Annotated in this window: 100 protein-coding genes, 3 tRNA genes and 4 pseudogenes (2 of these 107 running past the window's edge); 54 read left to right on the top strand and 53 right to left on the bottom strand. The window is 68.6% G+C overall.

The features are described from left to right. The 6 genes from SKC42_RS10190 to SKC42_RS10215 form a co-directional block, all read right to left on the bottom strand. Window positions 1-1,134, bottom strand: the 5' portion of a protein-coding gene (locus SKC42_RS10190; RefSeq protein ID WP_330964186.1) for a tyrosine-type recombinase/integrase. The gene continues 42 nt to the left of window position 1, outside the view; 1,134 of the gene's 1,176 nt are visible here — the first part of the coding sequence; the start codon lies at window positions 1,132-1,134; its stop codon lies beyond the left edge, outside the window. Between the two features lie 205 nt (window positions 1,135-1,339). Then, window positions 1,340-1,413: transfer RNA gene (locus tag SKC42_RS10195), tRNA-Ile, on the bottom strand. Between the two features lie 784 nt (window positions 1,414-2,197). Then, window positions 2,198-2,698 (bottom strand): nitroreductase family deazaflavin-dependent oxidoreductase, encoded by a 501-nt coding sequence (locus tag SKC42_RS10200; RefSeq protein ID WP_330964187.1) that lies wholly within the window; start codon window positions 2,696-2,698, stop codon window positions 2,198-2,200. Between the two features lie 28 nt (window positions 2,699-2,726). Continuing rightward, on the bottom strand, window positions 2,727-3,554 hold the full coding sequence (locus SKC42_RS10205) for a carboxymuconolactone decarboxylase family protein (RefSeq protein ID WP_330964188.1): 828 nt from the start codon (window positions 3,552-3,554) through the stop codon (window positions 2,727-2,729). Window positions 3,555-3,594: 40 nt separating this feature from the next. Further along, on the bottom strand, window positions 3,595-4,968 hold the full coding sequence (locus tag SKC42_RS10210; protein WP_330964189.1) for a TldD/PmbA family protein: 1,374 nt from the start codon (window positions 4,966-4,968) through the stop codon (window positions 3,595-3,597). Next, the gene (locus SKC42_RS10215) at window positions 4,965-6,482 is read right to left on the bottom strand and encodes a TldD/PmbA family protein (protein ID WP_330964190.1); all 1,518 of its coding nucleotides are present in this window, start codon (window positions 6,480-6,482) and stop codon (window positions 4,965-4,967) included. The genes SKC42_RS10210 and SKC42_RS10215 overlap by 4 nt, the downstream gene beginning before the upstream one ends. A 46-nt stretch (window positions 6,483-6,528) precedes the next feature. Here SKC42_RS10215 and SKC42_RS10220 point away from each other — a divergent pair, with 46 nt between their 5' ends. The 3 genes from SKC42_RS10220 to SKC42_RS10230 all read left to right on the top strand — a co-directional run bounded on the left by SKC42_RS10220 (window position 6,529) and on the right by SKC42_RS10230 (window position 9,617). Next, window positions 6,529-7,407, top strand: coding sequence for a carbohydrate ABC transporter permease (locus SKC42_RS10220; RefSeq protein ID WP_330964191.1), 879 nt, complete (start codon window positions 6,529-6,531; stop codon window positions 7,405-7,407). Beyond that, on the top strand, window positions 7,394-8,218 hold the full coding sequence (locus tag SKC42_RS10225) for a carbohydrate ABC transporter permease (protein ID WP_330964192.1): 825 nt from the start codon (window positions 7,394-7,396) through the stop codon (window positions 8,216-8,218). The genes SKC42_RS10220 and SKC42_RS10225 overlap by 14 nt, the downstream gene beginning before the upstream one ends. A gap of 82 nt (window positions 8,219-8,300) precedes the next feature. Further along, window positions 8,301-9,617 (top strand): ABC transporter substrate-binding protein, encoded by a 1,317-nt coding sequence (locus SKC42_RS10230; protein ID WP_330964193.1) that lies wholly within the window; start codon window positions 8,301-8,303, stop codon window positions 9,615-9,617. Between the two features lie 105 nt (window positions 9,618-9,722). On the opposite strand, the gene SKC42_RS10235 is transcribed toward SKC42_RS10230, so the two are convergent. From SKC42_RS10235 to ddaH, 4 genes are read right to left on the bottom strand one after another with little or no spacing between them, the layout of a single operon-like run. Then, window positions 9,723-10,601: a universal stress protein gene (locus tag SKC42_RS10235; RefSeq protein ID WP_330964194.1), complete on the bottom strand. Its 879-nt coding sequence runs from the start codon at window positions 10,599-10,601 to the stop codon at window positions 9,723-9,725. Beyond that, window positions 10,598-12,031, bottom strand: coding sequence for an amino acid permease (locus tag SKC42_RS10240; RefSeq protein WP_330964195.1), 1,434 nt, complete (start codon window positions 12,029-12,031; stop codon window positions 10,598-10,600). Before SKC42_RS10240 ends, SKC42_RS10235 begins: the two co-directional genes overlap by 4 nt. A gap of 28 nt (window positions 12,032-12,059) precedes the next feature. Beyond that, window positions 12,060-13,286 (bottom strand): ornithine--oxo-acid transaminase, encoded by a 1,227-nt coding sequence (gene rocD / locus SKC42_RS10245; protein WP_330964196.1) that lies wholly within the window; start codon window positions 13,284-13,286, stop codon window positions 12,060-12,062. Continuing rightward, entirely contained in the window at window positions 13,283-14,137 is an 855-nt protein-coding gene (gene ddaH / locus SKC42_RS10250; RefSeq protein ID WP_330964197.1) for a dimethylargininase, read from the bottom strand. The genes rocD and ddaH overlap by 4 nt, the downstream gene beginning before the upstream one ends. 120 nt (window positions 14,138-14,257) lie before the next feature. Here ddaH and SKC42_RS10255 point away from each other — a divergent pair, with 120 nt between their 5' ends. After that, window positions 14,258-14,704: an Lrp/AsnC family transcriptional regulator gene (locus SKC42_RS10255; protein ID WP_330964198.1), complete on the top strand. Its 447-nt coding sequence runs from the start codon at window positions 14,258-14,260 to the stop codon at window positions 14,702-14,704. On the opposite strand, the gene SKC42_RS10260 is transcribed toward SKC42_RS10255, so the two are convergent. The 4 genes from SKC42_RS10260 to SKC42_RS10275 are packed head-to-tail and all read right to left on the bottom strand — an operon-like array spanning window position 14,701 to window position 19,885. Beyond that, on the bottom strand, window positions 14,701-16,503 hold the full coding sequence (locus SKC42_RS10260) for a sulfatase-like hydrolase/transferase (protein ID WP_330964199.1): 1,803 nt from the start codon (window positions 16,501-16,503) through the stop codon (window positions 14,701-14,703). The genes SKC42_RS10255 and SKC42_RS10260 overlap by 4 nt on opposite strands. Next, window positions 16,496-16,948 carry an SRPBCC family protein gene (locus SKC42_RS10265; protein WP_330964200.1) on the bottom strand — a complete coding sequence of 151 codons (453 nt, stop codon included), beginning with the start codon at window positions 16,946-16,948 and terminating at the stop codon, window positions 16,496-16,498. Before SKC42_RS10265 ends, SKC42_RS10260 begins: the two co-directional genes overlap by 8 nt. Before the next feature lie 40 nt (window positions 16,949-16,988). Continuing rightward, on the bottom strand, window positions 16,989-17,846 hold the full coding sequence (locus SKC42_RS10270; protein WP_330964201.1) for an energy-coupling factor transporter transmembrane protein EcfT: 858 nt from the start codon (window positions 17,844-17,846) through the stop codon (window positions 16,989-16,991). Continuing rightward, window positions 17,843-19,885, bottom strand: a complete 2,043-nt coding sequence (locus SKC42_RS10275; protein ID WP_442932079.1) for an ATP-binding cassette domain-containing protein — start codon at window positions 19,883-19,885, stop codon at window positions 17,843-17,845. Before SKC42_RS10275 ends, SKC42_RS10270 begins: the two co-directional genes overlap by 4 nt. Window positions 19,886-20,058: 173 nt before the next feature. On the opposite strand from SKC42_RS10275, the gene SKC42_RS10280 reads away from it, so the two are divergent. Together SKC42_RS10280 and SKC42_RS10285 are read left to right on the top strand one after the other, a co-directional pair. After that, the gene (locus tag SKC42_RS10280; protein ID WP_442932089.1) at window positions 20,059-20,490 is read left to right on the top strand and encodes a MarR family winged helix-turn-helix transcriptional regulator; all 432 of its coding nucleotides are present in this window, start codon (window positions 20,059-20,061) and stop codon (window positions 20,488-20,490) included. Window positions 20,491-20,610: 120 nt separating this feature from the next. After that, window positions 20,611-23,100: an ABC transporter permease gene (locus tag SKC42_RS10285; protein ID WP_330964203.1), complete on the top strand. Its 2,490-nt coding sequence runs from the start codon at window positions 20,611-20,613 to the stop codon at window positions 23,098-23,100. Here SKC42_RS10285 and SKC42_RS10290 read toward each other — a convergent pair. After that, complete coding sequence (locus SKC42_RS10290) at window positions 23,056-24,204, bottom strand: esterase-like activity of phytase family protein (RefSeq protein ID WP_330964204.1); 1,149 nt, start codon at window positions 24,202-24,204, stop codon at window positions 23,056-23,058. The genes SKC42_RS10285 and SKC42_RS10290 overlap by 45 nt on opposite strands. 79 nt (window positions 24,205-24,283) lie before the next feature. Here SKC42_RS10290 and SKC42_RS10295 point away from each other — a divergent pair, with 79 nt between their 5' ends. After that, window positions 24,284-26,224 carry an acyl-CoA dehydrogenase family protein gene (locus SKC42_RS10295; RefSeq protein ID WP_330964205.1) on the top strand — a complete coding sequence of 647 codons (1,941 nt, stop codon included), beginning with the start codon at window positions 24,284-24,286 and terminating at the stop codon, window positions 26,222-26,224. A gap of 259 nt (window positions 26,225-26,483) precedes the next feature. On the opposite strand, the gene SKC42_RS10300 is transcribed toward SKC42_RS10295, so the two are convergent. Further along, complete coding sequence (locus SKC42_RS10300; RefSeq protein ID WP_330964312.1) at window positions 26,484-26,951, bottom strand: LppP/LprE family lipoprotein; 468 nt, start codon at window positions 26,949-26,951, stop codon at window positions 26,484-26,486. A gap of 327 nt (window positions 26,952-27,278) precedes the next feature. On the opposite strand from SKC42_RS10300, the gene SKC42_RS10305 reads away from it, so the two are divergent. From SKC42_RS10305 to SKC42_RS10320, 4 genes are all read left to right on the top strand, one after another. Then, the gene (locus tag SKC42_RS10305) at window positions 27,279-31,448 is read left to right on the top strand and encodes a bifunctional nitrate reductase/sulfite reductase flavoprotein subunit alpha (RefSeq protein WP_330964313.1); all 4,170 of its coding nucleotides are present in this window, start codon (window positions 27,279-27,281) and stop codon (window positions 31,446-31,448) included. Between the two features lie 111 nt (window positions 31,449-31,559). Continuing rightward, window positions 31,560-31,913, top strand: coding sequence for a hypothetical protein (locus SKC42_RS10310; protein ID WP_442932080.1), 354 nt, complete (start codon window positions 31,560-31,562; stop codon window positions 31,911-31,913). Window positions 31,914-32,112: 199 nt separating this feature from the next. Beyond that, a complete protein-coding gene (locus tag SKC42_RS10315) occupies window positions 32,113-33,453 on the top strand; it encodes an MBL fold metallo-hydrolase (protein ID WP_330964315.1) in 1,341 nt (446 codons plus the stop codon). A gap of 75 nt (window positions 33,454-33,528) precedes the next feature. Then, window positions 33,529-34,131: a rhodanese-like domain-containing protein gene (locus SKC42_RS10320; RefSeq protein ID WP_330964206.1), complete on the top strand. Its 603-nt coding sequence runs from the start codon at window positions 33,529-33,531 to the stop codon at window positions 34,129-34,131. A 21-nt stretch (window positions 34,132-34,152) separates the two neighbouring features. Here SKC42_RS10320 and SKC42_RS10325 read toward each other — a convergent pair whose 3' ends face one another. The 13 genes from SKC42_RS10325 to SKC42_RS10385 all read right to left on the bottom strand — a co-directional run bounded on the left by SKC42_RS10325 (window position 34,153) and on the right by SKC42_RS10385 (window position 48,317). Continuing rightward, the gene (locus tag SKC42_RS10325) at window positions 34,153-34,653 is read right to left on the bottom strand and encodes a CAP domain-containing protein (RefSeq protein ID WP_330964207.1); all 501 of its coding nucleotides are present in this window, start codon (window positions 34,651-34,653) and stop codon (window positions 34,153-34,155) included. Beyond that, a complete protein-coding gene (locus SKC42_RS10330; RefSeq protein WP_330964208.1) occupies window positions 34,653-35,279 on the bottom strand; it encodes a hypothetical protein in 627 nt (208 codons plus the stop codon). The genes SKC42_RS10325 and SKC42_RS10330 overlap by 1 nt, the downstream gene beginning before the upstream one ends. Beyond that, on the bottom strand, window positions 35,276-35,893 hold the full coding sequence (locus SKC42_RS10335) for an Mce protein (protein ID WP_330964209.1): 618 nt from the start codon (window positions 35,891-35,893) through the stop codon (window positions 35,276-35,278). Before SKC42_RS10335 ends, SKC42_RS10330 begins: the two co-directional genes overlap by 4 nt. Window positions 35,894-35,937: 44 nt before the next feature. Next, window positions 35,938-37,419 carry an MlaD family protein gene (locus SKC42_RS10340; protein ID WP_330964210.1) on the bottom strand — a complete coding sequence of 494 codons (1,482 nt, stop codon included), beginning with the start codon at window positions 37,417-37,419 and terminating at the stop codon, window positions 35,938-35,940. Next, entirely contained in the window at window positions 37,419-38,540 is a 1,122-nt protein-coding gene (locus tag SKC42_RS10345) for an MCE family protein (RefSeq protein WP_330964211.1), read from the bottom strand. Before SKC42_RS10345 ends, SKC42_RS10340 begins: the two co-directional genes overlap by 1 nt. Then, window positions 38,537-39,868 (bottom strand): virulence factor Mce family protein, encoded by a 1,332-nt coding sequence (locus SKC42_RS10350; protein ID WP_442932082.1) that lies wholly within the window; start codon window positions 39,866-39,868, stop codon window positions 38,537-38,539. Before SKC42_RS10350 ends, SKC42_RS10345 begins: the two co-directional genes overlap by 4 nt. Further along, the gene (locus SKC42_RS10355; RefSeq protein ID WP_330964213.1) at window positions 39,865-40,983 is read right to left on the bottom strand and encodes an MCE family protein; all 1,119 of its coding nucleotides are present in this window, start codon (window positions 40,981-40,983) and stop codon (window positions 39,865-39,867) included. Before SKC42_RS10355 ends, SKC42_RS10350 begins: the two co-directional genes overlap by 4 nt. Before the next feature lie 50 nt (window positions 40,984-41,033). Further along, window positions 41,034-42,074: an MCE family protein gene (locus SKC42_RS10360; protein ID WP_330964214.1), complete on the bottom strand. Its 1,041-nt coding sequence runs from the start codon at window positions 42,072-42,074 to the stop codon at window positions 41,034-41,036. After that, entirely contained in the window at window positions 42,071-43,339 is a 1,269-nt protein-coding gene (locus tag SKC42_RS10365; protein ID WP_330964215.1) for an MCE family protein, read from the bottom strand. Before SKC42_RS10365 ends, SKC42_RS10360 begins: the two co-directional genes overlap by 4 nt. Before the next feature lie 4 nt (window positions 43,340-43,343). After that, complete coding sequence (locus tag SKC42_RS10370; RefSeq protein WP_330964216.1) at window positions 43,344-44,192, bottom strand: MlaE family ABC transporter permease; 849 nt, start codon at window positions 44,190-44,192, stop codon at window positions 43,344-43,346. Next, the gene (locus SKC42_RS10375; protein WP_330964217.1) at window positions 44,189-44,956 is read right to left on the bottom strand and encodes an MlaE family ABC transporter permease; all 768 of its coding nucleotides are present in this window, start codon (window positions 44,954-44,956) and stop codon (window positions 44,189-44,191) included. The genes SKC42_RS10370 and SKC42_RS10375 overlap by 4 nt, the downstream gene beginning before the upstream one ends. 573 nt (window positions 44,957-45,529) lie before the next feature. After that, the gene (locus tag SKC42_RS10380) at window positions 45,530-47,407 is read right to left on the bottom strand and encodes a family 2A encapsulin nanocompartment cargo protein cysteine desulfurase (RefSeq protein ID WP_330964218.1); all 1,878 of its coding nucleotides are present in this window, start codon (window positions 47,405-47,407) and stop codon (window positions 45,530-45,532) included. Beyond that, entirely contained in the window at window positions 47,394-48,317 is a 924-nt protein-coding gene (locus tag SKC42_RS10385; protein ID WP_330964219.1) for a family 2A encapsulin nanocompartment shell protein, read from the bottom strand. Before SKC42_RS10385 ends, SKC42_RS10380 begins: the two co-directional genes overlap by 14 nt. 374 nt (window positions 48,318-48,691) lie before the next feature. Between SKC42_RS10385 and SKC42_RS10390 the strand changes: the two genes are divergently transcribed. The 13 genes and pseudogenes from SKC42_RS10390 (at window position 48,692) to SKC42_RS10450 (ending at window position 65,796) form a co-directional block, all read left to right on the top strand. Then, window positions 48,692-49,966, top strand: coding sequence for a thioester domain-containing protein (locus SKC42_RS10390; RefSeq protein WP_330964220.1), 1,275 nt, complete (start codon window positions 48,692-48,694; stop codon window positions 49,964-49,966). Between the two features lie 9 nt (window positions 49,967-49,975). After that, a complete protein-coding gene (gene cysK, locus SKC42_RS10395; RefSeq protein WP_330964221.1) occupies window positions 49,976-50,908 on the top strand; it encodes a cysteine synthase A in 933 nt (310 codons plus the stop codon). Between the two features lie 2 nt (window positions 50,909-50,910). Then, window positions 50,911-51,597, top strand: a complete 687-nt coding sequence (gene cysE, locus SKC42_RS10400; protein ID WP_330964222.1) for a serine O-acetyltransferase — start codon at window positions 50,911-50,913, stop codon at window positions 51,595-51,597. A gap of 60 nt (window positions 51,598-51,657) precedes the next feature. Continuing rightward, window positions 51,658-52,077 carry a thioredoxin family protein gene (locus SKC42_RS10405; RefSeq protein ID WP_330964223.1) on the top strand — a complete coding sequence of 140 codons (420 nt, stop codon included), beginning with the start codon at window positions 51,658-51,660 and terminating at the stop codon, window positions 52,075-52,077. Between the two features lie 345 nt (window positions 52,078-52,422). Further along, window positions 52,423-52,704, top strand: a complete 282-nt coding sequence (locus SKC42_RS10410; protein ID WP_330964224.1) for an ANTAR domain-containing protein — start codon at window positions 52,423-52,425, stop codon at window positions 52,702-52,704. A 365-nt stretch (window positions 52,705-53,069) separates the two neighbouring features. After that, window positions 53,070-54,188: an LLM class flavin-dependent oxidoreductase gene (locus SKC42_RS10415; RefSeq protein WP_330964225.1), complete on the top strand. Its 1,119-nt coding sequence runs from the start codon at window positions 53,070-53,072 to the stop codon at window positions 54,186-54,188. Next, complete coding sequence (locus SKC42_RS10420) at window positions 54,185-55,303, top strand: LLM class flavin-dependent oxidoreductase (protein ID WP_330964226.1); 1,119 nt, start codon at window positions 54,185-54,187, stop codon at window positions 55,301-55,303. Before SKC42_RS10415 ends, SKC42_RS10420 begins: the two co-directional genes overlap by 4 nt. Beyond that, window positions 55,285-56,685: an NtaA/DmoA family FMN-dependent monooxygenase gene (locus SKC42_RS10425; RefSeq protein WP_442932085.1), complete on the top strand. Its 1,401-nt coding sequence runs from the start codon at window positions 55,285-55,287 to the stop codon at window positions 56,683-56,685. The genes SKC42_RS10420 and SKC42_RS10425 overlap by 19 nt, the downstream gene beginning before the upstream one ends. A gap of 95 nt (window positions 56,686-56,780) precedes the next feature. Beyond that, window positions 56,781-58,427: an NAD-dependent malic enzyme gene (locus SKC42_RS10430; protein ID WP_330964228.1), complete on the top strand. Its 1,647-nt coding sequence runs from the start codon at window positions 56,781-56,783 to the stop codon at window positions 58,425-58,427. A gap of 119 nt (window positions 58,428-58,546) precedes the next feature. Next, complete coding sequence (locus tag SKC42_RS10435) at window positions 58,547-61,189, top strand: FAD/NAD(P)-binding protein (protein ID WP_330964229.1); 2,643 nt, start codon at window positions 58,547-58,549, stop codon at window positions 61,187-61,189. A gap of 1,479 nt (window positions 61,190-62,668) precedes the next feature. After that, window positions 62,669-63,883: an EspA/EspE family type VII secretion system effector gene (locus SKC42_RS10440; RefSeq protein ID WP_330964230.1), complete on the top strand. Its 1,215-nt coding sequence runs from the start codon at window positions 62,669-62,671 to the stop codon at window positions 63,881-63,883. Between the two features lie 68 nt (window positions 63,884-63,951). Beyond that, window positions 63,952-64,266: an ESX-1 secretion-associated protein gene (locus tag SKC42_RS10445; RefSeq protein ID WP_330964231.1), complete on the top strand. Its 315-nt coding sequence runs from the start codon at window positions 63,952-63,954 to the stop codon at window positions 64,264-64,266. Window positions 64,267-64,646: 380 nt separating this feature from the next. Then, a pseudogene (locus SKC42_RS10450) lies at window positions 64,647-65,796 on the top strand (IS3 family transposase). Window positions 65,797-66,037: 241 nt separating this feature from the next. On the opposite strand, the pseudogene SKC42_RS10455 reads toward SKC42_RS10450, so the two are convergent. Together SKC42_RS10455 and SKC42_RS10460 are read right to left on the bottom strand one after the other, a co-directional pair. Next, window positions 66,038-66,154, bottom strand: a pseudogene (locus SKC42_RS10455) (integrase core domain-containing protein); the annotation flags it as partial. 48 nt (window positions 66,155-66,202) lie between these two features. Continuing rightward, window positions 66,203-66,275 (bottom strand) — tRNA-Asn (locus tag SKC42_RS10460). Window positions 66,276-66,422: 147 nt separating this feature from the next. Between SKC42_RS10460 and SKC42_RS10465 the strand changes: the two genes are divergently transcribed. Next, window positions 66,423-66,704, top strand: a complete 282-nt coding sequence (locus SKC42_RS10465; protein ID WP_330964316.1) for a hypothetical protein — start codon at window positions 66,423-66,425, stop codon at window positions 66,702-66,704. On the opposite strand, the gene dnaG is transcribed toward SKC42_RS10465, so the two are convergent. The 3 genes from dnaG to SKC42_RS10480 all read right to left on the bottom strand — a co-directional run bounded on the left by dnaG (window position 66,679) and on the right by SKC42_RS10480 (window position 70,649). After that, complete coding sequence (gene dnaG, locus SKC42_RS10470; protein ID WP_330964232.1) at window positions 66,679-68,646, bottom strand: DNA primase; 1,968 nt, start codon at window positions 68,644-68,646, stop codon at window positions 66,679-66,681. The two genes, SKC42_RS10465 and dnaG, sit on opposite strands and share 26 nt — an antisense overlap. Before the next feature lie 27 nt (window positions 68,647-68,673). Next, window positions 68,674-69,291, bottom strand: coding sequence for a superoxide dismutase[Cu-Zn] (gene sodC, locus SKC42_RS10475; RefSeq protein WP_442932086.1), 618 nt, complete (start codon window positions 69,289-69,291; stop codon window positions 68,674-68,676). Between the two features lie 68 nt (window positions 69,292-69,359). Next, complete coding sequence (locus SKC42_RS10480) at window positions 69,360-70,649, bottom strand: deoxyguanosinetriphosphate triphosphohydrolase (RefSeq protein WP_330964233.1); 1,290 nt, start codon at window positions 70,647-70,649, stop codon at window positions 69,360-69,362. A gap of 89 nt (window positions 70,650-70,738) precedes the next feature. Here SKC42_RS10480 and SKC42_RS10485 point away from each other — a divergent pair, with 89 nt between their 5' ends. Next, window positions 70,739-72,730, top strand: a complete 1,992-nt coding sequence (locus SKC42_RS10485) for a TPM domain-containing protein (protein ID WP_330964234.1) — start codon at window positions 70,739-70,741, stop codon at window positions 72,728-72,730. 147 nt (window positions 72,731-72,877) lie between these two features. Here SKC42_RS10485 and SKC42_RS10490 read toward each other — a convergent pair whose 3' ends face one another. The 7 genes from SKC42_RS10490 to SKC42_RS10520 form a co-directional block, all read right to left on the bottom strand. Next, on the bottom strand, window positions 72,878-73,162 hold the full coding sequence (locus SKC42_RS10490) for a WXG100 family type VII secretion target (RefSeq protein ID WP_085254792.1): 285 nt from the start codon (window positions 73,160-73,162) through the stop codon (window positions 72,878-72,880). Between the two features lie 37 nt (window positions 73,163-73,199). Further along, window positions 73,200-73,496 (bottom strand): WXG100 family type VII secretion target, encoded by a 297-nt coding sequence (locus SKC42_RS10495; RefSeq protein ID WP_330964235.1) that lies wholly within the window; start codon window positions 73,494-73,496, stop codon window positions 73,200-73,202. Window positions 73,497-73,567: 71 nt separating this feature from the next. Then, the gene (locus tag SKC42_RS10500) at window positions 73,568-73,828 is read right to left on the bottom strand and encodes a hypothetical protein (RefSeq protein WP_330964236.1); all 261 of its coding nucleotides are present in this window, start codon (window positions 73,826-73,828) and stop codon (window positions 73,568-73,570) included. Window positions 73,829-74,116: 288 nt separating this feature from the next. Then, complete coding sequence (locus tag SKC42_RS10505; RefSeq protein ID WP_085254792.1) at window positions 74,117-74,401, bottom strand: WXG100 family type VII secretion target; 285 nt, start codon at window positions 74,399-74,401, stop codon at window positions 74,117-74,119. Window positions 74,402-74,438: 37 nt separating this feature from the next. Beyond that, entirely contained in the window at window positions 74,439-74,735 is a 297-nt protein-coding gene (locus tag SKC42_RS10510; protein ID WP_330964235.1) for a WXG100 family type VII secretion target, read from the bottom strand. A gap of 164 nt (window positions 74,736-74,899) precedes the next feature. Continuing rightward, the gene (locus tag SKC42_RS10515; protein ID WP_330964237.1) at window positions 74,900-76,105 is read right to left on the bottom strand and encodes a PPE family protein; all 1,206 of its coding nucleotides are present in this window, start codon (window positions 76,103-76,105) and stop codon (window positions 74,900-74,902) included. Window positions 76,106-76,164: 59 nt separating this feature from the next. Then, complete coding sequence (locus tag SKC42_RS10520) at window positions 76,165-77,001, bottom strand: PPE family protein, SVP subgroup (protein WP_330964238.1); 837 nt, start codon at window positions 76,999-77,001, stop codon at window positions 76,165-76,167. Between the two features lie 357 nt (window positions 77,002-77,358). On the opposite strand from SKC42_RS10520, the gene SKC42_RS10525 reads away from it, so the two are divergent. Together SKC42_RS10525 and SKC42_RS10530 are read left to right on the top strand one after the other, a co-directional pair. After that, window positions 77,359-77,432, top strand: a tRNA-Leu gene (locus SKC42_RS10525). 189 nt (window positions 77,433-77,621) lie between these two features. Continuing rightward, window positions 77,622-78,848: a class I SAM-dependent methyltransferase gene (locus SKC42_RS10530; protein ID WP_330964239.1), complete on the top strand. Its 1,227-nt coding sequence runs from the start codon at window positions 77,622-77,624 to the stop codon at window positions 78,846-78,848. Window positions 78,849-78,942: 94 nt separating this feature from the next. On the opposite strand, the pseudogene SKC42_RS10535 reads toward SKC42_RS10530, so the two are convergent. Then, window positions 78,943-79,341, bottom strand: a pseudogene (locus SKC42_RS10535) (chemotaxis protein CheB); the annotation flags it as partial. On the opposite strand from SKC42_RS10535, the pseudogene SKC42_RS10540 reads away from it, so the two are divergent. From SKC42_RS10540 to SKC42_RS10555, 4 genes and pseudogenes are all read left to right on the top strand, one after another. Next, window positions 79,231-79,691 (top strand): annotated as a pseudogene (locus SKC42_RS10540) (hypothetical protein); the annotation flags it as partial. The pseudogenes SKC42_RS10535 and SKC42_RS10540 overlap by 111 nt on opposite strands. Window positions 79,692-79,774: 83 nt before the next feature. Further along, the gene (locus tag SKC42_RS10545) at window positions 79,775-80,530 is read left to right on the top strand and encodes a dienelactone hydrolase family protein (RefSeq protein WP_330964240.1); all 756 of its coding nucleotides are present in this window, start codon (window positions 79,775-79,777) and stop codon (window positions 80,528-80,530) included. A gap of 9 nt (window positions 80,531-80,539) precedes the next feature. Beyond that, window positions 80,540-80,812, top strand: coding sequence for a DUF6295 family protein (locus tag SKC42_RS10550; RefSeq protein ID WP_330964241.1), 273 nt, complete (start codon window positions 80,540-80,542; stop codon window positions 80,810-80,812). 7 nt (window positions 80,813-80,819) lie between these two features. Beyond that, on the top strand, window positions 80,820-81,590 hold the full coding sequence (locus tag SKC42_RS10555) for a DUF427 domain-containing protein (RefSeq protein ID WP_330964242.1): 771 nt from the start codon (window positions 80,820-80,822) through the stop codon (window positions 81,588-81,590). A 69-nt stretch (window positions 81,591-81,659) separates the two neighbouring features. On the opposite strand, the gene hypB is transcribed toward SKC42_RS10555, so the two are convergent. Both hypB and SKC42_RS10565 read right to left on the bottom strand, forming a co-directional pair. Beyond that, window positions 81,660-82,484: a hydrogenase nickel incorporation protein HypB gene (gene hypB / locus SKC42_RS10560; RefSeq protein ID WP_330964243.1), complete on the bottom strand. Its 825-nt coding sequence runs from the start codon at window positions 82,482-82,484 to the stop codon at window positions 81,660-81,662. 31 nt (window positions 82,485-82,515) lie between these two features. Continuing rightward, complete coding sequence (locus SKC42_RS10565; RefSeq protein WP_330964318.1) at window positions 82,516-82,857, bottom strand: hydrogenase maturation nickel metallochaperone HypA; 342 nt, start codon at window positions 82,855-82,857, stop codon at window positions 82,516-82,518. Window positions 82,858-83,033: 176 nt separating this feature from the next. On the opposite strand from SKC42_RS10565, the gene hypF reads away from it, so the two are divergent. From hypF to hypE, 4 genes are read left to right on the top strand one after another with little or no spacing between them, the layout of a single operon-like run. After that, window positions 83,034-85,352: a carbamoyltransferase HypF gene (gene hypF / locus SKC42_RS10570; protein ID WP_330964244.1), complete on the top strand. Its 2,319-nt coding sequence runs from the start codon at window positions 83,034-83,036 to the stop codon at window positions 85,350-85,352. After that, window positions 85,325-85,600, top strand: coding sequence for a HypC/HybG/HupF family hydrogenase formation chaperone (locus SKC42_RS10575; RefSeq protein ID WP_330964245.1), 276 nt, complete (start codon window positions 85,325-85,327; stop codon window positions 85,598-85,600). Before hypF ends, SKC42_RS10575 begins: the two co-directional genes overlap by 28 nt. After that, complete coding sequence (hypD, locus tag SKC42_RS10580; protein ID WP_330964246.1) at window positions 85,597-86,700, top strand: hydrogenase formation protein HypD; 1,104 nt, start codon at window positions 85,597-85,599, stop codon at window positions 86,698-86,700. Before SKC42_RS10575 ends, hypD begins: the two co-directional genes overlap by 4 nt. Next, a complete protein-coding gene (gene hypE, locus SKC42_RS10585) occupies window positions 86,693-87,760 on the top strand; it encodes a hydrogenase expression/formation protein HypE (RefSeq protein ID WP_330964247.1) in 1,068 nt (355 codons plus the stop codon). The genes hypD and hypE overlap by 8 nt, the downstream gene beginning before the upstream one ends. A 25-nt stretch (window positions 87,761-87,785) precedes the next feature. On the opposite strand, the gene tkt is transcribed toward hypE, so the two are convergent. Together tkt and rpe are read right to left on the bottom strand one after the other, a co-directional pair. Next, window positions 87,786-89,870 carry a transketolase gene (tkt, locus tag SKC42_RS10590; protein WP_330964248.1) on the bottom strand — a complete coding sequence of 695 codons (2,085 nt, stop codon included), beginning with the start codon at window positions 89,868-89,870 and terminating at the stop codon, window positions 87,786-87,788. Further along, window positions 89,867-90,553, bottom strand: coding sequence for a ribulose-phosphate 3-epimerase (gene rpe / locus SKC42_RS10595; RefSeq protein ID WP_330964249.1), 687 nt, complete (start codon window positions 90,551-90,553; stop codon window positions 89,867-89,869). The genes tkt and rpe overlap by 4 nt, the downstream gene beginning before the upstream one ends. Window positions 90,554-90,708: 155 nt before the next feature. On the opposite strand from rpe, the gene SKC42_RS10600 reads away from it, so the two are divergent. Both SKC42_RS10600 and SKC42_RS10605 read left to right on the top strand, forming a co-directional pair. Beyond that, entirely contained in the window at window positions 90,709-91,389 is a 681-nt protein-coding gene (locus SKC42_RS10600) for a response regulator transcription factor (protein ID WP_330964250.1), read from the top strand. Continuing rightward, the gene (locus SKC42_RS10605; RefSeq protein WP_330964251.1) at window positions 91,386-92,612 is read left to right on the top strand and encodes a GAF domain-containing sensor histidine kinase; all 1,227 of its coding nucleotides are present in this window, start codon (window positions 91,386-91,388) and stop codon (window positions 92,610-92,612) included. The genes SKC42_RS10600 and SKC42_RS10605 overlap by 4 nt, the downstream gene beginning before the upstream one ends. Here the strand turns inward: SKC42_RS10605 and SKC42_RS10610 are convergent. Continuing rightward, window positions 92,600-93,598: a class I fructose-bisphosphate aldolase gene (locus SKC42_RS10610; protein WP_330964252.1), complete on the bottom strand. Its 999-nt coding sequence runs from the start codon at window positions 93,596-93,598 to the stop codon at window positions 92,600-92,602. The genes SKC42_RS10605 and SKC42_RS10610 overlap by 13 nt on opposite strands. A gap of 173 nt (window positions 93,599-93,771) precedes the next feature. On the opposite strand from SKC42_RS10610, the gene SKC42_RS10615 reads away from it, so the two are divergent. Genes SKC42_RS10615 through SKC42_RS10630 form a run of 4 tightly spaced genes read left to right on the top strand, consistent with a single transcriptional unit; the run spans window position 93,772 to window position 97,507 of the window. Continuing rightward, window positions 93,772-95,202, top strand: a complete 1,431-nt coding sequence (locus tag SKC42_RS10615; RefSeq protein WP_330964253.1) for a form I ribulose bisphosphate carboxylase large subunit — start codon at window positions 93,772-93,774, stop codon at window positions 95,200-95,202. Window positions 95,203-95,217: 15 nt separating this feature from the next. Beyond that, window positions 95,218-95,643, top strand: coding sequence for a ribulose bisphosphate carboxylase small subunit (locus SKC42_RS10620; protein WP_330964254.1), 426 nt, complete (start codon window positions 95,218-95,220; stop codon window positions 95,641-95,643). Continuing rightward, window positions 95,640-96,608: a CbbX protein gene (gene cbbX, locus SKC42_RS10625; RefSeq protein ID WP_330964255.1), complete on the top strand. Its 969-nt coding sequence runs from the start codon at window positions 95,640-95,642 to the stop codon at window positions 96,606-96,608. Before SKC42_RS10620 ends, cbbX begins: the two co-directional genes overlap by 4 nt. Next, a complete protein-coding gene (locus SKC42_RS10630) occupies window positions 96,605-97,507 on the top strand; it encodes a LysR family transcriptional regulator (protein WP_330964256.1) in 903 nt (300 codons plus the stop codon). Before cbbX ends, SKC42_RS10630 begins: the two co-directional genes overlap by 4 nt. Before the next feature lie 7 nt (window positions 97,508-97,514). Here SKC42_RS10630 and SKC42_RS10635 read toward each other — a convergent pair whose 3' ends face one another. Further along, window positions 97,515-98,576 (bottom strand): AraC family transcriptional regulator, encoded by a 1,062-nt coding sequence (locus SKC42_RS10635; protein WP_330964257.1) that lies wholly within the window; start codon window positions 98,574-98,576, stop codon window positions 97,515-97,517. A gap of 246 nt (window positions 98,577-98,822) precedes the next feature. On the opposite strand from SKC42_RS10635, the gene SKC42_RS10640 reads away from it, so the two are divergent. The 12 genes from SKC42_RS10640 to SKC42_RS10695 all read left to right on the top strand — a co-directional run bounded on the left by SKC42_RS10640 (window position 98,823) and on the right by SKC42_RS10695 (window position 110,949). Continuing rightward, window positions 98,823-99,380 carry a DUF1641 domain-containing protein gene (locus tag SKC42_RS10640; protein WP_330964258.1) on the top strand — a complete coding sequence of 186 codons (558 nt, stop codon included), beginning with the start codon at window positions 98,823-98,825 and terminating at the stop codon, window positions 99,378-99,380. A gap of 35 nt (window positions 99,381-99,415) precedes the next feature. Then, a complete protein-coding gene (locus tag SKC42_RS10645; protein ID WP_330964259.1) occupies window positions 99,416-100,387 on the top strand; it encodes a hydrogenase in 972 nt (323 codons plus the stop codon). A 75-nt stretch (window positions 100,388-100,462) separates the two neighbouring features. Beyond that, entirely contained in the window at window positions 100,463-102,070 is a 1,608-nt protein-coding gene (locus SKC42_RS10650) for a nickel-dependent hydrogenase large subunit (RefSeq protein ID WP_330964260.1), read from the top strand. A gap of 77 nt (window positions 102,071-102,147) precedes the next feature. Beyond that, window positions 102,148-102,921: a hydrogenase maturation protease gene (locus tag SKC42_RS10655; protein ID WP_442932090.1), complete on the top strand. Its 774-nt coding sequence runs from the start codon at window positions 102,148-102,150 to the stop codon at window positions 102,919-102,921. Window positions 102,922-102,926: 5 nt separating this feature from the next. Then, on the top strand, window positions 102,927-103,193 hold the full coding sequence (locus tag SKC42_RS10660) for a hypothetical protein (protein WP_330964262.1): 267 nt from the start codon (window positions 102,927-102,929) through the stop codon (window positions 103,191-103,193). A 5-nt stretch (window positions 103,194-103,198) separates the two neighbouring features. Further along, window positions 103,199-104,449 (top strand): hypothetical protein, encoded by a 1,251-nt coding sequence (locus SKC42_RS10665; protein WP_330964263.1) that lies wholly within the window; start codon window positions 103,199-103,201, stop codon window positions 104,447-104,449. Beyond that, window positions 104,446-105,321, top strand: a complete 876-nt coding sequence (locus SKC42_RS10670) for a NifU family protein (RefSeq protein WP_330964264.1) — start codon at window positions 104,446-104,448, stop codon at window positions 105,319-105,321. The genes SKC42_RS10665 and SKC42_RS10670 overlap by 4 nt, the downstream gene beginning before the upstream one ends. Then, entirely contained in the window at window positions 105,318-106,496 is a 1,179-nt protein-coding gene (locus SKC42_RS10675; RefSeq protein WP_330964265.1) for an NHL repeat-containing protein, read from the top strand. The genes SKC42_RS10670 and SKC42_RS10675 overlap by 4 nt, the downstream gene beginning before the upstream one ends. Next, window positions 106,493-107,338, top strand: a complete 846-nt coding sequence (locus SKC42_RS10680) for a hypothetical protein (RefSeq protein WP_330964266.1) — start codon at window positions 106,493-106,495, stop codon at window positions 107,336-107,338. The genes SKC42_RS10675 and SKC42_RS10680 overlap by 4 nt, the downstream gene beginning before the upstream one ends. A gap of 81 nt (window positions 107,339-107,419) precedes the next feature. Then, window positions 107,420-107,566: a hypothetical protein gene (locus SKC42_RS10685; protein ID WP_330964267.1), complete on the top strand. Its 147-nt coding sequence runs from the start codon at window positions 107,420-107,422 to the stop codon at window positions 107,564-107,566. Between the two features lie 3 nt (window positions 107,567-107,569). Next, complete coding sequence (nuoL, locus tag SKC42_RS10690; RefSeq protein ID WP_330964268.1) at window positions 107,570-109,456, top strand: NADH-quinone oxidoreductase subunit L; 1,887 nt, start codon at window positions 107,570-107,572, stop codon at window positions 109,454-109,456. Continuing rightward, complete coding sequence (locus SKC42_RS10695; RefSeq protein ID WP_330964269.1) at window positions 109,456-110,949, top strand: NADH-quinone oxidoreductase subunit M; 1,494 nt, start codon at window positions 109,456-109,458, stop codon at window positions 110,947-110,949. Before nuoL ends, SKC42_RS10695 begins: the two co-directional genes overlap by 1 nt. Before the next feature lie 66 nt (window positions 110,950-111,015). Here SKC42_RS10695 and SKC42_RS10700 read toward each other — a convergent pair whose 3' ends face one another. From SKC42_RS10700 to SKC42_RS10720, 5 genes are all read right to left on the bottom strand, one after another. Beyond that, the gene (locus SKC42_RS10700; RefSeq protein ID WP_330964270.1) at window positions 111,016-111,774 is read right to left on the bottom strand and encodes an SCO6745 family protein; all 759 of its coding nucleotides are present in this window, start codon (window positions 111,772-111,774) and stop codon (window positions 111,016-111,018) included. A gap of 74 nt (window positions 111,775-111,848) precedes the next feature. Then, window positions 111,849-113,450: a hypothetical protein gene (locus tag SKC42_RS10705; protein ID WP_330964271.1), complete on the bottom strand. Its 1,602-nt coding sequence runs from the start codon at window positions 113,448-113,450 to the stop codon at window positions 111,849-111,851. A gap of 26 nt (window positions 113,451-113,476) precedes the next feature. After that, a complete protein-coding gene (locus tag SKC42_RS10710) occupies window positions 113,477-114,025 on the bottom strand; it encodes a mammalian cell entry protein (protein WP_330964272.1) in 549 nt (182 codons plus the stop codon). After that, window positions 114,022-115,002, bottom strand: coding sequence for an RDD family protein (locus SKC42_RS10715; RefSeq protein WP_330964273.1), 981 nt, complete (start codon window positions 115,000-115,002; stop codon window positions 114,022-114,024). The genes SKC42_RS10710 and SKC42_RS10715 overlap by 4 nt, the downstream gene beginning before the upstream one ends. After that, window positions 114,999-115,343, bottom strand: partial view of an Mce protein gene (locus SKC42_RS10720; RefSeq protein ID WP_330964274.1) — the 3' portion only. Its footprint extends 258 nt past the window's final position; only the last 345 of its 603 coding nucleotides appear in the window; its start codon lies off the right edge, out of view; its stop codon occupies window positions 114,999-115,001. The genes SKC42_RS10715 and SKC42_RS10720 overlap by 4 nt, the downstream gene beginning before the upstream one ends.

Below are 115,343 nucleotides of genomic sequence, written 5' to 3' on the forward strand. Positions count from 1 at the left end.
GTTGTCGAAGTCATCCGGAAGCATGTGGCTGTAGACGTTCATTGTCGTCATCGGTGACCTGTGTCCCAACAGCTTCTGTACCGTCACCACAGATGCGCCAGCCCCCAATGCCAAGGACCCGGCGGTGTGCCGCAGGGTTTTTGGACTGATACCCGTCAAGCACACCTGGTCGGCGGCCTTATCGAAACGCCACCGAAACCAATCCAGCGGTATCGGACCGCCGTCGTGATGAGGGAATAAATACTCAGAGGGGTCTCGGTCCGCGATCACGTCGGCCAACGTGGCGGCCAAGAACTCGGTCAGGATCGGCACGATGCGGTCCTGGTGCGTCTTGGTGTCGTCCTCCACGTGCCCGTCACCCGTGACATAGGTAACCGATCGAGACACTCGGATGCGGCGACGCGTCAAGTCCACGTCCCCCACCCGTGTGGCCGCAAGTTCCCCGTAACGCATGCCGCCGTAGGCCAAGACGTACACCATCGCGCGGATCTCGGCGCGGGCCTCGGCGAGCCGGCGTATCTGGTCATGGCTCAGCGCCACATCCTCGCGTGACGACTTGCGGGGTTGTTCCACACCCTCCGCGGGATTGGCGCCGATGTAATGCTTCCGCACGGCATAGGTGAGGACCTGATCCACCACTTGGAAGGATTGAATTACTCGCGCAGCCGATAGCCCCACGGGCGTGATTTTGTCCTCGGCGCTTTTAGCAGGTCGCTGGCGGGCGCGAGGATCGGTAGCCAGCCACCACACCCAAGCCTGGATCGCGTCGTGATCGATGTCCTTGAGCTTGGTCTGACCCCATTTCGGCAACACCACTACGTCGAGTAACCGCCGATATCCCGCCAGTGTTTTTGGCTTCAACCGTTTGAGCGCCGACCGATTCTGTGCCTTTACCGCGAACCATTCTTCGGCCACAACGCTGAAGCAGACCGACGCCCGCTTCGGGTCGGCGTACGTGCCGGCGGTGAGCGCCGTCGTGACGGCGCCGATGTGGTTCTGGGCCTCGGCCTTGCGGTCGAATGCCTTGCTCCGCTCATTTCCGTCATGGTCGACCCACCGGGCCATCCATCGCTTGCCCTGCCCGTGCCGAGCGGTAATGACCTGCGTGCCGGCTGTCCCGTGTTTGGAGTTCATACACCAGCTGCCTGGGCTGGGGTCATCGCTGGGATACGGCACCCGCTCTCCGCGCCGTGGCGGACGGTGCCAGCGATCTTCTACACCTGCGCGCGCACTACGCCTCACCAGGCCAACCATACTCCTGCGGACTGTGTGCGGACTAAGAGATTTCAGCAAACTACGACGACGAACTACATATACGGTCTGAGCTGCATTTTATGTGTGGGGCGGGCGGGGCTCGAACCCGCGACCAACGGATTATGAGTCCGCGGCTCTAACCAACTGAGCTACCGCCCCCGGTGCAGACTCGCACGCTGCGTTCCGACGCTGAGCCAATCTACCCTGCGACGCGTCGGGCTCGGGCCTCAGCCAGCAGGGCCCAACCGAGGATGCGGGATCACCAGGCCGCCGCTCCTGCGGCGAGGATTCCGCATAGACGAATGCACGTCGCGTCAGGGACGGCGAGCAGCGGCGGTGTAATCGCCCGAATTACACAGCCCCAATTGAATCAATTTCGCCATTCCAACGGGCGGGCCAGGAATGCCGAATTTACCTCTGAGCCTTGGAATCTATACAGCCCGCTTGACCGAAGAGCGCGTCGGGCGCTCCGCACGAAGGATTCAAACGCGGAGTCCCGTGCACCTCGCGTCAGCTGCACCCGATGGCGAAGGCCGCCAGCCACCTCACCAGGCATTCCCGAGACCGCAACCACCCGCATGACACGCCTCAAGACGAAACACAAGAGTATTCTTCTTTTACTCGCCCGTTACGTCCGTTAGTGGCATTGCAGTCACATTCGGCGCACACTACGCACTTAATGCGCGCATTACCCAAGGTCAACGATGCCTGAAAGGAAATGTGTAATGGGCAGAATAGCGGTCGGTTGTCGACCTATTCCACGGGTCGCTTTCGCAGCGCTCTCCGTCGCGGCGATAGGCGCGGCGCCAATAGTGGCCTTGGCCGAGGCAACTCACCCGGCCAAGATCACGGTCAGCGCCGATCCCGACACCGATGTCGACTGGTACTACGTACCCGAGGGCGGCGGCGGGGGTGGCGGCGGCTAACTATAACTAGCAAGCGCTCAAGCGGGTCGCAGCCGGAAGATCCGGATGTCCCGCGGCGCGCACTGCTCCCGGTAGTTCTCATACCCGGCGTAGGAGTCGACGGCGGTCGCCCAGGCGGCGGCGCGCTCGCCGCCGGTCAGCAGCTCGGCCCGGTACGGCTTGGTCTCGCCCCTGAACTCGAGCGTGCACTCCGGATGGGCCAGCAGGTTGGCGCTCCACGCGGGATGCTTCTCGCGCCCGTAGTTCGACCCGATCGCGAGCAGGCCCTTACCGTCGTCGATCAACGCCAACGGCTGCGAGCGCGGCTGCCCGGACTTGGCGCCGGTCGTCGTCACCATCCCCACCTTGTCGACGCCCATCGTGCTCAGCCGCCCCTTGGACCGGGGTACCAGGGTCTTGTCGATCGCCGGCGCCAACCGCGAGCCGGCCACGTAGCCGACACGGCTCATGGCGAAGCGCTCGAACGCCACCTCGTCCCACCGCAACCGCCGGCCCCGAAGTGGGCTGAATCGTCTCAAGGCACCCTCCCCATCATAGGCACGCGGGTCAGCTGAACACCGTCTGGCCGTCGGCGCCGATCAGATACCGTTCGGTGCCCTCCTCGACGCGCGGGGCGTCGGCACCCAGGGAAACGGCGATTTTATTGCTGGCATTGCGCATGATGTCGAAGGTGAGTTCCACGGCCTCGGCCTGCGAGAACCCCGAGCGCACCTCGGCGACATCATCGGCGACGAGGTGCGCAGGCGTCCAAATTAACCCATCGGTGTAGCGAAGCGCTGCTTTAGCGCGGCCGTCGAGCACCCCGGATGTCTGAAATCGCTCGATTTCGCCGTACAGCGACTCCGATCCGCCGGCGTCCAGCGCGGTGCCCTCGCGCAGCGATTTGCACAGCCGACAGTTGTGCTGCGCGGCCCCGCGCAGCCGCACCAGCTCCGAGATGACCGGGTCGAGCGCGCGCATCCGCGCCACCGCCGGCAGGAAATCGTTGAACAGCGGGCCGGACGGCTCGGTGGTCTGGTCCCACTCAACCGGCCCGTCCACCCAGCCCAGGTGCTCCGACCCGACGCCGAGGGCCTCGAACCCGGCCCGTACCCGCGGTACGAAGTCGGCGATGAACATGAGCACCACCACGCCGAAGGTGCTGTCGCCCAATTGCCTATACAGGCGGGACCGCTGCTCGGCGGTGATGGCCGAGACGTCAGCGCTGAACTGCTCGGCGAATTCGGCGACGACGGCCTCGGCCTCCGATTCGGGCTCGCCGGCCTCGACGGGGGCGGGCAACGGCGGCAACGACATCGTCTGCGCGCACACCCGTCGCACCAGCGCCGAGACGCGCCCGTCGCCCGGGGACAGCTCCACCAACCGCGTCAGCATTCGTCACACGCTAGGACGCGGCCCCGCGCGGGGCAATCGGCTATTGCGCCTGGCTCACCGACGACATGTGGAAGTCGGGGATGCGCAGCGACGGCATGGCCGCCCGGGTGGCCCAGTCGCCCCATTCCCGCGGCAGCGTGGGCTCGCTGGCCCCGGCCTCGGTGGCCCGGCGCAGCAGGTCGAGCGGGCTCTCGTTGAACCGGAAGTTGTTAACGGCCGCGGTCACCTCGCCGTCCTCGATGAGGTACACGCCGTCACGGGTCAGGCCGGTCAGCAGCAGCGTCGTGGGGTCGACCTCGCGGATGTACCACAGCGTGGTCAGCAGCAGGCCGCGCTCGGTCCCGGCGATCATGTCGGCGAGGTCGGCCGAGCCGCCCGTCATCACCAGGTTGTCCGCGGCGACAGCGACCGGCGCGTCGAACTTCGCGGCGGTGGCGCGCGGGTAGGCCAGCGCGTTGATCACCCCATCGCGGATCCAGTCCACCTGGCCGATCTCCATGCCGTTGTCGAACACCGACACCGTCTCCGAGGAGCTGTTCACCGCGACGAACGGCGTGCACGCCAGGCCCGGCGCCATCGGATCGGAGAATAGCGTCAGTGGCAGGTCGGTGAGCCGCTCCCCCACCCGGGTCCCGCCGCCCGGCGCCGAGAACGCGGTGCGACCCTCCTGCGCGGCGCGCCCGGACATCGACCAGGCGAGGCAGATCATCATGTCGGCCACCGTGGAGGGCGGCATGATCGTCTCGTAACGCCCCGCGGGCAGATCGACGCGGCGCTCGGCCCAGCCCAGTCGCGTCGACAGGTCGTCGAGCAGCGAATCCGTCGGCACATCAACGAAATCGGGCGTGCCGACACCCGCCCAGGCGCTCGCGTCGCCGCGCTTGGCGTTGATCTCGACCGCGCCGGTGGGCTGCGTGTACCGCCGGCGCAGACCGGTCGACGACGCCAGGAACGTCGTCGACACGCTGTGGTGCGCAAAGCCGTACAGCCGGTTGGCGCCTTTGAATCCCCGGCTCAGTGAGTCGGCGACGTCGGCGAACACCAGCGGCCCGGTGCCCGGCACGGGCGCGTCCCAGTCGGCGGGCACCCCGGCGTCGGCCAGCAGCGGCGCGGCGTCGCCGGCCTCCGGCGCGCCGTGCGCGGCGTCCTGCGAGGCCGCCACCAGGCCGGGGATCACCCGCGGATCGACCTCGGCCGACACCACCGTGCCGATCTGCGCGGTATCACCTTGACGCACCACGGAAATCACCGCGATGCTGCGGTTCACCGACACCCCGTTGGTGGTCATCGAATTGCCGGCCCAGCGCAGCGTCGCCTCGACGCGGTCGGTGACCAGCACCAGGGTCTCGCTGGCGCCGCCGAGCTTGGCGGCCTCCTCCAGCACGAGGTTGACGACGTGTTGCGGGGTGATCATCGGCCGCCCTCGGTCCGGGTGTTGAGCACGTTGACGCCGCGGAACAACGCCGATGGGCAGCCGTGGCTTACCGGGGCGACCTGCCCGGGCTGGGCTTTGCCGCAGTTGAACGCCCCTCCGAGCCGCCAGGTGGACGGTCCGCCCACCGCTTCCATGGAGTTCCAGAAGTCGGTGGTGGTGGCCTGGTAGGCCACGTCGCGCAGCTGGCCGTCGAGGCGGCCGTCGCGGATGCGGAAGAATCGCTGGCCGGTGAATTGGAAGTTGTACCGCTGCATGTCGATCGACCACGACTTGTCGCCCACGATGTAGATGCCGTCCTCGACCCGGCCGATCAAATCGGCGGTGCTGATGTCCTCGGGCGCCGGCTGCAGCGACACGTTGGCCATCCGCTGGATCGGCACGTGGTGCGGCGAGTCGGCGTACGAGCAGCCGTTGGACCGCGACTGCCCCAGCCGCGGCGCGAACACCCGGTCCAGCTGGTAGCCAACAAAGATGCCGTCGCGCACCAGGTCCCAGCTCTGCGCGGCCACCCCCTCGTCGTCGTAACCGATGCTGGCCAGGCCGTGTTGCACGGTGCGGTCGGCGGTCACGTTCATCACCGGCGACCCGTACCGCATGGTCCCCAGCTTGTCGGGCGTGGCGAACGAGGTGCCGGCGTAGGCGGCCTCGTAGCCGATCGCGCGGTCATATTCCGTTGCGTGGCCAATCGATTCGTGGATGGTCAGCCACAGGTTGCTGGGGTCGATCACCAGGTCGGTGGGCCCCGCCGTCACGCTGGGCGCCTTCACCTTCTCGGCGAGGAACGTCGGCAGCTGCGCGAGCTCGTCGGTCCAGTTCCACACCTCGTCGCCGGCCAGCGCCTCCCAGCCGCGCCCCATCGGCGGCGCCAGCGTGCGCATCGAATCGAAGGTGCCCGCCGCGGCGTCGACTGTCACCGCCTCCAGCGACGGCAGCACCCGCACCCGCTGCTGGGTGATCGACGACCCGAACGTGTCCGCATAGAACGTCTGCTCCTTGACGGCGTGCAGCCCGGCCGAGACGTGGTCGACGCCGTCGGCCCCCAGCAGCCGGCCGGAATACTCCTCGAGCACGGCGATCTTCTCGGTCGCGGGGATGCCGAACGGGTCGATCCGGTAGTCCGACACCCAGATGGCGTCGGCGTACACCGGCTCGGCGGCCAGCTCGACGCGCTCGTTGTTCAGCGCCGCCAGCGTGCTCGCCACCTGCACCGCGCGGCGCGCGGTCTCCGCGGCGACCGACGGCGCCAGCTCCGCGTGCGAGGCGAATCCCCAGGTCCCGTTCACGATCACCCGCACCGCCAGGCCGACCTCGCGGCTGACGACGGCGGTCTCCAGCTCGCCGTCGCGCAGCTGAATGGTCTCGCTGCTGATGCGGTGTATGCGCAGGTCGGCGTGGCTGGCCCCGGCCGCGGTGGCCGCCGACAGCGCGGCTTCGGCGAGCTGATGGCGCGGCAGGTCCAGGAAGTCGGCATCGATCCCCCGGTTCAGTGTCACGGCTACACCGTAACCACCGCGTGTTACCGCCCGCTTTAATACCTCCATGGCCGGCGCCGCCCGACAGCCCCGCTCCCCCGCGCTGGGCTACGCCCTGCTGGCCCCCAGCCTGTTCGGTGTGCTGGCCTTTCTGCTGCTGCCCATCCTGGTCGTGGTCTGGCTCAGCCTCTGCCGCTGGGACCTGCTCGGTCCGCTGCACTACGTGGGTTTCGCCAACTGGCGGTCGGTGCTGACCGACGCCGGCTTCGGCAACTCGCTGCTCGTCACGGCCGGGTTCGTGGCGATCGTGGTCCCGGCGCAGACGGTGCTGGGGCTGGCGGCCGCGACGATGCTGGCCCGCCAGCTCCCGGGCACCGGCCTGTTCCGCACGCTGTACGTGCTGCCGTGGATCTGCGCGCCCCTGGCGATAGCGGTGCTGTGGCGCTGGATCCTGGCCCCCACCGACGGCGCCGTGAGCACGGTGCTGGGCCACAGCATCGAGTGGCTGTCCGATCCCAGCTTCGCGCTGCCGCTCGTCTCGGCCGTCGTCGTCTGGACCAACGTCGGCTACGTCTCGCTGTCGTTTCTCGCGGGGTTGCTCGCCATCCCCGACGACATCCATGCCGCCGCCCGCACCGACGGCGCAACCGCGTGGCAGCGGTTCCGGCGCATCACGCTGCCCATGCTGCGGCCGACGACGTTCTTCGTCCTGGTCACCGGGATTGTCAGCGCGGCACAGGTTTTCGATACGGTCTATGCGCTGACAGGCGGCGGCCCGGCCGGCAGCACCGACCTGGTGGCGCACCGCATCTACGCCGAGGCGTTCGGGGCGGCGGCGATCGGGCGGGCGTCGGTGATGGCGGTGGTGCTGTTCATCATCCTGATTGGCGTCACGGCCATGCAGCAGCTCTATTTTCGGCGGCGGATCAGCTATGACCTCACCTAGCCGCATCTCGAACGCTTTGATCTACGTCGGGCTGACGGTCGGCGCGCTGATCACGCTGGTGCCCTTCCTGCTCGGCCTGCTGACGTCGTTCACGTCGGCGCACCAGTTCGCCACGGGCACGCCGCTGCAGCTGCCCCGGCCGCCCACGCTCGCCAACTACACCGATCTGGCCGGAGCCGGGTTCGGCCGCGCGGCGGCGGTGACCGCCCTCATGACCGCGGTGATCCTGGTGGGACAGCTGACGTTCTCGGTGCTGGCCGCATACGCGTTCGCGCGCTTGGAGTTTCCCGGGCGCGACGCGCTGTTCTGGGTGTACATCGCGACCCTGATGGTGCCGGGCACCGTCACGGTGGTGCCGATGTACCTGATGATGGCGCAGCTGGGCCTGCGCAACACCTTCTGGGCGCTGGTGCTGCCGTTCATGTTCGGGTCCCCGTACGCGATCTTCCTGCTGCGCGAGCACTTCCGCATCATCCCGAACGACCTGATCAACGCCGCCCGCCTGGACGGCGCCAACACGCTGGACGTGATCGTGCACGTCATCATCCCGTCCAGCCGCCCGGTGCTGGCGGCCCTGACGCTGATCACGGTGGTGTCGCAATGGAACAACTTCATGTGGCCGCTGGTGATCACGAGCGGGCACCGGTGGCGGGTGCTGACCGTGGCGACCGCGGATCTGCAGTCGCGGTTCAATTCGCAGTGGACGTTGGTGATGGCGGCGACGACGGTCGCGATCGTCCCGCTGATCGCGTTGTTCGCGGCGTTCCAGCGTCACATCGTCGCGTCGATCGTGGTGTCGGGGCTCAAATGAGTCGCGCGCGGGACGCCCAAATTGCGGTGAGGGCCGCGAACTCCCACGACCCACGACCACCCCGGCGATCTCGGCGCACACGGTGAGCAGGCCACGCTTTTCCACGATGGCCGCCGCGGCGGTCGCGCTCGTCGCCGCACTGCTCGCCGCCGCGGCGGTGCTGCTCGACTACTCCGGCACGCCGCACGGCAAGACGGTGGTGACGGTGCGCATCTGGGCAGACCAGATCGCCGCCGCCTACCGGCAGTCGTTCGAGGAGTTCACCAAGCGCCACCCGGACATCGACGTGCACGTCAACCTGGTCGCCTACTCCACCTACTTCAACACCCTGCGCACCGACGTGGCCGGCGGCAGCGCCGACGACATCTTCTGGATGTCCAACGCCTACCTCGCCGCCTACGCCGACAGCGGCCGGCTGATGCGAATCGACAGGGCGCCGGGCTGGGAGCCGGCGGTGGTCGACCAGTTCACCCGCGGCGGCGCGTTGTGGGGGGTGCCGCAGCTGACCGACGCCGGCATCGCCGTCTACTACAACGCGGACCTGCTCAAGGCGGCCGGCGTCGACCCCGCCGAGCTGAACGACGTGCGGTGGAGCCCCGGCCCCGACGACACGCTGCGCCCGGTGCTGGCCCGCCTCACCCTCGACGAGAATGGAAACGCCGCGGGCACAGCCGGTTTCAACCCGGGGCGCGTCCGGCAGTGGGGTTACAACGCCGCCAACGACCCCCAGGGCATCTACCTCAATTACATCGGCTCGGCCGGCGGAGTGTTCCAGCGCGGCGACCAGTTCGCCTTCGCCAATCCCGGCGCCGTGCAGGCCTTCCGCTATCTGGTGGGCCTGATCAACGACGACCACGTCGCGCCCCCCGCCTCCGACACCAACGACAACGGCGACTTCTCCCGCAACCAATTCCTGGCGGGCCGGATGGCGCTGTTCCAGTCCGGCACCTACAACCTCGCGCCGGTGGCCCGCGACGCCCGCTTCCACTGGGGGATCGCAATGATGCCGACCGGCCCGGCGGGCCGAGTCAGTGTCACCAACGGCATTGCGGCGGTGGGTAATTCCGCGACCAAGCACCCCGACGCGGTGCGCGAGGTGCTGGCCTGGATGGGCAGCGCCGAGGGCAACGCCTATCTGGGCCGTCGGGGCGACGCGATTCCGGCGGTGCTCGCCGCCCAGCCGAGGTACTTCGACTACTGGGCCGGTAGGGGCGTCGACGTCACGCCGTTCTTCGCGGTCCTTGACGGCCCGCGCATACCGGCGCCGGGCGGCGCCGGTTTCCCCGCCGGCGACACGGCCCTGCAGCCGTACCTCGACGAGATGTTCTTGGGCCGCGGCGACATCGCGACCACGCTGAGCCGGGCGCAGGCCGCGGCCAACGCCGCGGCACGACGCTGACCTCATTCGTTTCGACGCCGAATTCGACACCACCGTGTGGCCCACTCGCGGTTTTCCGCGGCAACGTCGATCTCGACGATGGAACACGGGCCTCGCAGCCACCGGCTAACCCGGCAGCACCAGCACAGGCACCGGGCTCTCGCGGATGATCTTGCCGCTGCGCGAACCGAGGAAAACCCTGCGGATGTCGCCACGAGGCCGGGTGCCCAGCGCCAGGATCTCGCCTTCCTGCCACTCGGCCGCCGCGAGCGCCTCCTGCCAGCTGCGGCCGGTCACCACCTGCAGCTCGACGTCGTCGCCGACCATGCCGTCGGTCTTCAAGCGCTGCAAGATCTCTCGCGCCTGCGACGCCCACGCCTCGAGGATCGCATCCTCGACGCCGAGCCCCACCTCGGGCGGATACATGGTCTTGCCGCGAACGGCGAAGGTGACGATCCGCATGGGCACCGCGAATTGCCGGCAGAACTCGACGCAGCGCCGCACCACGTCGAGTGTGTCGGGGGTGGCCGAGTAGGCGCAGGTGAGCCGCGCCAATCTGCCGGCGCCCGAGGGATAATCGCCGGGGCTGATCGCCACCGGCACGGTGGAGGCGTGCAACAGCCAATCGGCGGTGGAGCCGATCACCACTTGCCCGCGCCCGCCGCTGGGTAACGCGCCGAGCACCAGCGCGTCGGCGCTGACGTCCGCGACGACCTCGATCAGTCCCCCCGACACCGACCGGTGCGCCCGGCTGACGTAGCCGACGTCGATCCCCTCGGCGACGCCGTGCAGGTGGGCCGCCGCCTCCTTGGCCGACTTGGCGGCCAGGGTTTCCATCCAGCGCTCGTAGGGCGTGTCGCCGCGTCCGCGGGACGGTGTCAGCCACGGCTTGGGCACAACAGTCGCCACCGTCAGCGACGTACCCAGCGTCCGCGCCACGCGCAGCGCCAGGTGCAATCCCGACAACCCGACGTTTCCGGCCCGGTAACCGACGACGACGGTCACGGCACTTCCTTCGGGCGATCAGCATCATTGAGGGCGCTGTGGTGACGACCCCACAGCAAGTAAAAGACCAGCGCCGCAAACAGCCAGCCGCTGAACGCGATCCAGGTGTACCAGTGCAGGCTGGCGAGGATGTACCCGCAGGCCAGGACGGAAAGGATCGGCGTCACCGGGTATCCCGGCACCCGGAAGCCGCGGGGCAGGTCGGGCTCGCGCACGCGCAGGACGACCACCCCGATGGAGACCACGGTGAACGCGGTGAGCGTGCCGATGGACACCATGTCCGTCAGCTTCTGGAGCGGGACCAGCGCGGCCAGCCCGGAGGCCGCGATGCCGACGATAATCGTGTTGTCCACCGGCGTCATAGTCTGCGCGTTCACTCGCGCGAAGCGCGAGGGCAGCAGCCCGTCGCGGCCCATCGCGAACAGGATGCGGGTCTGGGCGTACATGCTCACGAGCGTGACGCTGAAGATCGAGATCACCGCCCCCGCGGCCAATACGGTGCTGGCCCAGCGGCCGTGGGTGACGTTCTCCAGAATGGTGGACAGCCCGGCCTCCTCCTGGCCCGCGAAGGCCTGCCACGGCTGGGTGCCCAGTGCGGCGATCGCGACCAGGATGTAGACGGTGGTGACGGTCACTAGGGTCGCGATGATGGCGCGCGGCATGCTCTTCTGCGGATCCTTCACCTCGTCGCCGGCGGTCGACACCGCATCCATGCCGATGTAGGAGAAGAAGATGGTGCCGGCCGCCGAACCGATGCCCGCGGCGCCCATGGGCGCGAAGTCCTGCAGGTGGTGCGCGTCGAACGCGGTCGACGCGATGATCACGAACATCACCAGGACGCCGAGCTTGATCACCACCATGATCGCGTTAATCCGGGCCGATTCGCTGGCGCCGCGGATCAGCAGCAGCGCGCACATCCAAATCAGCAAGATGGCCGGCAGATTCACGTAGCCGGGTTCAGAGTCCCAGGGCGCAGCCGACAACGCGTGCGGCAGCGCGAATCCGAACAGGTTGGTCAGCAGCTTGTTGAGGTAGCCGCTCCAACCGACCGCGACCGCCGCGCACGACACCCCATATTCCAGCAGCAGGCAGGCTGCGACGCCCACCGCGACGACCTCACCCATCGTGGTGTAGGCGTAGGAGTACGACGAACCGGAAACCGGCACCGCCGAGGCCAATTCGGCGTAGCAGATGGCCGCCAGCCCGGCCGCGACACCGGCGATCAAAAACGACAGGATCACGCCCGGCCCGGCCTCCGGCACGGCCTGCGACATGACGAAGAAGATGCCGGTGCCGACGGTCGACCCGACCCCGAACATGGTCAGCTGGAAGGCGCCGATGCTGCGCTTGAGCTGGTCGCCCCCGTCGGCGCCGGAAGCCGGACGGCGCCGCAACATCTGCTCGGTCAGGCCGATCGACGTCGCTGGCAAGTACCCCTCCTGTTGCTGGACCAGCTGATTATGGGCCAGCCTCCCACAACACCGCAGCGAACTGACGAACGGCCCAGTCGATCTCCTCCCGGGTGACCACCAGCGGCGGAGCGAACCGCAGCGTCGAACCGTGCGTGTCCTTGACCAATACACCACGGTCGGCCAACCGCAGGCTCATCTCCTTGCCGGTGCCCAACGACGGATCGACGTCGACGCCCGCCCACAGCCCGAAACCGCGGACCGCGACCACGCCGTCGCCGATCATGCCCTCCAGCCGTCCGTGCAGGTGCGCGCCCAATTCAGCAGAACGAGCCTGGAATTCCCCCCGCTCCAGAATCGAAACCACGGTGCTGCCGATCGCCGCGGCCAGCGGGTTGCCGCCGAACGTCGAGCCGTGCTCGCCGGGCCGCAGCACGCCGAGGATGTCGCGGTCGGCCACCACGGCCGACAGCGGGACCACCCCGCCGCCGAGCGCCTTGCCGAGCAGGTACACGTCGGGGACGACGCCCCACCGGTCACAGGCGAACGTGTGGCCGGTGCGGGCCAGGCCCGATTGGATCTCGTCGGCGATCAGGAGCACGTCGTGCTCGCTGCACAGTGCGCGCACGGCCGGCAGGTAGTCGTCCGGCGGGACGATGATGCCGGCCTCGCCCTGAATGGGCTCGAGCAGCACCGCCACCGTGTCGCCGTCGATCGCCCGCGCCAGCGCGGCGGCGTCGCCGAACGACACCGACCGGAAGCCCGGCGTGAACGGGCCGAAACCGCTGCGGGCGACCGGGTCCGAGGAGAAGCTGACGATGCTGATCGTGCGGCCGTGGAAGTTGTTGTTCGCCACGATGATGTTGGCCCGCCCGGCGGGGACGCCCTTGACCTCGGCGCCCCACTTGCGCGCCACCTTCAAAGCGCTCTCGACGGCCTCGGCGCCGGAGTTCATCGGCAGCACCATGTCCTTGCCGCAGAGCCGGGCGAGCGCGGCGCAGAACGGCCCGAGCCGGTCGGAATGGAACGCGCGGCTCACCAAGGTGACCGTATCCAGCTGCGCGTGCGCGGTCGCGGTGATCTCGGGGTTGCGGTGGCCGAAGTTCACCGCCGAGTACGCGGCCAGGCAGTCCAGGTAGCGCCGCCCATCAACATCGGTGATCCACGCGCCCTCGGCGCTGGCCGCGACCACCGGTATCGGCGAATAGTTTTGTGCGGCATGCCTTTCGGCCGAGGCGATGGCGGCCTCGGTTGCCGTGTCGGCCAGGATTGTCACGAATGCACCTCCAATGTGCAGCACTTCACCGACCCGCCGCCCTTGAGCAGCTCGGACAGGTCGACACCGATCGGCTCGAACCCGGCCTCCCGCAGTTGCACCGCGAAACCCGTTGCCGCGTAGGGGTGCACGACGTGCAGGCCGTCAGAGACCGCGTTGAGCCCGAACGCGTATGCGTCGGCGCTGGCGACCACGATGGCGTCCGGGAACAGCCGCTGCAACCGACGCTGCGCCGACTGGCTGAAGGCGGGCGGGTAGTAGGCGATCGTGCGGTCGTCGAGGACGGCGAGCACGGTGTCGAGATGATAGAACCGCGGGTCCACCAACTCCAGCGACACCACCGGCATCCCCACCGCCGCGGCGATCTCGGCGTGCGCCCGCGGATCGGTGCGAAAGCCATACCCCGCCAACACCGTTTCGCCGACGAGCAGCAGGTCGCCCTGGCCCTCGTTGACGTGCCGGGTGGACACGGGTCGGTAGCCGGCCGACGACATCCACCGCGCGTAGGCCGTCGACTCGCCGGACCGCTCGGCGAACCGGAAGCGGGCGACCACCGCCACATCGTTGGCGATGAAGCCGCCGTTGGCGGCGTAGACCATGTCGGGCAGGCCGGCCACGGGCTCGACCACGTCGACGGCGTGGCCCAGCCCCACGTAGGTCTCGTGCAGGTGCTGCCACTGTGCGGTGGCGAGGTCGACGTCGACGGGTGTCGTGGTGTCCATCCACGGGTTGATGGCGTATTCGACGGCGAAGAAGAGGGGCGGGGTCATCGCGTAGCGGCGGGGGCGCGGCGTCCGACCGGGGCGCTGCCGCTCCGGTGTCGCGACGGCGGCGGGATGGAGGTCCGTCATGAATCAACGATATTTTGGGCCATCAGAACAAATCAAACGACGCCTATTGCGTGTCTATACTCGATCCATTGCGCTGAACTCAAGAATTCAGAGATCTATTGCGTGAGTGCGGGGAGGATGATGGAACGGCTCGACGAGACCGACGAGCGCATCCTGGCAGAGCTGGCCGAGCACGCGCGCGCCACCTTTGCTGAGATCGGCCAGCGGGTGAATCTGTCCGCGCCGGCGGTGAAACGGCGCGTCGACCGGATGATCGACGACGGGGTGATCAAGGGTTTCACCACCGTGGTGGACCGCAATGCGCTCGGCTGGAACACCGAGGCGTACGTGCAGGTGTTCTGCCACGGCAGGATCGCACCCGACGCGCTGCGCGCGGCCTGGGTGGACATCCCCGAGGTGATCAGCGCCGCCACGGTGACCGGAACGCCCGACGCGATCCTGCACGTGCTGGCGCGCGACATGCGGCACCTCGAGATCGCGCTGGAGCGGATCCGGTCGAGCGCCGACGTCGAACGCAGCGAGAGCATCGTCGTGCTGTCGAACCTGATCGACCGCGCGCGGCCCTAGCCGCGCAACGAACGCCACCAGCGCCGCAACCGCGACGGGTCGGGCGTCGGTGGCCGCCGGGATGCGTAGGCCCACGGCCGGTTTCGCTCCGGAACCGCGGCGGCCCGGGCCTGCTTGAGCTGCATGCGCAGGTGCTGCCGCAGCTCGTGCAGAGCCGGGTCCGTCCACCGGTTCACGGCCTCCACCGGATCGGCGGTGAGGTCGTAAAGCTCCCACTGGTCGTCGAGCGGGGATGTCCGATACGCCTCTCCCCCAAGGCCGTTGGCCGCCAGTTGTCGGACACCCGGCTCGGTCCAGGTGCCCGGGTCGTCGAACGTGCGCACCAGCTTCCACAGATGCCCGGCGCCACCGGGGACGTCGTCGACGCGGAGCACCAGGCCCTCGAAGTTGGACGCCGTGTGAGCCGGGATCCGGATCCGCAGCGGCACGGGCGGATTGACCGTTCGCTTGAGGCGGCGCGCCAGCCCCGAGGCGCCGGTGTCGCCCTCAAGCACGTTGTCACGAGTCATCAGGTAGACGGGCCGCGCCTCGTCAGCGGGCCCACCCTCGACGATCGGCATGAGGTTGCGGCCCGGCAGCTCGTGCACTTCCGAGAAGGACCCGGCGAGCGTCGCCGCCACCGCGTCGACGTCGATACCGGCGGCCCCCAGCAGCGTCGGGACCAGGTCCACGTGCGACGTCGGCGCCGTCACGACCCGCGGCTTGGTGGCGCGCGGACCGATGCGGGCGATGACGAACGGAACCCGGGTGGCCTCGTCGTACAGGTTGAACCACTTCTGGTGCAGGCCGCCGTGCGCCCCCAGCAGGTCACCGTGGTCGGCGGTGCGGACCAGCAGCGCGTCGTGCGACCCGCTCTCGGTGACGGCCCTCCTGACCCGGTCGATCGGCCCGTCGACCTCGGCGTGCAGCCGGTAGTAGAGGTCGCGGTAGCGCTGCGCGTTGCGGTCGTAGGCCCGGTGGATGGCCGGCGCCGGGCCGTAGCCGGAGTAGTAGGCCTCGCGGAACGCGATCTGCGCTGCCGGCTTGGTCGACAGGTCTTCGTCCGCGGTGGGCGCCGGCGGCACCGGGGGCGGGTCCACGGGCGACGGGCCCAGCGGTCCGCGCCGCGACCACGTCGGAAACAGCACGATGTCATGGGGATTGACGAAGCTGGCCACCAGCAGGAAGGGGCGCAGCGCGTCCGCGTCGCCGGCGCGGCGGCGCGCGTAGCGGTCGGTCAGCCAGTCCACCACCCGGTCGGCGATCAGGGGGTCGCGGCGGACGCCGGCGTCGGCCAGCAGCGCCCCGTGCGGCTCCGGCCCCACCCATCCCGAAAAGCCGAACGGCCGCAACGGATCGGCGTCCAGATAGCGCCGCACCGCGGCGTGGTCGACGGCGCCGTCGTCGTCGTTGGTCGCCAGCGGGCGACTTGTCGCCGGGTCGATGAGGTCGGCGTGCGAGATGTGCCACTTGCCGTCGTAGTGGGTGTCATAACCCGCCGCGCGGAACCAGTTGCCGAGCGTCGGCACCTCGCCCTGCCGGAGCCAGCGCATCCGCGAGTCGTCGGCCGTCTTGCCGAGGCCGTCGGTCTGGGTGACGCCGTGCAGGTCCGGGTAGTGCCCGGTGAAGATCGTCGGGCGGCTCGGCACGCAAGCCAGCGAGCCGGTGTAGTGCCGGGCGAAGCTGACCCCGTGATCGTCGAACCACTTGCGCCCGGCCAGGATTCGATCCCGCCACGCGCGCACCTCGGGCGCCTCGTAGGGAGGCATCGCCCGTTCCTCGTCGGTCATGATGATGATCACATCGGGCCGGTCAGACACGGGCCTGCTCCAATCGGTTCGCGAGCCCGGCGAGCATCACGTCGGACTGTCGGGCGAGGTAGCGGCACAGCGCGCGTTCGACAAGCCGCTGCAGCCGGTGCGGGCCGATGTCGACCGCGCTCGTCAGGGTCGCCACGGCCGAATCGCCGGGGCCCGGCTCGACCGTCCAGCGGTTCGTCACCCGGCGCAGGAGGCGGGGCAACCCGTCGATCTCGTAGGCCAGCGCGCGGGGCGGGTCGAACTCGGTGATGCGCTCGACGAGGGCGTCGCGGCCGACCTGCACCCGGCGGGCCGTGCCGACGGGGCCGCCGCCGGGACCCGAGAACAAGACGCACGAGTGGTCGACGTTGCCGGCCCACGAGCTGATCGACCCGAAGTCCCCGAGCACGTCCCAGACCTTCTGCGGGCGAGCCGCGATGCGCCGCGAGCGCTGAATGTCGGCCACGCGCTCAAGCTACGCGACCGGTGACCTTCCCAGGATGGTTTTACTGAGTAGCGTGCAATAGCGTTTCGAGCGCGATCGCCGCGCCGCTGACCGCGAGCAGGATGGCCAAGGCCACCCAGTCGGCCAGCCTCGGTCGCGCCGGGTTGGCCGAGATCTGACCGGTGCCGCCGCGGGCGGTGATCGCGTCGCCCATCTCGTCGGCGCGGCGCAGCGTCACGGTGATGGCCGCCGAGAGCAGGTCGATGAGCTCGGGCGCGTGCCGCCGGCGGCGGGCCTTACGGCCCCTCGGGATCCGCTTGGGCCGCAAGCGGCGGGCGGCGGAAAGCACCTGGAATTCGTCGATCAGCATCGGGAAGGCCCGCAGCGCCAGCGCCAGCGCGACCGCCCACTCGTCCACCGGAATCCGCAAGCGCCGCAACGGCCGGCCCAGCGACGCCATCGCCGGGCCGATCTCGGCGACATTGGTGGTCCACGACACCATCGCCCCGAGCCCGAGCAGCACGATCGACAGCGCGGTGATGCGCAGGAAGTTCAGGCCGCCCCCAAGCCCGAGCTCGAGGCCGCCGACCGAAACCTTCGGGCTGCCGCCGGCCAGCGCCGCCGTGACGCCGCCGAGCGCGAGAATGACCCACAACCACCGGGGAACCGACGGGAGCGCGCCGCGGGGAATGTGCGCGATCCTGGCCGCCGCGAACACCAGCGCGGCCACCAGCCCGATCGCCACCCACCCGGGATAAAACGTCAGCAACACCGAAAAGCCAAATACGGCAAGCAGTTTGGTGCCCGCCCAGAGCTCGTGAATGGGCGAGGTCCCGGGCACCGGAACCAGCAGCACCACCGGGCGCGGGTTGCGCCGGGTCCGGCCGGGTGACGGGTCGGCCGACGTGGTTGTGGTCATGACATGCCACCCGTGACCGCCGAGACCGGTACCAGCACGCCGTTGCTCAGGTGCAGCGTGCGCGGGCACAGGCCTTCCAGCCCGACGAAGTCGTGGGAAATGACGACGACAGTCAGCTCACGGTCGCGGCGCAGGTCCTCCAGCAGGCGCAGCAACCCGCGCTGGCTGGCCGCGTCGAGCCCGGCCAGCGGCTCGTCGAGGATCAACGCCCGCGGCGAGCACGCCAACAGCCCGGCCAGCACCACCCTGCGCATCTGCCCGCCGCTGAGCTGATCGATCCGCCGCTTGGCCAGGGCGGGATCGAGCCCGACGACGCCGAGCGCCGCGGCCACCCGGTCCTCGTCGCGCGGCGAGAAGCCCGCCGCGGAGGCCACCTCCTCGTCGACGCGGCCGCGCATCAGCTGCAGCCGGGCCGCCTGGAACGACAGCGCCACCGCGCCGACCTGCTCGTGCGTGGGCTTGCCGTCCAGCAGGCAGGCGCCGGTGGTCGGGACGGTGAGCCCGGCCAGAATCCATGCCAGGGTCGACTTTCCGGAGCCGTTGCCGCCATGGATCAGCACACCGTCGCCCTGCTCCACCACAAAGTTGATGTCGCGCAGCGCGGTCTTGGCCCACGGGGTGCCGCTGCCGTATTCGTGCCCGACGTCGATGAGCTCGAGCACGGGTGCGTTGGAGCCGCGCTCGACGACGGGGGCCGAGGTCGGCGGGCTGGCGGTCTCCACCATGTCGGTGTTGTCCGGTGAGTCGCTGAGGTTGATCGTGCGGTCCGCGGAGTTCGCCTCGTTGTTGTAGTGCGTGATGTGCACGAGGGCGGTCCGGTGCCGCTTGGTGAGGCCGGACAGCACGCCGAGCAGGGCGTCGCGGCCCTGCTGGTCGACCATGCTGGTGACCTCGTCGGCGATGAGCAGCGACGGTTCCCGGGCCAACGCCGCCGCGAGCGCGAGCCGCTGCAGTTCACCGCCCGACAGGCTGCCGGTCTCGCGTTCGCCGAGTCCGTCGAGGCCGACCTCCTGAAGCAGTTGCGGCACATCGACGTTGGTGCCCGGCGGCAGACCCCAGACGACGTCGTCGGCGACCCGGGTGCCCAGGACCTGGCTTTCCGGATGCTGCAGGACGACGGCGGTGCCCCCGAGCTTGCCAAGGCCCACGGCGCCAGGACGCTCGACGGTGCCCGACGTGGGCTCGCGGCCGGCCAGGATCAGCATCAGCGTGGACTTGCCGGAGCCGTTGGCCCCGGTGATCGCCACGTGCTCGCCGACCCGCAGCTCCAGGCTGAGCTCGCGCAGCGCATCCTGGCCGGCGCCCGGATACCGGAAGCGCACGTGGTCCAGCCGCACGGGGACCGGGCCGACGGGACGGTCGGCGTCGGTGACCGGGGCGTCCAATTTGTGGACGTCGGGCACCCCCTGCATCCGCTCGAGCACGCGGGACAGCGCCCACCAACCGATCAGGGAGACGATCAGCACCGAGATGACGAAGTACACGAGGAAGACCCACGGCCAATGGGCAAGCCCGGCATCGAAATAGCGCTTGAAACCCGCGCCGGCACCCTGCAGGTGCACGTGGTTCATCGCGGTGACGAGGCCCTCCACGTTCGACGTCATCGCCTTGAAGATCAGGTGGCGGAGACGGGTGAGGACGGCCAGCGCGCCCACCATGAGGCCGCCGAAGAGGAGGCCGGCGATCAGGCCGGTGACGACCACCGTGGGTTTGCCGCGGCGCTTGCGTTTGACCGTGCCGGTCAGCCCCCCGATGTAGGCGCTGTTGAACACGGCCATGAACCCGCCCATCCCGGTGATCAGGAAGGCGATCACGCCGGCGGCAACCGTCGCGGCGATCAGCACGCGGAAGCGGTAGCGGTACGCGAGGAGGCCCATGGGCACCGTGCCCAGCAACGCCAGGCCCGCCGCGAAGGGGACGACGATGGAGATGATCGCGGTGACGGCGCACAGCGCCGCCATGACCGACGCCTGGGCCAGTTCGCCCGGCTGCAACGCCCCACGCCGGTGGCGCGAAGGCAAGGGGGCGGACGCGATCACTTCACCGATTCTGCCAGGCCGCAGCGCCTTGCCCCGGTAGCACGCTGTTTGGAGCCGGCGCGACACATCACTCTTCTCCCATAGCAAAGCTATGCAACCATGGAGGTATGAACGCATCCGCCGCGAACCGTACCGAGGGCGTCGACGCCGCGAACGCCCGGCAGGAGACCGCGCTGGGAGCGGACTTGCTCGCCGTGGTGGCGCGGGTGAACCGGCTGGCAACGCAGCGCATCCAGATGCCGCTGCCCGCGGCCCAGGCCAGGCTCCTGGCGACCATCGAGGTCCAGGGTGAGGCCCGCATCGGCGACCTGGCCGCCCTCGACCACTGCTCCCAGCCGACGATGACCACCCAGGTGCGCCGGCTCGAGGACGCCGGCCTGGTCACCCGGATGGTCGATCCCTGCGACGCCCGGGCGGTCCGGATTCGGATCACCCCGGAGGGGAAACGCACCATCAACGCCGTCCGGGCCGACCGTGCCGCCGCGATCGCGCCGCAGTTGGCTCAGCTCGAGCCCGCGGATCGCGAGGTGCTGACCGAGGCGGTCCAGGTGTTGCGCCGGCTCCTCGACAACGCCTCGACCATGGGGCGCCGCGGCGCCGAGTGATCTGCGCGCGCCCCGGTGGATGAAGCGCGGCCAGCGGGTAGACACTTGAGCTCTAGGGTTTTGGGGGCGGATTCGAATTTCCCGGCGCGATCGAGCTGACCGGTGACGAGAGGTGGCGGCATGCGGAGCGAGGCTTCTGCCCTTCCGGCCTCTCCGTTGACGGTGCTGGTCGGATCGGCGCGATACGTCTTCGCGCCGGGCCGCGACGTGCTCGTGGGTTACGGCCCGCCGTGCGACATCCCGCTGGAGCGGCTGGGCTACGCGGCCACGCGGCCGCCGGCGCCCCGCGTCGAGCTGGTGCTGCGGTTCACCGGACACCACTGGGTGGCGATCGAGCGGAGTCCGGTCGGGTTATTCGTCAGCGGGGCCCGGGTGCCGACCGTCGACATCCAGCACGGGCAGGTGGTCAGTCTCGGCGATCCGCAGCGCGGCCCGCGGCTGGTCTTTCAGCTCGGCGCCCCGGCGGGGCGGCCCCCGGCGCCGCCGCAGCGCCCCCCGTATCCGCCGCCGCCGCGGGTCGCGTCGCCGCCCCCTGGGCAGCCGCCTCGGTATCCGCCTCCCCCACCGATTTCCGGCCAGGCGCCGCGTGGCCGTCCCGACGCACCCGACGGCCCGGACCTGCGGGCTCCGACGGAGCGCGGCACCGAGCACATTCGGGTCCCCCCACCGCCGCCGTCCCAACGCGGCACCCAACCGGGGCCGGCCGGGCCCCCACCGTCGCCACCCGTCGCGCCCGCGCCACCCGTCGCGGAACAGCCGCCCGAGGCGCCGGCCGACGAGCAGAAGGGCCAGGGGCTGATCGAAAGGATGGTCACGCGCAAGTTCCGCGTCGCGCGGCCGTCCTTCCGCACTGAAGAGGGCAGCTCCACCTACCGCTTGCCGCTGCGGTCGGGCGCGCGGACACTCGGGGTCTCCGCGCACGGGCTGGGACTCACCGTCGACGGCCACGAGGTCCTCTCGGACATCTCGTTCACCGCGCGCCCCGCCAGCTTCACGGCGGTGACCGGACCGTCGGCGGCGCGGAACTCGGCGCTTTTGGCGCTGCTGGCCGGCACCAGGTCCGACGGCACCGGTCAGGTCACCGTCGACGGCCACGACGTACGCGCCGAACCGGAATCCATGCGCACGCGCATCGGGATCGTGACGCGCGACGAGTGCGTCCACGCCCGGCTCACCGTCGAGCGGGCCCTGAGCTACGCCGCCGAGCTGCGTCTGCCGCCGGAAACATCGCCGGAGCACCGCGAGCGCTTAGTCAACCAGGTGCTCGAGGAGCTAGACCTGACGGAACACCGGGCCACGCGGATCACCAAGCTGCCGCCGGAGGTGCGTCGGTGTGCGTCGATGGCGGTCGAGCTCATCACCAGGCCGACGCTGCTCGTCGTCGACGACCCGGGCGCCGGGCTCGACGCCGCCCAGCAGAACCACGTCATGAGCGTGCTGCGCCGCCAGGCCGACATCGGTTGCGTCGTCGTGGTCTCCGTGTCGCCGCAGTCGGCGCTGGGCGACCTGAACATGTGCGACCAGGTCCTGGTGCTGACCGCCGCCGGCGGCCCGGCCTTCCTCGGGACACCGCTGCAGGTCGAGTCCGCGATGGGAACCAGCGACTGGGCGGAGGTCCTCGCGCTGGTCAGCGCCGATCCCGGGGCCGCCCACCGCGCGTATCTCGCCGCGCGGGAGGCCTCCGGTGCGCCATCGCCCCCCGAGGCCGCGGCGCCGTGGCTGCCGCCCGCGGCGCTGCCGCTCAAGCGCCAGGTCGCGATGCTGACGCGCCGGCAGATTCGCCTGCTGTTCGTCGACCGGGTCTACTTCCTGTTCTGGGCGGTGCTGCCGTTCCTCCTGGCGGCGCTGGCCGTGCTCATCCCCGGGGATTCGGGCCTCGACCGGCCCACGCCGAGCAGCGACAACCCCCACGAAGCCGTCGAGATCCTGGCCGCCCTCAACATCGCCGCGGTCATCCTGGGCACGGCGCTGACCATCCGCGTCGTCGTCGCCGAGCGGCACGTGTTCCGCCGCGAACAGGCCGTCGGGCTATCGGCCTCCGCGTACCTGGCGGCGAAGGCCGCCGTGTTCAGCGTCGCCGCCGCGCTCCTGACGGCCGTCGTGTTCGCGGTGCTGGTCGCCGTCAAGGGCGGTCCGGTGCACGGCGCGGTCCTGCTGCACAACGCGACCTTCGAGCTGTACGTGAGCGCGGCCGTCACGGCCATCGTCTCGGCCATGGTGGGCCTCGCGCTGTCGACGCTCGGCAAGTCGCTGCGGGAGGTGCTGCCGCTGTTCGTGCCCGTCGTGCTGGCATCACTGTTGTTCGACGGCTGCCTGGTCCCCCTGGTGAGCAAGTGGGGATTCCAGCAGATCTCGTGGTTTGTGCCGGCGCAGTGGGGCTTCGCCGCGTCGGCGTCCACGGTCGACCTGCGGCGGGTCGACGACCTGGCCGCCAACGCCGAGATGTGGGCGCACTACAGCGGCTGGTGGGTTTTCGACATGGTCATGCTCATGCTCTTCGGCGCGATCGCGTCCGGCGTGGTGCTGTACCGGCTGCGACCCCCGAGGCGCGCGACCGGCGCCCCCTCACCGCATCGTGAACAGCAGGAACTGAGTGATCTGAGTCGGTGAGAAGTTGTTGTCGGTGACCAGCACCACCGACTGGCGGCCGTCGGGCAGTTTTGGGCCCAGGGTGATGCCCTCGACGTTGTCGGTGGGGTTGTCGGGCGTCCCCAGCCCCGGCGTCGAACCCAGGTCAGCGGCCAACGATTTGGTCATCGGGGTCAGCGCCGCGTGCTGCAGGGACGGCACGGCCGAGACGTCGGTCGCCGCGTCGACGTCGGCGCGGTAGATCCGGACACGCGGGGGCACCGAGTCGGACCGCTCCAACACCAGAAACGTCGTGTCGGACAGCGCGACGAGATCAGACACCCCGTTGAGGTCGGCGGGCGGCGGCGGGGCGTCCATCGGGTAGGCGTACTGCGCGATCGGGGTGCCGGTGGCGGCCTCGAACTTCGTGACCCTGGTCAGCACCTGGTGGCCGTCGTCGCTGGCCGGGCCGTCGTTGTAGCCGGGGTCCTCCATCGCGGCGAACACCCATCGCCCGTCTGGCGTCAGCGTCAGCCCCTCCAGCGCCAGGTTGCGCCGCGGCCCCGTCTGCTGCGCCGACATGGCGAGGTCCGGCGGCAGCGTGAACTGGCCCAGGTAGGTGCCGTCGAGCCCGGCGATCCGCACCCAGGGGTCCTCCAGCACGGGCCCCGCGGCGATTCGTTCGCCCTCCGAGGACCAATACAGGCGCTGCCGCCCCGGGTCGAAGGCGATGCCCTCCGGGTCCGGCGGAACGACGGGTGGCGTGGCGTTCAGCTGCAGCGGCCGGAAGGGCTGACCGGACTGGTCCAACAGCGGCCGGGTGCCGGTGAACGTCGCCTTGTCGATTCCCTTGGGGGACAACGACAGCTGCACGGTGTAGAAACGGGCCGGGCTCCTTTGGGAGCGGTCGTCGCTGATCACGTAGTACAGCTGGCGGCCGGCGTCGTAACTGATCGCCGACAGGCCGCCGATCACCGTGTTCTCGAAGGTGGCGTCGAACGGCACCTGCGACTGACCGAGATAGGCCAGCAGCGGGGGCTGGGCGGGGGGATGGCCCGTCGGGGTGCACGCGGTCGCGGCGAGGACGGAGCAGCCGACCGCCACCAGGTGGCTCATCTTGCGGCCGCCCCGCCGCCACCGACCCATACCTCAACGTTATCGGGCGCATTGGGCCGGTTTCGTCGACGTTGTTTAGGCCACGCCGCCAGCGGGTTACGGTCGGATTATGGCGCCAGAGACGAAGACCACTGCCGAACACTTGCGCGACGCGTTGGACGGGCGTTGGCGCGACGTGAAGAACCAGCTGCGGGCCACGATGAGCGAGGACCTGTTCCGCCCGCACTACACCCCGAACACGGTGATCGCCCGGACCAAGGTGGCCGAGCAGATGCGGATCATGGCCGCCTTCGGCGCCGCCGCCGACAACTTCCGCAAGGAGCACGGCGGCACCGGGGACATCGGCGCGGCGATCACCATGATCGAGATGCTCGCGATGTCGGACCTGTCGCTGATGGTCAAGGCCGGCGTCCAGTGGGGACTGTTCGGCGGCGCCGTCGAGAACCTGGGCACCGAGCGTCACCACGAGGCCTACGTCAAGGACATCATCAGCCTCGAGTTGCGGGGCTGTTTCGCGATGACGGAGACCGGCCACGGCAGCGACGTGCAGTCGCTGGAGACCACCGCCACCTACGACGCCGAGACGGAGGAGTTCGTGATCGACTCCCCCACGCCTACGGCCCGTAAGGACTACATCGGCGGTGCCGCCGAAACCGCCACCATGGCAGCGGTTTTCGCGCAGCTGATCACCACCGACAACGGCGAGCCGGTCAACCACGGCGTGCACTGCCTGATGGTCCCGATCCGTGACGCCGACGGCAACGACCTGCCCGGGGTGACGACGTCAGACTGCGAATACAAGGGTGGCCTGCCCGGGGTGGACAACGGGCGCATCGTGTTCGACCACGTCCGCGTGCCTCGGGTGAACCTCTTGAACAAGTACGGCGACGTCGCGGCGGACGGCACGTACAGCTCGCCGATCGAGAATCCCAACCGCCGGTTCTTCACCATGTTGGGCACGCTGGTGCGCGGCCGGATCACGGTGGGCGGCAGCGCGGGCGCCGCCGCCCGCGTCGCGCTGGACATCGCCACCCGATACGCGTTGCAGCGCAAGCAGTTCAGCGCGCCCGACGGCGACGACGAGGTGGTGATCATGGACTACCTGGTGCACCAGCGGCGGCTGTTCCCGCTGATCGCCAAGTCCTACGCCCTGCAGTTCGCGCAGAACGAGCTGGTGAGCAAGTGCCACGACATCCAGACCGCGGACGCCGTCGACGCCGAGGAACAGCGGGAACTGGAATCCCGCGCCGCCGGGCTGAAGGCGTCCAACACCTGGCACGCGAGCCGCGCGATCCAGGAGGCCCGCGAGGCCTGCGGCGGCGCCGGCTACATGGCCGAGAACCGGCTGGTCGCGCTCCGCGGCGACACCGACGTGTTCACCACGTTCGAGGGTGACAACCATGTGCTGACCCAGCTGGTGGCCAAGGAGTTGCTGACCGCCTATCGCGACGACATCCGCAGCATGAGCCCCGTCGAGTGGGTGCGCTTTGCGGCCAGCACGGTCAGCGAGCGCGTCGTCAAACGCACCGCCGCGGAGGCGATCATCCAGACCATCGTGGACGCCCGCCAGGACAGCGAGGAGGAGGGCAGCCTGTTCAACCGCGGCACGCAGATCCAAATGTTCTCCGACCGTGAGGAATACCTGCTGGCGTCCGTCGCGCGCCGGCTGCAGGGCAAGTCCAAGGAGATGTCCGCGTTCGATGCGTTCAACGCCGTGCAGGACCATGTCCTGCACGCCGCGTCGGCGCACATCGACCGCGTGGTGCTCGAGGCGTTCGTCGCCGGGATCGACTCCTGCGAGGACGAGGAGGCCCGTGAGCTGCTAGGGGTCCTGTGCGACCTGTACGCGTTGTCGGTGATCGAGGATGACAAGGCCTGGTACATCGAGCACCGGTACCTGTCCACCGAGCGCGCCAAGGCCGTCACCCGGGGCATCAACGATCGCTGTCGCTTGTTGCGGCCGCACGCGAAGACGCTCGTCGACGGGTTCGGGATTCCCGAGCAGTTGCGGTACGCCGAGATGCTGCATCCGGAGAACTTGCCGGTTTGACGCTATTGCGGTTTGGCGGCCCGTGGTGCTCGCTAGCTCGGAGGCTCGTGAACTTGGTGCGCCCGGCGATACGGCGTCTTGGTGCAAAGGGTGGTGAGCGGGCCTCCGTGGGGGCTTCGCGTCGAGTGTGCAACCAGCGCGTCGGGTGTGCAACCAGCGCGGCCAAACCGCCGAAAACCCCGCGCTAGGCGCACACTCAACGCCCACCATGCACACTCAACTGGCAAGGCATTCGAAGCAAAAAGATTGACCGCCAGAGCTATTGATGCGGGATCTTGCCGAGCGCCTGCAGCTTGCCGTCCGGCCCGATTTTGAACTTCACCGTGCCGATGCCCGTCGGACAGCACGGCTGGTCCTTGCCGACCTGCCATTGGTACTGCACCGTCACGGTGTCATCCGAGGGCGGCAGCACGGTGATGTACGGCTTGGGGTTGGGCGTGGGTGTGCCCAGCGAGGCGTTGCGGTCGAAGAACAGCAGCTGCTGGCCCGTCGACTCGCTGGCGATAGTGGGGATGACCTGCACCCAGTAGAGGCGGCAGTTCCGGGTGTGCCCGCGCCCGATCTCGACCCATGCGGTTCCCGGCTCGGCGATGGGCACCGAGGCGATCGCCTGCCGCACCGTGTCGGCCGCGGGCCCGTCGGAGTCCTTGCATTTGCCCGAGGGCGCCGACGGCGAGTTCGCTGGTTTCCCACCGCAACCGGCGGCCAGCAAAATCAGCAGGATCACGGTCAGCCGGTGCACGCTGTGAGCTTAGCGAAGGCTGTGATTGTCCCATCCGTTTCGTCATAGAACCGGTCGCAGGGCCGCTGCGAGCCGGTGCCGCGGGTAGCGTCGTGCTGGGCCGCCGGTCGACGATGACCTGCGACGACACCCGAGGAGATCGCGAAGCCATCACGATCACATCACCGCTCCGCCGGGCCCAGTGAGAGGTCGTCGTAAACGCTCGGAAACATCGAGCATCCGGACCGAAACATCCTTGCCCCACAATCGCGATAGAGCCCTGTGCGCAGGCGACGGCAAACGGAGGAGGACGCAATCGTGGCCCCGGAGTCCATGGTGTCGACCGACGCCGTGAACACCATGTGCGGTTACTGCGGCGTGGGATGCGGCATGGTGCTGCAGATCACAACAGAGGGCGAAAGCGACCGCCGTCACGTCGTCAAGTCGGTTGGCAACAAAGAGCATCCAGCCAACTTTGGCCGACTCTGCACCAAGGGCGCCACCACCGCGGACCTGCTCGCAGCGCCGGGCCGACTGCATTCGGCGTACCTGCGCCCCGAGCGCGACGAACCCGCCGAGGAGGTGGACATCGACCGCGCGATCGCCGAGTGCGCCAGGCGGTTACGGTCCGTCATCGACGAGCACGGGCCGGATGCCTTCGCGATGTATGTGTCGGGGCAGATGTCCATCGAGGCGCAATACCTCGCCAACAAGCTGACCAAAGGCTTCATCGGCACCAACCAGATCGAGGCGAACTCGCGTCTGTGCATGGCCAGCGCGGCCTCCGGTTACAAGCTGTCGCTGGGTGCGGACGGGCCGCCCGGGTCCTACCAGGATTTCGAGCACGCCGACGTCTTCTTCGTCATCGGCGCCAACATGGCCGACTGCCATCCGATCCTGTTCCTGCGCATGATGGATCGCGTCAAGGCCGGCGCGAAGCTCATCGTCGTCGACCCGCGCCGCACCGCGACCGCGGACAAGGCCGACCTGTTCCTTCAGGTTGCCCCCGGGACCGACCTCGCCCTGCTCAACGGCCTGCTGCACCTGATCGTCGAAAACGGGCACACCGACGACGAATTCATCGCCGAATTCACCGAGGGCTGGGAGTTGATGCCCAGCTTCCTCGAGCAGTTCACCCCGGACCACGTCAGCGAGATCACCGGCATCCCCGCCGACGACATCCACACGGCCGCGCGCTGGATCGGTGAGGCCACGAACTGGACGAGCTGCTGGACGATGGGCCTCAACCAGAGCACGCACGGCACCTGGAACACCAACGCCCTGTGCAACCTGCACCTGGCCACCGGCGCGATCTGCGAGCCGGGCAGCGGACCGTTCTCGCTGACCGGCCAGCCCAACGCCATGGGCGGGCGCGAAATGGGTTACATGGGGCCGGGTCTGCCGGGACAGCGGTCCGTCATGTCGGCCGACGACCGGGCCTTCGTCGAAGACCAGTGGGGCATCCCCCGCGGGTCGCTGCGCACCGATGTGGGCACCGGCACGGTCGACATGTTCTCCCGGATGGCCGACGGCCAGATCAAGGCCTGCTGGATCATCTGCACCAATCCCGTTGCCACGGTGGCGAATAGAAGGACAGTGCTGGAAGGGCTGGAGAGCGCCGAGCTGGTCATCAGCCAGGACGCCTTCGCCGAGACCGAGACCAACGAGTACGCCGACGTGTTGTTGCCGGCCGCTTTGTGGACGGAATCCGAGGGGGTGATGGTCAACTCCGAGCGCAACCTGACGCTGTTCCAGCCGGCGGTCGAGGCCCCGGGCCAGGCGCTGCCGGACTGGCAACTCATCGCCCGGATCGCCTGCGCGATGGGCTATTCGCACGCGTTCGACTACGACTCCGCCGAAGAGGTCTTCGAGGAGATCCGGCGGTTCTCCAACCCCACCACCGGCTACGACCTGCGCGGCGCCAGCTACGACCGCTTGCGGCGCACGCCGCTGCAGTGGCCGTGCCCACCGGACGCCGAAAGCGACCGCAACCCGATCCGCTACCTCAACGACGGCGTCAGCCAGACTCGGCTGGTCCGCGAGGACGGCAGCGTGCCGCGGCTGGCGTTCCCCACCCCCAGCGGCCGGGCCGTGTTCTTCCCCCGCCCGCACCTGCTGCCCGAAGAGATGCCCGACGACGACTTCCCGTTCCTGCTCAACACCGGTCGGTTGCCGCACCAGTGGCACACGATGACCAAGACGGGCAAGGTCGCCAAGCTCAACAAGCTCAACCCCAAGCCGCTCGTCGAGATCCACCCCGACGACGCCGCCCGGCTGACCATCGCCGGGGGCGACCTTGTCGAAATCGCTTCCCGCCGTGGGCGTGCCGTCGTGCCGGCCGTCGTCACGGACCGGGTGCGGCCGGGCGACTGCTTCGCCCCCTTCCATTGGAACGACACCTTCGGCGAATACCTGTCGATCAACGCCGTCACCAACGACGCGGCCGACCCCGTCTCCTATCAGCTGGAGTTCAAAGCCTGCGCGGTGACCCTGACAAAAGTCGCAGTGGCCGAACCGGATTCGGCCCCGGACGCGTCACAGTCCGGCCGGCCGGAGCCCGCCAACGCGATCGACCCCGGCAAGGTGGACACCCTGGCCGCCCTCCTTGGCGTCGGGGACGAACCGGCGCCCCAGTTCGGTCCACTCGGCCGCTCCTACCTCGCGGGCCTGGTCACCGGGCTGCGCGCCGAGGCCGGACGGGGCGCCCTGGGGGTGCCGACCCTTCCGCAAAGCGCACCGTTCGACCCTCCGACCCGGCTGTGGGTGGACGGCCTGCTCGCCGGACTCTTCGGACAGGCCGAAACGGCCCCCGCGGTCCAGGAACAGCCAGCGACCGAAACGCCCGCCGGGCGCGCACCGATCGTGGTGCTGTGGGCCTCTCAGACGGGGAACGCAGAACAACTGGCCGCCGACATCGCCGCGAAACTGACCGAGGCCGGCTTGCCGATCGCGTTGCACAGCATGGACGACTTCGACGCCGCGCAGCTACCCGCGGCCCGCGAGCTGCTGCTGATCACCAGCACCACCGGTGACGGCGAGGCGCCGGACACCGGCGCCGCCCTGTGGCGGGCGCTCTCCGCCGACGGGGCGCCGCGACTCGCCGACACCCGTTACGCCGTGCTGGCACTGGGCGACTCAAACTACGACGACTTCTGTGGGCACGGACGCAAGCTCGACGCGCGCCTCGCCGAGCTCGGGGCGAGCCGCATCGTTGACCGGGTCGACTGCGAACCCGACTACGACGACGCCGCCGGCGAGTGGTTGAGCGGCGTGATCGAGGTGCTGTCCCGCACGTCCGCGCCGGTGAGCCGGGACGGTGCCGCACCCGTCGTCGCCGCCCCGGTTGCTGCCCCGCCGCGGCCGACCAAGGACGCGGGGGCCGCCGGCTACACCAAGAAGCGTCCCCTGATCACCGACATGGCCCAGAACATCAAGCTGGGTCGCCCGCAGTCGGCGAAAGACGTGCGGCAGTTGGTGCTGCGGGTCCCCGAAGACACGATCAGCTACCAGGCCGGCGACGCGCTGGGCGTGTGGCCGCGCAACAGCGACCAACTGGTCGACGAATGGCTGTCCGTCACCGGGCTGGACGGACAGACCCCGGTCGAGGTCGGCGAGCACGGGTTGATGTCGCTGCGTTCCGCCCTGACCGAGCGGATCGAGATCGCCCATATCAGCCGCGACCTGGTGCGGTTCGTCCAGGAGCGCACCGGCGACCGGACGCTCGCGCAGCTGCTGAAGCCGGAGAACAAGCGGGCGCTGGCGGATTGGACGTGGGGGCGCCAGTCCATCGACCTGCTGGGACAACTGCCGGTCTCCGCGTCGGCCCACGAGTGGCTGCGGGTGCTCAAGCGCCTCCAGCCGCGCCTGTACTCGATCTCGTCGAGCCCCAAGGAGTGCCCCGCGGAGGTTCACCTGACGGTCTCGCCGGTGCGCTTCAACTTCCAGGGCGTGCCGCGCCGCGGGGTGTGCTCGACCTACCTGGCCGACCGCTCCCCCGGCGACCCCGTCGCCGTGTTCCTGCAGCCGTCGACCACCTTCCGGCCGCCGAGCGACCCGCACACCCCGATGATCATGATCGGACCCGGCACCGGGATCGCGCCGTTCCGGGCCTTCCTGCAGGAACGCCGCGCGCTCGGGCACAGCGGCGCCAACTGGTTGTTCTTCGGGGAGCAGCACGCGGCGACCGACTTCTACTACCGCGAAGAGATCGAGCAGATGCGCGCCGAGGGGTTCCTCACCGAACTTGACCTGGCGTTCTCGCGGGATCAGCGGGAGAAGGTCTACGTCCAGCACCTGATGCGCGAGAAGGGCGCGCAGCTGTGGCGATGGCTGCAGGACGGCGCCCACCTGTACGTCTGCGGCAACGCCGACCCGATGGCCAAGGACGTCGACCGCGCGCTCTGCGAAATCGCGGCCCGACACGGCAACCTGGAACCCGACGCGGCGAAGGCCTATGTCCAGGGGTTGAGCGCCGACAAGCGCTACCACCGCGACGTGTACTGAGCCACCCGGCGAAACCCGTAATGTGGCCGAAACGTCGCGCATCCGCCGCCGAAACATCGCCGGCGCACCATACGCCTGAGACCTGTTCCGCATTCGAGGAGGGACGCAGGCGTGGCTCGGGAGAATGGTGCGCCAGACCACGGCACCGGACACACTGGTTGCCCGCTGCACTGCCGGCTGCGACAGAACACCGCGGGTGACAATCCGCCCCAGCAGTCGGGCGCCGACCCGGTCGACTGGGCGGGACTGCCCGTCAACCTGGACATGGTGTTCTCGCAGCGGCAGCGCGACAAGGTCTATGTCCAGCACCTAATGCGCAAGCGCGGCACGCGGCTGTGGCGGCTGCTGCAGAGCGACTCGCAGCCCTGCGCCTGCGAGCTCGCAGGCCACGGGCAGGGTATCCGCGACGCCGCCAATTCCATGTCGGGCCAAGAGGGCTTTTCCCGCTCGGCGCGCGCATCATAGAACGAATCACGGCGGTCGAAAGTGCCGCACGGACCTGAAAATTGACCGGTCTCTGCGCCAATCTCCTTCAGTACCAGAGCGTTTAGCGTCGGCGCCAATGTCAACGTCGGGCGCCGACGGGGGTCCGGCTCGCCCGGCGCGGCGCTCCGGCGGCGACTAGGTTCGCCCTATGACGGGGGCGGACCGCGGCAAACACCCGATTGACGTGTCGGTGATCGAGACCTCGGGGCTGGGCGACCGCAGCTACCTGGCGAGCGACGGCGAGGTCGCCGTCGTCATCGACCCGCAGCGCGACATCGATCGGGTCCTACAGTTGGCGGGTGACCTCCGCATCACCCACGTGCTGGAAACGCACATCCACAACGATTATGTGACCGGCGGCCTGGCGCTGGCGCGCGCGGTCGGCGCCGAATACGTCCTTCCCGCGGGCGAAGACGTCGAGTTTGAACGCCGGGCGGTCGGCGAGGGGGACCGCATCGACACCGGCGGCATCCACCTCGACGTGCTGCTCACCCCGGGGCACACCCACCACCACGTGAGTTACGTGCTCCGCGACGACGCCGGGAAGAGCGTCGGTGTCTTCACCGGAGGATCGATGCTCTTCGGCAGCACCGGAAGAACCGACCTGCTCGGGGAGGAGTACACCGCTGAACTCACCCGGCTGCAATACCGTTCGGTGCGGCGCCTCGCCGACGGGCTGCCCGCGGCGACGCCGGTGTACCCCACCCACGGGTTCGGCAGCTTCTGTTCAGCCGCGCCCACCGACGGTGACGAGTCGACCATCGGCGACCAACGCGAAAAGAACCCGGCGCTCACCCAGGGCGAGCGAGAGTACGTCGACGAGCTCTTGGCCAACTTGTCGGCCTACCCCGCCTACTACGCGCACATGGGCGTCCTCAACCGTGCCGGGCCGCAGGCGCCAGATCTGTCCGCGCCCGAACCCGTGAACCCCGCGGAGCTCCGCCGCCGACTCGACGCCGGCGAATGGGTGGTGGATCTGCGCGGGCGGACGGCGTTCGCGGCCGGGCACCTCGCCGGCAGTTACGGATTCGAGCTGTCGGGTTCGTTCGTCAACTATCTGGGCTGGCTGTACGCGTGGGGCGCACCGCTGACCCTCATCGGGGACGACGCCAACCAGGTCGCCGAGGCGCAACGCGAACTCGCCCGAATCGGTGTCGACCGGCTCACCGGCAGCGCCACCGGCGACATCCGAGCGCTGGCCGCCGGGGAGGCATTGCGGGCCTACCGAGTTGCCGGGTTCGAGGATCTCGCCGATGTACTCGACGACGACGGGATCGTCGTCCTGGACGTGCGCCAGCCCGACGAATTCGAGGACGGCCACGTCCGCTTCGCGGTCAACGTCGCGCTGCATGAGCTCCCCGGGCGTATCGGCGAGCTGCCCGGGGACCGCGAGCTGTGGATCCATTGCGCCAGCGGCTATCGCGCGTCGATCGCGGCCGCGCTGCTGGACCGGCACCGTCTGCGCGTCGTACTCATCGATGACAACTATGACAACGCCGAAAAGCTCGGCCTCGTCTAAAGACTCAGCGTGAGGAAAACCCGCGGGTCGCCGGCCGTACTCGGGTACCACCACGGGGAAGGAACGGAGGAGACCATGACTGCACCGACCGCCGACGTGATCACATCGACCGAGCTGCGCGAGCTGCTGGACTCGGGCCGCAAGGCGCCGCGGATCATCGACGTCCGCACCCCGGCCGAGTTCGAAACCGCACACATCGCAGGATCCGACAACGTGCCCCTCGACGTGCTCGAGAAGCACACCGCTGATACTGCCGCTCGCCTCGGGCACGGCGACGTCGTGCTGGTGTGCCGATCCGGACAACGTTCGACGAAGGCCCAAACGGTGTTGCGCAATGCCGGACTGACCGGCGGGCGCGTCCTCGAGGGAGGCGTTCTCGACTGGGAGGGCCGGGGTTTGCCGCTCGACCGCGGGGTGCAGCGCTGGGACCTCGAACGCCAGGTGCGCCTCGTCGCGGGATCGGTGGTGCTGTCCTCGGTCCTGGGCAGCGTGGCCGTGCCGCGGCTCAAATGGGTGGCCGCCGGAATCGGCGGCGGGCTAACCTTCGCGGCGTTGACCAACACGTGCGCGATGGCGACCGCGCTGTCGAAGTTGCCGTACAACCGGGGCGCGACCTCGGATGCCGGGGCGACCCTGGCGCGGCTGGGCGAGGCGTCCGGGGCACAACGGGCCAGCTAGCGTCGGCCCGCCCGCACCCACTCATCGCTGGCGCGCGGCGGGCTGCCCGTACACGGCCACCACGACCGTGCGGTCCATGCTGTTGTCCGACCACACCCCGATGTTCGTGTTGGCGCAGTCCCGAATGATCGCCATGTCGTCGGGGTTGTAGTACCACTGATTAACGAGTTCGAGGCTGCTGATGGCGATGGCCGGGTTGATCGCCACCGTCTCGGCGGCCTTGCCAGCGAAGCCGGCGGCGTTGGCCCGGTCCTGCGGGGTCGATCCGTCGGACCCGATGTCGTCGTTGATGTTTCGGTTGTTGATCATGTCTTCGGCGTGCCACTCGGCGGCCAGCGTGAGCGCGTTGTTGCGGATCACGTCGTTCGCGCAGCCCGCCTGGTGCTGCATGGTGTAGACCGCGGACACGACGGCGCTGTTGAGCCTCTTGTTGTCGGCGTGCGCCGCCGGAGCCGCCAAAACGGCTACCCCGCACACGGCTACACCGACGGGCAAAGCGCCGGCGCGAAGACGGGCCTTCATCACACCGGGTCGAAACGCGAGACGAGCCAACGGCCATTGACCTTGTCCAGCGTCGTCCGGATGACAGGCTGGGTGTCGGTGGGGGTGCCGTCGCCGATGGTCACCGTCTGGTTGACGAACAGCAGCACCACCGCGTGGTTCGCTGTCGCCGAGACCGGCGCCGCCGCAATCACTTTCGCCACCGCCGTGATGTGCTTTTCCTTGGCGCCCGGTATGACGACCTCGCGGGTCAGGGTGGTGTAGGCGTCCTTGAAGTCGCCCGTCAGCCGCTCCCGCGCCGCGCCGAGGTCTTTGTCCACCGAGTCCGGCTTGTAGGACAACAGGGCGACGGTGTCTTCGCCGGCGACCCGGACGGCATCGGCGCGCGCCTGCGCCAGGTCGTCGGCCGAGCCGTCCACCCACCGGAGGTACCCCGACGCCAGCGCCAGCACCAGGGCCAGTCCGGGCAGCAGGCCGAACGCGAACACCCGCTTCCAGTTGACGCGCCGCCGCTCGCGGGTGTCCCCGGAGGAGGCCTCGCCCGCATCGCCCACCTCCGAATCCGGCTGTGTGGCTTCGTCTTCGGTCGTCAGATCGTCATCGTCGATGTCGGGCGTGGTGTCGGTCTTGTCGGTGAGAGTTGTCATGGCACGAACACCACGTTCGACACCTTGGTGTCATCCCCGACCGCACGCACCTCGATGCGCATGCGCCACTCCCGCGGCGCCTCCTCGCCGCCGGCGGTCCGCGACTTCACCGCGACCGCGACCAGCACCTGGGCGGCGTCACCGTGCTGGGACTCCAGTCCCGCATCGGTCACCGTGCCCTCGGATTTCGACTGGGCCGCCTTGACGACCTCGACGAACGGCTTGGACCGCTGCTCGAAGTCGTCGCGGAATGCCCCGGTGGCTCCGTCGAGGATCCGCTGCACGTCCGCCTCGACCTCGGTGTAGTTGATGGTCGTGAGATTCACCGCCGCCTGGCGGGCGGTCCGGACGAACGAGTCACGCCGGGCCTGGGCCTCGTGCTTCTGGTAGGCGTGGTAGCCAAGCCAGCCGGTCAGCCCCGTCATCGCCGCGACGACCACCGCGCCGGCCACCAGCGCCACTCCGACGTCGGAAAGCCGCGGGCGGGTCAGCCGATCGCGCCACCGTACGGGGGGTGCCGCGGATTCGCCCTCCTCGAGTTTGGTGTCCCCGGTGATCTCGGTTGTCTCACCGACCGTTTCGTCGGTTTCTGGGTTGTCGGGTTCGTCGGCCATGCTGCTCCTTACTAGCCCGGCCCGGGTTCGGGCCGGGAAAACTCTCACGGTTGCGGGACAAGAAGTGACTGCCAGTTCTTCGCGCGCGGGTGCGCCAGATCTGACTCGGTGTACCGGCGCCCGTCCGGCCCGATGTAGTCACCGTTGGCCGGGTCGTAGGTCGCGACCGCCAACGGCGCGGGAGGCGGCGTGGGTGTCGGCGCGGTGCCGCGTGGCGGTGGCAGCCGCGGATCCTGACCCGGCGCATACTGGGGCACGCCCTGGCCGCTGTAGGTGGCGTTCGGGTCGCCCTTCCAGTTGTAACCGTCGTTGAGCGGCACATACTCCTCGTCGCTCTCACAGAGCTCCACGGTGGGGGCCCGCTTCCACGGCTTGGTCTCGCAGGGAATGTTGCGCGCCCCGCGCACATTGAGTTCGGAATCTTGCGGGACCCGGCAATACAGGTCCGCCGCCGGCCGGTCCGGGGCGTCGACATCGGCCGGTGAGCGGCGCTGCGGGGGCGGCAGGAAACCCGTCGTGCAGGGTGGCGGCAGGTTGAGGTTGAGGTTGAAATCCAGGTAGAAGCCTTTGTATTCCTGCTTGCTGTACAGGTTGGGCACCAGCGCCGCGGACATCACGGCGATGCCCTGCGGGAGCAGCACCAGTATCTGCTCGATGTCGTGGCGGTAGACCACCGCGATGTCGCCCAGGCTCACCAGGTTGGCCATCAGCACCGGGACAGCCGGCGCCACCCGGTCGAACAGCGCTCGGCCTTCCTCCAGCCCGGAAGTGCCCTGCGTCAACAGGTCTCGCACCGCGGCGTCCTGAGCTTTGAACTGCGCCATGATGGCCGCGGTGCGCTTGGACCACGTACCGATCGCGTCCGAGGTCTGCACCTGGGAGTTCAGGACCGCGGGCGACTGGTCGATCAGGGCGGCGAGTGGGTCGGCGGTGCGTCCCCCGGCGATGGCCAGCGCCGTGGACCCGTCGACGATACGGGACAGCTCGGGGCCGAGGCCGCTGACGGCGCGGTCGGTCTCGTCGATCACCGTGCGCAGGTTGTCGCGTGGAATGGCCTGCAGGGCACGGTTGGTCAGATCGAGCAGGTGTCCGATGTCGACGGGGACGTCGACACGGCCGGCCGGGATGACGTCGCCGGCGCGCAGCGGGCGGGACTGTCCCCCGTCCTTGCTCGGCTGCGGGGTGAGCTCGATGTACTGCTCACCGATCGCCGAGCGGCTGTGCACCGACGCCTGCACGTCGGAGGGGACCTTGACGCCCGACCGCAGGGCGAGCACCGCACGCACCCCGGTGGCGGTGACGTCGACCGACTTGACCTGGCCGATGTCGGTGCCGCGGTATGTGACGACCGACGTCTTGTAGAGCCCGCCGGACGAGGGCAGGTCCACCGTGACGTTGTACTCCCCGATGCCGAACAGCGTTTCGGGCAACTTCATGAAGTTGAATGCCATTGCGCCACAGGACACCAGGGTGACCAGGGAAAGGACGGCCAGCTGGATCCAGGTCCGTCGGCCAAGGCGCAGCATCAGTAACCCCCGTTGTGGTAAGGGAACGTCAGCGGGTTGCCGCCCGTCACCGGGCTCGGCTGCATGCCGATCGTGCGTCCCCACTGCATCTCCAGTTCGGTGAGGTTGCCCTCCCAGCGGGAACCGGTAAAGAGCGACGTGTCGATGCGGCTCAGGGTCAAATCGACGATCATTGTGAGATTGGCGTAGTCGCCACGGAACCAATTGGTCACCGTGGACGTCGGCCATGGATAGGTGGCGAGGCCGTCAAGCCCCTTGGTGAGCGCAGGCCCGGCGTCGGCGAGTGAGCGCAGCACCGGGGCGATGTTGCGCAGGTTGTTCACCAACGATTCCCTGCTCTGGTGGATGGTGTCGGCCGCAATGGCGCTGAACTTGCCCAGCTGGTCGATCGCATCGGCGATCTTGGTGCGCTCCTGCGACAGGATCGCCAGCGCCCTGGGCACCGTCATGAGCGCCTTGTCGACCACGGGATCCTTGTCGGCGAACTGCCCGGCCAGCGAGTTGAGGTTCTCGGCCGCGGCGATGATGTCGTCGGTCTGCGCGTTGGTGCCCTTGATGAACTCGTCGAGCTGGCCGAGCAAGCTGCGCATGTCGTTCTCCCGGCCGCCGAACGCCTTGGCGATCGCCTGATTGATCTCCTGCAGCTGTCCAATCCCGCCGCCGTTCAACAGGATCGATACCGACGCCAGGGTCTGCTCGGTGGTGGGGTACATGCTCGCGCGCGACAACGGGATCACCGACCCGTTCTGCAGTCGCCCGACCGGCGGCTCGTCCTTGGGGGGTGCGAGCTCGATGTGCATTGAGCCGAGCAGGCTGGTCTGCCCGAGCTTGGCCGTCGAATTGGCCGGCAGGCGCACATCGCCGTCGATGCGCATGGTGACCAGCGCGTGCCAGTCCTGGAGTTCGATCTTGGTGACGTTGCCGACGTTGACGTCGTCGACCCGAACGCGGGTGTTCTGCTGGATCGTGACGACGTCGGGCAGCTGCGCCTGGATCGTGTAGGCGCCGGGCCCCCCGCCCGCGGTGCCGGGCAGCTTGAACGAGTTCAGGCCCCGCCATTCGCACCCGGAGAGTACGACGAAGCAGACCACGCCGAGCGCGGCGGCTATCGCGCGTCTCATGGCGCGCCCGTCGGCAGCATCAGGTTCTGCAGGACCTGGGTCGAGCTCACGTTGTTCTCCGGCGGCGGGGGCTGCGCCTGGGCTTGCGGTTGGTTGTCGAGGACCGCCGGCGGGGGCGCCGCTGGAGGCGGTGCCTCGGGCGGCGGGGGCGGCGTGTAGCCGGGGCGCAGCGAATCCTCGCTGTAGGTGATCTCGCTGGGGCGGGCCTGGGTCCCGACGAACGGGTTGATTCCCGCCGGAATGTAGTTGTAGAGGCGGTTTTTGATGATCGGGTTGACGTACTGCAGGCAGAGCTTCGAGACCCGATCCAACCGGGCCCGGGCGGCCGCCTCGATCGAGCTGCAGATCCACTGCGGAATGTCGGCGAAGTTGTTCAGCGCCAGGATGCCGCTCATCGCGCTCTGCGCCGGCTGATAGATGTTCATGAAGTTCTGGAACACCGTCGGGACGACGTGCAGGACCTGCTTGATGTCCGCGCGGCTGTCGTTGAGGGCGGTCGTGATCGAACTCAGCCGGTCGAACGTGACGCCCACGGGCTCCCGGTTCTCGGCGAGGAAGTCGCGCAGATCCGCCAGGGCCCCGTCGAGACCCTTCACCGCGTTGGCGACCTCGTTGGGGCTGTTCGACAGGATCGTCGTCACGCTGGCCAGGTTCTGGTTGAAGGAGGCCAGCAGGTCGCTGCTCGAATACAGCGCCGACACCAGCAACTGGAGGTTGCGCACCGTGCTGAAGATGTCGTCGGCGTGGTCGCCGAGCGCCGAAATGGCCTGGGACAGCTTGATCACCGTGTCCCGGGCGGTCTCCCCCTGTCCGCGCAGGTTGTCCGCGGCCGAGTTGATGAATTCGCCGGCCGAGTTCACCCCGCCGGGCGCCGTCGGCTGCAGGGCGTCGGTCAGCTTCTCCAGCTGCTTGCGGAAGTCGTCCCATTCGACCGGAACGGCGGTGCGGCTCAGGGGGATCGACGCCCCGGGGCTCAGCTTCGGGCCGCCCGAGTAGGCCGGGACGAGCTGGATCGCGCGGGGTGTCACCAACGACGGCGACAGGATCGCGGCCCGCGCATCGGCCGGCACCGGGTATTGCTTGTCGACGGAGAACGTCACCTTGGAACTCGCCGGCTGCGGCTCGATCTTGTCCACCACGCCGACGGGGACGCCGAGGATCCGGATCTCGTCGCCGACGAACAATCCGTTGGCTTCCGTGAAATACGCCGAATAAGTGTTCTTTTCGACGTCGTTCCAGAGTTTCTTGCCAACCAGGAACGACGCTACGACCAGCGTCACGGCCAGACTGACGGCGGTCAGCCGGCGCAGGGTGCGCCGACTCATCATTGCCCCCCGGCCGGGACGGGCGCCGGGCTCGGCTCGGGCGGCGGTCCCGGCGCCGGCGCGGGTGAGGGCGGCTGGGACCAGATGGGATGCGGCGCGTTCTCCGGCGGCACGGGAGGGGTGCCGGTCGGCGGGTCCACCGCCTCAGACGGCAGCTTCTGGTCGGGGTCGAGCGGCCGGTCGTACATCCGCGCGTCAAGGGTCGGGCCGCCCAGCTGGCCCGGGATCAGGTTGGCGACGTACGCCTTGAAAAACGGCCCAGAGCCCAGCACTTCACCAAACGACATCGCGTATCGCTTGAATTTCGGCAGCGTCCGCTGCAGGTCTTCCTTGCGGTTGTCGAGGATCTCCAGCACGCCGTTGAGCTTGTCGAGGGCGGGCTTGAGCTGCGTCCGGTTGTCATTGACCAGGCCCGAGATCTGATGCGACACCGCGGTCAGGTTGTTCATCAGCGCGTCGAGCGAATCCCGTTCGTCCAGCAGCGCCGCCAGCAACGCGTTGGAGTTGGCCACCAGGCCCGCGATCTGCTGGCTGCGCCGTCCCAGCACTCCGGAGACCTTGTTGGCGTCGCCCAGCAGGCTGCGGAGTTGCTCGTCGCGGTTGTTGAGGGTCTGCGAGAACCGGGCCACGCCCTGCAGCGCGGGCTTCAAATCCGCCGGCGTCTCCTTGAAGGTCTCGGCCAAAGTCGTTAGTGCCGAGGACAATTGGTTGGTGTCCAGGCCGCTGACGGTGGTGGTCAGGTCGCCCAGCGCGACCGGCAGGTCGTAGGGCGACGTGGTGCGCTCCAGCGGGATGACCCCCGTCAGCTTGCCCTCACCGCGCGGCGTGAGTTCGAGCATCTTGCTGCCCAGGATCGTCTCAGTCTTGATCGCCGCTTCCGTGCGGTCGCCCAGCTCGATCCCCCTGCGGACGGTGAAGCCCACCCGGACCTTGGTGCCTTCCAGTCCGATCGTCGAGACCCGGCCGACGCCCATGCCGGAAACTCGCACCGTGTTACCCGCTTTGATACCACCGGCCTCGGAGAAGTACGCGGCGTAGTCGTTGGTGTTCTTGACGAACGGCAGCTTGTCGTACTGGAAGGCGGCGACGGTCACGCAGATCAGGATCGCGGTGCCCATCACGCCGATCGTGACGGGGCTCCGCGAGCCGAAAGAAAGCTTGGGTAACCTCATTTCGGCGTGCACCGCCCGCTCGGCTGACCGAGCAGCTTGACGTAAATAGGATTGCCCCCCTTGCCGTTCAGCTTCATCAACACCTCGCAGAAGTAGAAGCCGAAGTAGTCCCCGTTAAGCCCCTGCCGCGCCAGCACCTGATAAGTGTCGGGAAGCTGCTTGAGCAGGTTGTCCACGTACTCACGGTCGGAAAGCACCTGGGCCGACATCCGGTCCGTCTCGTGCACGACGTCCTTGATCGGCTGCCGCGCCTGCACCAGCAGGTCGGTCACGGAGCCAGCCGCGGCGTTGATGTAGGCCAGCCCGGTCGAGATGTCCTCCTTGCGCTGCGCCAGGCCGTCGACGAGCGCGGACAGCTTGTCCAGTCCGTCGGAGAATTCGTGGTCGCGAACGGCGAACGTGTGCAGCACGGTGTTCAGGTTCCTGATCAGCTCGCCGATCAGCTCGCTGCGCCCCGCCAGGGTCGACGTGAGCGTCGACGTCTGCGCCAGTACCGAGGCGAGCGTGCCTCCCTGCCCCTGAAAGATCCGCAGCAACTCTCCGGACAACGCGTTGACCTGGTCCGGATCCAGCGCGCGAAACAGCGGGCGGAAGCCCCCGATCAGCGCGTCGATGTCCAGCGCGGGTGACGTCCGCACCAGCGGGATCGTCGCACCGGCAGCCAGCCGGCGCGGCGGCCCCGGCCCTTCCTCGAGCGCGAGATACCGATCGCCGATCAGGTTTTCGTAGCGCACAACCGCCTTGGTGCCCTCGGTGAGGCGGACGCCGTTGTCGACCGAGAAGCCGACGGTGACCGTGCCGTCCCGGTGCAGGGTGAGGTCGCCCACCTTGCCGACCTCGACCCCGGCGATGCGGACGAAGTTGCCGGACTTCAAACCAGAGATGTTGGTGAAGACCGCCTGATAGCCGGTGCGGTCCTCGAAACGCAATTGCCCGAACACCGCGATCAGCGTGAACGTGAACGCGAGGCAGATCGCCGTGAACAGCGCGACGCGCGCCCAGATTTTGACGAGGCCGGGCCTCTCTCCTTTGCTCATGGGGGTGGCTGCCCCCCGCGGAAGAAGTAGCGCGGCGCCTCGGGCGGGTTCTTGGTGGTCGGGAAGTAGTTCGACCACCACGGGTTGCCGGCGGCGACATTGGTGCGGATCTCGTTCGGGGCGGCACCCCAGCCGGTGTCGGTGACCAGCGCGCGCACCGGGAAGTTGGCGCTCGGGTCCGGCAGCGAACCGCAGCTGGGACGGCCGCCCGGACCGCCGGTCGCGTTCACCTTCGGCAGGTGTTTCGGGTACCGGTACGGGTCGTCGCCGAACAGCAGCCCGGCGTCCATGATGAACGAATAGCCGTTGCCGCCCAGCATGTCCCGGCCGCCGTGGTCGACGTACCACTGCGCACCCTGGAACAGGCACGTGAACGTCGGCGAGTACTTGTTGAGCAGCGCCATGGTTGGATCGAGCAGGTTCACCGACTGCACGATGTCGGCCTCGTTGCGGCCGATGACGTTGATTCCGGCCTGACTGAAGCCCGCCGTGGACAACAACAGGGTGTCGAGCGACCGCTGGTTTTCGGTGAGCGTGGAACTGGTGGTCGTCGCGGAGTCGAGGATCGACAGAATGTCCTGCGCCGCACCCGAATAGATGTCCACCGTCTTGCCGAACAGCTGCCAGTCCCGGTGGATCGTGTCCATCCGGGGGTTGACGGTCAGCAGGACATCGTTCGCGTCGGTGATCGCCTGCCCGATCCGGTCGCCCTTGCCGCGCACCGACTGCGCGAACGCCGACAGAATCGCGTTCAGCTTGGCCGGGTCGATGGCCTGGACCACGGCCTGCAGATTCTCGAACACCGTGTTCACCTCGACGGTGACGTTGCGGGAGTGCAGCACCGCGCCCGGCTTGAGCGGTGTCGGACTCGGGTGCTCGGGCACGATCAGGTCCACATACTTGGAGCCGAAGGCGGTGGTCGACTTGATCTCGGCCTCGAGGTTGCTCGGCAGGTACTTGAACGCGTTGGGTTGCAGCTCCAGTTGCAGCTCAGCGGCTTTCACGTCGGTGCCGATGGACGCGACCTTTCCCACCTCCACGCCGCGCAGCTTGACCTTCGCCCCGGTTTCCATGACCAGCCCCGCCCGGTTCGACACCAACGTGAGCGGGACGAAGTCCTGGAACTTGCCGGAGAACGACGCGGCGGTCAGCGCGATCAGACCGCCGATCAGCACGAACAACGTCGGCGCCAACCAGATCGGGTCGATCTTGCTGGCGCGGACCCTGTTCCTCCTGCCGGGACCAGCGCTGTCGTGATTGCTCATGCCGTCATCCCGACAGGTTGAAGTTGCCGGACTGGCCGTAGACGGACAGCGAAATCATCAGGCAGACAAACGCCGTGATGATCATCGATGTCCGCACCGAGCGGCCCACGGCCTCCCCCACCCCGGCGGGACCACCGGTCGCGTTGAAGCCGTAGTACGTGTGCACGACCATCACGCCCGTCGCCATGCTCAGCGCAGCCACGAACGACCACAGCAGGTCGTTGGGTCGCAGGAATGTGGAGAAGTAGTGCTCGTAGACGCCGCGGGACTGCCCGTACACGTAGATCGTGAGTGACTTCGCCGCAATGAACGACATCAGCACCGCAACGGCGTACAGCGGGATCACGACGAGGACCCCGGCGATGATCCGCGTCGACGCCAGGTAGGTGATCGCGCGGATGCCCATGACCTCGAGCGCGTCGATCTCCTCGTTGATCCGCATCGCGCCCAGCTGGGCGGTCGCGCCAGCGCCGATCGTGGCCGACAGGGCCAGGCCGGCCGTGCAGGGCGCGATCATCCGGACGTTCAGGAATGCCGACAGGAAACCCGTCAGGGCCTCGACACCGATGTTGGACAAGGTGTCGTAGCCCTGCACAGCGACCAGCGCGCCGGTGGTCAGCGTCAGGAAGCCGATGATGCCGACGGTGCCGCCGATCACCGCCAGCGCGCCGGTGCCCATCCCCATCTCGGCGATCAGCCGCAACAGTTCGTTGGGATAGCGCCTTATCGCGTCCCCGATGTTGGCCAGGGACCGGCCGTAGAACGCGGTCTGTTCGCCCAGCTTGCGGGTGGAATCCACGAGCCGGGGGCCCAGTACGGCGAACCACGACGGCTCGCGGGCTGCGTCGCTCATTTGGCGGTCACCTTCACTCCGAGCGCGGTGCTCAAGATGTTGATGAAGAACAACGCCATGAACGAGAACACCACTGTCTCGTTCACCGCGTTGCCGACGCCGGTGGGGCCACCGCCCACCGACAGGCCCTTGTAGCAGGCGATCAGGCCCGCCGACAGCCCGAACAGGGTCGCCTTGATCAGCGAGATCACGACCTGCGGCAGGCCGGTCACCAGGGTCATCCCCGCGACGAAGGCGCCCGGGGTGACGTGCTGGACGAAGACCGCGAACACGTAGCTGCCGGCCAGGCCGGTGACGGCAACGACCGAGTACAACAGCACCGCGACGAAGATCGCGGCGATGATGCGGGGCACCACCAGTGCCTGGATCGGATCGACACCGATCACCTTCATCGCGTCGATCTCCTCGCGGATGGTCCGCGCGCCCAGGTCCGCGCACATCGCCGTCGACCCCGCGCCGGAGACGACCATCGCCGTGACGACGGGGCCCACCTGGGTCACCGACGCCAGGCCGGCACCGGCGCCCGAGAGGTCACCGGCGCCGATCTCGACGAGCAGGATGTTGAGGACGAAGACGATCAGCACCGTGTACGGGATCGACAGCATGATGGTCGGGAAGATCGACACCCGGGCGACGAACCAGATCTGCTCGAGGATCTCGCGCCAGGCCCACGGTTTGCGCACTACCGCGATCAGCGCTTCGGCGGTGAACAGGAAGAACTCGCCCAGCGCGTTCATGGGCTTGGCGATAGTCGTGCCGTTCACAGCGCGCGCACACCGCGACGCAAGTCCACATGCCTCAACGCGTTCCCCAATTTCGTAACACCATTAATCCGTTTGTAATTAGCTGGTCCGGAGGTGAGCAGCGCTGTTTACAAACGACCGCGGTGTCTCGTTGCGCGCATAGACCACGCGAGGAATTTATTGGCAAAACGATGCCCGGCGTCAGGGTTGCAATCACCCAGAAGAAATGTGTGCCCAGGCGCGAAGTTTGCTGCGTCGACAGTCACCCGTGCGATTGACACTCGTTGACCTGGGCGAAGTGGGATGCCGACCGGACCAAACGGCACTCCGGCCAGGGGGTGCGCGTCGCAGCCCCGGCCAGCGCGCGGGAGACTTCCCTGCGCCGGCCCGGGTCGCGCCGACCCGCAGTTCGCCAGCGCCGATGCCACGCCGCAATTCGCCGCGCCGCGGATATGTGTCACTCATCCCGAAACCTGCTCGAGTATTCGCGGCCGCCGGACCCTGATCCGGCTGTCACCGCCGCAAGCAAGAGTTCGGATTGCTCGAGCGAATTACAAGCCTTGAGTTCGGGATGAGCGCAATTCGCGGTGAATTTCAGCCGGCGTTGGTGCCGCCCTCGGCGATCCGGCGTACCGCGTCGAGGAAGACGTCGATCTCCTCGAAGGTGTTGTAGAAGGCGAACGACGGGCGAACGGTCGCCTCGAGGCCGAGGCGACGCAGGATCGGCTGGGCGCAGTGATGCCCGGCGCGCACGGCGATGCCTTCGGCGTTGAGCGCCTTGCCGACGTCCAGCGGGTCGTGGCCGGCCAGCACGAACGACAGCACGCTGGCCTTCTCGGTGGCGGTGCCCACCAGGCGCACGCCGGGAATGGCCGCCAGCCGCGGAGTCGCGTACTCGAGCAGCTCGTGCTCGTAGGCGGCGATCCGGTCGACCCCGAGTCGCTGCACGTAGCGCAGGGCCTCACCCAGCCCGACGGCGTCGGCGATGTTCCCGGTGCCGGCCTCGAACTTGCTCGGCGGCCCCTGATACAGCGACCGCTCCAGGGTGACGTCGGCGATCATGTTCCCGCCGCCCTGCCACGGCGGGGTCTCGGCCAGCGCGTCCTCGCGCCCATACAGCACGCCAATTCCGGTGGGGCCGTAGATCTTATGGCCGGAGAACACGAAGAAGTCGACGCCGAGCTCGGCGACGTTGACCGGGATGTGCTGGATCGACTGCGCGCCGTCAATCAGCACCCGCGCCCCGTAGCGGTGACCCAGCTCGACGATCTGCTCGACCGGGGTCACCGTGCCGAGCGCGTTCGAGACCTGCGTGGCGGCCACCAGCTTCGTCTTCGGCCCGAGCAGGTCCTCGAATTCCGACATCAGCAGGTTGCCGGCGTCATCGACCGGCGCCACCTTGAGCACCGCCCCCGTCTGCTGCGAAAGCAGTTGCCAGGGAACGATATTGGCGTGATGCTCCAGGTGCGTGATGAGGATTTCGTCGCCGGGCAACAGGTGCTTGCCGCCCCAGGCGTAGGCGACCAGGTTGATGGCCTCGGTGGTGCCGCGCACGAAGACGATCTCCTCGATCTTCGACGCGCCGATGAAGCGCCGCACCGTGTCGCGCGCGTCCTCGTAGGCATCGGTCGCGCGGGCGGCGAGCTCGTGCGCGGCGCGATGGATGTTGGAGTTTTCATGCGCGTAAAAGTAGGCCAGCCGGTCGATCACCGCCTGCGGCTTTTGCGTGGTGGCGGCGTTGTCGAACCAGATCAGCGGCTTCCCGTGCACGGTCTCCTTGAGGATCGGGAAGTCGGCCCGCACCGCGTTGACGTCGAACACTTCGTGCGCGTCCGGCGATTGGGGAACGGCCCCCGTCAGGAACGAGTAGTCGGACTCGTTCCCGGCCGCCGCGGTCGGCGCGACGACGGGTGCGTCGGTCCAACCCAGGTCGGCGACCGACGGCGCCAGCGGCAGCCACGACGGCACGGTGCCGCGCGGCGCGGCGGGCACGGTGTTCGGCAGGCTTTCGGCGGGCTCGGCGGACGATGGCGCCGGCAGGTAGATGTCGGTGCCCCCGACGGCCGGCACCACCCCGGGAAGGAAGTCGGACAGGCCGGCGGCCGCCAGCCCGGTCGACGTCGCGGCCGTGGTGTCCGGGACACTGCCGCGCGGGGCGATCGGCACCGTCTGCGGCGGGCTCGCGGCGGGCTCGGGGGACGTCGGCGCCGGGAGGTAGATGTCGCGGGCGCTGACCGCCGGAATCGGGGTCGGGTAGACGTCGGCGAAACCGGTCGCGGCCTGCCCGGCAGACGTGGCGGCGGTGACGTCCGGCACGCCGCCCCGCGGCGCGACGGGAGCCGTCTGCGGCGGGCTGTCGGGCCCCGGGCGGATGCTGGCCGCATACAGCTGCGTGGCCAGCGCCGCGATCTCAGCGGCGCTAATGGGCAGCTCGCTCTCGGCGTCTACCGCGCGGTACTCACTTGTACTCATGGAATTGGTCCACGGCGACGCCGTCGAGCACGGCGAGCGCGTCGTCGGTGAGCACGGCCAGCGACGTGTAGAGGGTGACCAGGTAGGTGGCGATGGCCGACTGGTTGATGCCGGTGAAGCGCACCGACAGACCCGGCGCCTGCTCGCCGACCAGGCCCGGTTGGAACAGGCCCACCACGCCCTGCCGCTCCTCGCCCGTGCGCACCAGGATGATCTTGGTCTTGCCGTCCTCCACCGGAACCTTGTCCGACGGGATCAGCGGGATGCCGCGCCAGGTGATGAACTGCGCGCCGAAGAGGCTCACCACCACCGGCGGCACGCCCCGGTAGGTGGCCTCACGGCCGAACGCGGCGATTCCCAGCGGGTGGGTGAGGAAGAAGCTCGGAGTCTTCCAGACCTTGGTGATCAGGGCGTCCAGGTCGTCGGGAGTGGGCGCGCCGGCCAGCGTCTGGATCGTCTGCTCTGGCGTCGCCTGCGCCAGCAGGCCGTACTCAGCGTTGTTGACCAGCTCGTAGTCCTGGCGCTCCTTGATGGTCTCGATGGTCAAGCGGAGCTGCTGGGCGACCTGGTCGTGCGGGCTCGAGTAGAGGTCCGACACCCGGGTGTGAATGTCGACCAGCGTCGAGATGCTGCGCAGCGTGTATTCGCGCGGGCTGGTCTCGTAGTCCACATAGGTCTCGGGCAGCGGCTCTTCGGTGCCGGCGCCGGCCTCGGATTTGATCGCGACGTTTTCCGGGTTGACCACGCGGTTCACCCGATAGATGCCCGCCTCGACCGGGACCCAGCTGAGCAGGTGCAGCAACCACCGGGGCGTGATGGTGGAGAGCTGCGGGACGGTCTTGGTCGCGTTGGCGAGCTGCCGGGCAGCAAGGTCACCAAGTGCCTGAGACTCGCTTTGAGCCGATGTCATCGGGGGGTCCTTCCTCCGTGCTTGATCCGGTATTGCAGCGGGGTTCGGCAGGCCATGATCCCCCACCGTCATCGCGTCCGCCGACGAGCCTAGGCAAGTGTAAGACCCCGGCGAACGGTTTAGAGCCGAAGTGATCCAAAGGGCAAATACGCCGATGCCCTATAGTGGGCCCCATGCAACAGGCCGTACGGGTGCGCTTTGCTCCTTCGCGCTGCATCGCGGACGCCTGTTGTTGTTGCTGTTGTTGATTTCCTGAGCCCTTCTGACGCCTCGAAATCTTCGCGCCCTTTCCGAAAAGCAGGACGACTCGTCCGCGCCGGCGGTTCAAGGTGCGCGCCGGCCCCCAAAGTCTTTGACGAAAGCACAGCAACCCCATGACCGTTCTGTCCCTATCCAGCCGCTCCTTGACCCGCGTGGCGACCCACCGGCGTGTTCTGGTCAGGCCGGCCACCCATGTCCCCCTGATGACGCGCTACCGCGGCGGCACCTATTCCCACACCGTCGACACCGTCGTCTTCGCGGACGGCAGCCGCGCGCGCACGGACCTCATCCGGCTCAATCCCAACCTGCACGCCTACTCGCTGGACTTCACCGGCATCGCACCGCGTCACCCGTCGCGCTACGCGTTGGGGAGCTGGTCGACCCTGTCCCACCTGCGGACCCGCCGCCATGAGGCCCAGGTGGACTGGATCCTGCGGCATTCCTTCCCCATGCGCCCGACCGCGGAGCTCAGCCAGCGGCTGCGTGCGGCCGGCCATCCGTTGGGGCATGGCAACATCAGCGAACACGAGGCCATCGCGGCGACCCAGGCGGCGATCTGGCATTTCACCAACGGGTTGATCCTGCACACCCGTCCCCTGAACGTCCCCGTGGCGGTGCGGCGGAGACCCGACTCGATCACTTTCGAGTTCGACGGCGAACCGCAACTCGGCGGCTACGCGGTGTGGACCGAGTCCGACGCATCGATCGGCATGAAGCTGCAGAAATCGGCCAATGGTATTGGCTGGCAGGATGTTTCGGGATCACAGCTGGCTGCGGACGCCGGCCGCGGCCACTACCGACGACCGCTCGGAGTGGGCAGCACCGTCTCAGCCAGTCGGCACGGCCGCGCCGGGCGTGGCTACCGGTTCTACCGGCTGGTCACCACGACGGGCTACGAGACCGCCGCCGTCGGCCATGTCGACTTCTGGCTGACCGGTTCGCGCCACTACCGCAACCCCGACCGGGTCGTGCACCTCTACAATTACTTATTGAGCGGGGCATGCAACGCTCGAGAGAACACTGAGGAACTGCGACTAGTCGATGACCAAGCAAGCGCCGAAGCCGAACTCATAGGACCGTTCCAAGTGCCAATCCCATTGACGCTCAGCGTCTCTGCCGGACACACACTCGTCGATGCCGACGGCGTGCCCGTCGTCGGCCTCGTCGAACCGGGCACGGGCTTTTACCTTCGCCCCGCGCCGGGCACGTCGGCGACAACACTCACCGCGACGCCGCCGCACCATCTCACCGGCCACGTGCTGACGGGGGTCGCATCGGACGGGTCTGCGCAACGACTGACGCCGATCGCGCTCACCGTTCCCGCCAACGTCGCCGTCGAATTCGACATCACCTGGCAGCCCGACGAATCCTGTTCCGACCTCGCCTAAGGGAAGCTCATGAGCATCGCTGACAACGTCACACAATTGATCGGCAATACGCCGCTGGTCCGGCTGAACCGGGTTACCGAGGGCGCCGTCGCCGACGTCGTTGCCAAGCTGGAGTTCTTCAACCCGGCGAACAGCGTGAAGGACCGCATCGGGGTAGCCATGATCGACGCCGCCGAGGAGGCGGGCCTGATTAAGCCGGACACCATCATCCTCGAGCCGACCAGTGGGAACACCGGCATCGCGCTGGCGATGGTGTGCGCCGCGCGGGGTTACCGGTGCACGTTGACCATGCCCGACACGATGAGCACCGAGCGTCGGATGCTGTTGCGCGCCTTCGGCGCCGAGCTGGTCCTGACGCCTGGCGCCGAGGGCATGGCCGGCGCGATCGCCAAGGCGGAGGAGCTGGCCAAGAGCGACCAACGCTATTTCGTCCCTCAGCAATTCGAGAACCCGGCGAACCCGGCGATCCACCGCAAGACCACCGCGGAGGAGGTGTGGAAGGACACCGACGGGAAGATCGACTTCTTCGTCGCCGGGGTCGGCACCGGGGGCACGATCAGCGGTGTCGGCGAGGTGATCAAGGAGCGCAAGCCGTCGGTGCGGTTCGTGGCCGTCGAGCCCGCCGCCTCACCGGTGCTGTCCGGGGGCCAGAAGGGGCCGCACCCCATCCAGGGCATTGGCGCCGGGTTCGTGCCACCCGTGCTGGATCTCGACGTGGTCGACGAGGTGATCGCCGTCGGCAACGAGGACTCGTTCACCATGGCCCGGCGACTGGCGCGGGAGGAAGGCCTGCTCGTCGGCATCTCGTCGGGTGCCGCGGTCGTGGCCGCGTTGGAGGTGGCCCGCCGCCCGGAGAATGCCGGCAAGCTCGTCGTCGTCGTGCTCCCCAGCTTCGGTGAGCGGTACCTGAGCACGCCCCTCTTCGCCGACCTGGCCGACTAGCCATGCTCACGGCCATACGGCAAGACATCCGGGCGGCCAAGCACCGGGATCCGGCCAAACCCACCACCCTGGAGGTGGTGTTCGCGTACCCGGGTGTGCACGCGATCTGGGGTCACCGGATCAGCCACTGGCTGTGGGGCCGCGGTTTCCGGGTCGCCGCGCGCACGCTGGCGGAAATCACCCGCGTCCTGACCGGCGTCGACATCCACCCCGGCGCGGTCCTCGGCCCCGGGCTCTTCATCGACCACGCGACCGGCGTGGTGATCGGGGAGACCGCCGAGGTGGGCGAGGACGTGACGATCTATCACGGCGTGACCCTCGGCGGCAGCGGCGGAGAAACGGGGAAGCGCCATCCGACGATCGGTGACCGGGTGATCGTCGGTGCCGGCGCGAAGGTCCTCGGGGCGATCAAGGTCGGCGACGACAGCCGGATCGGCGCCAACGCCGTGGTGATCAAGGAAGTGCCGTCCAGCGCGGTGGTCGTGGGGGTGCCCGGGCAGGTCATCAGTCGCCACGGGCGCAGCAGCCCGGACGACTCGATGATGCCCGACCTCGTCGGCGTGAGCCTGCAATCCCTGTTGACCCGGGTGTCCGATCTGGAAGCCAAGACCGACGGTCAGCAACAGACCGGTCGTGTCATCCGGCCGCCCGAAGCCGGGGTCTGGCACGGCGAGGACTTCTCGATCTAAGTAACCTCTGATGGCTTCTAACCGACGCTCTGCACCGGTCCGCGACGCGAAGGCCGTTGATTGAGCAACCTGGCGATCGCCGTAACGGCAATAATCGCAGCGTTGGCGACCGCCGCCGTGATCGGTGCGGTGGTCAACCGACGATCGGGCGTGTTGCGGGAAGCTCGCCCGGAGCCGAATCAGGACACCTCAGGGCTCGGGTTGTCGCAGACGGGGCCAACGATCGTGCACTTCAGCGCCGTGTGGTGCGGCCCGTGCGCGGCGGTGCGCCGCGTGGTCGACCAAGTGTGCGCCGATCTCCCCGGTGTGTCCCACGTGGAGATCGACATCGACGCCAATCCCGCGGCCGCCAAGCAACTCTCCGTGTTGTCGCTGCCCACCACGTTCATCTTCGATACCGAGGGTCGGCAGCGCTACCGCAGTTCCGGGGTGCCAAAGGTTGCGGACTTACGGGAATCGTTACGGCCCCTGCTGGCTTGAGCGGAGGCAGGGCTCCGTCGCCCCGCAACCGCCGGGTGAACGCGCAGCGAGGGCCGCGGGTTCAGTCAAAACCCCCGACAATCTAACCGGCCGCCGTCGGGGTGCACAGGTTTAAATCGCTTGTGAGCCAAACGCTCTGGATTCAGCGGTTGCCTGACGTTCCTGCCGTAGAGTGGCGTCATGCAACAGGCCGAACAACTGCGTTTCGCGCTTTCGCGCCGCGTCCCGCGCTGTTGTTGATTCCCGACCATAGCCGTATGCATTGCGCAGCGACCGTCTTGCGGCAAGTCCGGCATCGGTTAAACCCCACCCAAACCTGCGATTTCAGACCAGGAGGTCGACGCCATGATTGAAGGTCTCACAAGTCGGGCACCGCTTCGGCGCGAGCCCCGAGAAACCAGACGGGTGCTCGATACCGCGGTCGGGATACTCGTCGGATGGCGCCGGTGCAGCACCGACGCCGCCTTCCAGGAGCTGATCGCGGCCAGCGAACGGCACCGCGTGGGTGCGTTCGCGATGGCTTCGAGTCTGGTAACCCTGGCCAGTGGAGGCGCCGTTTCCGCGGCCGCGGGTGGCGATGCCCAGCTGGCCGCCGAGCGAGAATGGGGTCTGAATGTCCCGCTGTAGGACGGTTCTGGCTCGATCGGGCCTGGGCCGGGCCTCGATCGGGCGTTGACGGGCGCGGAGCGCGGATCCGCCGCGCGAGAAGGTCCATCCCGAAGCCGAGCATTGCGATCACGATCACCGCTACCCGGCCAGCCGCCCCCGGCAGCTCAGCGCGGGTGGTCGGATCGAAAATGCAGCGCTCGGTGGCGCCGATCAGGCTGGCCGCCGAGCTCATGCAGCGCGCCGCCGGCCATTGAGCTCGGCAAAGTAATTCTCACGCTGAGCTTAACCCGTCGGCGGAATGCGTTGTGACGCTGCGCGTTGCACAGTGGGTAAAACCTTCATTTGAAAGGCGGCCCGATGTCCGCACCCCGCGGAGGCCCCTCATGACGCAGCTGCACCTGGCGGTGGGGCTGGACGGTTACGGCTGGCACCCGCACGCGTGGCGACATGCGTTCGCGCGCAACGCGACCGATGGCGGGCAGCTCAGCGGTCGATACTGGGCGGCGCTGGCCGGGACGGCCGAGCGCGGCTCGCTGGATTTCCTCACCATCGACGACAGCCTCAGCGCCCAGCCGGGCCGGCGGGCCGACATCTCGCCGCGCCGGCTGGCGGGCCGCGCCGACGCCGTCCTGGTGGCCGCCCGCATCGCGCCGGTCACCCAGCACATCGGCCTGGTTCCGGTCGCGACGGTGACCCACACCGAACCGTTCCACGTCTCGAAATCCATTGCCACGCTCGACTATGTCTCGCACGGTCGGGCCGGCTGGCAGGCACGGGTGAGCGCCACCGCGCACGAGGCGGCCCTGTTCGGTCGGCGCCCCGCCCCGGACGTCGACGAGTCGTTCGACGAGGCCGCCGACGCCGTGGAGGTGGTGCGGCTGCTCTGGGACAGCTGGGAGGACGACGCGATCATCCGCGACGTAGCCACCGGACGCTACGTCGACCGCGACAAGCTGCACTACGTCGACTTCGCCGGCAAGTACTTCTCGGTCAAGGGCCCGTCGATCACCCCCCGGCCGCCGCAGGGGCAGCCGGTCGTCGCCGCGCTGGCCCACGCGCCGCGCATCTACGAATTCGCCGCCGGCAGCGCCGACGTCGTGTTCATCACCCCGCACGACGAGGAGTCGCTGCGCGCGATCCTGGGCGAGGTTGCCAAGGCCCGGCGCGCCGCCGGCCGCGACCTGTTGGTGTACGCGGACCTGGTCGTCTCACTCGCCCAGGACCCACTGGCACCGGCGGCCGAGATCTCCTCCGACGCGCACGTATTCACGGGCAGCGCAGACGATTTGGCGGATCTCGTGTTGGCATGGCACGACGTGGGCGTGGACGGGTTGCGGCTGCGGCCCGCGGTCCACGCGATCGACCTGCCCGCGATCGTGGACGACCTGGTGCCGTTGCTGCGGCGCGCCGGCCGGTTCCGCACCGGCTACCGCAAGGGTGAGACGCTGCGCGAGCGGCTCGGGCTGGCCCCCGCCCCCAACCGCCTGGCGGTGCCGTCATGACCGTCACTCCCCTGTCGATCCTCGACCTCGCGCCCGTCAGCGCCGGCTGCGATGCCACGACCGCGCTGCGCCACACGATCGACCTCGCCCAGCACGCCGAGCGGTGGGGCTACAAGCGGTACTGGCTGGCCGAACACCACTTCGTGGCGGTCGCCAGCTCGCAGCCCGCGCTGCTGATTGGCCGGATCGCCGCGGCCACCGACCATATCCGCGTCGGGTCGGCGGCCGTGCAGATCGGCCACAGCACGGCGATCGCCGTGGTGGAGAGCTTCGGCATCCTCGACGCACTGCATCCCGGCCGCATCGACATGGGCCTGGGCCGATCCGGGCAGCGCCGCAAAGAGGCCGCCACGTCACAGCCCAAGCCGCCGGCCGAACCACAGCCGTGGCGCGACGTGGATGGCGTCGTAGTCCCGGCGCCCTTCGACCCGACGGCGCTGATGAGAAGTGGCCGGATCCGCGCGCAGAGCGCCGCACTCGCCCAACCCGGGGCGGTGCCCGAAGACTTCGGGCGGCAGGTCGCCGACATCGAGGCGCTGCTCGACGGCACCTACACCGTTGACGGCCACCGGCTGCACGCCGTCCCGGGCGAGCACGCCGACCTGACGCCGTGGATCTTCGGCAGCACCAGGGGACAGAGCGCGGAGGTCGCCGGTGGGCGCGGGCTCCCGTTTGTCGCGAGTTACCACATCACGCCCGCCACCGCGCTCGACGCGATCGCCGCCTACCGCGACGCATTCCGGCCGTCGGCCCGGCTGCAACGCCCGTACGTGGTGGTCTCGGCCGACGTCGTGGTCGCCGCGGACAGCGCCACCGCGCGCCACCTCGCGTCCGGCTACGGGCGCTGGGTGTACTCGATCCGCAGCGGCGAAGGCGCCGTCCCCTACCCGGATCCCGACCTCTGCGATCCACTGCCCGACGACCAGCTGGCGTTGGTAAGCGACCGGATCGCAACGCAATTCGTCGGCGACGCCGACGAGGTCGCCGAGCGCCTGGAGACGCTGCGCCGCGTGACCGAGGCCGACGAACTGGTGATCACCTCGGTGACGCACCGGCACGCCGACAGGTTGCGCTCCCACGAACTGATCGCCAAGCGATGGGGACTGACCGGATGAGCGTTCGGCGCGGGATTGCCCGCAAACAAGTGATCCTCGGGGCCCACTTCCCCGGGGTGAACAACACGACGGTGTGGTCGGACGCGAGCGCGGGCAGCCAGATCGAGTTCGAATCGTTTGTGCACCTTGCCCAAACGGCCGAACGGGGCCTGTTCGACTTCTTCTTCCTGGCCGAGGGCCTGCGGCTGCGCGAGCACCGCGGCAAGATTCACGACCTGGACGTGGTCGGCAGGCCCGACACGTTCACGGTGCTGGCCGCGCTCGCCGCGGTCACCGAGCGACTGGGCCTGGCCGGCACCATCAACACCACGTTCAACGAACCCTACGAAGTGGCAAGGCAATTCGCGACCCTCGATCACCTCTCCGACGGACGCGCGGCCTGGAACATGGTCACCTCCTCCGACGCCTTCACCGGGGAGAACTTCCGCCGCGGCGGATTCCTCGACCACGCCGACCGGTACACGCGGGCCGAGGAATTCCTCACCGTCGCGCGGCGGTTCTGGGACAGCTGGGCGACCGACGCCGTCGTCGCCGACGTGCGCGCGGGCGAGTACGTCGATCCGAGCCGGATCCGCGCCGTCGAGCATCACGGAAGACAGTTCGACGTCCGCGGCGTCGCCTCGCTGCCCGCCGGGCCGCAGGGCCACCCGGTGCTGCTACAGGCCGGCGACTCCGGCGACGGCCGCGACTTCGGCGCCAGGCACGCCGACGCCCTGTTCACGCTGCACGGCTCCCTCGAGGCGGGTCAGCGCTACTACGCCGACGTGAAGGGCCGCGCCGCCGCCTACGGGCGCGACCCCGACCAGCTCAAGGTGCTTCCCGGCGCGACCTTCGCGCTGGGTGACACGCCCGAGGAGGCCCTGGACAACGCCCGCCACATCCGCGAGCAGCAGGTCAGCGGTCCGACGGCGATCGCATTCCTCGAACAGGTATGGGGCACCGACCTGTCCGCCTACGACCCCGACGGGCCGCTCCCGGAGTTCGAGCCCGTCGAGAACCCGAACATCACCCGCGGCCGTGTCCGGCACGGCGACCCGAAGACCATCGCCGAAGAGTGGCGGGCCCGCGCGCAAGCCGAGAACCTGTCGATCCGCGAGCTGATCATCGAGGTGACGAGCCGCCAGCAGTTCGTGGGGACCCCGGCCCAGGTCGCCGAGGAGATCGACCGTTACGTGCAGTCGGAGGCCTGCGACGGCTTCATCCTGGTGCCACACCTGACCCCGCATGGCCTCGACGAGTTCGTCGACAAGGTGGTCCCGCTCCTGCAGGAGCACGGCGCCTTTCGCACCGAATACCGTGGTCACACCCTGCGCGAGCACCTGGGCCTGGCACCGGTGCCCGGGTGGGACGAGAGCCACCGGGACGCCGCCGCCAACGGCTAGCGCCGGCGGCTTCAAACGCTCTTCAAGATGCGTTCACGTCGATCGGCGCTAACGTGGGGGTGACCGGACCGGCGACCGCCACACGGAGGTTCTCGATGAGTGATCCCCATGCGCCCAAGATCCCGGCGGCGCTGTCCTCGCCGAGTCTGAACCGTGGGGTCGGCTTCACCCACGAGCAGCGGCGCCGGCTGGGGCTGACCGGCCGGCTCCCACCGGCGGTGCTCACCCTCGACGAGCAGGCCGACCGCGTGTGGCGCCAATTGCAGAGCCTTGCAACGGATCTGGGTCGCAACCTGCTGCTGGAGCAGCTGCACTACCGCCATGAGCTGCTCTACTACAAGGTGCTTGAAGACCACCTGCCCGAGCTGATGCCGGTCGTCTACACCCCCACCGTCGGCGAGGCCATCCAGCGGTTCTCCGACGAATACCGCGGTCAGCGTGGTCTTTTCCTCAGCATCGACGAGCCCGACGAGATCGAGGACGCGTTCGCCACCTTCGGGCTGGAACCCGACGACGTCGACCTCATCGTGTGCACCGACGCCGAGGCGATCCTCGGGATCGGCGACTGGGGGGTCGGCGGGATCCAGATCGCGGTGGGCAAGCTGTCGCTCTACACCGCCGGCGGCGGTATCGACCCGCGCCGCTGCATCGCGGTCTCGCTGGACGTCGGCACCGACAACGAACAGCTACTGCAGGACCCGTTTTATCTGGGCAACCGCCATGCCCGGCGCCGCGGCGCCGAGTACGACGCGTTCGTCGACCGCTACATCGAAACGGCGCACCGGCTGTTCCCACGCGCGATCCTGCACTTCGAGGACTTCGGCCCGCTCAACGCCCGCAAGATCCTGCACACCTACGGCGACCGCTACTGCGTGTTCAACGACGACGTCCAGGGTACCGGCGCGGTGGTGGTCGCGGCGGTCTACGGCGGATGCCACATCACCGGAGTGCCGCTGCGCGAACAGAAGACGGTGGTGTTCGGGGCCGGGACCGCCGGCATCGGGGTCGCCGACCAGATCCGCGACGCGATGATCGCCGACGGCGCCACCTACGAGCAGGCCACGTCCCAGATCTGGCCGATCGACAAGCAGGGCCTGCTATTCGACGACATGGACGACCTGCGCGATTTCCAGGTGCCCTACGCCAAGAACCGCCAGCAGCTGGGCATCGCCGCCGACCAGCGGGTCGGCCTGGTCGACACCATCAAGCTGGCCTCGCCCACGATCCTGCTCGGCTGCTCCACCGTGTTCGGGGCCTTCACCGAGAAGGTGGTCGAGGCCATGACGGCGTCGTGCGAGCGGCCGATGATCTTTCCGCTGTCCAACCCCACCTCGCGCATGGAAGCCATGCCCGCTGACGTGCTGGAATGGTCCAACGGCGCGGCGCTACTCACCACCGGCACGCCGGTCGCGCCCGTCGACTACGGCGGCACCACCTACACCATCGGCCAGGCCAACAACGTGCTGGTGTTCCCCGGGATCGGGCTCGGAATCATCGTGGCCGGGGCCAGGCTGGTGACCAAGGGCATGCTGCAGGCCGCGGCCAAAGCCGTTGTGCTGCAGGCCAGTCCGAAGAACCCCGGGGATTCCCTGCTGCCCGACGTGCAGAACCTGCAGGGCATCTCGAGCGCGGTCGCCGAGGCCGTCTACCGCGCCGCCGTCGACGACGGCGTGGCCACCAAGACGCACCACGACGTCCGGCGCGCGGTGCTCGACGCCATGTGGCGACCCGTGTACGACTGATCGACGCCTACCGCCGAGGTTGCGGCGGGGGTGGTGCTTCGCCGCGGATCGCGACCACCGGGGCAATATCGCGTCAGACAACGTCACGTCGAAGTCGACCGCGAGTTGTACCATGTCGCATGCGCGTCACGATTGTGGGTGGTGGAGCGGCGGGCGTGCTGGTCGCGGTGCATCTCCGCCGGAGCAAGCCCGACGCGCAGATCACGCTGATCGACGCGTCCGGTCGCCCCGGGACGGGTGCGGCGTATGGCACCAATGACCCGAGCCACTTGTTGAACGTTCCGGCGGAGCGCATGTCCGCGTGGCCGGACGATCCCGACCATTTCTGCCGGTGGCTCGACCAACGGGCGGTCACGACGGCCGAGAGCTTCGCCCCGCGTCTTGCTTACGGGCGCTACCTGCAGGAACAGCTCGCGGGCGCCGAGGTGCGGATCGAGACGGCCGAGGTCGTGAACTTGGTCCCGGGCGTGCCGGTGCGCGCGGTGTTGAACGATGGACGTTCGTTGTCGGCCGACGCCGTTGTGCTCGCGCCCGGGCGGCCGGACGGCGGCATGCCCGACTCATTGGAACGTGCCTTCGCTCCCGTGCTGGCATCGGGCACCCAAGGCACCCAAGGCAAGGTGGTGGTGGATCCATGGGCGTCCGGCGCACTCGCGGCCCTTGGAGCGCGGCGGCCCTCGAACGTCTTGGTGGTCGGTTCGGGGCTCACCGGGGTCGATGTCGCGCTACACCTGATGGCGCGCGGCGCCGGCGTCACACTGCTGTCGCGTCACGGCGAGCTCCCGCGCCGGTTCCGCGCCACCGGTGCGCCCGCCGAGTTGCCCAGCGTCGACGCGCTCGCTTCCGAGGTCTCGCTCGAGCAACTGCGAACGGCGCTCGCCGCGGACCTGGCCTACGCCCGTCAATCCGGTTCCGACTGGCGGCAAGTGATCGACGCGTTGCGACCGCGGACGGCCCGGTTGTGGCGCTCATTGAGCTGGGAGGACCAGCGCCGATTCCTGCGTGAAGACCTGCGGCAGTGGGAAATTCGTCGCCACCGCATGCCGCCTACGATCGCGGACGCCATCTATGCCGCGATCGACAAGGGCCAGCTGGTCGTCGAGGCGGGTGAGGTCGCCGATGTCTCGTTGCGCGGCAACGGCGTTGAGCTTGTGGTGACAACGGGCGAACGATCGGTCCGTCGACGCGGCGACGCGGTCGTCGTCGCGACCGGCGCCGCATGGGACCGGCGGTCCTTGCAACGCGCCCCGCTGTGGGCAAACCTGTTGGCCTCCGGTATCGCGTCGATGCACCCCTGCGGCATCGGCGTGCGACTCGATGCGGACGGCTATCTCATCGACGCGGCCGGCGCCACGGTCCCGGGGATCGCGTGTATCGGCTCGATCCGCCAGGGTGAGCTCTGGGAAACCACCGCGATTCCCGAAATCCGTGCCCAGGCGGCCGGGATCGCCGGACAGCTCGCCGACGACACGCTCGGCCGTCCCGTCGCGGCGGCGCCCAGCCTCATCGTGGCCGCGCCGGAATTGCGCGGCGCGGCAGCGTCATACGCCGAAGGGGTGCGCCGGCTGTTGGCCGTCCAGGACGGCGCTTCGGTTGCCTTCGCTGCCGCGGTTGCGGAGGATCCACACCACGCGCGTGCGCACGTCGCGCTCGCGATGATTGCCACCGAGCGGCCCGACCGCGCGGGCGGCCCCGACGCGGTCACCGGCCACCTCGCCCGAGCGCGCGCGGCACTCGCGCGTGCCAGCGACGAAGACCGAAGCCACGTCGAGGCCATCGCCACCTGGTGCGAAAAGGGAAACGCCGCAGGCACCGACGCTCTGATCGACCACTTGGAACGGGTACCCGATGACGCGGTCGCATTGCTTGTGCTCGCGCCGTCGATCGCGTTCGCGGGGGCCGGCGACGCCTTGCCGGACGCCTGGCGTTACGTCGAGCAATTCACCAGCGTGCACGGCGAGGCGCCCTGGTATCTCGGTTTGCGCGCCTACGGCCGCACGGAACAGGGTCTCTGGTACGACGCGGCCGACCTGGCCGACGCGGCACTCGAACTCGATCCGAGAAACGGCAACGCGGCGCATGCGCTGTCACACGTGCACTACGAGACCGACGCGCACGGGGCCGGGCTGAAATGGCTGGTGGACTGGATCGCCGGCGACGGCAGCACCCAGCGTTACCTCCCGCACTTTCAGTGGCACGCCGCGCTGCACGAGCTCGCACTGGGGGACGCAGCCTCCGCTGCGCGTCGGTACGCCGCGTGTCTTGCGCCGCCCCACTCGAAAGACGTGCGATGTCTTGTCGACGCCGGTTCGCTTGCGTGGCGGGCGCGTCTGCATCCGGACTGGATCACCCCGCCCGACCCCATGCGGGTGATCGCCGAGGTCGGCCCCCTTGCGTACGCACCCCAAACGCCGTTCATCGCGTTCCACGCCCTGCTCGTGCTGGCCGCCGCGAATGATCCCGCCGCGATCCGGGCGATCGACGTTCCGGGCGCAACCGACGAACAGGCAACCACGCTGCGTCTCATCGGCGAAGGGCTCATTGCGCTGACCGAGGGCCGGCCGCGACACGCGCTCGACTATCTGCTCGAATCGCTTGCCGGGCTTCCGTCGATCGGCGGGAGTCGTGTGCAGCAAGAGGTGGTGCTCGAATCGGCGTTGGCCGCGATGCTCCAGCTCGGTGCGCCCGGCCAGGCGGCGCGCCTCCTGTCGCGACATCGCGGGATGCGCGGCCCGCAAGTGACGCGCGGCACCGTCAACTGATCGCGGCGGCTCCGTCTTGCCACTTGGGGCGACCGCCGCGGCAATCTTGGCCGCAAGCGCCTGCGGAACAAGCGGAACCACCCGACGCGCTCCCCCGCCTGGACTCGAACCAGGCGACAGCAAATTTTGCTAGGAATCCACGGACCTCGCCAGACTCCGCGCGAAATGCCGTCTGATGCAAATGTTGTGCAAAATCATGCGGGAAGGGCGGGCCCTGGGACATGGCACAAGGCAAGCGCGGCGAACCGCAACTGCAGACGTTCGGGCGCATCCGGCAAGAGCGGTCGGGACGATGGGCCGCCAGCTACCTTCACGACGTGCTCCATCGCATCTCAGCGGCGTACACCCGTCAGCTTTCCCGTTCGATCAGCAGCTCAGAGCCGCCCACACGACAAGCGGTATGCGCTGGGTGTCGTGGGCGCTTGCTCCCTCCTGCTAACTCAGATGCGGTACGAACACGAAAATTGCTTCCAGGACACTTTACCTGCAGCACCGTCAGCACACCGTGATGACTTAAAAACATGAGAATATCAGGGCGCTTCGGACGAAGAGGTATTCGAAAGATCTAATCCCTGAGAAGCAAGCGGCCTGTCTTCGCCTGCCATCGCTTAAAATAGCCCGAAATCTGGAGCTGGCGGAAGTTATATCAGAAGTGGAAGCGCGGAATAGAGTCTCGATAGAGTTCGGCCGCCTGGCCCTGCACTCCGAAATCTTCACACAATACATGCCGAACAGCGGCGGCAAGGTCGTGGCCGTTGCAACTATCGTAATATGGCGAAATTTCGTGCGCTCTCGCTTCGAATTCAGTCAAGCTAATAGGACAGTCATGCGAATTCGAATGCATCGTCCAAATCAGCCTCGAGACGTCGACCGTCGCAGTATTCGTCGTGCGATACTTATGATGGTGCACATTGGATGTGCCTACGGTACATGCAAGACCAACCGGAACTCGTCGAATCCTTCCGAGTGATTCAGCGATAACCACAGAGCATTCCATAACCAACGAGGCCATGGGACAAGTCCAGCAAATCACCCATACGGCCCAACAATACCAAGGCACACCCCCCACGGACGCCCCCGACACCAGCGCCGACACCACCGACGCGTCGGCCGGCGCCCCCCGACGGCCAACGCGCACCGATCGAACAAACCGCCCCCGGTACCCGGCCCTCGCCACGACCCGCCGCTGATTGGGTTCCCCAGCCCGACGCAAGGGCCACCGACGAGGCACGCCGACTCCCCAGCCCCGCCACAAAATTGGTGCACCGACGTCAACTGCCACCGATTACGCTTGATGAGCACTGAAGCGTTGACTCGCTCCCGCCCCATGCAGTAGAGCGCAAAACACCAGACCGGAAGGACATCACCGTGTCGTTTATTCCAGTGGCAGCTCAAACGCTCGCCGCGATAACAGGCCTCGGCGTCGGTCTCGCGAACCCCTGGACGGAGTCTAGGACTAGCGAGAGTGACGCTGCCGTTATGGCTAATGGTATGGCCGATGCCGGCTCGGTGATAATGCTTCTGGGGCCAATTGCTAAATATACGGGGGTCAGAAATCTGGCAGCCGCAAACTGGACCCGAATTGCGCCCGATTTGAACGCATCTAGCTGGGGCATAGATCTCATATCATGGACTTACGTCGCTGTCGAATTCTTGAATTTGACAACTGGCTTCATTCCACCCTACGAAGGCGCCGGTCTAAATACTGGTTCGAAAACATTCGCGGAGCTGTCCCAATTGCTGCGCTCGGCGGTCCCGGGTGAGACTTGGGATGGTTCGGGTTCAGATGCTTACGCCCAGCTCAGCGCGACGCTGCAGCAGCTAGCGGTGACTGCAGCAGAGTTGGACGCCAAGTTTGCCGATGCGGTCGAGGATCAAGCCAAATGGATCACCCATTACCGGCTGGGCTTCGGGTTGCTGAAAGACCTTCTTGTTGCTGCAATGGTTATTGAATGGTTGCTGACCTATCTGGAGCCTGGACCCGCCGGCCAGCTGAAGGCGAAGGCCTTCGCCGTCGCCGTCGCGGTCGCGGGGATCGCGACTGCCACCGGCTTTATTGCCACGCTGGTGGCTTGCTCGTTTGATGCCAGGGCAAAAGCGGAAGACTTGACCAACCAATACCGCGACCTTCTACCCCAGATTGATCAGAAGGGTCGGTTGGCTCAACCGTCGGTGGCTAATGCCGCCGAGTCGGCGGTCTCGGACTTTGAGGGTATTTCGAACAGTATGTCTGGTAGCGCCGGTTCAGCCCCGTCGCCGCGGGCGTTCCGGGCGGCCCAGGGCCCCGCCGCCTACCGCACCAACACCGACGACACCGCAGCCCAAACAACCCCGTCGACGACTACCGCCGCGGCCGGAATAGCCTCGTTTGCCCTACCAACCGTCACCATGCCCACCCTGGCTCAGGTGACCACGATGTCTGGGCAATCCGCCCGGATCTCCGGCCAACTCGCCCAGCACGTGAACCTGTTCAACCAAGCCATGGGACAAGTCCAGCAGATCGCCCAAATGGCCCAACAGAACCAGCCCGCACCACCGCCTGCCCCCGACGCCGAGACCGCCACCGACGTCAATGCCGAGACCGGTGAGGACACCGACGCGGCGGCCGGTAGCCCCGACGGCCAACGCGCACCGGTCGCACAAACCGCCCCCGGCACCCCACCGGCACAGCCACGCGGCGAGCAGATGTTATGAGCCTCCTGGGCGCCGCACCAGAACACTGGTTAACCACCAGCCACAAGAGATGAGAAGGGAAACAGTCGATGGCTAATCTCAAGGTCGATCCCACCACGCTGACCGGGTTGGCGAAGATTCAAGACGACGCCGCCAAGCAGGCCGGGACGGCCGCCGAAGCGGCCTCAAACCTGGAGGTCCAGGTCTGGGTGAGCCACGGTGTGGTCAGCGCCGCCTCGAATATCGGTTTCACCGAAGCCGAAGCGGCGCGCCGTGCGGTGGGCGAAGCCATTCAGAAGTCCTGCGGGCAGCTCGCCGACAAATTACGCACCGCCGCCGCCGTTTACACCGGCACCGACGAACAGTCGGCGAGCAACCTCGACCGCCAAGTCCTCGACCGCTGACCGCCAACCAGTAGCACCGGTCCAATCTCGCCCACCGGCAGACATCGAACGCCACGCACTACAACAGCGCTCAGCCTCTTCGCCTCCACGCATCTCACACAGCAAACGGCCGCGCGCAGCAAACCAGCAAGGAGCACAGAATACGGGCAGCCCACCGGTTCCGTTTAGCGTGGCAACGTCGACGCTGGGAGCGAGTTTCGTTTGACACCCAACTCGCTTACCGGCGGCCGTCCGTTACTGGACGATGGAAACCCCCGAGTCGGCAATCAACCCGCACCTCCGGCGACCCGCTAACGGACGTGGCGTGTTCCCACTGAATGAGCTCAACCAGTTCTAGAGTCCTGTGGCCCGATGTCGGGCCGGAAGGGACGATGAAACGTATGGCTGGCCGGAAGCGGCATTCCGCAGAGGACATCGTGCGCAAATTGCGCCGCGCGGACGAGCTGACTGCGGAGGGTAAGACCGGCGAGGAGATCGCCGCTGAGCTGGAGGTGTCGCCGGCGACGTTGTACAACTGGCGCCGCTCCTACGGGGGGATGGACACCGACGCGGCCAAGGAACTCAAAGAGCTGCGCGAGCAGAACGCCCGACTCAAGCGGCTGCTGGCCGAGGCCGAGCTGGTCAAAGACGCGTTGCGGGAGGTCGCCACTGGAAAATTCTGAGCCCAGCTGCTAAGCGCCGCGCCGTCGATATGCTCACCACCACGTTGGGCATGTCGGAACGGTTGGCATGCCAAGCCGTTGAGCTGGCCCGCTCCACCTGCCGCCGCCTTCCACAAGCACAGACCCCCGGTGATCCCGACACCGAAATGCGGGCCTGGCTTCGCGCCTACGCCACCAAACACCCCTGTCACGGGTTCCGGCCGTGCGTGGGCGGCGTTGCGCTACGACGAGCGCCGTGAGGTCAACAAGAAGAAGGTCCATCGTCTGTGGCGCGAGGAGGGCCTGCAGGTGCGGGTGCACAGTCCGCGCACGCGAGCCGGGGTGTCGTCGATCCCGCCGGTCGTGGCCGACGCCGCGAACGTGGTGTGGGCGATCGACTTGCAGTTCGACTCCACCATCGATGGCAAAGCCATCAAGATCGCCTCGATGATCGACGAACAGACACACGAGGGTGTCGCTGCTCAATCTCGTCGAGCGGTCGATCACCGCCGACAGACTGGTCGTCGAACTCAAGAAGGTGTTCGCCTCGGCGGGCGGGCCGCCGAGGGTGTTGCGGATGGACAACGGGCCGGAGTTCATTTCGCAAGCGCTGCAACAGTTCTGCGATGGAAAGACGGACATGTCGTATATCCCGCCGGGAACGCCGTGGAACAACGGACACATCGAATCGTTCAACAACCGACTACGCAAGGAGTGCCTCAACCGCAACCACTGGAACACACTGCTGGAGGCCCGGGTGGTCATCGGCGACTTCAAGGAGGAACACAACCACCGACACCGCCACTCAGCGCTCGGCTACCGCACGCCCGCCGAGTACGCTGCCGTCTGCAGGTGCACCCCCAACCCGATGGCCTGCAGCATCAACTGAATCTGGATCAAACCAAACCCGACTCTAGAAGCCGGTGGACTCAGAAACGGGGCCTCGCCACCTCGGGCGGCGCCGTCGCCGGATCCGCCAATGCGCGCACAATGCTGAGCCAAGTCGGGGCCACAACGGAATGTATTGCCGATGGAACGCTGGTTCAGCCCAACCGGTGTGACCTGACTTTTATCAAACTCGTGCGTAGGTATTGGGAGGACCCGTTTGGTGGTCCAGTAGCTATGCGAACTTGGGGTTGGTGGGTCGTGGTCCACTGTCGAGCGAACTCGGCGGGGGTGGCTTCGTCGTGGGCGGCGTGGGGTCTGTTGGCGTTGTAGTCACGGCGCCAGTCCTCGATGATCACGGACACGCGACAGATGTTGTGCAGATACTGCAAATTACGCCCGTGACCTTGCTCCCCCGCCTGGACTCGAACCAGGAACCTATCGGTTAACAGCCGAACGCTCTGCCAATTGAGCTACAGGGGATGAACCCGATCGCGGGACGACTCTAGCGTACTGGCATACCCGAACCCAAGTAGGGACCAGCACCTTCGGCGCAGCTAGCCGCGGCGGCCGAGCGCCCACCCCGCGCCGTGAGGCAGGATGGACCCATCGATCGTCGGGAGGAACGCTTTGATCCGGTATGTCGTGGTGCTTGGACTGGGGTACGTGCTGGGCTCGAAGGCCGGGCGGCGCCGCTACGAGCAGATCGCCGGCACCTATCGCGCGCTGACCAGCAGTCCCGTGGCCAAGTCGATCCTCGAGGGTGGCCGCCGCAAGATCGCCAACCGCATCTCCCCCGACGCGGGGTTCGTGACGGTGGCCGAGATCGACGACCAGACGGCCGTCATGGACCGAGGTGGCGCGGAGCGGGCCGCCGAGCCGGCCCTCACGCCGTCAGATCGTCGCCGCTAGCCTGCTCGAGCAGGCTGCGCCGGTAGGCCTCCATGGCGACCAGGTCGCCGAACAGTGCGTGATATTCGTCGCCCTGCTCGATCGGCGACATCCGTTGCAGCTTTGACTTGACCTCGGCGATCTGCCGGCCCATCCAGACCTCCTGCAACCGGGCCAGCACGCCGCCGATGTAGCGCGGCAGCTTCTCGTCCTCGACGGCGACGGCTTCGACCCCGAGCTCGCTGATGAGGCCCGCCGTCAGCTCCGACCCGGCGTTCCGCCGGACGGCGTCGATCCACTCGGCCCCGGTGACACCGGTCGACGTCCCGCCGGCGGCCTCGATGGCCACCCTGACGGCCGCGTAGCCGGGATGGGTGAAGCTCTCGGCGGTCAGGGTGTCGAACACGGGGCCGGCGAAGGCAGGGTATTGCAGCGCCGACTTGAGCGCCTCCCGCTGCGGCCAGAGGGTCGGGTCGCGCGGGTCGGGGCGCGTGGCGGCGGCCTTGGCCGGGGACGCGGGCTCGGCAGGGACCGCTCTGGCGGTAGCGGTCATCCGCCCACGCCCGCCCAGCTGAGCGGAAGCCTTGGGTTTCTTGGCCTCTTCGCGCACCCGCCCAATGACCTGCGCGACATCGTCCCAGCCCACCCAGCCTGCGAGCTGGCGCGCATACTCGTCGCGCAGCGTGGGGTCCTTGATCTGGCCCACCATCGGGACGCAGCGGCGCAGCGCGGCGACCCTGCCCTCGGCGCTTTCCAGGTCGAGTTCGGCCAGCGCGGTGCGAATGGCGAACTCGAACAATGGGGTTCGCCGCGCCACCAGGTCGCGCAGCGCGCCGTCGCCCGACTTCAGACGCAGGTCACACGGGTCCATGCCGTCGGGGGCCACCGCGACGAACGACTGACCGGCCAGCTGCTGCTCGCCGCCGAACGCCTTGAGCGCGGCCGCACGGCCGGCCGCGTCGCCGTCGAACACGTAGATCAATTCGCCGCGGAAGAAGCTGTCGTCCATCATCAGTCGTCGCAGCATCGCCAGGTGCTCGTCACCGAAGGCCGTGCCGCAGGACGCCACCGCGGTCGTGACCCCGGCCAGGTGCATCGCCATCACGTCCGTGTAGCCCTCGACGACGACGGCCTGGTGCCCCTTGGCGATGTCGCGTTTGGCCAGGTCGATGCCGAACAGCACCGACGACTTCTTGTACAGCAGGGTCTCCGGGGTGTTGACGTACTTGGCTTCCATCGGGTCGTCGTCGAACAGCCGCCGCGCCCCGAACCCGATCACCTCGCCGGCCGAGGACCGGATCGGCCACAGCAGCCGCCGGTGGAACCGGTCCATGGGGCCGCGGCGGCCTTCGCGGGACAGGCCGGCGGCCTCGAGCTCCTTGAACTCGAAACCCTTGCGCTGCAGATGCTTTGTCAGGGAGTCCCAGCCCGACGGCGCGAAGCCGCAGCCGAACTGCCGGGCGGCCTCGGCGTCGAAGTTGCGTTCGGTCAGGTACTGGCGCGCCGGCCCGGCCTCGGCCGATTCCAGCGCCGCCGCATAAAACTCCGCCGCGGCGGCATTGGCCGCGACGAGCCTGCTGCGGCTCCCGCGGTCGCGCTGCACGCTGGTGCCCGGGCCGGTGTAGCTGATGGTGTGGCCGACGCGGTCGGCCAGCAACTCGACCGCCTCGACAAAGCTGACGTGCTCAATCTTCTGAACGAACGCGTAGACGTCGCCGCCCTCGCCGCAGCCGAAGCAGTGGAAGTGGCCGTGGTTCGGGCGGACGTGAAACGACGGCGACTTCTCGTCGTGGAACGGGCACAGGCCCTTGAGCGAGTCGGCGCCGGCGCGGCGCAGCTGGACGTAGTCGCCGACGAGGTCCTCGATGCGGACCTGCTCGCGGATGGCGGCGATGTCGCGATCGGGGATCCGGCCGCGGCCGCCCGCACGGCCGGCATCCCGTGCACCCGCCGGACTCGACATCGGCTCAGTCTAGATCGCGTCGAGCGGCTAGCCGGTGCCGATTACGCCGCACGCCACCCGTTCCAGTGCGCCGTCGGTGTTTTCGATGCCGTGCAGCATCAACGCCGTCTTCGTGCCGGCCAGCAGGTCGTCCCGGGTGAACGCGTCGGTGGTGGTGACCAGGTAGCCCGACCCGTCCTGGCGCACCTCGAGCGCGGTCAGGTCCCCGCTTTCCGGCATGCCGGTGTGTCCGGGCGCCTGGTAGTGACCGCCGGCCGACAGGAAGTTGCCGGGGGCGCCGCCGTTCGGGGCGACCGAGTTGGGCTCGCACTTGCCGATCTGGTGGACGTGCAGGCCGTGGAAGCCGGGCGCCAGGATTCCGGCGGCCACCGTCTTGACGGTGACGGTGACGTACCCACCGGTGAAGTCGAAGGTCGCCGTGGCGACGTCGCGGCCGTCGGACGCCTTCAGCTGCGCGGACAGCGATCCGCCCGCGGGCGACGGGCTCGAGGCCGCCTCCGACGAAGCCGGCGCGGCGCTCTTCACCGAGGGCGTGGTGCCCGGCTGGCTGCTCGCGTGCTGCGGTGAACTGCAGGCGGTCAGGGCGACGACGGGAAGCCCCGCCGCCAGAGTGGCCATTCTTCCCAAGCCGCTGAACTTCATCATGCCGGGCAGCCTATCCCGCGGCGCCGACGGCACCGCCACGATGTGATGATTTCGCGGCCGCCCGCCCGCTAGGAAGAAGCCTCGCGGGCGTCGATGCGCTCCAGCCGGCCCTCGGTGTAGGAGGCGATCTGGTCGACGACGGCCCGCCACCGGGCGCGATCATCGGCCGCGGCGGTGAACGCCGCGGCGAACACCGGGTCGAGCGTCCCGGGCGCCCCGGCATACAGCCACTGGGCCACCCCGTGGATGCGGTCGCGCTGCCGCGCCTGCGTCTCCTTGTGCCGGGGGTCGCTCATGATGAACTGCAGCGCCAGGATCTTGAGCAGGGCGACCTCGGCGCGCACCAGATCCGGCACCTGCAGGTCGGCGCGGTACCGGACGAGCGGCCCCGGGCCGGCCGATGCCCGCGTCGTCGCGATGGCGGCCGACGCGAATCTGCCCACCAACTCGCTGGTCAACTGCTTGAGGGCCACCGAGGCGGTCAGCGTGGCGTCGTATTTGCCGACGGCGGCCACCACCGGTAATCCGGACAGCCGCCGGGCCGCCGCCATGAAGTCGTCGGCACTCACCCGGGAGAACTCGCTCTCCCCCAGCTTGGCCAGCGCGGCCACCTCGTCGTCGTCGGCGAGCACCCGCAGGTCGATGCGCTGGGAGACCACGCCGTCTTCGACGTCGTGCACCGAATAGGCGACATCGTCCGCCCAGTCCATCACCTGCGCCTCGAGGCAGACGCGCTCCGCGGGCGCGGCGCGGCGCACCCAGGCGGCCGGCTCGCGGTCCTCGTCGTAGAAGCCGAACTTGAGCCGCCCGCCGATCTTCCCGTTGTCCGGGGCCTGCCCGCGGGTCCACGGGTACTTGGTGACCGCGTCCAACGCCGCGCGCGTCAGGTTCAGACCCACGCTATTACCTTGAGCGTCAAGCACTTTGGGTTCGAGACTGGTCAGTATTCGGAAGTTCTGCGCGTTGCCCTCGAACCCGCCATGGCTGGCGGCGACCTCGTCGAGCGCGCGTTCGCCGTTGTGCCCGTAGGGCGGGTGCCCGATGTCGTGGGCCAGCCCCGCCAGCTCGACCAGGTCGAGGTCACAGCCCAGCCCCACTGCCATGCCCCGCCCGATCTGGGCCACTTCCAGGGAGTGCGTCAACCGGGTGCGAGGGGTGTCGCCCTCCCGGGGCCCGACGACCTGCGTCTTGTCGGCCAGCCGGCGCAGCGCGGCGCTGTGCAGAACCCGGGCCCGGTCCCGCGCGAAGTCCGTGCGGTGCTGACTTTCCGTGCCCGGCAGGCCCGCAGTCTTCGGCGCTTCGACCACCCGCCGCTCACGGTCGAAGTCGTCGTAGGGGTCCCGCGAAATCGTACTCACCGACGCACAGTCTGCCAGGGAACCGCGGCGGGGTTCGGCTTGTCCTGACGCCGCCGAGCGGCGCGCCGGGGCGGGTCTAAATTGGGCTCATGCGCACTGCCCGCCTGCTCGGCGCGATCCTGACGGTTCTCACCGTGGCGTTGCTGGTGGCGCCTGGCGCGAGCGCCCAGCCTCCGCTTCGGCTGGCGGACTACATCACCGACAACGCCGGGGCACTGTCGGGCTCGGGCCGCGCGGCAGTCACCTCGGCGGTCGACAAGCTGTACTCCGACCGCCACGTCCGCCTGTGGGTGGTCTACGTCGACGACTTCTCCGGCGACAGCCCGACCGGCTGGGGCATGCGCACCAGGGCGATGAGCGACCTGGGTGACTACGACGCGCTGCTGGCCGTGGCCACCACGGCTCGCGCCTATGCCTTCCTGGTGCCGTCCGCGGTCAAGAGCGTCAACGCCACGCAGGTGGATGATCTGCGGCGCAACAAGATCGAGCCGGCGCTGCACAACGGCGACTGGAGCGGCGCGGCGGTCGCGGCGGCCAGCGGCCTCGACCCCTCCTCCCACTCCTCGGCCCCACTGGTGCTGCTGGCCGCGCTCGGCGTCATCGGTGTCGCCGTGGTCGTCCTGCTCGTTGTCATGCGCTACCGCCGGCGGCGGCGTCGCGTCGCCGCGCTGGCCGCGGCTCGGCGGGTGGACCCCACCGATGCCACCGCGCTGGCGGCGGTGCCGATGGAGACGCTCGAGGATCTGTCCCGGTCGATGGTGGTCGAGGTCGACAACGCCGTACGCACCAGCGCGAACGAACTGGACCTGGCGGTCGACGAGTTCGGCGCGGGGCGGACGCAGCCGTTCACCCAGGCCGTCGACAACGCCAAAGCCGCGCTGTCGCAGGCGTTCACGGTGCGCCAGCAGCTCGACGACGACACCCCGGAGACCCCGGCGCAGCGTCGGGAGCTACTCACCCGGGTGGTGGTGTCGGCCGCGCGCGCCGACCGCGAACTGCACGCCCAGAGCGAGGCGTTCGAGCAGCTGCGCGACCTGGTGATTAATGCCGCGTCGCGGCTTGACGGGCTGACGCAGCAGTACGTGGAGCTCACCGCGCGCGTCGATCCCGCAACGCAGCGCCTGACCGACCTGCACAACGAATTCGATTCCGCCGCACTGGCTTCCGTCTCTGGCAACGTCACCGCCGCGAAGGAGCGGCTGGCCTTCGCCGACCGCAACATCGCCGCGGCCCGGGAGTTGGCCGGCCAGGCCGTGAGCGGCAAGCAGAGCGCACTGGTGGACGCCGTGCGCGCCGCCGAATCGGCGTTGGGGCAGGCGCGTGCGCTGCTCGACGCCGTCGACAACGCCGCCGCCGACATCCGGCACGCCGTCGACGCGCTGCCCGCGGTGCTGGCGGACGTCGAGGCGGGGATCACCCGCGCGGACGAGTTGCTGCGCAAAGCCGCGAACACCAAGGCGGCGCGCGGCGGCGACCTGGCCGCCGCCCGCGAAGCGGCAACCAGGGCGCAGGACGCCGCGCGGGCCACCGGGTCCACCGATCCGCTGGGCGCGTTCGGCCAACTGACCAAGGCCGACGCCGACCTCAACCGGATCTTGGCCGTGCTTGCCGAAGAGCAGGCCAGCGCCGAACGGCTGCGCCGGTCCTACGAGCAGGCGCTGTTCACCGCGGACTCCCGGGTGCGCGCGGTGTCCGACTACATCGACACCCGTCGCGGCAGCATCGGCCCGGAAGCGCGCACCCGGCTCGCCGAGGCCAGCCGGCACCTGCGGGCCGCGAAGGACCAGGGCGAGACGAACCTCGGCGAGGCGATCTCCCACGCCAATGCGGCGTCGACGCTGGCCGCCCAGGCCCAGTCCCTCGCCAATGCCGATGTGCAGGCGGCGCAGCAGGCCTTCGCGGGGCGCGGGGGCGGCGACATGGGGGCGATGCTCGGCGGCATCATCATCGGCGACCTGCTCAGCGGCGGTATGCGGGGCGGGTTCGGCGGCTGGAGCCCGACGTCGTTCGGGGGCTCCGCGGGCGGATCCGGCGGCGGCATGATGGGCGGCGGCATGATGGGCGGCGGCGGCCGCTTCTAGAGCTCTCTGAGGGCTTGTCACGGCTCGCGAGAGTGCGCAGATGTACGGGCCCGGCGGCGTGTCGGTGTGCAAACACGCACGCTCGCGGGATTAAAAACCGGGGCCGCACACCGATCGGTGTGCGGCCCCGGGTAAAGCGAAGCGGTGTCAGGCCCAGCTGGACCCGACGGCGCTGTCAGTGCTCGCCATGTTGCTGCCGGCGGTCTGCACCTTCTGGCCGTGGGAGTTGGCCTGCTCGTAAATCACCTGGAAGTTACGACCCAACTGGGTGATGAACTCCTGGCACGCCACCGAACCGGCGCCACCCCAGAAGTCACCAGCAGCCAGCACATCGCGAACGATGGCCTGGTGCTCGGCCTCCAACGACGCAGCCTGCGCACGGATCAAGGCGCCGTGGGAGTCCACATCGCCGAACTGGTAGTTAATGGTCATGTCTAGCTCCTTTTCAAGTAGTGGACGGTAGCCGGTACTAGCTGCCGAGGATCTGCTGCGAAGCCTGCTCTTGCTGCTCGTAGTTGTTCGCGTCGCGGACCAAGCCGTCGCGAACCCCATGCAGCATGTTCACGATGTTGCGGAAGGCCTGGTTAACCTGCCCCATCGTGTCGTAGGAGGTCGCCTGCGCCTGGCCGCTCCACCCGGCACCGGCGATGTTCATCGACGACGCCCACATCTTGCGAGCCTCGTCCTCCACCGTCTGCGCATGAACCTCGAAACGACCCGCCATCGCCCGCATCGCGTGCGGGTCAGTCATAAAGCGTGTTGCCATGGTGGCTGTCTCCTTCTGGATTGATTACTTGGACTTGTACAGATTGATGTCGTGATAGCCGGCGCGGGGACTTAACCCGCCGCCGGAGAATGGGGAACGATCCTGCTGGTCCGAGGCAAGTCGAAGCGGGGCTCGGGTTCGGGCTCCCAGCCGCCCCATTCGGCCTGCTCGGCCCATTCGTCGATCGCCTCTTCGGGCTCGTTGGTGATCAGGCCAGGGACGGGCTCGGCCACAGAGTCGGCCTCCGCGCCGTCTTCCGGCGCCCAGTGGTCGTAGTCGTCCGGCGGTACCACCACACCCCACTTGAGCGGGACGGACAAGCCGCCAAGCATCCCCGACTCACCGCGAGCCGCCGCTACCGAATCGTCTGGCAGCGGCGAACCGAGAGGGAGTAACACCTTGCCCCCTTCCACACCCGATTTGATCTCGGACCCAGCGACGACTCAGTCGCCACCGACCACTGTCGAATCGTAAGTCAACGCCGGGCACATTGTCCGGGAATCTCCGATTTCGCTGTATCCGGCGCGAAGCGCTCGAGACGGTCGACGGGCCGCCAAAACGCCGAAGGCGCGGGTAACACCGGAATCCCCCGGGGCGTTACCCGCGCCTTGAGCGGTTGATCAGGCCCAGCTGGACCCGACGGCGCTGTCGGTGCTCGCCATGTTGCTGCCGGCGGTCTGCACCTTCTGGCCGTGGGAGTTGGCCTGCTCGTAAATCACCTGGAAGTTACGACCCAACTGGGTGATGAACTCCTGGCACGCCACCGAACCCGCGCCACCCCAGAAGTCACCGGCAGCCAGCACATCGCGAACGATGGCCTGGTGCTCGGCCTCCAACGACGCGGCCTGCGCACGGATCAAGGCGCCGTGGGAGTCCACATCGCCGAACTGGTAGTTAATGGTCATGTCTAGCTCCTTTTCAAGTAGTGGACGGTAGCCGGTACTAGCTGCCGAGGATCTGCTGCGAAGCCTGCTCTTGCTGCTCGTAGTTGTTCGCGTCGCGGACCAGGCCGTCGCGAACCCCGTGCAGCATGTTCACGATGTTGCGGAAGGCCTGGTTGACCTGCCCCATCGTGTCGTAGGAGGTCGCCTGCGCCTGGCCGCTCCACCCGGCACCGGCGATGTTCATCGACGACGCCCACATCTTGCGGGCCTCGTCCTCAACGGTCTGCGCGTGAACCTCGAAACGACCCGCCATCGCCCGCATCGCGTGCGGGTCAGTCATAAAACGTGTAGCCATGTTGCCTTTCTCCTTTTTCTTGTTGGTCTCGACGCTCGACAGGCTGTCGAAAGTCTTGGTCAGGATGTTTTTGGTGCGGTGGTGGCCGCGACACGGAATAGATTACGGCCTACCGGTTAATTGGTCGCCTCAAATGGATGACATATCCCCGTTGATTTTTGTGGTCAGACGACGACCTGCTTGGGCATGACGGTGGGCTTGAACCCGTAGCGCGGTCCCGCGTAGGCGCCCGCGGCGCCCTTGGCGGCGCCCGCCATTCCCGGCATGCCCGGCATCGCCGTGACCGGCTCGGCGGCCTCGGAGGCGACCGTCCAGCCCGAGCCCTCCAGCGGGGCGGTCGAGGAGGCCAGGGTGGCCGGCGCGGCCGCGGACCAGCCGGCGGGGACCGAGAGGCCGCCGACGGCGGCCGACTCGCCCAGCGCTCCGGCGACGCCCGCCCCGCTCACCGAGTTCACCAGGGCGCCTTCGCCGATGATCGCACCGCCCGCCAGGGGGGTGACCGAGTCGGCGGCCGCGGCGGCCGGCGCGGCCGCCGCGAGGGTGTGGCCCAGCGATACGGCCGTCGGGATCGTGTTCATGACGAACCACGCCGCGGTGTTGACCGCACCGTTGACGACGTTGAACAGCGCCGGCGTGCCGAGCAGGCCGTCGATGCTGGTCTCCAGCGGCGTCAGGCCGAGCGCGTCGATCACGGCCTGGATGCCCTGGCCGATGTAGCCGCCGTTCAACAGCGAGGTCAGGTTGTTGATGATCCCGTCCAGCGCCGAGGCCGCCGGCGCGGCCGACGCGTTGGCGAAGGCGGCGGAGACCGCGGTGCCCTGGGTGGCGGCGGCGGCCGGGCTGGCGGTCGACGCCGCCGGCGCCAGCGGCTGCAGCACCCCGGAGGCCGTCGAGGCGGCCGCGTAGGTGTACATCGTGATCGCGTCCTGGACCCACATCTCGGCGTACTGCGCCTCGGTGGCCATGATCGCCGGCGTGTTGATGCCGAGGAAGTTCGTCGCGACCAGAGCCGCCAGCAGTGACCGGTTGGCCGCGATGACCGGCGGCGGCACCGTCGCGGTGAACGCGGCCTCGTACGCGGCCGCCGATGCCGCGGCCTGCGCGCCCGCCTGCTCGGCCGCCGCGGCGGTCGTGGTCAGCCAGCTGACGTACGGCTGGGCCGCTGCGGCCGCCGCCGCCGAACCCGCGCCCGTCCACTGCTCGCCCGTCAGCGTGCCGATGATCGACTCCCAGGAGGTCGCCGTGGTGCTCAGCTCGGCGGCCAGGTTGTTCCACGCCGTCGCCGCCGCCATCAGCGGTCCCGATCCGGAACCGGCGTACATCAGGCCGGAGTTGATCTCGGGGGGCAGGCCTGCAAAATCTAAAACCATTGGTGTTCAGTCCTTTTCGTCCGAATCCACTGTTTGCTGTAGCTAAGTGCGCCGGTCGCCTAGACGGCCTTGACCTTCGGCATGACGATCGGCTTGACGCCGTAGCGCGGCGCGCCGAAGCCGGCGCTGTTGCGCGCGGCCGCACCCATGCCGGGCATGCCGGGCACGATCGTGCCCGGGCCGGCCTGGGGGGCCGCGGCGGTCCAGCCGACGGTCTGCGCCGCGGTGGCGGGGCTGACGCTCGAGGTGAGGGTGCCGGCCCAGCTCGGCGGCGCGGACAACTTGCCGACCATGGTCGCCTGGCCCATGCCGGCGACCGGCATCGCGCCCATGCCGCCCATGGGCGCCGTGTAGCCCACGGCATCCGCGGCGCCCGCCGCCGCGGCGGCGTCACCGGCGGCCGCGGCGGCGTCGCCGGAGTCGGCGGGCAGCAGACCGCCACCGGCCATGCCGAGCAGGTCGGACGCCGCCGACGCCCAGTTGCCACCGCCGATGTTGAACATGTTGGCGAGGTTGCTGGAGAGGCTGGTCGGCAGGCCGTTGGTGCTGGCGAGCGGGCCACCGATCAGCGTGCCCAGCTGGTTGATGATGTCGACCGGGGTCGCGGCGACGACGTTGGCGGCCTCGGTGTCGGTGTAGGTGCCCGAGCTCAATCCCAGGGTGCTGACGAACTGCTGCTGGATGGCCTGCGCCTCGGCGGCGATCTGCTGGTACATGCTGCCGTAGCCCGAGAAGAGCGCCGCCTGCAGGGCCGAGACCGAGTCGGCGGCCGCCGGCGCGACCGCTGTCGTCGGCGCGGCGATGCCGGCGTTCTGCGCCGTCAGGGAGGTGCCGATTGCCTCAAGCTGCTGCGCTGCGGCGAGCAACTCTGCAGGGATTGCTGTCAAAAATGACATCTACTGCTCCTAGTGTTCGGAAATACCGGTCCACCTGCGGTGGATCGAACCTGTGCGTTGGCGTAACGGGCCCTGTGTGTTGGCGGTAAGGCTAACTAGCCACGGCTCCACATTCCCGACGGAACGGGCTAGGGTGACGGGCGTTTACGGTCTTTTAACGAAGTGGTCGGCAGTTTTAACGAGGTCCTGCCGGCTGACATAGTGTTGTCATCTGAGATCGGGCGGCGAGGCGCCCCTTGGGCCACGGCGTGGGCATTCTAGGCTACGTGCGCCCCGGGCGCATCCCGAGAATTTCGGCGCTTTCGGGCGGGATGCGGTGGCCCGAGTCCCGTCCGCGCGCGCTACATTCGCCGCCGGGCCCCCATAGCCCAATTGGCAGAGGCAGCGGACTTAAAATCCGCCAAGTGTCGGTTCGAGTCCGACTGGGGGCACCGGTATCTTGCCGCGATCGCGGCGACAGACGGTTCGCCGGCATGCCCCGATGAATCCTCGCTACTGATCACCGCTGAACGCTGTCGCCGGCCACCGGAGGCCCCTCGCCGGACCCGCCGCGATCGCGGCGCGCGCAGTAAGTTGGTCGGTCAGCACGCGCATGCCACCGCGAAGGAGTCAACGCCGAAGTGACCGACGATCCGCGCGGCGACGGCGTCTCCCGTCAATACGACCGGTGGCAATACCCGCCACCGGTGACCGACCTCGAGACCTGGACCAAGAACCACTGGGACTGGTTCGACCCGTTCTGGGCGCACCGAGTGCTGTGGCCGGACCGGGTGTACCGGCCGGACCTGGACATCCTGATCGCAGGCTGCGGGACCTACCAGGCGGCGGTCTACGCCTTCATGAACCGCGCCGCGAAGGTGGTGGCCATCGACGTCAGCCGCGCCGCGCTGGATCATCAGCAGTACTTGAAGGACAAGCACGGGCTGGCAAACCTCGAGCTGTGGCTGCTGCCCATCGAGGAGGCGTCGGCGCTCGACCGCGACTTCGACCTGATCGTGTCGAGCGGCGTGCTGCACCACCTCGCCGACCCGCTGGCCGGGCTCACGGCGCTCGGCGAACGCCTGCGGCCGGACGGCGCGATGGGCCTCATGCTCTACGCAAAGTACGGCCGCATCGGCGTCGAGATGCTCGCATCGGTGTTCTCCGACCTCGGCCTCTCGCAGGACGAGGCGTCGGTCGAACTGGTCAAGGACACGATCGCCGCGCTGCCCGCCGACCATCCGATTCGCGGCTATCTGAAAGTGGCGCACGACCTGCTGACCGACGGCGCCGTGGTGGACACCTTCCTGCACGCCCGCGAACGCAGCTACACCGTCGGCGAGTGCCTGGACCTCGTCAACGCGGCGGGGCTCGCCTTCCAGGGCTGGTTCCACAAGACGCCGTACTACCCGCACGATCTGCACGCGCCCGCGGACCGGCTGCGGGAGGCGCTCGACCGCCTGCCCGAGGCCAAGCTCTGGTCGGTGATGGAGCGCCTGCAGCCGGCCAATGCCACGCACTTCTTCATGGCCTGCCGCCCGGAGCGCCCCAAGGCGGGCTACATGATCGACTTCTCGACCGCCGAATCGCTCGATTACGTCCCGCTGGCCAGGACGGCGTGCCTGCTGTCCGGCGACGAGATCTTCCTGCCCGGCGCCAAGTTCAAGATGAGCCCGGCCCAGCTGCCCTTCCTCCGGAACGTCGACGGCAAGCGCAGCATCCGCGAGATCGTCGACCGTGTGGCAGATGCCGCCGCGGTCGCGCCCGAAAACCGGGCCGGCCTGTTCGAGTTCGGGCGGCAACTCTTTCAGTCGCTCTGGCGCCTGGACTTCGTGGCCATGGCGGTGGGCGGGAACTCGACCGGCTAGGTCGCCACGCGGCGCCGGTCGCGCCCGCTGGGTCATCCAGCGCGGCGACGGCGTGGTCGGCCACCCCGGCCCGCAGGGCGTTCGCGGGCAGGTCTGGATACAGCGCATCGGTCGGTTGCTGGACCACCGTCGTCCCGCCCTTGGACTTGATGGCCCGCAGTCCGGCCACCCCGTCGTCGAGCAAGCCCGACAGCAGGACGCCGATCGCGCGGTGCCCGTAGTCGAGCGCGACCGACCTGAAGAGCGCGTCGATCGACGGGCGGTGACCGTTTTCCCACGGGGCGTCCGACAGCGCCAGCCGGTGGCCCCGCGCCAGCAGGTGACGGTCGGGCACCGCGGCGTAGATCCGGCCGCGCTCGAGGACCGCGCCGTCGACGCCGGCGTCGTCAAGACCGAACTTTTCGGTCGCCTCGTCACGGTGCTGAGACGGCTGTGGGTCGCGACGTTCGCCGCCATGACGATGGTGTCCGCGATCCCGCCGATCGCACTCCATCCCGGTCTCACGCCGGCCACCCCGCTCGACGCGAAGACCCCCGTGTCGTTCGTCTGCTACTGGGTGATCCCGTTTGCCCTGTTCGGATTGGCGGCGGTCGCGTCGCGTTTGCTGGCCGACCGGATGCCCGCCGGAATCGACGACGTGGCACGCGAAACGTCTTTCGTCGCTTACGACGAGGCCACCATCGACGAGCTGTACTACCTCGCCCAGGAGCACGCCAACCGCGATGTGGGCCCGGGCAAGGAGGCGTACAACGTCAAGGTAGGGGCATGGGAACCCCCCTGACCGGCGACGAGTCCCGCAAGTCCTGGCCCTCCACCTACAAGGTCCGCGACAGGCGGCGCTGACGGGTTACGTTGGTTCGGGCGGGGCGAATCCTGGACTGGCCGCACGCGCTCCGCATCCGTCGTGGCCAGATCTAAGGAGCAGCGTGAACGCAGTCAGCCCGGACGCCATCCGAGCCGAGACGGTCGGCATCACCGGCTACGGCGGCGACGACATCGAGGCATATCAGGCGACACCGCTGGCGGAGGGATCCCGCGGCGGGATCGTCTGGATCCACCACATGCCCGGCTACGACCGTGAGACCAAGGAGTTCGTCCGCCGCCTCGCGGATACCGGCTACCACGTGGTCGCCCCGAACCTGTATTCCCGCGAGGCCCCGGGCGCCTCGCCCGACGACGCCGCCGCCGCGGCGCGGGCGGCCGGCGGCGTGCCCGACGAACGGCTGGTCGGGGATGTCGCCGGCGCCGTCGAGCAGCTGCGTTCGCTGCCCGGGGCGAACGGCAAGTTCGGGGTGATCGGCCACTGCTCCGGCGGCCGACACGCATTCCTGGCCGCGTGCTCGCTGCCGATGGACGCCGCGGTGGACTGCTACGGAGGCTTTGTCGTCGAGCAGCCGCCCGAGCAGGCGCCCCGGGCCATCAAGCCTATCCTGCATCTGGCGCCCGGCCTGAGCTGTCCGCTGCTGGGCCTGTTCGGCGTCGAGGACAAGTTCCCCGCGCCCGACGCGGTGGCGACGCTGGATGCCGAACTGACCAAGCTGGGCAAGCCCCACGAGTTCCACTCGTACGACGGCGCGGGGCACGCGTTCTTCTCCGTCGACCGGCCGGTGTACCGCGTCGAGGCCGCGGCGGACGGCTGGCGCCGCATCGACGAGTTCTTCGCCATCCACCTGAAAGGCTAGGCACCGGCAATGTGCACGCATCTCAGCGAACACGTCGACATCGAGGGCAGCGGCAAGGGCGCGACGGGCTGGTTCGGGGCCAGCCGCGCGACGGTGTACGTCGACCACCCCGTCCACGCCCCCTACGCCCACACCGTCAACATCGACGTCATCAACCCGCAACTCGGCCCGTCGGCGCGGGTGGCTCTCGAGCTGACCGAGGAAAGCGCCCTCGCGCTGGCCGACGCCATCCGCACGGCGATCGGCCACGCGCCGGCCGGGCTGGCATCCCGGGATCAGTAGGCGACCGATGCCCTCCGAACAGGACTACCCCCAGGCGGCCGCCGCCCGCGGCCGGATCGAGCCCGCGCCACGGCGGGTGCGCGGCTATCTCGGTGACGCGCTCGTCTTCGACACCGTCGCGGCCCGTTACGTGTGGGAGGTGCCGTACTACCCGCAGTACTACGTGCCGCTGGCCGACGTCCGGCCGGAGTTCCTGCGCGACGAGAACCACCCGCAGAAAGTCCAATTCGGCCCGTCGCGGCTGCACTCCCTGGTGGGCGCGGCGGGAACCTACGAATCCGCCGCGCGGGTGTTCGACGCCGACGGCGACGGCCCGCTGGCGGGCACCGTGCGGTTCGACTGGGAGCCGCTGCGGTGGTTCGAGGAGGACGAACCGGTCTACGGCCACCCGCGCAACCCTTATTCGCGGGTCGACGCGCTGCGTTCGCACCGGCACGTCCGCGTTGAGCTCGGCGGTATCACCCTGGCGGACACCGGATCTCCGGTCCTGCTGTTCGAAACGGGTTTGCCGACAAGGTATTACATCGACCCGACCGACGTCGCCTTCGAGCACCTGGAGCCCAGCCCGACGCAGACGCTGTGCCCGTACAAGGGGGTCACGTCGGGATACTGGTCGGTGCGGACGGGCGCGACCCTGCAGCCGGATCTGGCGTGGACCTATCATTACCCGCTTCCGGCGGTCGGCCAGATCGCCGGCCTGGTCGCGTTTTACAACGAAAAGGTCGACATCACCGTCGACGGTGTCGCACAGCCGCGACCGCAAACGCACTTCGGTTAGCGGCATCACTTTTCGTCCATAAGACCCTCGCTCGGAAACAGGAGCGAGGGCTGCACACGCACTAATGACTCATGACACTGGCTCCCCGGGCCGGTTGCCGGGGGCGGCAACGTTCCCGGCGAACCGTCGCAACCAGGCGAACCACTCGGGCATGCCGTCGCCGGTGCGGGCGCTAACGGGCAACACCGTCGCGGTCGGATTGATCTTGCGGACCTGCTCGACGTATTGGTCGACGTCGGCATCGAGGTAGGGCACCAGGTCGACCTTGTTGAGCAGCACGAGGTCGACCGAGCGGAACATCACCGGGTATTTCAGCGGTTTGTCTTCACCCTCGGTGACCGAATACACCATCACCTTGGCGTGTTCACCCACGTCGAACTCGGCGGGGCATACCAGGTTGCCGACGTTCTCGATGATCACCAGGTCCAGTTCCGGCAGCTCGAGGTCCTGTAGTGCCCGGTTGACCATCGGGGCGTCCAGGTGGCACTCGCCGCCGAACCCGTTACCGGTGTTCAACAGGGCCACCTGTGCACCGCGGCCGTGCAGCTTGACCGCATCGAGATCGGTGGCGATGTCGCCTTCGACGATTCCGATCGCCAGCTCGCGCGCAAGCTCGTCCAGGGTGGCGGCCAGGATCGTGGTCTTGCCAGATCCCGGTGAGCTCATCAGGTTCAGGGCGCGTATGCCGTTGCTTTCGAACGCATGGCGGTTGATGCCCGCGCGCAGGTCGTTCTCGGCGAAGATCGACTCCAGCACCTCGACGCGCTGTGGACCCGTGCCGTACCCGCTGTGGTCACCGTGCCCGTGCTCGTGGCCCTCATCGTCGTGCTCGTGCTCGTGCTCGTGCTCGTGCTCGTGCACCGTGCCGTCGTCGTGGCGGTGGAATCTGCCCATCAAACCTGACCTTTCGCGGGCCGCTGGGAAGTCACGACACCTCGACCGAGGTGACCAAGAACTCGTTGCCGCGCACGACGTCGACGTCGGCGCTGTCGCATCCCGGGCAGCACACCGACCACCGGGACTCGATCCGCGCCCGCCGCGCGCAGGCGCGGCACATCACCTCCGCCGGCACCAGATCGAGTTCCAGCCGGGTGTCGGCCATGTTGTCGTCAAGGTGCTGGGATACCAATCCCCAGCAGAATTCCAGGGACTCGGGCACCACCTGGCGCAGCGCGCCCACCTGGACGTGGATGACGTCGACGTGACGACCGGCCGCGTGGGGCTTCACCACACCGGCGATGGCATGACACAGCGACAACTCGTGCACTACACCATGCTGCACCGCCGACGCCATCGGTGTCGCGAAACGTGAGCGTGAAAAAACGCAGAATTTGTGTGCGAAATTGTGATTGTCGACGCATCGCGGGCGGTCTAGCCTGAGCGAGACCGCCCGCGCCGCCGGCCCATAGGCGCGAGGGTCGATCGCTGCTCAGGAGGTTCGTGGTGGGCAGTCGGCATGACGCGGTGACGACCGTGCGGCTGCGCCTCGACATCGCGGGCCTGGTCCAGGGCGTCGGATTTCGCCCGGCCGTCGCCCGCATCGCGGCACGTCATGGCCTGGCCGGATACGTCTACAACGACTCCGGCTCGGTGCATTGCGAACTCGAGGGCGCGCCCGACGCGGTCGAGGCCGCGATATCCGCGATCAGCGCCGACCGGCCGCCGATGGCCCGCATCGACTCCATCGCGGCCATACCGCTGTCGCCCAATGGGGAGGCCGGGTTCCGGATCGTCGACAGCCGGGTCGGTGAGGCCGGTCGCACCCTGGTGCCGCCGGACATCGCCGTGTGCGCCGACTGTCTGCGCGAACTCCGCGATCCCGCCGATCGCCGGCACGGTCATCCCTTCATCACCTGCACCAACTGCGGCCCGCGCTACACGGTGATCACCGACCTGCCCTACGACCGGCCGTCGACCACCATGGCGCAGTTCGGAATGTGCGCGTCGTGCGCGGCCGAATACGCCGATCCGACCGATCGCCGGTTCCACGCGCAGACCGTCGCCTGCCCCGATTGCGGGCCGCGGCTGGCCTGGCACGGTCCCGGCGACGGGGCGGAGCCGATCGCGGCCGCCGCTCGGGCCCTCGATGACGGTCTCATCGTCGCGGTGAAGGGCATCGGGGGGTTCCACCTGGCCTGCCGGGCCGACAACCCCGCCGCGGTGGCGGCCCTTCGCGCCCGAAAGCGTCGCCCCGCCAAGCCTTTCGCGTTGATGGTCGCCGATCTCGCCGCGGCGCGCAGCATTTGTCACATCGATGCGGCGGCGGCGGACCTACTGCGGTCACCGGCCGCGCCCATCGTCCTGCTGCCCGCTCGTGCCGACGCGGCGCTGCCGTCCGTGGCGCCCGGTCTGTCCGAACTCGGGGTGATGCTGGCGTATTCGCCCGTGCACCATCTCTTGTTCGACGAACTCGGCGCGGCGCCGCTGGTCATGACTTCGGCCAACAGCGGGGGATCGCCCATCGTCTTTCGCGACGCCGACCTGACCTGGATCGACGGGCTTGCCGACGCGGTGCTCACCCACGACCGGCCCATCCATGTGCCCTGTGAGGATTCGGTGCTGACCGTCGACCGCGACGGTGCCGTGGTGCCGATTCGACGGTCCCGGGGGTACGCCCCGCTGCCGGTCTCGGTCGACACCGGCGGCGGTGAGGTGATCCTGGCCACCGGCGGTGACCTCAAGACCACGTTCTGCCTGATGGGCACCGACGGCAAGGCCCACCTGTCCTCGCACCTGGGTGACATGGCCGACCCGCGCACCCAGTCCAACTTCGAATCCGCCGTGCAGCACCTGGCTTTCATGACCGACCGCCATGCCGCCGCGGTCGCCTGCGACCTGCACCCCTCGTACGCCACCAGCAATTGGGCCCGCCGGCGCGACCGGCCAGTGGTGCGGGTGCAGCACCATCACGCGCACGCGGTGTCACTCCTGGCCGAGCATGGACGGCTCGGCACCCCGATGCTTGCGGTCGCCTTCGACGGCACGGGCTACGGCACCGACGGGACCATCTGGGGCGGCGAACTATTGGTGGTGACCGAGCCGGCGGCGTTCACCAGGGCCGGGCACCTGAAACCGTTCGCGCTGCCCGGCGGCGAGGGCGCGGTGCGCCACCCCGGCCGGATCGCGCTCGACCTGCTGCACCGGGCCGGCCTCGAATGGGAGGAGGACATTCCGGCGGTCCGCCACCTCGGCGAGCGGGCGCGCCACGTCCTCGCCCAACAGATACCGCGCGGCATCGGGTGCGTCACCACCAGCAGCATGGGTCGCCTCTTCGACGCGGTCGCCAGCCTGCTCGACGTGTGCCACACCGTCACCTACGAGGGGCAGGCGGCCGTGGAACTCGAGCACCTTGCGCGCCGTGGTCGCGCCGTGCCGCTGGACATCGAGGTGGCCGGGGCGGTGCTCGACCCCGCGCCGCTGATCACCGGCCTGGTGCGTGGCCTGCGGGCCGGCGCGGCGAAAGAGGATCTGGCGGCGGGCTTCCACGCCGCCGTCGTCAGGGCCACGGCGCGAGCAGTCCGTCAGGCGGCGGTCGGCATCGGAACCGTCGGGCTGACCGGGGGCGTCTTCGTCAACCGGCTGCTGCTCGACGGCCTCCGGGAGGAGCTGACCCGCAACGGGTTCGAAGTGCTGACCCATGCGGTGTTGCCGTGCAACGATGGCGGCCTGGCGCTCGGTCAGGCCGTCATCGCGGCGCGGATGCGCCAGCAGCTTCGCGAGAGAGGAGACGCCGGATGTGCCTCGGAATTCCCGGCAAGATAGTCGACACGTGGGATGAGGCGGGCACACGGATGTGCACCGCCGACTTCGGCGGCACCACCAAGACGGTATGCCTCGCCTACCTACCGGACATGCAAGTCGGGGAGTACACGATCGTCCACGCGGGCTTCGCCATCACTCGCCTCGACGAGGCGTCGGCGAACGAAACCCTGCGGATGTTCCACGAGCTGGGCGTGCTCGACGAGGAACTGGCCGGCGACGAGGGCCAGGGCAGCAGGGAGCTGGCATGAAGTACCTCGACGAATTCCGCGACCCGAGTGCCGCGCGCACCCTGGTCGATCACATCAAGAAACGCGCGACCCGAACGTGGACCGTGATGGAAGTCTGTGGCGGGCAAACACATTCGATCATCCGCAACGGCATCGACCAACTCCTGGATGGCGCGGTGGAATTCATTCACGGCCCCGGGTGCCCGGTCTGCGTGACCCCGTTGCAGATGATCGACCGCGCGTTGGAGATCGCGGCCCGCGACAACGTCATCTTCTGTTCCTTCGGCGACATGCTCCGGGTGCCCGGAAGCCGGCACGACCTGTTCAGCGTCCGCGCCCGCGGAGGGGACGTGCGGATCGTCTACTCGCCCCTGGATGCCACCCGGGTGGCCGCCGACAACCCCGACAAGGAGGTCGTGTTCTTCGGCGTCGGCTTCGAAACGACCGCACCGGCCAACGCGATGGCGGTCATCCACGCCGAGCGCCTCGGGCTCACCAACTTCTCGATGCTGGTCTCCCATGTTCTGGTGCCGCCCGCCATGACCGCGATCCTGAGTTCCCCCACCAACCGGGTCCAGGGCTTCCTGGCCGCCGGGCACGTCTGCACGGTGATGGGCACCGGCGAATACGGCCCGCTGGTCGACCAATTCCAGATCCCCATCGTGGTCACCGGCTTCGAACCCCTCGACCTGCTCGAGGGCGTCCGGCAGGTCGTCGACCTCCTCGAAGCTGGAACGCCGGAACTGCGCAACGCCTATCCCCGCGCCGTGACCGCCGCCGGCAACGCCGTCGCGCAGCAGACCCTCGCCGAGGTGTTCGTGGTGACCGATCGGCAGTGGCGCGGCATCGGCATGATTGAGAAATCCGGCTGGTCGCTTTCCCCCCGTTACGCGCAGTTCGACGCCGAATCCAGGTTCGGCGTCGGCCACCTGCAGGTCTCCGAATCCGCGGAATGTCGCAGCGGCGAGGTCCTGCAGGGCCTGCTGAAACCCAACGAGTGTCCGGCGTTCGGGAAGTCCTGCACCCCGCGCAACCCGCTGGGCGCGACCATGGTGTCCAGCGAGGGCGCTTGCGCCGCCTACTACCAGTTCCGCAGGCTCGAGGCGACCGCCCGTGCCTGAGCGACCCGACGGCATCGACCCGGCCGACTGGGTGTGCCCGCTGCCGCTGCGCGACACGAAACGGGTCGTGCTGGGCCACGGCGGCGGCGGCGTCCTGTCGGAAGAGCTCATCGAGAACCTCTTCCTCCCCGCGCTCGGGGCCCCCGCCGGGCCCGCCCGCGACTCGGCACTGCTCGACATCACCGGTGGCCGCGTCGCGCTGACCACCGATTCCTATGTGGTGCAGCCGTTGTTCTTTCCCGGCGGCAACATCGGTGACCTGGCGGTCAACGGCACCATCAACGACCTGGCGTGCAGCGGCGCCCAACCGCTCGCGCTGACGGCCGGGTTCATTCTCGAAGAGGGACTCGAGTTGGACGTGCTCGGCACGATCGCCGAGACCATGGGCAAGGCGGCCGCGAACGCCGGCGTCGCGGTCGTCACCGGCGACACCAAAGTCGTCGCGAAAGGCGGCGCGGACCAGCTCTTCATCAACACCGCCGGGGTCGGCGTGGTGCCCGCCGGCGTGCACATCGGCCCGGAGCGCGCCCGGCCGGGGGACCACATCGTCGTGTCCGGCAACCTCGGCGAACACGGGGTGGCGGTGATGAGTCTGCGCGAGGGCATCGACTTCGGCACCGTGGTCACCAGCGACAGCGCACCGCTGCACCGGCTGGTCGGGGCGATGCTCGCCGCCGGCGGCCCCGCGGTGCACGCGCTGCGGGATCCGACGCGGGGCGGGCTCGTGGCGTCCGTCGCCGAGATCGCGCGCGCCGCCTCGGTCGGCATCGAGCTCGAGGAGGCGAAAATCCCCATCCCCGAGACGGTTTCCTCGGCATGCTCCTTCCTCGGGTTGGATCCACTCCAGGTCGCCAACGAGGGCAAGATCGTGGCATTCGTCGACCCCGAACGCAGCGAGGCGGTGCTCGACGCGATGCGGTCGCGGCCCGAGGGGACGAATGCCGCGGTCATCGGTCGAGTGGTGGCCGAGCATCCCGGCATGGTCGTCGGGAAGACACCATTCGGCACCGTCCACGTGATCGAACGTCAACTCGGCGAACAGCTTCCCCGCATCTGCTGACCCATTGCCGAGTGTGGGCGGAGCATCAACCGCGCGCGGCGTCGATCACCTCGGATGCCGGCGCGACGCGGCGCAACGCCGCGGCGGCGACCGCCGCGGCCGTCAAACCGAGATGCGCGGCGACCTCGGGGCCCGGCCCGCTCTCCCCGAAACGCTCGACGCCGATCACCGCGTCCCAGGGCCTCGCCAGCGCCCGCCATCCGGTGGTCACTCCGGCCTCGATCCACACGACCGGTAGGTCGGGCAGTTCGGTGTCGTCGGCGTCCAGCGCGGCGGCAATGCGTTCGCGCCACATCACGGAGATCACGATCGACGATATCCCTTGGCGTTCCAACATTTCGGCCGCCTCGAGCGCGAGCGCGACCTCCGAGCCGCTGGCCGCCAGTACCACCTGAGCGGCGCCCGCGACCGGCCGCACGACCCGCATGCCGTAGTGGCGGGTGTCGTCCAATCCGGCACCGCCGAGTATCGGCAGATCCTGTCGGCTCAGCACCAACACCGTCGGTCCGTCGGTGTTCAGGGCGGCCAGTTGCCAGGCCAGCGCGGTCTCCGCGGCGTCGGCGGGGCGCAGCACGGTGAGGCCCGGTATAAGCCGCAGCGACTCCAGCTGTTCGATCGGCTGATGCGTGGGGCCGTCCTCGCCGACGTGCACCGAATCGTGCGTGAACACATACACCACAGGCAATTTCATCAGCGCGGAAAGACGCAGGGCGGGCCGCAGGTAATCGGCGAACACCAGGAAGGTGGCGCCGAACGGCCGTAACCCGCCGTGCAGGGCGATGCCGTTCATGACGGCCGCCATCGCGTGCTCGCGGATGCCGAAGTGAATGTTGCGTCCGCCGAAGTCCCCCGGTCCGACGTCGGCGCCCGGTATCCGGGTGTTGGTCGAGGCCGCCAGGTCGGCCGACCCGCCCACCAAACCCGGATAGACGGCGGCCAACGCCGTCAAAGCCGACCCGGACGCCTTGCGGGTGGCCGACTTGCCGCCCGGAGGCCGGCCGTCGGCCAAGGGCGTCAGCACCGACAGGTCGTCGGCCTCGGGAATGGTGTCGAGCGGAAAGTCAGCCGACAGCCGCGGATGGTCGATCTGCCACGCCGCGTGCGTCCGGGCCCATCGGGTGTGTGCCGCGACGCCCCGCGCGGCCGCCACCGCCGCCGTCGCCCTGACGGCCAGCGGCACGTGGAACTGCTCGTCGGGCCAGTCCAGCCGGGCGCGCATGGCGGCCAGCACCTCGGCGCCCAGCGGGCTGCCGTGGGCGCGCGCGGTGCCTTCGACACCGGGCGCGCCGAAGCCGATGGTGGTCCGCACCCTGATGAAGGTGGGCCTGCCGTCCCCCCTAACGGCCTCGGTGAACGCCGCGTCCAGGGCGGGCACGTCGTTGCCGTCGTCGACACTGAGCACCCGCCAGCCGTAGGCGGCGAACCGGCCCTCGACGTCGTCGGCGCAGCTTTGTGAGGCGGGCCCGTCGATGGTGATGTCGTTGTCGTCGAAGATGACGACCAGCTTGCCCAGCCGCAGCCGCCCGGCGAGCGATGCGGCCTCGTGGCTGATGCCCTCCATCAGGTCGCCGTCTCCGGCGAGCACCCAGGTGCGGTGGTCGACCACGGTGTGTTCGTCGGTGTTGCACCGGGCGGCGAGCATCTGCTCGGCCAGGGCCATCCCGACGGCGTTCGCAATCCCTTGTCCCAGAGGGCCGGTGGTGGTTTCGACGCCCGGCGTGTGACCGTACTCGGGGTGCCCGGGGGTCAGGGACCCGAGTTGGCGGAACCTGCGCAGTTGGCCGAGCGGCAGGTCGTAGCCGAAGAGGTGAAGGAGGCCGTACAGCAGCATCGAACCGTGGCCGGCGGACAATACGAAGCGGTCGCGGTCCGGCCAGCGCGGGTCCGCCGGATCGTGGCGCAGGTGGCGCGACCACAGCGTCCACGCTATCGCGCTGGTGCCCAGCGGCAGCCCGGGATGTCCGCTGTTGGCGGCCTCGACGCCGTCGGCGGCGAGAAACCGCAACGTATTGATGGCCAGCCGGTCCAGTTCCTCGGTGCGGGCGGGCGAACCGGTCGAGGGCGACGGGCCCGAGTCGGGGCCGGTCGCCGTCCTGGGTGCGACGCTCACTGTGGCACCAGCCTTTCGTTGGTCAAGCGGGCGGCGGCCGCGCGCAGTGCGTTCGCGCGGTCGGTCATGCTCGGCCCGGCGAACAGGGCCGAACCGGCGCAGAACACGTCGGCCCCGGCCGTCGCGGCACCGGCGATGGTTCCGGGCCCGATGCCGCCGTCTACCTCGAGCTCGACGGCCATTGCGCGGCGGTCGATTTCGGCCCGGGCGGCCGCGATCTTGGGTTCCATGGCGGCCAGGTAGCGTTGGCCGCCGAATCCCGGGTTGACCGTCATGATGAGCAGCAGGTCGGTGAGGTCCAGGACATCGAGGACCGCGGCCAGCGGCGTGGCCGGGTTGAGCGCCACGCCGGCGCGCGCGCCGAGGTCTCGGATGCTCGACAAGGTGCGGTGCAGGTGCCGGCACGCCTCGGCGTGCACGATCACCACCTCGCAACCCGCATCGACCCACCGCGGCAACATCGCGTCGGGATCCTCGACCATCAGGTGCGCCTCGAAGCCGATGGCGACCCGGTCGCGGCACGCCGCGATCACGTCGGGCCCGAAGGTCAGGTTGGGGACGAACCGGCCGTCCATGACGTCCCACTGGATGCGGTCGACGCCGGCCCGCTCGATCTCCGCGACGTCGCGGCCTAGTTCGGCGAAGTCGGCCGGCAGCACGGACGCGACCAATAGTGGGGTCACCGCTCAATACCTTCCGTCAGGACTTGGCCGCCACGTTAGGGCCGTCAATCCGAATTCCAATCCCCCAACGCGGGGAAATTCGGGGGGACGCCCATGATCCCCGATGATCGATGAAATGAGATGACTGCGTACGCGATCGCCATTATCGTGTTCGCATGATTGGGGTCACCGCCACGCCGATTACCGCGCCCGTTCGAGTGGTATTGGTCGACGACCACGAAATGGTCATCGAGGGCCTCAAAGCCATGCTCGCGTCGTTCAAGAACCGCGTGCGGGTCGTCGGCGAGGCGGTGGGCGCCGAAAACGCCATGACGGTGATCACGACGCTGGAGCCCGACATCGTCCTGTGCGACGTGCGGATGCAGGGGGCCAGCGGACTGGACCTCTGCCGCACCATACGCGAACGCAACCGCGCCAGCAAAGTGATCCTGCTTTCGGTCTACGAGGACGAGCAGTACCTGTTCCAGGCGCTACGGGTCGGCGCCTCCGGCTATCTGCTCAAGGGCATCAGCAGCGACGAACTGGTGCGCCAGCTCGAGTACGTCCACCGCGGCTCGACGGCCATCGATGCCGGCCTGGCGGCGCGGGCCGTCGACACCGCCGCGCGGCTGCAGCGCGACGAGTTCTGGCCGGGCGCCAGGCAGGGGCTGAGCCAGCGCGAGAGCGAGATCCTCTCGTTCGTGGTCGCGGGGCTGTCCAACCGGGGCATCGCCGGCAAACTCATCATCGGCGACGAGACGGTCAAGAGCCACCTGCGTTCCATCTACCGCAAGCTGGGCGTGAGCGACCGCACCGCCGCGGTGGCCGTGGCGCTGCGCGAGGGAATCTATCGGTGACGGGGTCGGTGCGGGGCCTGGTGGACGCCGACCGCGAGGTTGCGCTGCTGCTCGACATCATCGCCGCAACCGGCAGCGGCCCGGCCGTCGAGCCGGTGGCCGCCGCGGTGGCCCGGCTGATCACCGCGGCGACGGCATCCGACGTCTGTTTTGTGCACGTGCTCGACGACTCGGGCGCCTCGCTCACCCTGGCGGGCGCGACACCGCCCTTCGATCAATACATCGGGCAGGTGCACCTCGGGCTTGGTGAGGGCGTCTCGGGCTGGGTGGCCCGGCAGCGCGAACCCGTCGTCATCACCAGCGGCAAGGACGAGGACCCGCGCTATCTGCCGATCGCGGCGTTGCGCGGCTCCGACTTCACGTCGATGGCCTCGGTGCCCATGGAGGCCGGGTCGGGCCGCCTCGTGGGCGTGCTCAACGTGCACACCGTCGCCCGCCGCGACTTCACCGAGCGCGACATCCAGCTGTTGTCGGCCATCGGCCGGCTGACGGCGGGTGCGGTGGATCAGGCCCGCGTGCACCGGCAGCTGGCGGCGCGGGAGCGGGTGCACGGAAACTTCGCCGAACAGGTGATCGCCGCGCAGGAGTCCGAGCGCAGGCGGCTGGCCGGCGACATCCACGACGGCATCTCCCAGCGTCTCGTCAGCCTCAGCTATCGGCTCGATGCCGCCGCCCGCGCGGTCGACATCGACGACTCCGCCGAGGCCGGTCAACAGCTCGAAAAGGCCCGCGACCTCGTCGACCTCACGCTGGCGGAGGCCCGTTCGGCCATCGGCGGCCTGCGGCCGCCCGTGCTCGACGACCTCGGCCTGGCGGGCGGCCTGGCCAGCCTGGCGGCGACGATCCCCGAGGTGGACCTGCACCTGGAGCTGGCCGACCACCGGTTGCCCGAGCACCTCGAGGTGGCCCTTTACCGCATCGCGCAGGAGTGCCTGCAGAACGTGGTCAAGCATTCACGCGCGATGACCGCGACCGTGCGATTCGCCGTCGACGCCGGAACGGCCCGGCTCGAGGTGGCCGACGACGGAATCGGCATCCGTGGCTTCGATGCCTCGTCGAGCCCCGCGCCCACCAGCTACGGCATGCTCTCGATGACGGAACGCGCGGAGCTGGTGGGCGGTCGGCTGACCGTGCGGTCGGTGACGTCGGGGCCCGCGTCGGGAACCACGGTCGCGGTGACGATCCCGTTGGGCGGCCCGGGCTGTGCGGATCAGGCCGGCTGAAGCTGGTGCCGCAGGCGCACGGCGTCTGCGTTGGCCGACACGTGACTTGACAGCGCCTCGTGCGCCGAGCCGATGTTGGTCTCGTCGCCGTGCCACGCCGCCAGCGCGGGGGACACCAGGGCCCGCCCGAACGAGAACGTCAACGGCCATGGGGTGCGGTGCGCCTGCAGCGCCGTGAGGTTCGTGGTGGCACGAGCCGGAGATTGCCCGCCCGAGAGGAAGGCGACGCCGGCGAGGTTGGCCGGCCACGCCCGCAGCACCGAGACCGTGGCCTTGGCGACCTCTTCGGCCGTCGCCGGGGTCGGGTGGTCTTCGCCCTCGATCACCATGTTCGGTTTGAGCACGATGCCGGCCAGGTCCACGCGCAGCAAGCTCAGCTGCTGACGCACCGCGGCGTGCACGTCGGCGGTCACTTCCGCGCAGCGCGCGAGGCCGTGGTCACCGGTCATGAGGACCTCGGGCTCGACGATCGGCACGATGCCCGCCTCCTGGCAGGCCGCCGCGTAGCGGGCCAGCGCGTTGGCGTTGGATGCGATCGCACCCCAGCTCGGCGTGGAGTCGGTGATGGCGAACACCGCCCGCCACTTGGCGAAGGCCGCGCCCAGCTCCGCGTACCCGGCCAATCGGGAAGCCAGCCCGTCCAGCCCCTCGGTGATGGTCTCTCCCGGCAGGCCGGGGCACGGCTTGGCGCCGATGTCGACTTTGATGCCGGGGAGCATGCCCAACTCGCGGACGGCCTGGGCGAAGGGCCGGCCATCGCTCAGGACCTGCCCCAGGGTCTCCTCACAGAAGATGATCCCGGACACGCCGTGGGCCAGGTTGGGCGTGGTGACCAGGATTTCCCGGTAGGTGCGGCGCGCGTCCGCGGTCGGGGTGACGCCCGCCTTCTGGAGGCGGGCGGACATGGTCGCGACGCTTTCATCGGCGGCCAGGATGCCCTTGCCGGGCGCGGTCATGGCCGCGGCGATCTCTCTGCAGGTGTTCATCGGTCCCTCCGGTTCGTGTTGGCGAGTGCGCACACGGTATGGGCGGCGTGGAAGCGTCGGCCTCACCCGCACGGTGGATCCGCGGGGGTATCCGAAACGTTGAACTATTTGGTTCAGGGTTGGCGCTTAATTATCGATAGACAACTTCAGTGTCGCCTGCCACGATTCGAGCCATGACAGACAGATGGAACGCGGGGGTGATCCCCTACGCGGAGATGGGTTACTGGCAGCCGGACTACGTTCCCAAGGACACCGACGTGTTGTGCGCCTTCCGGATCACCCCCCAGGAGGGCGTGCCCCCGGAGGAGGCGGGCGCGGCGGTCGCCGGCGAATCGAGCACCGCCACCTGGACGGTGGTGTGGACGGATCGGCTCACCACGTTCGAGCACTACCAGGCCAAGTGCTACCGCGTCGACGCGGTGCCCAACGCCGCCGGTCAGTGGATCGCCTGGATCGCCTACGACCTCGACCTGTTCGAGGAGGGCTCGATTGCGAACCTGACCAGTTCGATCATCGGCAACGTGTTCGGGTTCAAACCGCTCAAGGCGCTCCGCCTGGAGGACATGCGGATTCCGGTCCACTACGTCAAGACGTTCCAGGGGCCGGCCCACGGCATCGTCATGGAGCGCGAGCACCTCAACAAGTTCGGCCGGCCGCTGCTGGGCGCCACCACCAAGCCGAAGCTCGGGCTCTCCGCGCGGAACTACGGCCGCGTCGTCTACGAGGCGCTGCGCGGCGGGCTGGACTTCACCAAGGACGACGAGAACATCAACTCGCAGCCGTTCATGCGGTGGCGAGACCGCTTCCTGTTCTGCATGGAGGCCGTCAACCGCGCGCAGGCCGCGACCGGGGAGATCAAGGGCCACTATCTCAACGTCACCGCCGGAACGATGGAGGAGATGTACGAGCGGGCGAACTTCGCCGCCGAGCTCGGGTCGGTGGTCGTCATGATCGACCTGACGATCGGCTACACCGCCATCCAATCGATGGCCAAGTGGGCCCGCGACAACAGCGTCATCCTGCACCTGCACCGGGCCGGTCACGGCACCTACACCCGGCAGAAGACCCACGGTGTCAGCTTCCGTGTCATCTCGAAATGGATGCGGCTCGCCGGGGTCGACCACATCCACGCCGGAACCGTCGTCGGCAAGCTCGAGGGCGACCCCAACACCACCGCCGGCTTCTACGACACGCTGCGCCTGGACAGCGTCGCCGCCGACCCGGTCAAGGGCTTGTACTTCGACCAGGAGTGGGCGTCCATGCCGGGCGTCATGCCGGTCGCGTCGGGCGGCATCCACGCGGGCCAGATGCATCAACTCATCCACTACCTGGGCGAGGACGTGGTGCTGCAGTTCGGCGGCGGCACGATCGGCCACCCGATGGGAATCGCCGCCGGTGCCGAGGCCAACCGCGTCGCGCTGGAGGCCATGATCAAGGCGCGCAACGAGGGCCGGGACTACTTCAAGGAGGGTCCGGACATCCTCAAGAAGGCGGCATCGCGCAACCGGGCGCTCGACACCGCGCTGGCCACCTGGGGCGACATCACCTTCAACTACGAATCCACCGACACCCCCGACGTCGTCGCGACGCCGACCCGCGTCTGACCCATCAGGAGCACCATGCGAATCACCCAGGGCACCTTTTCCTACCTGCCCGACTTCACCGACGAGGAAATCACCGCGCAGATCGACTACGCGCTCGGGCATGGGTGGCCGCTGTCGGTGGAGTTCACCGACGACCCGCACCCGCGCAACATCTACTGGGAGATGTGGGGCCTGCCGATGTTCGACCTCAAGGACGCGGCCGGGATCTTGCTGGAGGTGAACGCGTGCCGGGCGGCCAATCCCAACAGCTACGTGCGGCTCAACGCGTATGACGCCAGCCTGGGCCGGCAGACCACCGCGTTGTCGTTCATCGTGAACCGGCCGGCCGAAGAGCCCGGCTTCCGCCTGGAGCGCGCCGAGCGGGCCGACCGCCGGATCGGCTACACCACCTCGGCCTACGCCACCGAGCGGCCCGTCGGCCGGCGATACGGGTCGCCGTGACCCGCATCGCGTTCGGCGAGCGCCCGGAAACAGAGTCCTCGACCGACCGGGAGTGTGAGCGCCTGCCCGACGACGCGGTCGTCGACCTGGGCGCGGCGCGGGCGGATTCGGGCGTCGACGAAGTGCTGTCCGCGCTGGATCGCGACCTCGTCGGCTTGGCACCGGTCAAGACCCGCGTCGCCGAGATCGCGGCGCTGCTGCTGGTGGATCGCGCGCGTGAGCGGTTCGGGTTGCGGGCGCCGCAACCCACGCTGCACATGTGCTTCACCGGCAACCCGGGCACCGGGAAGACCACAGTCGCCATGCGGATGGCCGATCTGCTGCACCGGCTCGGATACCTGCGGCGCGGGCATCTGGTCTCGGTGACCCGCGACGACCTGGTCGGCGAGTATGTGGGGCACACCGCGCCGAAGACGAAGGACGTCATCAAACGGGCGATGGGCGGCGTGCTGTTCATCGACGAGGCCTACTACCTGTACAAGGCCGAGAACGAGCGCGACTACGGCGGCGAGGCCATCGAGATCCTGCTGCAGGTCATGGAGAACAACCGCGACGACCTGGTGGTGATCCTGGCCGGCTACACCGACAAGATGGACCAGTTCTTCTCGGCGAACCCCGGGATGCAGAGCCGCATCGCCCACCACATCTCGTTCCCGGACTACTCCACCCGCGAACTCGAGGACATCGCCGGCCTGATGCTCGACGCCCTGGGCTACCGGTTTTCCGATGAGGCCCGCGGCGCGCTGCGCCAGTACCTGCACCGGCGGCGCGACCAGCCGTGGTTCGCCAACGCGCGCAGCGTGCGCAACGCCCTGGAGCGCGCGCGCCTTCGGCACGCGCGGCGACTGCTGGAGCAGCCCGACATGCCGGTCGGGTTGTCGGCACTGACCACCATCGAGGCGGTAGACCTGTTGGCGAGTCGGGTGTTCGACGCCGACGCAGGGCGGGGGACAGTCGCAGTATGACGACGAACGCGCGCCTGCGCGCGCTGGTCGAGGTGGCCGACACCGGTTCCGTGCGCGGCGCCGCCGAACGCCTGGTGGTCAGCGAATCGTCGATCTCCTCGGCGCTGCGGGCGCTCAGCAACGACATCGGCATCACGCTGGTGGACCGGCACGGCAGGGGAGTGCGATTGACGCCCGCGGGGTTGCGGTATGTCGAGTACGCCCGCCGAATCCTCGGCCTGCACGACGAGGCCATCGTGGCCGCGCGCGGCGAGGCGGATCCTGAGAACGGCTCGATCCGGCTCGCGGCGGTGACCTCGGCCGGAGAATTGCTGATCCCGGCGGCGCTGGCGTCGTTTCGCGAGGAGCATCCCGGGGTGGTGCTGCATGTCGAGGTGGCCGCCCGCAACGCGGTCTGGCCGATGCTGTCGCGACACGAGGTCGACCTGGTGTTCGCCGGCCGCCCGCCCGAGGACTTGCGCGCGAAGGTCCGGGTCCGCGCGGTCAGCCCGAACACCCTGATCGTGGTCGGGCGGCCGGACCTCGCCGACGGATTCACGCCGGCATCCGCGACGTGGCTGCAGCGGGAACCCGGTTCGGGGACTCGGTCGACGTTGATGACGCTGCTCGACGACCTGAACGTCATACCGCCGCAACTCGTGCTGGGTTCCCACGGCGCGGTCGTGGCCGCGGCGGTGGCGGGCCTGGGCGTGACGCTGGTGTCACGGCAAGCGGTGCAGCGCGAGCTGGAAGCGGGCGCTCTGGTGGAGCTCCCCGTCCCGGGGACGCCGATCAAGCGCCCGTGGCACGTGGTCAGCCAGCCCACCCCGCCCATGGCCACCGAGCTGCTGATCGGTCATCTGGTGTCGCATCGGGAGCTTGGTTGGCGCCAGGTGAGCGCGGTGCGCCGCGCCTCCTAGGTCGGTGTCAACGCCGCAGCGTGTCCGATGGCGACTCGCCCCACCGCTTTCGGTATTCCACGGCGAAGCTGCCGAGGTGGTTGAAACCCCATCGCTCGGCGACGGCGGTGACGGTGATCCCGTCGGCGGGCATCGCGTCCATCAGTTCCGCGTGCGCCCGCTCCAGCCGGCGCTCGCGAACGTAGGTCATGGGCGTCATGTTCAGCTCCTCGCGGAAACCCTGCTGGATCGACCGAACGCTCATGTGTACCGCGTTGGCGAGGCCTTCCATGGTGATGCGCTCGGCCAGATGGTCGTCGATGTAGTTCATGGCGTCGTGCACGACGGCCCGCCGCGGATCGGGTTGGGCCGGTTGCAGGATCTCCTCGTGATAGTTGGACGGTTGTAGCTGCAGCAGGGTGCTCATCACCAGTTCCTCGATCGCGCCGATGCCCTGGCCGCGCTGGATCAGCGATCCGGGGTGGAACACCTCGCTGTGGATCAGCTGGACCGCGGTGTGCCAGCGCATCGCGGCCTCGCTCGCCAGGTCGAAATCGGGCTCGAACTCCAGTGGCTTGTTGAGGCTACGGCCCAGCAGCCGGGTCAGGTGGGCGGCCATCGCCCGCTGCTCGATCCGGATCAGCAGGTGTGGGGAGTCGTGGTCGAACACCACCCGCAACGCCTCGCCGGGGCTGGTCACCAGCGCCCGGATCGTGTTGGCTTCGAAGGCGCGGCCCCGGTGATTGACCAAGGCGCGTCCGTTCATCGGCATGTGCACGCCGAAGTACTGCCCGAGCATGGGCACGTCGACGGTGGCCGCGACGTGCAGGTCGAGGTACAGCATGCTGACGTTCCGCAGCCGCACGCCGTGCATGGTGGCAGCAAACCCCGCGACGTCGTCGTGCCCGATCTGCAGCGACAACGGCGCCAGGGCCTTGGCGAGCAATCGCATGGCCTCGGTCGGGTTCTCGGTATAGAAGATCTCGTTGTCCTCCAGCGCCGGCGGGACGCCGCGGGAGCGCACCTTGCGCCGCACCGGATTCGCCGTCCGGCGGATGTCGATATAACCGAGCCGGGTCAGTCGCGACACGGCGGATGCCCTGCTCGCGGCCCTGGGCGGGGCGCGCCGAATCGTGAGGTGTCCGTTAAAGAGTCCGCGGTGATCATGCAAGCCTCCCACTAGCCGAGCGCGCGCCAACGCGCCTAACTCTTCGCAATCGTGACAGCTGCTGCGCGAAAGCGATAGGCACGGTTCAAACTTGCCGATAGCTTGTGATCGGGCCCACAGCGTGGCCCACTTCCATCGGGACAGCCCCCCGGTGGCCGAGGAGGTCCCATGTCGGCAAACGGTCACGTCGTCGAACTGTCGCCGGCCGACCGACTCCGCGAGCGGCTCGACGATCCGGCGGTCGCCGCGTCGCTCAACAGCCTGCTCGACCACGCCGACCTGCTGGCGATCCTGCTCACCGGCCTGGACGGCTTCACGCGCCGCGGCGACGAGATCACCGAATCGCTGGCATCGGCCGTGAACGAGCTCCGCGGCGCGTCCCTGACCGCCAACGCGCCCTTGTTCGACCAGGTCAGGTCCGAGCTGGGATCCATCGACGTGCAGGCGCTCGCCGCGAGCGTCGCATCGCTGGCATCCGTCCTGGTGGCGGCGACACCGGCGTTGAACAACGTCCTGAGATCGCCGCTGCTCGACCCCGAATCGGTCGACGTCGTCTCGGGGCTGGGTCGGGCGTTGATCGAAGGAAAGGCCGCCGCCGCGGCGGACCCCGGTGGTCCGAGGGGACTGTTCGCGCTGTGGCGAGTCACCAAGGACAAGGACGTCAGCCGGGGTCTCGGCTTCCTGATCCAAGTCGCCCGGGCATTCGGGAAACATCTCCCGCAATAGCAACGATCTTCAGCCCAATTTCGAGAGGAGTTCGAATGGCTTCGGTTTTATGGTTTCAGGGCGGCGCGTGTAGTGGAAATACAATGTCATTTCTCAATGCCGAAGAGCCTAATGTCGTCGACCTGATCGTCGATTTCGGGCTTGATCTGCTCTGGCACCCGTCATTAGGCCTCGAGCTCGGCAAGAATGCGCAAAAGGTCTTCTGGGATTGCGCCAACGGTGACCGGGCCCTGGACATCTTCGTGTTTGAGGGCACGGTCATCGAGGCGCCCAACGGCACCGGCCGGATGGACATGTTCGCCGACCGTCCGATGAAGGACTGGGTCACCGACCTGGCCGCCGCCGCGCAGATCGTGGTGGCCATCGGTGACTGCGCCTGCTTCGGTGGGATCCCGGCCATGGAGCCCAACCCGTCGGCGTCGACTGGCTTGCAGTTCCACAAGCGGGACAAGGGCGGCTTCCTGGGTCCCGACTTCCGCTCCAAGATGGGGCTGCCGGTGATCAACATTCCGGGCTGCCCGGCCCACCCGGACTGGATCACCCAGGTCATCGTCGCGTTGGCGACCGGTCGCGCCGGCGACATCACGCTGGACGAACTGCACCGGCCCGAGACGTTCTTCAAGACGTTCACCCAAACCGGTTGCACCCGTGTGCAATTCTTCGAGTACAAGCAATCGACGATGTCGTTCGGCGAGGGCACCCGCACCGGTTGCCTGTTCTACGAGTTCGGGTGCCGCGGACCCATGACCCACTCGCCATGCAACCGGATCCTGTGGAACCGGCAGTCGTCGAAGACGCGCGCCGGCATGCCGTGCCTGGGCTGCACCGAACCGGAATTCCCACACTTCGATCTCGCGCCCGGAACCGTGTTCAAGACGCAGAAGGTCAGCGGCATGATCCCCAGGGAGGTCCCGGAGGGTTCGGACCACCTCACTTACATGGCGCACGCCGCGGCCGCGCGCATCGCCGCGCCGCAGTGGTCCAAGGAAGACATGTTCGTTGTCTGACGACCACGACGGCGACCAGACAGCGATAGCCCCGGTAGTGCAACAAGTTTTGGCAAGTCCCAGGAAGGATCATTCATGACAGCGCTCGACCTCTATGTCAGCCCACTGGGCCGCGTCGAGGGAGACCTCGACGTTCGCGTCACCGTGGAGGACGGCGTCGTCACGTCGGCCTGGACCGAGGCCGCGATGTTCCGTGGCTTCGAAATCATCCTGCGCGGCAAGGACCCGCAGGCCGGCCTGATCGTGTGTCCGCGCATCTGCGGCATCTGCGGCGGCAGCCACCTGTACAAGTCGGCGTATGCGCTCGACACCGCGTGGCGCACGCACATGCCACCCAACGCCACATTGGTGCGCAACATCTGTCAGGCGTGCGAGACGCTGCAGTCCATCCCGCGCTACTTCTACGCGCTGTTCGCGATCGACCTGACCAACAAGAACTACGCCAAGTCCAAGCTCTACGACGAGGCGGTCCGCCGGTTCGCCCCCTATGTCGGCACGAGTTACCAACCGGGCGTGGTGCTTTCGAACAAGCCCGTCGAGGTGTACGCCATCTTCGGTGGCCAGTGGCCGCACTCGAGTTTCATGGTGCCCGGCGGGGTGATGTGCGCGCCGACGCTGTCCGACGTCACCCGCTCGATCGCGATCCTGGAGCACTGGAAGGACAACTGGCTGGAGGCCCGCTGGCTCGGTTGCAGCATCGATCGCTGGCTGGAGAACAAGACCTGGGAGGACGTGCTCGCCTGGGTCGACGAGAACGAATCCCAATACAACAGCGACTGCGGCTTTTTCATCCGCTACTGCCTGGACGTTGGCCTGGACAAGTACGGAGCCGGCGTCGGCAACTACATCTCCACCGGGACATACTTCGACCCGGCACTGTATGAGAACCCGACCATCGCCGGGCGCAACGCCGCGCTCATCGGCCGATCCGGTGTGTACGCCAAGGGGCAGTGGTACGAGTTCGATCAGGCCAACGTCCGCGAGGACGTCACGCACTCGTTCTACGAGGGCAGCCGTCCGCTGCATCCCTTCGACGGTGAGACCATTCCCATCGATCCGGAGCAGGGCCGCAAGCAGGGCAAGTACAGCTGGGCCAAGTCGCCCCGGTACGCCGTCGGCGACCTGGGCAACATCCCGCTGGAAGCCGGCCCCCTGGCCCGCCGCATGGCGGCCGCCGGTCCCAACGCCGCGCCACACCAGGACAACGACCCGCTGTTCGTCGACATCATGAACAAGATCGGGCCCAGCGTCATGGTTCGCCAGCTTGCCCGCATGCACGAGGGCCCCAAGTACTACAAGTGGACCCGCGACTGGCTCGACCAGCTCAACCTCAAGGAAAGCTTCTACTCCAAGCCGATCGAACACGCCGAGGGCATGGGCTTCGGCTCGACCGAGGCCGCCCGCGGCGCCCTCTCGGACTGGATCGTCATCGAGGACAACAAGATCAAGAACTACCAGGTGGTGACTCCCACCGCCTGGAACATCGGCCCGCGCGACAGCGGGCAGGTGCTCGGTCCGATCGAGAGCGCCCTGGTCGGTTCCCCGATCGTGGACCCCGAAGACCCGGTGGAACTCGGTCACGTGGCGCGCAGCTTCGATTCGTGCCTGGTGTGCACAGTGCACGCCTACGACGGCAAGACGGGTAAAGAGTTGTCCCAGTTCGTCATCAACGGGATGGTCTGACCCTGACCGGGTACGATTGCGGCTTGGGATCCGCCGAAGCCCCCGACGACCTCGAACCCCCTGGGTGCGCGGTACTGGTGGTCGGCTGCGGCAACCTGCTTCGCGGCGACGACGGGGTGGGGCCCGTCCTGGTCCGCCACCTCTGGGAACGCGGCGTGCCCGACGGGGCCCGGTTGGTCGACGGCGGCACCGCGGGCATGGACGTGGCGTTCCAGATGCGCGGCGCGCAGCGGGTGGTCATCGTCGACGCGGCGGCCACCGGCTCCGCGCCGGGCACCATCTTCAAGGTGCCGGGCGCCCAACTGGCGGACCTACCGCCGTTGCAGGGCCTGCATACCCATTCGTTCCGCTGGGACCACGCCATCGCGTTCGCCCGCTGGGCGCTCGGCGACGACTGCCCGACCGACATCACCGTCTACCTGGTCGAGGTCGAGGGCGTGCAGCTGGGCGCGGACCTGTCCGCACCGGTGCAGGCGGCGCTGGAGCTGGTGATCGACCGGATCGAGGCCGACCACCTGGCCCCGCTGCGGCCGGCCGCGGCGTCGGACGCGACCGTCGAATTCACCGCCGACGGCTACCTGCGGCTGGACGCCGCGCTGGCGGCCAGCCGATTTCCTTCCGACGCGGTGGCCGCCGTCGTCCGCGACGGCGACCTCTGGCTGATCCCGCTGCGGGGGCCACGCAGCGGCGGACTGCTGTTGAAACAGCGCAACCCCGCGGGTGACCGTTCGGTGCTGATTCGCGAGGTGATTGCCGACCGCGCAATTGCAGGCGTCGCTGGTGCATCCTGGGACGATGAAACCAAGTCGCTGCGCATTTCGTTGCGGGGCCGGCGGGAGCCGCCGGGGTGATCCTGATGGTTGAGCGGCCGGCGGACGGTGGGCGACCGGAGCGACCCCCGACGGTGGTGCGCGCGGACAGCTCGGCCGACGAGGCGCTGGATGTTCAGACCGTGGTGGTCGAGGAGCGCGGCCGTTGGTTCGTCGAGATCGTCGTGGTGTTCGCCGACGGCGTGGTGCGCAAGCGAATCGACGGTCACCCCACCAAGCGCCGTGCCGAGCTTTCGGCCGGCCTGATCAAGCGGGCCGCCGAACGCAATATCCGAGGACCGCTCAATGGATGAGATTCATGACCACCGCCGCTGAGGTCGACCCCACCGCCGCGGTGGCCGCCAGGCCGCAGCCGCTCGGCGCGTTCCCCCTGCCGCTGGGGTATCTGCTGATCCCCACCGGCGAGGAGAACGACGCGGTGCGTTCGACGCTGCTGGCGGGGAACGAACCCGCCGCCTGGCCGGACGCGCTGCGCGCCCACGAGCTCGCCCTCTCCGGCGATGTCGACGCGGCTTTGGCCCAGCTGAATGCCGGCGACCCCATCACCCGATACAACCGGTTCGTGCTGCGACCCGACGGCGTCGACACGGACCGGTTGCGCGCCGAGCTGGGCGAATTCGGCGTCCTGGTCGACCTCGTGCTGTTCACGATCGGCGCACGCGACGTGCCGCCCGCGGCCGACGACGCCACCGGTGAGCTCGCCGCCGTCGCGCTGTCCGCGCAGGCCAGTCACGCTGTGGCGCAAGGCAACCCCGAGACCGCCGTCACCCTGCTGATGCGCGCCGCCGCAGCCGCCGCCGAAGTGTCGTCATGCCTCGAGGGCGTGCTGATCGGGGCGGCCGGATCGATCGGCCGCGACACCGACGACGCCTCGGCCCAGCCGCGCCTGGAACGTGCGCTGCGGCTGCTCGACGGCGCCGACGGCCTGCGCGTCACCCGGGCCGAACTGCATCTCACCATCGCGGGGCTGATACACGAACGTGCCCAAGACAATCCGGGACTGCTGGCGCAGGCGATACCGCACTACCACTCCGCGCTGCAGCTGGTGCTGCGGGAGGAGGCGCCGCTGCTGTGGGCGTCGGCGCACGCCAACCTGGCGACGGCATACCTGACCATGCCGATGGTGGAGGCGTCCGGCCAGTTGCGCCTCGGGGTCGCCGCGCAATCGCTGCGGTCGGCGCTGAAGGTCTACACCCCGGAGCGTTACCCCGAGCAGTGGGCGAGCGTCCAGCTGAATCTCGCGAACTCGCTGGTGTACACGCCGTCCAAGCACCAGGCCGACAACCTCGTGGAAGCGGTGGAACTCTACGAGGGCGTGCTCGCGACCCGCTCGCGCGAGAGCGACCCGCTGGGCAGGGCCCGGGTGCTCGCCAACCAGGGCAACGCGCTGGCCCACCTGGGGGTGTTCGACCAGGCCAAGGCCAAGCTGTACGAGGCGCGCTTCCTGTTCGAGGACCAGCAGGACGGCGAATCCGTGCGCGCGGTGCGCGGCGTGCTCGACGAGATCGCGCGTCAGGTGGCGCTTTCGCGTTCCGGGGATCTCACATGACGGTGCTATCCGAGCCCGGGCTCGAAGAGCTGGCCAAGCGGGTCGACGACGCGGTCGCGGCGCTGGCCGGCCTCGACCCGAAGGCCCGGGCCGTGGCCGAAGAGCTCAAGGCGGCACTCGAGGCCGTACATCGTGCCGGGCTGGTGACCATGGTGCGCCGCATGCGTGCCGACGACGCCGCCCGCGCGGTCCTGTTCGAGCTGGTGGACGACCCGGTGGTGCACCTGCTGCTTTCGCTGCACGAGATCATCCGGCCCGATCCCGTCGCCCACGCCAACCGGGTGCTGGACTCCGTGCGGCCCCAGTTGCAAAGTCACGGGGGCGATGTCGTCCTCGTGCGGGTCGAGGACGGCACCGCGTACGTGCGGCTCGAGGGAGCTTGCAACGGATGCTCGATGTCCTCGGCAACCCTGCGGAACCTGGTCGAGCAGGCGCTGGTCGAGGGCGTGCCGGCGATCGGTGCGGTCGAAGTGCTGCCGAACGAGCCGTCGCCGACACTGATTCCGATCGAGGCCCTGCGCATCGGGTCGGCCCCGGTGCGCGACGGGTGGGCCCTGGTCGGCCCCGCCTCCGGGCTGCCCGACGGCGACGTCACGGTGCGCAGCCTGACCGCCGACTCGGGCGAGCGCGCCGACGTGATCGTGGTGAGTGTCGGCCGTCGGTTATCCGCCTACCGCAACGAATGCGCCCACGAGGCAATGCCGTTGGACAACGCCATCCTCGACGTGGACAACGGGACGCTCACCTGCCCCTGGCACGGCTTCTGCTACGACGCGTCATCGGGTGAGTGCCTGAGCGCACCCGGCGCGCAACTCGAGCAATTACCGCTGCGCGTCGACAACGGAGACGTCTGGGTCCGAGTGCGCGGATGAGCCGCTACACGGTCCGGCGCAACGTCACCGCGCCACCCCAGCGGGTCGAGGCAGTACCCGATCTCGATCTCACCGACGGCTGGTCGCCCGACGTGTGGCTGGGCGCACCCGCCCCCGGCGGGCTGGCTCTTCCCGCGGCGGAACCCACCATGGCGTGGATGTATTCGCCGCGCGGGGTGTTCCTCGACGACCGGCACCTGGTGGTCGCCGACTCCGGGAACCACCGGGTGTTGGTGTGGCACAATGCCCCCCGGGCCGACGAGCAGCCGGCCGACGTCGTGCTGGGCCAGCCGGACGGGTCGACCGAGGGCCGCGCGGCCGGCGGCCGCGGGCCCGAACGCGGCATGAACCTGCCGACCGGGGTCCTCGTGCTCGACGGCCGCCTCGTCGTCGCCGACGCGTGGCATCACCGCATTCTGATCTGGGACGAGGTTCCCGCGCGCACCGACGTCGCCCCGGATGTCGTGCTCGGGCAGCCCGACGCGTCCTCGGTGGAGCCCAACGGCGGCGGCGAATGCTGCGCGGCGTCCTTTTACTGGCCCTTCGGGATCGCGATCGTCGGCGGCACGTTCTGGGTCGCCGACACCGGCAATCGCCGCGTTCTCGGCTGGCGGAACGGGATTCCCGATCCGGGCCGACCCGCCGATGTCGTGCTCGGCCAACCCGACGCCGTCCACCGGGAGGAAAACCGGGCGGGGGAACCCGGCCCGGCCAGCTTCCGCTGGCCGCACGACATCGCCGGACGGGACGATCTGTTGCTGATTGCCGATGCGGGCAACCACCGCATCCTGGGGTGGTCGCCCCCGCCCGGCGGCGACGGTCCGGCCGACGTCCTGGTGGGACAACCGGACTTCGCCAGTGCACAGGAATGGCCGTACGGTCCGCACACGGGTGACCGGTTCCGGTTCCCCTATGCGATCGGCCTCGCCGGAGAGCGACTGGCGGTGGCGGACACCGCCAACAACCGAATCCTGTTGTGGGACGGGGTTCCCACCGACGGCCGCCCCGCCGACCACGTGCTGGCGCAGCCGCACTTCGGCGCCAATGGCGAAAACCGTTGGTCATCAGTGCAGCGCGACACCCTGTGCTGGCCGTACGGGATTTCGCTGCACGGGGACCGGCTGGCGGTTGCGGACTCGGGGAACAACCGGGTCGTGATCTGGCGGCGCCGGTGAGGCCGCGCATCGTCCAGGCCGATGGCCAGGTCGGGTTCTATTGGACGACGGCGGCCGGCGCCCCCACCTCTCTTGCGGAATTGACGGCGGCCGACGACGAGCCCGGTCGGCTGGTGGCCACCCACCTGGAGGCGCTGGATGACGCGTTGATCATCGCCGCGGAGCGCTTCGGTGAAATACTCGGCGGGGGAAGGGGACCCGCGGACGCGACCGAGCGTGACGACCTGCTCGAGCTGCACCGCAGCCTGGATCGGTTGTGCCTCGAGTACGCGCAGGCAATCGAGTCCGCCGGGGTAACACCGGACCTGCGCGCCGGCAAGATCATCGGAACGGCGGCGTTGTTTTCGATCCGGGCCAGGCGGCCACTCGGCCTGCTGGGGCCGGCTCCCCTCGACGGCCAACTCGACGACCCCGGCATCGGGGTGGTGGGCGGCTTCGGGGAGATGCGCCAGGTTGATCCGGCGCGACCCTGGCTGGGCGGCCGGTGGGTCGTTCGCACCGAAGCGGGACAACGATTTCCACTCACCCTGTCGATGTTGATGTTCGACAGCTCGGGGGTGAACAAGGACGGCGCGCGCCGGGAGCACCTGGATGCGCTCGGTTCGGTGATCGCGGCGTCTCGCAGTCCCGACGCCGACCCCGTTGCCGTCGCCTGCGCCGTCGACTGGTTGGTCTACGACTGGCTGATGGCGCACCGCGACGGGCCCGACAGCGCCGAAATCGTCTTTCCCAGGGGGCATGAGGACGGCGCCGCCGTCGTAGTGGCCGCGGCCGCGGTGTCGGTGTCGGCCCGGGCGACCGTCGACCCGGGTCTGGCGGGCGCGGGCTCGCGCCGGCGCTGAGCGCCTGCCCCCACGAGATCACCTGGCTTATCCCCCGATTCGGGGTTTGGTCACCCGGCTCGAACGACCAGGCTACGCGGTGTGGACTTCCTTCTCCTCGGCATGATCGTGGCGGCCGTCGCTCTGGCGGTCGCGTGTGAGGTGATGGTCGAGTTGGTCATCACCGCGTTCGTCCCCCGGTCCCGGCTCGCCACCGATCCGGATGGCCCCCGAGCGGTCGGGCACTGACGGATGGCGCCGGTGCTGTGGCCGCTCATCGCGCTGCCCTCGATCGGGGCGGCGGTCTTGTTGCTCGGCGGCAGGCGCGCCGACCCGTGGGGCCATCTGCTGGGGTGTGCGAGCGTGCTGATGTCATTCGGCTGCGGGCTGACGCTATTCACCGGCCTGCTGCACCGGCCGGCGCCCGACCGAGTGCTGCACGAGACATGGTTCTCCTGGCTGAAGGTTGCCGCGCTCAACGTCGAGTTCGGCTTGCAACTGGATGCACTCAGCGTGTGCTTCGTGCTGCTGATCACCGGGGTCGGGGCGTTGATCCACCTGTATTCGATCGGTTACCTGCGCGGCGACCCGGCGCGGCGACGATTCTTCGGCTACCTGAACCTGTTCGTGGCGGCGATGCTGCTGCTGGTGCTGGCCGACAACTACCTCGGGCTGTACTTCGGTTGGGAGGGCGTCGGTTTGGCGTCCTATCTACTCATCGGGTTCTGGTCGCACAAACCGGCCGCGGCGACGGCGGCCAAGAAGGCGTTCGTCGTCAACCGGGTCGGTGATGTCGGGCTGGCGGTGGCCCTGATGATGATGTTCGCCCACCTTGGGACCCTTTCCTACGCAGGCGTATTCGCCGCGGCGCCGTCGGCCGCGCGGCATACGCTCACCATCGTCGGGTTGATGCTGCTGCTGGCCGCCTGCGGCAAATCCGCACAGGTTCCCCTGCAGTCGTGGCTCGGCGACGCGATGGAGGGGCCGACTCCGGTCAGTGCGCTGATCCACGCCGCCACGATGGTCACCGCCGGCGTGTACCTGATCGTGCGCTCGGGTCCCGTGTTCGATGCGGCGCCCGTCGCGCGGGCGGCGGTGGTGATCGTCGGCGCGGTCACGCTGTTGTTCGGGGCGGTGATCGGCTGCGCCAAGGACGACATCAAGAAGGCCCTGGCGGCCTCGACCATGTCGCAGATCGGCTACATGGTGCTGGCCGCGGGCCTGGGACCGGCGGGCTACGCGGTGGCGATCATGCACCTGCTCACCCACGGCTTCTTCAAGGCCGGGCTCTTTCTGGGCGCCGGGTCCGTGATGCACGGCATGGGCGACGAGACCAACATGCGCCGCTACGGCGGGCTACGCACGGCGATGCCGGTCACCTTCGCCACCTTCGGGTTGGGGTATCTGGCCATCATCGGTATCCCGCCCCTGGCCGGGTTCTTCTCCAAGGACGCGATCATCGAGACCGCCTTCGCCGCGGGCAGCGTCGCCGGCGCGGTCCTGGGCGGCGTGGCGATCCTGGGGGCCGGCATCACGGCGTTCTACATGACCCGCGTCATGGTCATGACGTTCTTCGGCGAACCGCGCTGGAACCCGGGCCGTCGTCCCCACGAATCGCCCCCCATCATGACGGTGCCCATGATCGTGCTGGCGTGCGGCTCCGTGGGCGGTGGGGCCGCCCTCGCGATCGGGGACACCCTGCAGCGTTGGCTGCAGCCGGTGACCGATCCACGGCCGGTCGGGCAGCACGCCGCCGGGCCCGCCTGGGCGCTCATTGCCGTCACCTTGGCCGTGGTCGCGCTCGGGGCCGCGATCGCGTATCGCGGCTATGGGACGCGTCCGGTGAAAACGGTCGCTTCGGAATGGGTTTCGGGATGGGCGGCCGCAGCCCGTCGCGACCTGTTCGGAGACGCCGTGAACGAGGCGGTGTTCATGCGTCCCGGCCGGCGCCTGTCCCGGCGGCTCGTCGACGTGGATCGTGGGCGGATCGATGCCGCGGTGGAAGGCGTCGCCCGGTTGGTCGTCGCCGCCTCGGTGCAGGTGAGCCGGATCCAGACCGGCTTCGCGCGGTCGTACGCGCTGGCGATCCTCTTCGGTGCCACCGGTCTGTTGTGCAGTCTGGCCGTGGGAAGGCTCTGATGACCCAGTTGCCGTTGTTGACCGTGTTGTGGCTGGCGCCCCTGGTGGGGGCCTTCGTGGTGCTGGCGGTGCCGGCGGGCAGGCCGGTTGTGGCGAAATGCACGGCGGTCGGCGTCTCGGTGGCCGGGGTAGTGATCACCGTCGTGCTCGCCGTACGCTTCGACCCGAATCGGCCGGGTTACCAGTTCGTCGAAAGCCACCGCTGGTTGCCGACTTTCGGCGCGGGGTATGTCGTCGGCGTCGACGGTGTCGCGATGGTGCTGGTGGCGCTGACAGCGGGGTTGATGCCGCTGTTGCTGACGGCCGGCTGGAACGACGCCGAACGGCCCCACGGCTATGTGGCGCTGATGCTGGCGGCCGAGTCGGCGATGCTGGCCTCGCTGGTTGCGCTGGACCTGCTGCTGTTCTTCGTGTTCTTCGAAGCGATGCTGATCCCCATGTTCTTCCTCGTCGGCCGGTACGGGGGGCCCGGGGCGCCGCGGGCCGCGCTGAAGTTCCTGCTGTACAGCCTGTTCGGCGGCCTGCTGATGCTGGCCGCGCTGATCTTCCTCAACCGGGCGGCCGCGGGGACTTTCGATTTCCGGACCATCGTGGCCGCGGTGGCCTCGGGCGCCATGGCCCCGAATCCCGCGGTCATGCATGTGCTGTTCCTGGGCTTCATGTTTGCGTTCGCCATCAAGGCACCGCTGTGGCCGCTGCACACCTGGTTACCGGGGCTGGCCGCCGAAGCCACGCCGGTGACGGCGGTGCTGATGATGGCGGTCGTCGACAAGATCGGCACATTCGGCATGTTGCGATACTGCCTACAACTCTTTCCCGGGAGCGCAATCCTGTTCCGGCCGTTCGTGATTGCCCTGTCCGTCGTGGCGATCGGCTACGGGGCCCTGGTCGCGATCGGTCAGCGCGACATCATGCGCGTGATCGCCTACACGTCGATCAGCCATTTCGGGTTCATCGTCCTCGGCATCTTCGCGATGACGGCGCAGGGCCAATCGGGTGCGACGCTCTACATGGTCAATCACGGCCTGGCCACCGCCGCGCTATTTCTCATCGCAGGCTTTCTCGTCTCGCGCAAGGGCAGCCGGCTGATCGAGGACTACGGCGGGGTGCAGCAGGTCGCTCCCGTGCTTGCCGGAACGTTCCTGATCGCCGGCATGGCATCGCTCGCCCTGCCCGGACTGGCGCCCTTCGTCAGCGAGTTCCTGGTGCTGGTCGGCACTTTCACCAGGTATCCGGTGTTCGCGGTTTTCGCCGCGTCGGCGCTCGTCCTCTCGGCGATCTACATCCTGTGGCTCTATCAGCGGTTGATGACGGGCCCCCGGAGCGAGGACGGCGCCGCGTTCGGCGATCTGCGGCCCCGTGAACTGGCCGTGGTTTCGCCGTTGCTGGCGTTGCTCGTCGTCCTGGGTTGCTATCCCCAGCCCGCGCTGAACGTGATCGATCCGGCGATCGGGCACGCCGGGGCGGTGGTGCCGGCACCCAAGGCCGGCTAACGCGCCGACGCCGGTTCCGCTTTGCGCGGCTCACCGGCAGTTATGACGCCTCAGGCCGCTGACCATTCACGCAAGCGCGCCGGATTTCAGCGACTCCAGGGCGGCGGCACACAATTGGGCGAGTTCGCTCGCTTCCTCGGGCTCGAGGGCCGCTGCGAAAATCTCGGCCATCCGGTGGTTGGTCGCCTGTTCGACTTCGGCGTAACGGTCCCTCTTGTCCGCGCCGTCGGCGAACGGCTCGGGCCACCCGAACATGGTGGTGTACTCATGCCCCCTGTTGATCATGTGCGCTTCGACGGGGCGGATACCGGAATTGGTCAAGGCGTTGAAATGCACGCCGCCGCGCAGTTCCCGAAGGATGAACATCACCTGTAGCGCGCGCGCCGGAGCATCACCGGCCAATGGCATGGTGCGCCAGCCGGCGTATAGCGGCAGTCCCGCGCCCGGTGTAGCCGCAATGACCCTTTCCCCCAGGGCCGCAAGCCGATCGAGCCCTTGGGCATCGGCGAGGTACTCGCGGCCGAATCGCGCGGCTTGGTCCCAGTACAAGTCGGCCGCACCGGCCGCGCCGTGCACGGCAATGCCCTCGTCCCACAGGGCGCAAAGGAAGTCGGGTTCGAAAACGACGAACACCGAACTGGCCGTGGCTCCACTGGCGTCGCCCAGCACCCCGCCCCGCCCGGCGACGTAGCCCGCGAAAGGATTCTCATAACCGGCGGCCACGCTTTGGGCGAACGTCTCGGGGTGCAGCATGAACACCGCCACCGCCTCTTCGATGGGACCGCCCGCAGCGCGGGCGGCGCCATACATCGCGTCATCGCTCATGTGAGTTCTCCTGTCTGAACTGATCATTGATGGCAGTGCGCAAAGGAGCGGGCGGTCCGATCTACCAATGTCGGTCAGCCGACCCCGGCGGCCACCGGCGTATCGGCCAGCGGTGTCGATCGGCCCCGGCCGCCGCGTTGGTTTCGCAGCCGCCTATCGGTCAGGACGCGCAGCAACAGGCCGTAACCGACCACAAGGATGCCCACGGCGGTAAGCAATGGCGCGAATACCGTCAACGGTGGGAAGTTCGTATCGACGATCACGTAGTTGTGCTGTTGGCGTTCCAGCCCGGGGATGACGTCGTCGCGGAAGTAATCTCGGATGAGGGGGACGGAACGGGCCGGTGAGCCGTCGAAGCGGGTGAGCCTGTCGGTGCCGGGCACCTCCTTCCAGCCGTCGGTGACGCGCCGCAGACTGGTGACCAACTCGTAGACCTTCGGGAACGTCGTCCGCAGGGTTGCCCACATCTGCGCCGACGTGACGCCGGACGCCGAAGCCAGGTGTTCAACCAGCCGCGACGCGTCGGCGACGGAGGCCGAAAAGGGCACCCCGTCAAGCAGTTTGGCGGTGTGAGGGAAGTCCAGCCGCACCAGATCGCGGACGTCCTGGGTGGGGACACCCACCTTCTGCGCAACGTAGTCGAGCAGCTTCGGGTATTCCTGTGTCACCCCCCCGTCGGGAAGCACCGCCGGTCCGAGCGCGTCAACGAAGACCGAGATGAATTCGATCCCGGCGCGATCGCCCTGGATTCGGTCCAGCGAGAACACCGGGCGGGTGTCGTCAAGCAGCGCCTGCCCGCCGATCAGGCGCGGGAACAGGTTGAGCCCGAGCACCAGCCCGACGACCGCGACGCCGACCACGGGAACGACGGCCCAGGCGCGCCTGAGCGGACCGGCCGGTACCCCTCGCCGGGTCGCCGCGACCATCACGGTCCCGAAGCTGATTACCACGACGCCCAGGGCGAGCAGCAGTGGGGCCAGGAAGGCGACGCCGCCGCGCGTCCCCAACGGACGAAAGTTGGCTTGTTGACGCTCGACAGGACCGACCACCTCCTGGCTGAGGTAGTCCCTCAGCTGCGGCATTGTGTGCACCGGCGTGCCGTCGAACCGGGTCAACTTCTGCGTGCCGGGGATCGCGTCCCAGCCGGCCGTCAGCTTCGGCAGGTTGACGTAGACCTGCCAGATCTTGGGGTAGTCGGTCTGCAGCAGCTGGTCCACCTCGTCGGGCGTGATCAACAAGACGGTGCTCAAATAGTGGACGAGCTTGGGAAGTTCGGCGCTGACCTCGGTCAGCGGCAGCGAGGTCAAGAACCCGTTGATGTAGGGGTAGTCCCTTGTCAGCATCGCCTGGGCCTCGTCGGTGGAACAATGGGTCCGCTCGGCGATGAAGTCGATCAGCTTGGGTACCTCGGCGGCGGCGCCATCCCGATGCATCATGGTCTCGCCGGTGTCCGTTGCGGCCGAGACCATCTCGATGCCCCCACGGGCGCCCTGCACGCGGTCGACGGTGAACGCGGGGTTGAGGTCGTCGACCATGGACTGGGCGGCGTTCAGTCTGGGAAACAGCTGCCAGGACACCACCAAGATCACGACGATCACACCCAGCGCGCTGACGCCGGCCCACGCCGCCGTGAGCTGCGTCTGGCTGCGGCGCGCGGCCGGGTGTGTCGCCGACACGCCTGAAGTGCAGTGAATTTCGTCGCTCACGTAATCGGAATCAGGCCGCTGACTTTCCACCGTTCCCCGTCCTGCTGGGCTGTGACTATCCACCGGTTTTCCCTTTCCAGCGTCAACTTGCCATCGGGGGATCTGGACGTGAACTTGGTGACCACCAGCACATCCACACTGCCGTCGTCGTTCCACCGCGCGACCCCGGCGTCCAGGACGGTGCCGGTGGCCGGTTCGCTGCGCGCGACCTGGACGAGGATCTCGTTCTCGTTTTCGCGGTACTGCTCGGCGAATTGACCAGCGGCCTGGGCGAGTATGCGGTCTGTGTAGGCATTGGCGTGGAACGGGTCCGGTGACGTGAATTCCGTCATGAAGGCATGAACGTATCCGAGCGCCGCGACGTCTTTGATCGATGCGCGCCTTTGGGATTGGTGGGATAACAGCACCCAGGCGCAGACGGCCATTGCCGTCACGGCGACCGCCCCGGAGAGCGTCACGGTGAGCCGCAGCCCCCACCGTCGCCGCGGCCGCGGTGCGCAGAACAGCCCAGCCTCACCCGGGTCGAGCCTGCGTCGCGGACTCACGGTTTGGCCCCGGCCGGCTGCGACGTGCTCACGACGGAGAAATCGTCGATTCGCCACGCCGACGTGCCGGGCCTGACGAAAGTCACCCGCACCGAAGCGGCGAGGTAGCGCTCGTTGGGTGCGTCTCCCCGCTCGCCCTGCAAGAACATCAACATGGTCACGCGATCCGGGGTGGCGGTGAGCACCGAGCTGTTGGTGACCCAACATTCGTTGCGCACCGGGCCCGCCCTCCGGGCCGCCTGCTGCTGGGCGGACAACTGTGGGCGGTATCTCTCCGTCGCGAGCGCGCTGGCGCGGTCGAAGTCGCCCTGAACCGAATCGGGGTGATAGGTGAGCAACTCTTCGACCATGCGCGGGCCCTGCCGCGCGACCTGCGCCCGGGCATCCGCCACGGACCGGTCGTATTCCCGCACGACTCCATAGCTGATCGCGGCGCCGCACCCACACACCGACGCGCTCAACACCAGAAGCGCGGCCGCGCCGCCCCGCAGGCGCTGGTCCCGTTGTCGCGCAATGGTGCGGCGCGCCCCTGTGTCCAGCAGCATGTCGGCGAACGTGCGGCGCTGCGCATCCCACAGCGGCCACAACCAACCGACGAACAGTGCGGCTGTGTCGAGGAGGTGGGCGGCATCGCGCAACAGCAGCCGCCCTGGTCCGATGCCGTCACCGTTTCGGCGCCGCATCACCCGGATGCCGAACACCGCCCGGCCGAAACTTCCTCCCGTGTATGCCGGCAATACCCAACGGTTGAATGCCGTGCACACCGTTGCGACGGTGCCCGAGAAGACGCAGGCCCACCACCAGGGGCCGCGCGCCGGCACGGCCAGCGCGACTAGCGTGGAGGTGACCAAAACCATTGCGCCAGGCAAGGTATCGAGAGCAAACGCCCCCGCGCGGGCATGCCACGGCGCCGGGTCGGCAGGTGATTCACGGTCGTCGGGCCCGGTGGTCGGCCGGGCCTCGGCGACGGCACTCACTCGGCCGCCTGGCTGAGCTCGGCGACCTTGAAGTGGCCGTCCTCGGGCACCATCTTCACCCGCAGCCGATAATTGCTTCCCCGGTCGGCCGCTCCGCCCTGTGAGACCTTTGTGCGGAAAGCCACCAGCACGATCACCGAACCGTCGCCGTTGTTGCGCTCGACCGCCGCGCGCATGTCCGGGACCTCGACGTGTACGTTCGCCGCCTGGTAGGCCTCGGCCAGCACGGCGTCGTAGAACGCGACTTGGGCACCGAAACCCCGAGTGGAGCACTCCGTGAGCTTGCGCCGGCTGTCCGGTAACGCTGCGCCGTCGGCCGGTTGCGTCGCCGCGACACAATC

The sequence above is a fragment of the Mycobacterium sp. 050134 genome, assembly GCF_036409085.1.
Lineage (GTDB): Bacteria > Actinomycetota > Actinomycetes > Mycobacteriales > Mycobacteriaceae > Mycobacterium.

Bases quoted from the DNA above. Each gene is read 5' to 3' on its own strand.
- SKC42_RS10385 (WP_330964219.1), bottom strand. From the start codon at position 48,317: ATGACATCGGCTCAAAGCGAGTCTCAGGCACTTGGTGACCTTGCTGCC.
- SKC42_RS10430 (WP_330964228.1), top strand. From the start codon at position 56,781: ATGAGTGATCCCCATGCGCCCAAGATCCCGGCGGCGCTGTCCTCGCCG.
- SKC42_RS10210 (WP_330964189.1), bottom strand. From the start codon at position 4,968: ATGATCACCCCGCAACACGTCGTCAACCTCGTGCTGGAGGAGGCCGCC.
- SKC42_RS10675 (WP_330964265.1), top strand. From the start codon at position 105,318: ATGAGCCGCTACACGGTCCGGCGCAACGTCACCGCGCCACCCCAGCGG.
- SKC42_RS10575 (WP_330964245.1), top strand. From the start codon at position 85,325: ATGTGCCTCGGAATTCCCGGCAAGATAGTCGACACGTGGGATGAGGCG.
- SKC42_RS10645 (WP_330964259.1), top strand. From the start codon at position 99,416: ATGGCTTCGGTTTTATGGTTTCAGGGCGGCGCGTGTAGTGGAAATACA.
- SKC42_RS10695 (WP_330964269.1), top strand. From the start codon at position 109,456: ATGACCCAGTTGCCGTTGTTGACCGTGTTGTGGCTGGCGCCCCTGGTG.
- SKC42_RS10615 (WP_330964253.1), top strand. From the start codon at position 93,772: ATGACAGACAGATGGAACGCGGGGGTGATCCCCTACGCGGAGATGGGT.
- SKC42_RS10410 (WP_330964224.1), top strand. From the start codon at position 52,423: ATGATTGAAGGTCTCACAAGTCGGGCACCGCTTCGGCGCGAGCCCCGA.
- SKC42_RS10345 (WP_330964211.1), bottom strand. From the start codon at position 38,540: ATGAGACGCGCGATAGCCGCCGCGCTCGGCGTGGTCTGCTTCGTCGTA.
- nuoL (WP_330964268.1), top strand. From the start codon at position 107,570: ATGGCGCCGGTGCTGTGGCCGCTCATCGCGCTGCCCTCGATCGGGGCG.
- SKC42_RS10505 (WP_085254792.1), bottom strand. From the start codon at position 74,401: ATGACCATTAACTACCAGTTCGGCGATGTGGACTCCCACGGCGCCTTG.
- SKC42_RS10355 (WP_330964213.1), bottom strand. From the start codon at position 40,983: ATGGGCACCGCGATCCTGATCTGCGTGACCGTCGCCGCCTTCCAGTAC.
- SKC42_RS10350 (WP_442932082.1), bottom strand. From the start codon at position 39,868: ATGATGAGTCGGCGCACCCTGCGCCGGCTGACCGCCGTCAGTCTGGCC.
- SKC42_RS10550 (WP_330964241.1), top strand. From the start codon at position 80,540: ATGTGCACGCATCTCAGCGAACACGTCGACATCGAGGGCAGCGGCAAG.
- SKC42_RS10305 (WP_330964313.1), top strand. From the start codon at position 27,279: ATGGTGTCGACCGACGCCGTGAACACCATGTGCGGTTACTGCGGCGTG.
- SKC42_RS10600 (WP_330964250.1), top strand. From the start codon at position 90,709: ATGATTGGGGTCACCGCCACGCCGATTACCGCGCCCGTTCGAGTGGTA.
- SKC42_RS10700 (WP_330964270.1), bottom strand. From the start codon at position 111,774: ATGAGCGATGACGCGATGTATGGCGCCGCCCGCGCTGCGGGCGGTCCC.
- SKC42_RS10630 (WP_330964256.1), top strand. From the start codon at position 96,605: ATGACGACGAACGCGCGCCTGCGCGCGCTGGTCGAGGTGGCCGACACC.
- SKC42_RS10255 (WP_330964198.1), top strand. From the start codon at position 14,258: ATGGAACGGCTCGACGAGACCGACGAGCGCATCCTGGCAGAGCTGGCC.
- SKC42_RS10330 (WP_330964208.1), bottom strand. From the start codon at position 35,279: ATGACAACTCTCACCGACAAGACCGACACCACGCCCGACATCGACGAT.
- SKC42_RS10285 (WP_330964203.1), top strand. From the start codon at position 20,611: ATGCGGAGCGAGGCTTCTGCCCTTCCGGCCTCTCCGTTGACGGTGCTG.
- SKC42_RS10295 (WP_330964205.1), top strand. From the start codon at position 24,284: ATGGCGCCAGAGACGAAGACCACTGCCGAACACTTGCGCGACGCGTTG.
- SKC42_RS10510 (WP_330964235.1), bottom strand. From the start codon at position 74,735: ATGGCTACACGTTTTATGACTGACCCGCACGCGATGCGGGCGATGGCG.
- SKC42_RS10640 (WP_330964258.1), top strand. From the start codon at position 98,823: ATGTCGGCAAACGGTCACGTCGTCGAACTGTCGCCGGCCGACCGACTC.
- SKC42_RS10415 (WP_330964225.1), top strand. From the start codon at position 53,070: ATGACGCAGCTGCACCTGGCGGTGGGGCTGGACGGTTACGGCTGGCAC.
- SKC42_RS10325 (WP_330964207.1), bottom strand. From the start codon at position 34,653: ATGAAGGCCCGTCTTCGCGCCGGCGCTTTGCCCGTCGGTGTAGCCGTG.
- SKC42_RS10220 (WP_330964191.1), top strand. From the start codon at position 6,529: ATGGCCGGCGCCGCCCGACAGCCCCGCTCCCCCGCGCTGGGCTACGCC.
- SKC42_RS10500 (WP_330964236.1), bottom strand. From the start codon at position 73,828: ATGCTTGGCGGCTTGTCCGTCCCGCTCAAGTGGGGTGTGGTGGTACCG.
- SKC42_RS10425 (WP_442932085.1), top strand. From the start codon at position 55,285: ATGGGGACTGACCGGATGAGCGTTCGGCGCGGGATTGCCCGCAAACAA.
- SKC42_RS10365 (WP_330964215.1), bottom strand. From the start codon at position 43,339: ATGAGCAATCACGACAGCGCTGGTCCCGGCAGGAGGAACAGGGTCCGC.
- cysK (WP_330964221.1), top strand. From the start codon at position 49,976: ATGAGCATCGCTGACAACGTCACACAATTGATCGGCAATACGCCGCTG.
- SKC42_RS10340 (WP_330964210.1), bottom strand. From the start codon at position 37,419: ATGCTGCGCCTTGGCCGACGGACCTGGATCCAGCTGGCCGTCCTTTCC.
- SKC42_RS10390 (WP_330964220.1), top strand. From the start codon at position 48,692: ATGACCGTTCTGTCCCTATCCAGCCGCTCCTTGACCCGCGTGGCGACC.
- SKC42_RS10515 (WP_330964237.1), bottom strand. From the start codon at position 76,105: ATGGTTTTAGATTTTGCAGGCCTGCCCCCCGAGATCAACTCCGGCCTG.
- SKC42_RS10610 (WP_330964252.1), bottom strand. From the start codon at position 93,598: ATGAACACCTGCAGAGAGATCGCCGCGGCCATGACCGCGCCCGGCAAG.
- SKC42_RS10290 (WP_330964204.1), bottom strand. From the start codon at position 24,204: ATGGGTCGGTGGCGGCGGGGCGGCCGCAAGATGAGCCACCTGGTGGCG.
- SKC42_RS10360 (WP_330964214.1), bottom strand. From the start codon at position 42,074: ATGAGCAAAGGAGAGAGGCCCGGCCTCGTCAAAATCTGGGCGCGCGTC.
- sodC (WP_442932086.1), bottom strand. From the start codon at position 69,291: ATGATGAAGTTCAGCGGCTTGGGAAGAATGGCCACTCTGGCGGCGGGG.
- SKC42_RS10440 (WP_330964230.1), top strand. From the start codon at position 62,669: ATGGCTAATGGTATGGCCGATGCCGGCTCGGTGATAATGCTTCTGGGG.
- SKC42_RS10490 (WP_085254792.1), bottom strand. From the start codon at position 73,162: ATGACCATTAACTACCAGTTCGGCGATGTGGACTCCCACGGCGCCTTG.
- SKC42_RS10205 (WP_330964188.1), bottom strand. From the start codon at position 3,554: ATGCTGACGCGGTTGGTGGAGCTGTCCCCGGGCGACGGGCGCGTCTCG.
- SKC42_RS10620 (WP_330964254.1), top strand. From the start codon at position 95,218: ATGCGAATCACCCAGGGCACCTTTTCCTACCTGCCCGACTTCACCGAC.
- SKC42_RS10335 (WP_330964209.1), bottom strand. From the start codon at position 35,893: ATGGCCGACGAACCCGACAACCCAGAAACCGACGAAACGGTCGGTGAG.
- SKC42_RS10520 (WP_330964238.1), bottom strand. From the start codon at position 77,001: ATGTCATTTTTGACAGCAATCCCTGCAGAGTTGCTCGCCGCAGCGCAG.
- cysE (WP_330964222.1), top strand. From the start codon at position 50,911: ATGCTCACGGCCATACGGCAAGACATCCGGGCGGCCAAGCACCGGGAT.
- SKC42_RS10485 (WP_330964234.1), top strand. From the start codon at position 70,739: ATGCGCACTGCCCGCCTGCTCGGCGCGATCCTGACGGTTCTCACCGTG.
- SKC42_RS10435 (WP_330964229.1), top strand. From the start codon at position 58,547: ATGCGCGTCACGATTGTGGGTGGTGGAGCGGCGGGCGTGCTGGTCGCG.
- SKC42_RS10650 (WP_330964260.1), top strand. From the start codon at position 100,463: ATGACAGCGCTCGACCTCTATGTCAGCCCACTGGGCCGCGTCGAGGGA.
- SKC42_RS10380 (WP_330964218.1), bottom strand. From the start codon at position 47,407: ATGAGTACAAGTGAGTACCGCGCGGTAGACGCCGAGAGCGAGCTGCCC.
- dnaG (WP_330964232.1), bottom strand. From the start codon at position 68,646: ATGTCGAGTCCGGCGGGTGCACGGGATGCCGGCCGTGCGGGCGGCCGC.
- ddaH (WP_330964197.1), bottom strand. From the start codon at position 14,137: ATGACGGACCTCCATCCCGCCGCCGTCGCGACACCGGAGCGGCAGCGC.
- SKC42_RS10320 (WP_330964206.1), top strand. From the start codon at position 33,529: ATGACTGCACCGACCGCCGACGTGATCACATCGACCGAGCTGCGCGAG.
- SKC42_RS10495 (WP_330964235.1), bottom strand. From the start codon at position 73,496: ATGGCAACACGCTTTATGACTGACCCGCACGCGATGCGGGCGATGGCG.
- SKC42_RS10370 (WP_330964216.1), bottom strand. From the start codon at position 44,192: ATGAGCGACGCAGCCCGCGAGCCGTCGTGGTTCGCCGTACTGGGCCCC.
- SKC42_RS10670 (WP_330964264.1), top strand. From the start codon at position 104,446: ATGACGGTGCTATCCGAGCCCGGGCTCGAAGAGCTGGCCAAGCGGGTC.
- SKC42_RS10420 (WP_330964226.1), top strand. From the start codon at position 54,185: ATGACCGTCACTCCCCTGTCGATCCTCGACCTCGCGCCCGTCAGCGCC.
- SKC42_RS10225 (WP_330964192.1), top strand. From the start codon at position 7,394: ATGACCTCACCTAGCCGCATCTCGAACGCTTTGATCTACGTCGGGCTG.
- hypD (WP_330964246.1), top strand. From the start codon at position 85,597: ATGAAGTACCTCGACGAATTCCGCGACCCGAGTGCCGCGCGCACCCTG.
- hypB (WP_330964243.1), bottom strand. From the start codon at position 82,484: ATGGGCAGATTCCACCGCCACGACGACGGCACGGTGCACGAGCACGAG.
- SKC42_RS10665 (WP_330964263.1), top strand. From the start codon at position 103,199: ATGACCACCGCCGCTGAGGTCGACCCCACCGCCGCGGTGGCCGCCAGG.
- SKC42_RS10660 (WP_330964262.1), top strand. From the start codon at position 102,927: ATGGTTGAGCGGCCGGCGGACGGTGGGCGACCGGAGCGACCCCCGACG.
- SKC42_RS10270 (WP_330964201.1), bottom strand. From the start codon at position 17,846: ATGACCACAACCACGTCGGCCGACCCGTCACCCGGCCGGACCCGGCGC.
- SKC42_RS10555 (WP_330964242.1), top strand. From the start codon at position 80,820: ATGCCCTCCGAACAGGACTACCCCCAGGCGGCCGCCGCCCGCGGCCGG.
- SKC42_RS10445 (WP_330964231.1), top strand. From the start codon at position 63,952: ATGGCTAATCTCAAGGTCGATCCCACCACGCTGACCGGGTTGGCGAAG.